The organism is Micromonospora sp. CPCC 205739, assembly GCF_036906795.1.
Classification (GTDB): domain Bacteria; phylum Actinomycetota; class Actinomycetes; order Mycobacteriales; family Micromonosporaceae; genus Micromonospora.
The window spans coordinates 1-110,154 of sequence record NZ_JBAKHS010000004.1 but is presented as its reverse complement, the minus strand read 5'-3'; the positions used below and the strand labels follow the sequence as shown (position 1 = coordinate 110,154).

General features: G+C 73.5%; 118 protein-coding genes and 2 tRNA genes (1 of these 120 only partly in view). 50 read left to right on the top strand and 70 right to left on the bottom strand.

Translation table 11 applies throughout. The features are described 5' to 3' along the window. Together V6U88_RS08765 and V6U88_RS08760 are read left to right on the top strand one after the other, a co-directional pair. A protein-coding gene (locus V6U88_RS08765; protein ID WP_334451438.1) for a glycoside hydrolase family 13 protein crosses the window boundary here: on the top strand, positions 1 to 1,175 show its 3' portion. 463 nt of this gene lie to the left of the window's left edge; 1,175 of the gene's 1,638 nt are visible here — the last part of the coding sequence; its start codon lies beyond the left edge, outside the window; the stop codon is at positions 1,173 to 1,175. A gap of 203 nt (positions 1,176 to 1,378) precedes the next feature. Then, positions 1,379 to 1,747, top strand: a complete 369-nt coding sequence (locus V6U88_RS08760) for a VOC family protein (RefSeq protein ID WP_334451436.1) — start codon at positions 1,379 to 1,381, stop codon at positions 1,745 to 1,747. Positions 1,748 to 1,751: 4 nt separating this feature from the next. Here V6U88_RS08760 and V6U88_RS08755 read toward each other — a convergent pair whose 3' ends face one another. The 6 genes from V6U88_RS08755 to V6U88_RS08730 form a co-directional block, all read right to left on the bottom strand. Then, a complete protein-coding gene (locus V6U88_RS08755; RefSeq protein ID WP_334451435.1) occupies positions 1,752 to 2,198 on the bottom strand; it encodes a hypothetical protein in 447 nt (148 codons plus the stop codon). A 98-nt stretch (positions 2,199 to 2,296) separates the two neighbouring features. After that, positions 2,297 to 2,665, bottom strand: coding sequence for a GntR family transcriptional regulator (locus tag V6U88_RS08750; RefSeq protein WP_334451433.1), 369 nt, complete (start codon positions 2,663 to 2,665; stop codon positions 2,297 to 2,299). Position 2,666: 1 nt separating this feature from the next. After that, positions 2,667 to 3,584, bottom strand: a complete 918-nt coding sequence (locus V6U88_RS08745; protein WP_442934605.1) for a YhjD/YihY/BrkB family envelope integrity protein — start codon at positions 3,582 to 3,584, stop codon at positions 2,667 to 2,669. A gap of 74 nt (positions 3,585 to 3,658) precedes the next feature. After that, positions 3,659 to 4,204, bottom strand: coding sequence for a 2'-5' RNA ligase family protein (locus V6U88_RS08740; protein WP_334451432.1), 546 nt, complete (start codon positions 4,202 to 4,204; stop codon positions 3,659 to 3,661). A 43-nt stretch (positions 4,205 to 4,247) separates the two neighbouring features. Next, on the bottom strand, positions 4,248 to 5,273 hold the full coding sequence (gene trpS / locus V6U88_RS08735; RefSeq protein ID WP_334451431.1) for a tryptophan--tRNA ligase: 1,026 nt from the start codon (positions 5,271 to 5,273) through the stop codon (positions 4,248 to 4,250). A 33-nt stretch (positions 5,274 to 5,306) separates the two neighbouring features. Then, positions 5,307 to 6,320, bottom strand: coding sequence for a hemolysin family protein (locus V6U88_RS08730; protein ID WP_334451429.1), 1,014 nt, complete (start codon positions 6,318 to 6,320; stop codon positions 5,307 to 5,309). A gap of 230 nt (positions 6,321 to 6,550) precedes the next feature. Between V6U88_RS08730 and galE the strand changes: the two genes are divergently transcribed. Together galE and galK are read left to right on the top strand one after the other, a co-directional pair. After that, positions 6,551 to 7,480: a UDP-glucose 4-epimerase GalE gene (gene galE, locus V6U88_RS08725; protein ID WP_442934604.1), complete on the top strand. Its 930-nt coding sequence runs from the start codon at positions 6,551 to 6,553 to the stop codon at positions 7,478 to 7,480. Continuing rightward, on the top strand, positions 7,477 to 8,676 hold the full coding sequence (galK, locus tag V6U88_RS08720; RefSeq protein ID WP_334451426.1) for a galactokinase: 1,200 nt from the start codon (positions 7,477 to 7,479) through the stop codon (positions 8,674 to 8,676). Before galE ends, galK begins: the two co-directional genes overlap by 4 nt. A gap of 116 nt (positions 8,677 to 8,792) precedes the next feature. On the opposite strand, the gene cysN is transcribed toward galK, so the two are convergent. The 8 genes from cysN to V6U88_RS08680 form a co-directional block, all read right to left on the bottom strand. Further along, positions 8,793 to 10,088: a sulfate adenylyltransferase subunit CysN gene (cysN, locus tag V6U88_RS08715; RefSeq protein ID WP_334451424.1), complete on the bottom strand. Its 1,296-nt coding sequence runs from the start codon at positions 10,086 to 10,088 to the stop codon at positions 8,793 to 8,795. Further along, positions 10,088 to 11,002, bottom strand: a complete 915-nt coding sequence (gene cysD, locus V6U88_RS08710; protein ID WP_334451422.1) for a sulfate adenylyltransferase subunit CysD — start codon at positions 11,000 to 11,002, stop codon at positions 10,088 to 10,090. The genes cysN and cysD overlap by 1 nt, the downstream gene beginning before the upstream one ends. 79 nt (positions 11,003 to 11,081) lie before the next feature. Next, entirely contained in the window at positions 11,082 to 11,900 is an 819-nt protein-coding gene (locus tag V6U88_RS08705; protein ID WP_334451895.1) for a 3'(2'),5'-bisphosphate nucleotidase CysQ, read from the bottom strand. Between the two features lie 117 nt (positions 11,901 to 12,017). Further along, positions 12,018 to 12,608, bottom strand: a complete 591-nt coding sequence (pth, locus tag V6U88_RS08700; protein WP_334451421.1) for an aminoacyl-tRNA hydrolase — start codon at positions 12,606 to 12,608, stop codon at positions 12,018 to 12,020. Positions 12,609 to 12,714: 106 nt separating this feature from the next. Further along, positions 12,715 to 13,407, bottom strand: a complete 693-nt coding sequence (locus tag V6U88_RS08695; RefSeq protein ID WP_334451419.1) for a 50S ribosomal protein L25/general stress protein Ctc — start codon at positions 13,405 to 13,407, stop codon at positions 12,715 to 12,717. A gap of 288 nt (positions 13,408 to 13,695) precedes the next feature. After that, a complete protein-coding gene (locus tag V6U88_RS08690; protein ID WP_334451417.1) occupies positions 13,696 to 14,676 on the bottom strand; it encodes a ribose-phosphate diphosphokinase in 981 nt (326 codons plus the stop codon). 54 nt (positions 14,677 to 14,730) lie between these two features. Then, on the bottom strand, positions 14,731 to 16,254 hold the full coding sequence (gene glmU / locus V6U88_RS08685) for a bifunctional UDP-N-acetylglucosamine diphosphorylase/glucosamine-1-phosphate N-acetyltransferase GlmU (protein WP_334451415.1): 1,524 nt from the start codon (positions 16,252 to 16,254) through the stop codon (positions 14,731 to 14,733). A gap of 104 nt (positions 16,255 to 16,358) precedes the next feature. Then, positions 16,359 to 16,430: transfer RNA gene (locus V6U88_RS08680), tRNA-Gln, on the bottom strand. Positions 16,431 to 16,649: 219 nt separating this feature from the next. Between V6U88_RS08680 and V6U88_RS08675 the strand changes: the two genes are divergently transcribed. Next, positions 16,650 to 17,597 (top strand): acyl-CoA desaturase, encoded by a 948-nt coding sequence (locus tag V6U88_RS08675; RefSeq protein ID WP_334451413.1) that lies wholly within the window; start codon positions 16,650 to 16,652, stop codon positions 17,595 to 17,597. A 117-nt stretch (positions 17,598 to 17,714) separates the two neighbouring features. After that, positions 17,715 to 18,395 carry a TetR/AcrR family transcriptional regulator gene (locus V6U88_RS08670; RefSeq protein WP_334451892.1) on the top strand — a complete coding sequence of 227 codons (681 nt, stop codon included), beginning with the start codon at positions 17,715 to 17,717 and terminating at the stop codon, positions 18,393 to 18,395. 18 nt (positions 18,396 to 18,413) lie between these two features. On the opposite strand, the gene V6U88_RS08665 is transcribed toward V6U88_RS08670, so the two are convergent. The 7 genes from V6U88_RS08665 to V6U88_RS08635 form a co-directional block, all read right to left on the bottom strand. After that, positions 18,414 to 18,890: a DUF4383 domain-containing protein gene (locus V6U88_RS08665; RefSeq protein ID WP_334451411.1), complete on the bottom strand. Its 477-nt coding sequence runs from the start codon at positions 18,888 to 18,890 to the stop codon at positions 18,414 to 18,416. 162 nt (positions 18,891 to 19,052) lie between these two features. Then, positions 19,053 to 19,508 (bottom strand): DUF4383 domain-containing protein, encoded by a 456-nt coding sequence (locus V6U88_RS08660; RefSeq protein ID WP_334451409.1) that lies wholly within the window; start codon positions 19,506 to 19,508, stop codon positions 19,053 to 19,055. 103 nt (positions 19,509 to 19,611) lie between these two features. Continuing rightward, complete coding sequence (locus V6U88_RS08655; protein WP_334451408.1) at positions 19,612 to 21,414, bottom strand: ABC-F family ATP-binding cassette domain-containing protein; 1,803 nt, start codon at positions 21,412 to 21,414, stop codon at positions 19,612 to 19,614. Between the two features lie 192 nt (positions 21,415 to 21,606). After that, positions 21,607 to 22,563 carry a 4-(cytidine 5'-diphospho)-2-C-methyl-D-erythritol kinase gene (locus V6U88_RS08650; RefSeq protein ID WP_334451407.1) on the bottom strand — a complete coding sequence of 319 codons (957 nt, stop codon included), beginning with the start codon at positions 22,561 to 22,563 and terminating at the stop codon, positions 21,607 to 21,609. Then, positions 22,560 to 23,144: a Uma2 family endonuclease gene (locus V6U88_RS08645; protein WP_334451406.1), complete on the bottom strand. Its 585-nt coding sequence runs from the start codon at positions 23,142 to 23,144 to the stop codon at positions 22,560 to 22,562. Before V6U88_RS08645 ends, V6U88_RS08650 begins: the two co-directional genes overlap by 4 nt. Before the next feature lie 32 nt (positions 23,145 to 23,176). Beyond that, entirely contained in the window at positions 23,177 to 24,046 is an 870-nt protein-coding gene (rsmA, locus tag V6U88_RS08640; RefSeq protein WP_334451405.1) for a 16S rRNA (adenine(1518)-N(6)/adenine(1519)-N(6))-dimethyltransferase RsmA, read from the bottom strand. A 31-nt stretch (positions 24,047 to 24,077) separates the two neighbouring features. Beyond that, positions 24,078 to 24,977, bottom strand: a complete 900-nt coding sequence (locus V6U88_RS08635; RefSeq protein ID WP_334451404.1) for a TatD family hydrolase — start codon at positions 24,975 to 24,977, stop codon at positions 24,078 to 24,080. 82 nt (positions 24,978 to 25,059) lie between these two features. On the opposite strand from V6U88_RS08635, the gene V6U88_RS08630 reads away from it, so the two are divergent. After that, a complete protein-coding gene (locus V6U88_RS08630; protein WP_334451403.1) occupies positions 25,060 to 26,286 on the top strand; it encodes a hypothetical protein in 1,227 nt (408 codons plus the stop codon). A gap of 71 nt (positions 26,287 to 26,357) precedes the next feature. Continuing rightward, positions 26,358 to 27,209, top strand: coding sequence for an alpha/beta fold hydrolase (locus V6U88_RS08625; protein ID WP_334451402.1), 852 nt, complete (start codon positions 26,358 to 26,360; stop codon positions 27,207 to 27,209). Between the two features lie 67 nt (positions 27,210 to 27,276). Here V6U88_RS08625 and metG read toward each other — a convergent pair whose 3' ends face one another. After that, positions 27,277 to 29,079, bottom strand: a complete 1,803-nt coding sequence (gene metG, locus V6U88_RS08620) for a methionine--tRNA ligase (RefSeq protein ID WP_334451401.1) — start codon at positions 29,077 to 29,079, stop codon at positions 27,277 to 27,279. 161 nt (positions 29,080 to 29,240) lie between these two features. Here metG and V6U88_RS08615 point away from each other — a divergent pair, with 161 nt between their 5' ends. Further along, positions 29,241 to 30,131, top strand: a complete 891-nt coding sequence (locus tag V6U88_RS08615; RefSeq protein WP_334451400.1) for a hypothetical protein — start codon at positions 29,241 to 29,243, stop codon at positions 30,129 to 30,131. Between the two features lie 10 nt (positions 30,132 to 30,141). Here the strand turns inward: V6U88_RS08615 and rsmI are convergent, their stop codons facing one another. After that, positions 30,142 to 30,981 carry a 16S rRNA (cytidine(1402)-2'-O)-methyltransferase gene (gene rsmI, locus V6U88_RS08610; RefSeq protein ID WP_442934595.1) on the bottom strand — a complete coding sequence of 280 codons (840 nt, stop codon included), beginning with the start codon at positions 30,979 to 30,981 and terminating at the stop codon, positions 30,142 to 30,144. 92 nt (positions 30,982 to 31,073) lie between these two features. Here rsmI and V6U88_RS08605 point away from each other — a divergent pair, with 92 nt between their 5' ends. From V6U88_RS08605 to V6U88_RS08595, 3 genes are all read left to right on the top strand, one after another. After that, positions 31,074 to 32,744, top strand: coding sequence for a dolichyl-phosphate-mannose--protein mannosyltransferase (locus V6U88_RS08605; protein WP_334451398.1), 1,671 nt, complete (start codon positions 31,074 to 31,076; stop codon positions 32,742 to 32,744). Between the two features lie 628 nt (positions 32,745 to 33,372). Then, positions 33,373 to 34,650 carry a VWA domain-containing protein gene (locus V6U88_RS08600; RefSeq protein WP_334451397.1) on the top strand — a complete coding sequence of 426 codons (1,278 nt, stop codon included), beginning with the start codon at positions 33,373 to 33,375 and terminating at the stop codon, positions 34,648 to 34,650. A 1-nt stretch (position 34,651) separates the two neighbouring features. Beyond that, entirely contained in the window at positions 34,652 to 35,422 is a 771-nt protein-coding gene (locus tag V6U88_RS08595) for a peptidase (RefSeq protein WP_334451395.1), read from the top strand. 48 nt (positions 35,423 to 35,470) lie between these two features. On the opposite strand, the gene V6U88_RS08590 is transcribed toward V6U88_RS08595, so the two are convergent. After that, positions 35,471 to 35,740: a hypothetical protein gene (locus tag V6U88_RS08590; RefSeq protein WP_334451393.1), complete on the bottom strand. Its 270-nt coding sequence runs from the start codon at positions 35,738 to 35,740 to the stop codon at positions 35,471 to 35,473. A 140-nt stretch (positions 35,741 to 35,880) separates the two neighbouring features. Here V6U88_RS08590 and V6U88_RS08585 point away from each other — a divergent pair, with 140 nt between their 5' ends. The 3 genes from V6U88_RS08585 (at position 35,881) to V6U88_RS08575 (ending at position 38,771) form a co-directional block, all read left to right on the top strand. After that, on the top strand, positions 35,881 to 36,993 hold the full coding sequence (locus V6U88_RS08585) for a DNA glycosylase AlkZ-like family protein (protein ID WP_334451391.1): 1,113 nt from the start codon (positions 35,881 to 35,883) through the stop codon (positions 36,991 to 36,993). Further along, complete coding sequence (locus tag V6U88_RS08580) at positions 36,986 to 37,639, top strand: 4'-phosphopantetheinyl transferase family protein (RefSeq protein WP_334451390.1); 654 nt, start codon at positions 36,986 to 36,988, stop codon at positions 37,637 to 37,639. The genes V6U88_RS08585 and V6U88_RS08580 overlap by 8 nt, the downstream gene beginning before the upstream one ends. 115 nt (positions 37,640 to 37,754) lie before the next feature. Then, complete coding sequence (locus tag V6U88_RS08575; RefSeq protein ID WP_334451388.1) at positions 37,755 to 38,771, top strand: hypothetical protein; 1,017 nt, start codon at positions 37,755 to 37,757, stop codon at positions 38,769 to 38,771. Between the two features lie 72 nt (positions 38,772 to 38,843). Here V6U88_RS08575 and V6U88_RS08570 read toward each other — a convergent pair whose 3' ends face one another. Continuing rightward, positions 38,844 to 39,233 carry a hypothetical protein gene (locus V6U88_RS08570; protein ID WP_334451387.1) on the bottom strand — a complete coding sequence of 130 codons (390 nt, stop codon included), beginning with the start codon at positions 39,231 to 39,233 and terminating at the stop codon, positions 38,844 to 38,846. Positions 39,234 to 39,421: 188 nt separating this feature from the next. Here V6U88_RS08570 and V6U88_RS08565 point away from each other — a divergent pair, with 188 nt between their 5' ends. Beyond that, complete coding sequence (locus V6U88_RS08565; protein WP_334451386.1) at positions 39,422 to 40,036, top strand: dihydrofolate reductase family protein; 615 nt, start codon at positions 39,422 to 39,424, stop codon at positions 40,034 to 40,036. A 112-nt stretch (positions 40,037 to 40,148) separates the two neighbouring features. Beyond that, positions 40,149 to 40,340 carry a general stress protein CsbD gene (locus V6U88_RS08560; protein ID WP_334451385.1) on the top strand — a complete coding sequence of 64 codons (192 nt, stop codon included), beginning with the start codon at positions 40,149 to 40,151 and terminating at the stop codon, positions 40,338 to 40,340. Positions 40,341 to 40,347: 7 nt separating this feature from the next. On the opposite strand, the gene V6U88_RS08555 is transcribed toward V6U88_RS08560, so the two are convergent. Beyond that, entirely contained in the window at positions 40,348 to 40,842 is a 495-nt protein-coding gene (locus V6U88_RS08555) for a GNAT family N-acetyltransferase (protein ID WP_334451384.1), read from the bottom strand. Between the two features lie 81 nt (positions 40,843 to 40,923). Further along, on the bottom strand, positions 40,924 to 43,602 hold the full coding sequence (locus V6U88_RS08550; protein WP_334451382.1) for a helix-turn-helix transcriptional regulator: 2,679 nt from the start codon (positions 43,600 to 43,602) through the stop codon (positions 40,924 to 40,926). A gap of 97 nt (positions 43,603 to 43,699) precedes the next feature. Here V6U88_RS08550 and V6U88_RS08545 point away from each other — a divergent pair, with 97 nt between their 5' ends. Continuing rightward, positions 43,700 to 44,110, top strand: a complete 411-nt coding sequence (locus V6U88_RS08545; protein ID WP_334451381.1) for a hypothetical protein — start codon at positions 43,700 to 43,702, stop codon at positions 44,108 to 44,110. 116 nt (positions 44,111 to 44,226) lie between these two features. Here the strand turns inward: V6U88_RS08545 and V6U88_RS08540 are convergent, their stop codons facing one another. The 7 genes from V6U88_RS08540 to V6U88_RS08510 form a co-directional block, all read right to left on the bottom strand. Then, complete coding sequence (locus V6U88_RS08540) at positions 44,227 to 44,826, bottom strand: hypothetical protein (RefSeq protein WP_334451380.1); 600 nt, start codon at positions 44,824 to 44,826, stop codon at positions 44,227 to 44,229. Between the two features lie 114 nt (positions 44,827 to 44,940). Further along, positions 44,941 to 45,014: transfer RNA gene (locus V6U88_RS08535), tRNA-Ala, on the bottom strand. Positions 45,015 to 45,230: 216 nt separating this feature from the next. Then, a complete protein-coding gene (gene sepX / locus V6U88_RS08530) occupies positions 45,231 to 46,031 on the bottom strand; it encodes a divisome protein SepX/GlpR (RefSeq protein ID WP_334451890.1) in 801 nt (266 codons plus the stop codon). A gap of 177 nt (positions 46,032 to 46,208) precedes the next feature. Continuing rightward, positions 46,209 to 46,859, bottom strand: coding sequence for a GNAT family N-acetyltransferase (locus tag V6U88_RS08525; RefSeq protein ID WP_334451378.1), 651 nt, complete (start codon positions 46,857 to 46,859; stop codon positions 46,209 to 46,211). Then, positions 46,856 to 48,151, bottom strand: coding sequence for a molybdopterin molybdotransferase MoeA (locus tag V6U88_RS08520; RefSeq protein WP_334451377.1), 1,296 nt, complete (start codon positions 48,149 to 48,151; stop codon positions 46,856 to 46,858). Before V6U88_RS08520 ends, V6U88_RS08525 begins: the two co-directional genes overlap by 4 nt. Continuing rightward, positions 48,148 to 49,101 (bottom strand): UTP--glucose-1-phosphate uridylyltransferase, encoded by a 954-nt coding sequence (locus V6U88_RS08515; RefSeq protein ID WP_334451375.1) that lies wholly within the window; start codon positions 49,099 to 49,101, stop codon positions 48,148 to 48,150. Before V6U88_RS08515 ends, V6U88_RS08520 begins: the two co-directional genes overlap by 4 nt. 9 nt (positions 49,102 to 49,110) lie before the next feature. Beyond that, positions 49,111 to 51,300, bottom strand: coding sequence for a GGDEF domain-containing protein (locus tag V6U88_RS08510; protein WP_334451373.1), 2,190 nt, complete (start codon positions 51,298 to 51,300; stop codon positions 49,111 to 49,113). An 84-nt stretch (positions 51,301 to 51,384) separates the two neighbouring features. On the opposite strand from V6U88_RS08510, the gene V6U88_RS08505 reads away from it, so the two are divergent. The 3 genes from V6U88_RS08505 to V6U88_RS08495 all read left to right on the top strand — a co-directional run bounded on the left by V6U88_RS08505 (position 51,385) and on the right by V6U88_RS08495 (position 53,430). Next, positions 51,385 to 52,038 carry a 5-formyltetrahydrofolate cyclo-ligase gene (locus tag V6U88_RS08505; protein WP_334451371.1) on the top strand — a complete coding sequence of 218 codons (654 nt, stop codon included), beginning with the start codon at positions 51,385 to 51,387 and terminating at the stop codon, positions 52,036 to 52,038. Positions 52,039 to 52,102: 64 nt separating this feature from the next. Next, positions 52,103 to 52,459 (top strand): FmdB family zinc ribbon protein, encoded by a 357-nt coding sequence (locus tag V6U88_RS08500; RefSeq protein ID WP_334451370.1) that lies wholly within the window; start codon positions 52,103 to 52,105, stop codon positions 52,457 to 52,459. Between the two features lie 269 nt (positions 52,460 to 52,728). Beyond that, a complete protein-coding gene (locus V6U88_RS08495) occupies positions 52,729 to 53,430 on the top strand; it encodes a hypothetical protein (RefSeq protein ID WP_334451368.1) in 702 nt (233 codons plus the stop codon). Positions 53,431 to 53,700: 270 nt separating this feature from the next. On the opposite strand, the gene V6U88_RS08490 is transcribed toward V6U88_RS08495, so the two are convergent. Beyond that, positions 53,701 to 53,871, bottom strand: a complete 171-nt coding sequence (locus V6U88_RS08490; RefSeq protein WP_334451366.1) for a hypothetical protein — start codon at positions 53,869 to 53,871, stop codon at positions 53,701 to 53,703. A 167-nt stretch (positions 53,872 to 54,038) separates the two neighbouring features. On the opposite strand from V6U88_RS08490, the gene V6U88_RS08485 reads away from it, so the two are divergent. Next, positions 54,039 to 54,497, top strand: coding sequence for a hypothetical protein (locus tag V6U88_RS08485; protein ID WP_334451365.1), 459 nt, complete (start codon positions 54,039 to 54,041; stop codon positions 54,495 to 54,497). Between the two features lie 13 nt (positions 54,498 to 54,510). On the opposite strand, the gene V6U88_RS08480 is transcribed toward V6U88_RS08485, so the two are convergent. Then, positions 54,511 to 54,993: a DUF2231 domain-containing protein gene (locus tag V6U88_RS08480; protein WP_334451364.1), complete on the bottom strand. Its 483-nt coding sequence runs from the start codon at positions 54,991 to 54,993 to the stop codon at positions 54,511 to 54,513. Between the two features lie 195 nt (positions 54,994 to 55,188). On the opposite strand from V6U88_RS08480, the gene V6U88_RS08475 reads away from it, so the two are divergent. Beyond that, positions 55,189 to 55,617: a Fur family transcriptional regulator gene (locus tag V6U88_RS08475; RefSeq protein WP_334451363.1), complete on the top strand. Its 429-nt coding sequence runs from the start codon at positions 55,189 to 55,191 to the stop codon at positions 55,615 to 55,617. Positions 55,618 to 55,671: 54 nt separating this feature from the next. Beyond that, positions 55,672 to 56,529, top strand: a complete 858-nt coding sequence (locus V6U88_RS08470; protein WP_334451362.1) for an oxygenase MpaB family protein — start codon at positions 55,672 to 55,674, stop codon at positions 56,527 to 56,529. Positions 56,530 to 56,715: 186 nt separating this feature from the next. On the opposite strand, the gene V6U88_RS08465 is transcribed toward V6U88_RS08470, so the two are convergent. The 11 genes from V6U88_RS08465 to V6U88_RS08415 all read right to left on the bottom strand — a co-directional run bounded on the left by V6U88_RS08465 (position 56,716) and on the right by V6U88_RS08415 (position 65,095). Next, positions 56,716 to 57,657 carry a RecB family exonuclease gene (locus V6U88_RS08465; protein WP_334451361.1) on the bottom strand — a complete coding sequence of 314 codons (942 nt, stop codon included), beginning with the start codon at positions 57,655 to 57,657 and terminating at the stop codon, positions 56,716 to 56,718. 91 nt (positions 57,658 to 57,748) lie between these two features. Further along, positions 57,749 to 58,363: a MarC family protein gene (locus V6U88_RS08460; protein WP_334451360.1), complete on the bottom strand. Its 615-nt coding sequence runs from the start codon at positions 58,361 to 58,363 to the stop codon at positions 57,749 to 57,751. A gap of 40 nt (positions 58,364 to 58,403) precedes the next feature. After that, entirely contained in the window at positions 58,404 to 59,267 is an 864-nt protein-coding gene (locus V6U88_RS08455; RefSeq protein WP_334451888.1) for a PHP domain-containing protein, read from the bottom strand. Positions 59,268 to 59,293: 26 nt separating this feature from the next. Further along, entirely contained in the window at positions 59,294 to 60,496 is a 1,203-nt protein-coding gene (locus V6U88_RS08450; protein WP_334451359.1) for a hypothetical protein, read from the bottom strand. 50 nt (positions 60,497 to 60,546) lie between these two features. Then, positions 60,547 to 61,284, bottom strand: a complete 738-nt coding sequence (locus V6U88_RS08445) for a SigE family RNA polymerase sigma factor (RefSeq protein ID WP_334451358.1) — start codon at positions 61,282 to 61,284, stop codon at positions 60,547 to 60,549. Between the two features lie 103 nt (positions 61,285 to 61,387). Continuing rightward, a complete protein-coding gene (locus V6U88_RS08440; protein ID WP_334451357.1) occupies positions 61,388 to 62,269 on the bottom strand; it encodes a PH domain-containing protein in 882 nt (293 codons plus the stop codon). Between the two features lie 6 nt (positions 62,270 to 62,275). Continuing rightward, on the bottom strand, positions 62,276 to 62,434 hold the full coding sequence (locus V6U88_RS08435; RefSeq protein WP_170285364.1) for a hypothetical protein: 159 nt from the start codon (positions 62,432 to 62,434) through the stop codon (positions 62,276 to 62,278). Positions 62,435 to 62,551: 117 nt separating this feature from the next. After that, positions 62,552 to 63,241 (bottom strand): DUF6758 family protein, encoded by a 690-nt coding sequence (locus V6U88_RS08430; protein ID WP_334451886.1) that lies wholly within the window; start codon positions 63,239 to 63,241, stop codon positions 62,552 to 62,554. A gap of 83 nt (positions 63,242 to 63,324) precedes the next feature. After that, complete coding sequence (locus tag V6U88_RS08425; protein WP_334451355.1) at positions 63,325 to 63,948, bottom strand: TrmH family RNA methyltransferase; 624 nt, start codon at positions 63,946 to 63,948, stop codon at positions 63,325 to 63,327. Between the two features lie 49 nt (positions 63,949 to 63,997). After that, positions 63,998 to 64,507, bottom strand: a complete 510-nt coding sequence (locus V6U88_RS08420; RefSeq protein ID WP_334451353.1) for a hypothetical protein — start codon at positions 64,505 to 64,507, stop codon at positions 63,998 to 64,000. 72 nt (positions 64,508 to 64,579) lie between these two features. Continuing rightward, complete coding sequence (locus V6U88_RS08415) at positions 64,580 to 65,095, bottom strand: MaoC family dehydratase (RefSeq protein ID WP_179802973.1); 516 nt, start codon at positions 65,093 to 65,095, stop codon at positions 64,580 to 64,582. 555 nt (positions 65,096 to 65,650) lie between these two features. On the opposite strand from V6U88_RS08415, the gene trxA reads away from it, so the two are divergent. The 3 genes from trxA to V6U88_RS08400 all read left to right on the top strand — a co-directional run bounded on the left by trxA (position 65,651) and on the right by V6U88_RS08400 (position 67,520). After that, positions 65,651 to 66,013 (top strand): thioredoxin, encoded by a 363-nt coding sequence (gene trxA, locus V6U88_RS08410; protein ID WP_334451349.1) that lies wholly within the window; start codon positions 65,651 to 65,653, stop codon positions 66,011 to 66,013. A gap of 125 nt (positions 66,014 to 66,138) precedes the next feature. After that, positions 66,139 to 66,579 (top strand): hypothetical protein, encoded by a 441-nt coding sequence (locus tag V6U88_RS08405; protein ID WP_334451347.1) that lies wholly within the window; start codon positions 66,139 to 66,141, stop codon positions 66,577 to 66,579. Then, positions 66,576 to 67,520, top strand: coding sequence for an MFS transporter permease (locus V6U88_RS08400; protein WP_334451345.1), 945 nt, complete (start codon positions 66,576 to 66,578; stop codon positions 67,518 to 67,520). The genes V6U88_RS08405 and V6U88_RS08400 overlap by 4 nt, the downstream gene beginning before the upstream one ends. Before the next feature lie 23 nt (positions 67,521 to 67,543). Here the strand turns inward: V6U88_RS08400 and V6U88_RS08395 are convergent, their stop codons facing one another. Then, positions 67,544 to 67,963: a thiol-disulfide oxidoreductase DCC family protein gene (locus V6U88_RS08395; protein ID WP_334451343.1), complete on the bottom strand. Its 420-nt coding sequence runs from the start codon at positions 67,961 to 67,963 to the stop codon at positions 67,544 to 67,546. Here V6U88_RS08395 and V6U88_RS08390 point away from each other — a divergent pair. Then, complete coding sequence (locus V6U88_RS08390) at positions 67,962 to 70,121, top strand: intein-containing Rv2578c family radical SAM protein (protein WP_334451341.1); 2,160 nt, start codon at positions 67,962 to 67,964, stop codon at positions 70,119 to 70,121. The genes V6U88_RS08395 and V6U88_RS08390 overlap by 2 nt on opposite strands. Positions 70,122 to 70,159: 38 nt before the next feature. Further along, on the top strand, positions 70,160 to 70,567 hold the full coding sequence (locus tag V6U88_RS08385) for a CoA-binding protein (RefSeq protein ID WP_334451339.1): 408 nt from the start codon (positions 70,160 to 70,162) through the stop codon (positions 70,565 to 70,567). 8 nt (positions 70,568 to 70,575) lie between these two features. Here the strand turns inward: V6U88_RS08385 and V6U88_RS08380 are convergent, their stop codons facing one another. Next, on the bottom strand, positions 70,576 to 71,190 hold the full coding sequence (locus V6U88_RS08380) for a TetR/AcrR family transcriptional regulator (protein ID WP_334451337.1): 615 nt from the start codon (positions 71,188 to 71,190) through the stop codon (positions 70,576 to 70,578). A gap of 92 nt (positions 71,191 to 71,282) precedes the next feature. Here V6U88_RS08380 and V6U88_RS08375 point away from each other — a divergent pair, with 92 nt between their 5' ends. Further along, on the top strand, positions 71,283 to 71,945 hold the full coding sequence (locus V6U88_RS08375) for a hypothetical protein (RefSeq protein WP_334451335.1): 663 nt from the start codon (positions 71,283 to 71,285) through the stop codon (positions 71,943 to 71,945). Positions 71,946 to 71,989: 44 nt separating this feature from the next. After that, a complete protein-coding gene (locus V6U88_RS08370) occupies positions 71,990 to 72,745 on the top strand; it encodes a hypothetical protein (protein ID WP_334451333.1) in 756 nt (251 codons plus the stop codon). A gap of 13 nt (positions 72,746 to 72,758) precedes the next feature. Here V6U88_RS08370 and V6U88_RS08365 read toward each other — a convergent pair whose 3' ends face one another. Continuing rightward, positions 72,759 to 73,955, bottom strand: a complete 1,197-nt coding sequence (locus tag V6U88_RS08365) for an acyl-CoA dehydrogenase family protein (RefSeq protein WP_334451331.1) — start codon at positions 73,953 to 73,955, stop codon at positions 72,759 to 72,761. A 180-nt stretch (positions 73,956 to 74,135) separates the two neighbouring features. On the opposite strand from V6U88_RS08365, the gene V6U88_RS08360 reads away from it, so the two are divergent. Next, on the top strand, positions 74,136 to 74,609 hold the full coding sequence (locus tag V6U88_RS08360; protein ID WP_334451330.1) for a DUF4190 domain-containing protein: 474 nt from the start codon (positions 74,136 to 74,138) through the stop codon (positions 74,607 to 74,609). A 13-nt stretch (positions 74,610 to 74,622) separates the two neighbouring features. Here V6U88_RS08360 and V6U88_RS08355 read toward each other — a convergent pair whose 3' ends face one another. Beyond that, positions 74,623 to 75,528, bottom strand: coding sequence for an SDR family NAD(P)-dependent oxidoreductase (locus tag V6U88_RS08355; protein WP_442934594.1), 906 nt, complete (start codon positions 75,526 to 75,528; stop codon positions 74,623 to 74,625). Positions 75,529 to 75,641: 113 nt separating this feature from the next. On the opposite strand from V6U88_RS08355, the gene V6U88_RS08350 reads away from it, so the two are divergent. After that, positions 75,642 to 76,163, top strand: coding sequence for a DUF4190 domain-containing protein (locus V6U88_RS08350; RefSeq protein WP_334451328.1), 522 nt, complete (start codon positions 75,642 to 75,644; stop codon positions 76,161 to 76,163). A 39-nt stretch (positions 76,164 to 76,202) separates the two neighbouring features. Here the strand turns inward: V6U88_RS08350 and V6U88_RS08345 are convergent, their stop codons facing one another. Continuing rightward, positions 76,203 to 77,159, bottom strand: coding sequence for an HpcH/HpaI aldolase/citrate lyase family protein (locus tag V6U88_RS08345; RefSeq protein ID WP_088964118.1), 957 nt, complete (start codon positions 77,157 to 77,159; stop codon positions 76,203 to 76,205). A 129-nt stretch (positions 77,160 to 77,288) separates the two neighbouring features. On the opposite strand from V6U88_RS08345, the gene V6U88_RS08340 reads away from it, so the two are divergent. Then, the gene (locus V6U88_RS08340; protein WP_334451325.1) at positions 77,289 to 78,113 is read left to right on the top strand and encodes an SDR family NAD(P)-dependent oxidoreductase; all 825 of its coding nucleotides are present in this window, start codon (positions 77,289 to 77,291) and stop codon (positions 78,111 to 78,113) included. Between the two features lie 42 nt (positions 78,114 to 78,155). Here V6U88_RS08340 and V6U88_RS08335 read toward each other — a convergent pair whose 3' ends face one another. Both V6U88_RS08335 and V6U88_RS08330 read right to left on the bottom strand, forming a co-directional pair. Continuing rightward, positions 78,156 to 80,303, bottom strand: a complete 2,148-nt coding sequence (locus V6U88_RS08335; RefSeq protein WP_334451323.1) for an APC family permease — start codon at positions 80,301 to 80,303, stop codon at positions 78,156 to 78,158. A 123-nt stretch (positions 80,304 to 80,426) separates the two neighbouring features. Next, positions 80,427 to 81,392 (bottom strand): DMT family transporter, encoded by a 966-nt coding sequence (locus V6U88_RS08330; protein ID WP_442934593.1) that lies wholly within the window; start codon positions 81,390 to 81,392, stop codon positions 80,427 to 80,429. Positions 81,393 to 81,488: 96 nt separating this feature from the next. Here V6U88_RS08330 and V6U88_RS08325 point away from each other — a divergent pair, with 96 nt between their 5' ends. After that, positions 81,489 to 82,187, top strand: a complete 699-nt coding sequence (locus V6U88_RS08325) for an HAD family hydrolase (protein WP_334451319.1) — start codon at positions 81,489 to 81,491, stop codon at positions 82,185 to 82,187. Positions 82,188 to 82,205: 18 nt separating this feature from the next. On the opposite strand, the gene V6U88_RS08320 is transcribed toward V6U88_RS08325, so the two are convergent. Next, positions 82,206 to 82,670, bottom strand: coding sequence for a hypothetical protein (locus V6U88_RS08320; protein ID WP_442934603.1), 465 nt, complete (start codon positions 82,668 to 82,670; stop codon positions 82,206 to 82,208). Between the two features lie 96 nt (positions 82,671 to 82,766). Beyond that, the gene (locus V6U88_RS08315; RefSeq protein WP_334451316.1) at positions 82,767 to 83,636 is read right to left on the bottom strand and encodes a PhzF family phenazine biosynthesis protein; all 870 of its coding nucleotides are present in this window, start codon (positions 83,634 to 83,636) and stop codon (positions 82,767 to 82,769) included. A 33-nt stretch (positions 83,637 to 83,669) separates the two neighbouring features. Here V6U88_RS08315 and V6U88_RS08310 point away from each other — a divergent pair, with 33 nt between their 5' ends. From V6U88_RS08310 to V6U88_RS08300, 3 genes are all read left to right on the top strand, one after another. Then, complete coding sequence (locus V6U88_RS08310) at positions 83,670 to 84,959, top strand: magnesium transporter MgtE N-terminal domain-containing protein (RefSeq protein WP_334451315.1); 1,290 nt, start codon at positions 83,670 to 83,672, stop codon at positions 84,957 to 84,959. Beyond that, positions 84,952 to 85,554 (top strand): DUF1003 domain-containing protein, encoded by a 603-nt coding sequence (locus V6U88_RS08305; RefSeq protein ID WP_334451313.1) that lies wholly within the window; start codon positions 84,952 to 84,954, stop codon positions 85,552 to 85,554. The genes V6U88_RS08310 and V6U88_RS08305 overlap by 8 nt, the downstream gene beginning before the upstream one ends. An 87-nt stretch (positions 85,555 to 85,641) precedes the next feature. Next, on the top strand, positions 85,642 to 86,790 hold the full coding sequence (locus tag V6U88_RS08300) for an Mrp/NBP35 family ATP-binding protein (RefSeq protein WP_334451311.1): 1,149 nt from the start codon (positions 85,642 to 85,644) through the stop codon (positions 86,788 to 86,790). Between the two features lie 137 nt (positions 86,791 to 86,927). On the opposite strand, the gene V6U88_RS08295 is transcribed toward V6U88_RS08300, so the two are convergent. After that, on the bottom strand, positions 86,928 to 87,350 hold the full coding sequence (locus V6U88_RS08295; RefSeq protein WP_334451309.1) for a preprotein translocase subunit TatB: 423 nt from the start codon (positions 87,348 to 87,350) through the stop codon (positions 86,928 to 86,930). A gap of 74 nt (positions 87,351 to 87,424) precedes the next feature. Continuing rightward, positions 87,425 to 88,747, bottom strand: a complete 1,323-nt coding sequence (locus V6U88_RS08290) for a trypsin-like peptidase domain-containing protein (protein WP_442934592.1) — start codon at positions 88,745 to 88,747, stop codon at positions 87,425 to 87,427. 270 nt (positions 88,748 to 89,017) lie between these two features. On the opposite strand from V6U88_RS08290, the gene V6U88_RS08285 reads away from it, so the two are divergent. After that, positions 89,018 to 89,626: an O-methyltransferase gene (locus V6U88_RS08285; RefSeq protein ID WP_334451881.1), complete on the top strand. Its 609-nt coding sequence runs from the start codon at positions 89,018 to 89,020 to the stop codon at positions 89,624 to 89,626. Positions 89,627 to 89,681: 55 nt separating this feature from the next. Here the strand turns inward: V6U88_RS08285 and V6U88_RS08280 are convergent, their stop codons facing one another. After that, positions 89,682 to 91,157, bottom strand: coding sequence for a leucyl aminopeptidase family protein (locus tag V6U88_RS08280; RefSeq protein ID WP_334451307.1), 1,476 nt, complete (start codon positions 91,155 to 91,157; stop codon positions 89,682 to 89,684). Between the two features lie 144 nt (positions 91,158 to 91,301). Beyond that, positions 91,302 to 91,469, bottom strand: a complete 168-nt coding sequence (locus V6U88_RS08275) for a DUF3117 domain-containing protein (RefSeq protein WP_007455245.1) — start codon at positions 91,467 to 91,469, stop codon at positions 91,302 to 91,304. A gap of 190 nt (positions 91,470 to 91,659) precedes the next feature. On the opposite strand from V6U88_RS08275, the gene V6U88_RS08270 reads away from it, so the two are divergent. Both V6U88_RS08270 and V6U88_RS08265 read left to right on the top strand, forming a co-directional pair. Further along, complete coding sequence (locus V6U88_RS08270; RefSeq protein ID WP_334451305.1) at positions 91,660 to 92,478, top strand: PaaX family transcriptional regulator; 819 nt, start codon at positions 91,660 to 91,662, stop codon at positions 92,476 to 92,478. Between the two features lie 3 nt (positions 92,479 to 92,481). Continuing rightward, positions 92,482 to 93,273 (top strand): enoyl-CoA hydratase/isomerase family protein, encoded by a 792-nt coding sequence (locus V6U88_RS08265; protein ID WP_334451304.1) that lies wholly within the window; start codon positions 92,482 to 92,484, stop codon positions 93,271 to 93,273. A 44-nt stretch (positions 93,274 to 93,317) separates the two neighbouring features. On the opposite strand, the gene V6U88_RS08260 is transcribed toward V6U88_RS08265, so the two are convergent. Genes V6U88_RS08260 through V6U88_RS08245 form a run of 4 tightly spaced genes read right to left on the bottom strand, consistent with a single transcriptional unit; the run spans position 93,318 to position 95,721 of the window. Further along, complete coding sequence (locus tag V6U88_RS08260; RefSeq protein WP_334451302.1) at positions 93,318 to 93,899, bottom strand: hypothetical protein; 582 nt, start codon at positions 93,897 to 93,899, stop codon at positions 93,318 to 93,320. Further along, positions 93,896 to 94,495 (bottom strand): DNA-3-methyladenine glycosylase I, encoded by a 600-nt coding sequence (locus V6U88_RS08255; RefSeq protein WP_334451301.1) that lies wholly within the window; start codon positions 94,493 to 94,495, stop codon positions 93,896 to 93,898. The genes V6U88_RS08260 and V6U88_RS08255 overlap by 4 nt, the downstream gene beginning before the upstream one ends. Before the next feature lie 42 nt (positions 94,496 to 94,537). Further along, positions 94,538 to 95,035 carry an SRPBCC family protein gene (locus tag V6U88_RS08250; RefSeq protein WP_334451299.1) on the bottom strand — a complete coding sequence of 166 codons (498 nt, stop codon included), beginning with the start codon at positions 95,033 to 95,035 and terminating at the stop codon, positions 94,538 to 94,540. Next, on the bottom strand, positions 95,032 to 95,721 hold the full coding sequence (locus V6U88_RS08245; protein WP_334451297.1) for a DivIVA domain-containing protein: 690 nt from the start codon (positions 95,719 to 95,721) through the stop codon (positions 95,032 to 95,034). The genes V6U88_RS08250 and V6U88_RS08245 overlap by 4 nt, the downstream gene beginning before the upstream one ends. Positions 95,722 to 95,875: 154 nt before the next feature. Between V6U88_RS08245 and folP the strand changes: the two genes are divergently transcribed. Next, on the top strand, positions 95,876 to 96,745 hold the full coding sequence (gene folP, locus V6U88_RS08240) for a dihydropteroate synthase (RefSeq protein WP_334451295.1): 870 nt from the start codon (positions 95,876 to 95,878) through the stop codon (positions 96,743 to 96,745). A 15-nt stretch (positions 96,746 to 96,760) separates the two neighbouring features. Here the strand turns inward: folP and ndhC are convergent, their stop codons facing one another. After that, on the bottom strand, positions 96,761 to 97,138 hold the full coding sequence (gene ndhC / locus V6U88_RS08235; protein ID WP_334451294.1) for an NADH-quinone oxidoreductase subunit A: 378 nt from the start codon (positions 97,136 to 97,138) through the stop codon (positions 96,761 to 96,763). A 146-nt stretch (positions 97,139 to 97,284) separates the two neighbouring features. On the opposite strand from ndhC, the gene V6U88_RS08230 reads away from it, so the two are divergent. From V6U88_RS08230 to V6U88_RS08220, 3 genes are all read left to right on the top strand, one after another. After that, complete coding sequence (locus V6U88_RS08230; RefSeq protein ID WP_334451293.1) at positions 97,285 to 98,724, top strand: hypothetical protein; 1,440 nt, start codon at positions 97,285 to 97,287, stop codon at positions 98,722 to 98,724. A gap of 291 nt (positions 98,725 to 99,015) precedes the next feature. Further along, on the top strand, positions 99,016 to 100,863 hold the full coding sequence (locus tag V6U88_RS08225; RefSeq protein WP_334451292.1) for a 2-oxoacid:acceptor oxidoreductase subunit alpha: 1,848 nt from the start codon (positions 99,016 to 99,018) through the stop codon (positions 100,861 to 100,863). Next, complete coding sequence (locus V6U88_RS08220; RefSeq protein ID WP_334451291.1) at positions 100,856 to 101,890, top strand: 2-oxoacid:ferredoxin oxidoreductase subunit beta; 1,035 nt, start codon at positions 100,856 to 100,858, stop codon at positions 101,888 to 101,890. The genes V6U88_RS08225 and V6U88_RS08220 overlap by 8 nt, the downstream gene beginning before the upstream one ends. 93 nt (positions 101,891 to 101,983) lie before the next feature. On the opposite strand, the gene V6U88_RS08215 is transcribed toward V6U88_RS08220, so the two are convergent. Next, positions 101,984 to 102,997: a potassium channel family protein gene (locus tag V6U88_RS08215; protein WP_334451290.1), complete on the bottom strand. Its 1,014-nt coding sequence runs from the start codon at positions 102,995 to 102,997 to the stop codon at positions 101,984 to 101,986. A gap of 154 nt (positions 102,998 to 103,151) precedes the next feature. On the opposite strand from V6U88_RS08215, the gene V6U88_RS08210 reads away from it, so the two are divergent. The 4 genes from V6U88_RS08210 (at position 103,152) to V6U88_RS08195 (ending at position 105,674) form a co-directional block, all read left to right on the top strand. After that, positions 103,152 to 103,739, top strand: coding sequence for a helix-turn-helix domain-containing protein (locus V6U88_RS08210; protein ID WP_334451288.1), 588 nt, complete (start codon positions 103,152 to 103,154; stop codon positions 103,737 to 103,739). A 138-nt stretch (positions 103,740 to 103,877) separates the two neighbouring features. Next, positions 103,878 to 104,474, top strand: coding sequence for an ATP-dependent Clp protease proteolytic subunit (locus tag V6U88_RS08205; RefSeq protein ID WP_334451287.1), 597 nt, complete (start codon positions 103,878 to 103,880; stop codon positions 104,472 to 104,474). 409 nt (positions 104,475 to 104,883) lie between these two features. Next, the gene (locus V6U88_RS08200) at positions 104,884 to 105,204 is read left to right on the top strand and encodes an ArsR/SmtB family transcription factor (RefSeq protein WP_334451285.1); all 321 of its coding nucleotides are present in this window, start codon (positions 104,884 to 104,886) and stop codon (positions 105,202 to 105,204) included. Beyond that, positions 105,201 to 105,674 (top strand): SRPBCC family protein, encoded by a 474-nt coding sequence (locus tag V6U88_RS08195; RefSeq protein WP_334451283.1) that lies wholly within the window; start codon positions 105,201 to 105,203, stop codon positions 105,672 to 105,674. The genes V6U88_RS08200 and V6U88_RS08195 overlap by 4 nt, the downstream gene beginning before the upstream one ends. A gap of 63 nt (positions 105,675 to 105,737) precedes the next feature. Here the strand turns inward: V6U88_RS08195 and V6U88_RS08190 are convergent, their stop codons facing one another. The 4 genes from V6U88_RS08190 to V6U88_RS08175 form a co-directional block, all read right to left on the bottom strand. Further along, the gene (locus tag V6U88_RS08190) at positions 105,738 to 107,000 is read right to left on the bottom strand and encodes an MFS transporter (RefSeq protein WP_334451282.1); all 1,263 of its coding nucleotides are present in this window, start codon (positions 106,998 to 107,000) and stop codon (positions 105,738 to 105,740) included. Continuing rightward, positions 107,000 to 108,415, bottom strand: a complete 1,416-nt coding sequence (locus tag V6U88_RS08185) for an FAD-dependent oxidoreductase (protein WP_334451281.1) — start codon at positions 108,413 to 108,415, stop codon at positions 107,000 to 107,002. Before V6U88_RS08185 ends, V6U88_RS08190 begins: the two co-directional genes overlap by 1 nt. A 74-nt stretch (positions 108,416 to 108,489) precedes the next feature. Then, entirely contained in the window at positions 108,490 to 108,987 is a 498-nt protein-coding gene (locus V6U88_RS08180) for a GNAT family N-acetyltransferase (protein ID WP_334451279.1), read from the bottom strand. Further along, complete coding sequence (locus V6U88_RS08175) at positions 108,987 to 109,313, bottom strand: ArsR/SmtB family transcription factor (protein WP_334451277.1); 327 nt, start codon at positions 109,311 to 109,313, stop codon at positions 108,987 to 108,989. Before V6U88_RS08175 ends, V6U88_RS08180 begins: the two co-directional genes overlap by 1 nt. 413 nt (positions 109,314 to 109,726) lie before the next feature. Here V6U88_RS08175 and V6U88_RS08170 point away from each other — a divergent pair, with 413 nt between their 5' ends. After that, on the top strand, positions 109,727 to 110,095 hold the full coding sequence (locus V6U88_RS08170) for an ArsR/SmtB family transcription factor (RefSeq protein ID WP_334451276.1): 369 nt from the start codon (positions 109,727 to 109,729) through the stop codon (positions 110,093 to 110,095). The last annotated feature ends 59 nt before the right edge of the window (positions 110,096 to 110,154 follow it).

The following is a 110,154-nucleotide window of genomic DNA, read 5'->3' as shown; positions in this document are numbered from 1 at the left end:
GGGAGAGCATCTTCGGCGGCCCGGCCTGGACCCGGGTGCCGGACGGCCAGTGGTACCTGCACCTGTTCGACCCGGCCCAGCCCGACCTGAACTGGCGGCACCCGCAGGTGCGCGCGGAGTTCGAGGACGTGCTCCGCTTCTGGCTCGACCGCGGCGTCAACGGGTTCCGGATCGACGTGGCGCACGGGATGATCAAGGCCGAGGGGCTGCCGGACGTCGGCTTCAGCTCGATGACCACCGGCCAGCGCCAGTCCGAACTGCTCGGCAAGGGCCGCCTGCCCTACTTCGACCAGGACGAGGTGCACGACATCTACCGCGCCTGGCGGCCGATCCTGGACAGCTACCCGGGCGGCCGGATGGCCGTGGCGGAGGCGTGGGCGGAGACCCCGCAGCGGCTGGCCCGCTACATCGGCCCGGACGAGCTGCACCAGGCCTTCAACTTCGACTTCCTCGACGCCACCTGGTCGGCCGACTCGTTCCGCAAGGTCATCGACACCGCGCTGGCCGAGTCCACCATTGTCGGCGCCCCGACCACCTGGGTGCTCTCCAACCACGACCGGCAGCGGCACGTCACCCGGTACGGCGACGGCGAGGTCGGCCTGCGCCGGGCCCGGGCCGCCGCCCTGCTGATGCTGGCCCTGCCCGGCTGCGCCTACGTCTACCAGGGCGAGGAGCTGGGCCTGCCGGAGGTGCTGGACCTCCCCGACGAGCTGCGCCAGGACCCGGCGTTCCTGCGTACCGGGGAGAGCCGCGACGGCTGCCGGGTGCCGATCCCGTGGAGCGGCGAACTGGCCCCGTACGGCTTCGGCCCGAAGGGCAGCGAACTGAGCTGGCTGCCGGCCCCCGCCACCTGGCGGGCCCTCTCGGTGGCCGCCCAGACCGGCGTCGCCGGCTCCACGCTGGAGCTCTACCGCGCCGCGCTGCGGATCCGCCACGAGCACCCGGCGCTGGCCGGCACGACCGGCGGGGTGACCTGGCTGGAGGGCGGGCCCGGGATGCTGGTCTTCAGCCGCTCCGCCGGCGACACCACGCTGACCTGCGTGGTCAACATCAGCGGCGCGCCGGCCCTGGTCGAGGGGTACGGCCGGCCGCTCGTCGCGAGCGAGGAACTCACCGCGCAGGGGTCGGGTCAGCTCCTGCCGGTGGACGCAGCTGCGTGGTTCGAACGGCGCTGAGCCGGGTAACCCGCCATCGACCTGGTCGTCCGTTGTGCTCCGCGCCGACGGGCGGCTGGGCCGCCGACCCCTTGTGGTGGGGGGTGAGGTGGCACCGGCGCCCCGGGGATTCCCCCGGGGCGCCGGTGTCCGTTCGGCCCCGCACCACGTGTCGCTCCCCCGGCCCCGGGGTAACGGTGGGAAGGACCCTCCGGAGGTGGCCGATGACGCTGCACGTCGCGCAGTACACCCTCGACGTCACCGACCTCGACCTGATGGCCGGCTTCTGGTCGGCGGCGCTGGGCTACCGGGTGGACCGGGGCGGCGACGGCAACGCCAAGCTCCGGCCCCCGCCCGACCGGCCGGCCGGCGCCCCGACGGTCTGGCTCCAGGCCTCCGGTACGCCCAAGCGGGGCAAGAACCGGCTGCACCTGGACCTGGTCGCCGACTCCGACCCGCAGGCGGAGGTGCGGCGGCTGCTCGCGCTGGGCGCCCGACCCGCCGACGTCGGCCAGTCCGGCGACGAGGGCTTCGTCGTGCTGGCCGACCCCGAGGGCAACGAGTTCTGCGTGCTGGACGGACCGCCCCGCTGACGGGTCAGCGGCCCTTGCGCCGCAGCAGCTCCCCGATCCGCTCGAAGCCGGCCCGCAGCTCCTCCTCGCTCGGCACGGGCTGCGGCGCGAGCGGGTGCTCCGCCCGCCCGGCCGCCTGCTCCAGCTCCTCGTCGATCACGTCCTCGAAGTCCCCGTAGAGGTCGGACTCGTCGATCCGGGCCGCCTCGTCCTCGGCGGCGATCTGCGCGGCGGCGATCTCCCCGCGCACCTCCTCGGCCGACAGCGCCGGCACCAACGGCTCGACCACCGCCATCAGCTGCTCCTCGGCCACCACCGCCTCGGCCAGGGCCAGCGCGTGCGGGCGCTCGTACGGGCCGCAGACCACCGGCTCCCACTCCGCCGGGTCGCCGAGCGGGCCGAACGTGATGATCCACGGCAGGCCGAGCATCGGCGAGTCGTCCGGCAGGTCCAACGTCACGAGTGCGCCCACGCGCTCATCATGGCCCGTCGCGGCGGAAAGGTGAGTGGCATTTGCGGCAACTGCCGGTTCGCGCACGGGTCGATTTCCTGACCTGATCGTCGATCGACTCAGCCCGGGCGGGCGGCGTCGAGAGCGGCGCGGACCAGGGCCAGCGCCCGATCCGGCGGCACGCCGAGGCGCACCGCCTCGTCGGCGTACCGGGCCGCCGCCCGCTGCAACCGGTCGGTCGCGTCGTCACGGCCCGGCGCCACGTACGTCCCGTGCCGACCCCGGGTCTCCAGCAGCCCGGCCGCCTCCAGCTCCCGGTACGCCCGCGCCACGGTGTTCGCCGCCAGCCCCAGCTCGGCGGCGAACTGGCGCACCGGCGGCAGCCGGGTGCCCACCGGCAGCCGCCCGTCGCCGACCATGGCGGCCAGTTGCCCGCGCACCTGCTCGTACGGGGGCACCGCCGAGCCCGGGTCGATGTCGATCAGCACGTCAGCCTGCTCCTCCCGGGGTACCCGGATCGGTCTCCGGGTCCTGCTCGACGTCGAGATCCGCCGGGGGCGGCCCCTCGGAGAGGTCGACCACCCGCCCGTGCCGGCTGGTCGCGGCGAGCGCGGCGCCGAAGAGCACCAGCTGGTTGAGCAGGTACAGGTAGAGCAGCAGCCCCACCGCACCGGCCACCACCGTGTAGGCCGGGTTCCGCTCGGTCCGCACCACGTAGAACCGCCCCACGGTGTTGAGCAGCGTGATCCCCACCGCGACGAACACCACCACCGGCCGCAGCCGCCGCCTGCTCATCCGCAGCCGGGGCACCGCGACCAGCATGGCGGTCGCCAGCACCGCGTTGACCAGGACGCTGAGCACGGCGCTGAGCGTGGTCAGGCCGATGGAGCCGGTGGCCCGCAACAGCAGGCGCAGCAGCGACTCCAGGGCGTCCACGGCCGCCACCGAGAGGCCGAGCATCACGAAGACCAGCACCAGCACGCCCAGGTCGACCAGGCGGCGTACCACCAGGTTGCCGGGCTGCTGGTTGAAGCCGTACATCAGGCGCTGCGAGGATCGGATCGCCTCCACCCAGCCGATCCCGGTGAAGACCAGGATGACCAGGCCGACCACGCCGACCGCGTTGCTGCTCTCCGCGATCTGCCCGGGATCGATGAACGGCAGGTTCTCCCGGAGGAAGTCGGCCGCCGCCTCGCTGACCTCGTCGTTGTCCTCAAGGATCGCCCCGAAGATCGAGTACCCGACCAGGGCGAGCGCGAAGACGGCGAAGAACCCGTAGTAGGCGATCGCGGCGGCCAGCCGCCCGCCCAGCACGTTGCTGTAGAGGTCGATCGCCCGCCACAGGTGGTCGACGCGCGGCCACCGCTGCCGGGCCGTGGTGAACCGGCGGTCGATGCCGGCCGTCAACCGGCCCCACGCGTCCACCACGTCATCCTCGCCGATCTCCGCCGCGGAGGCGGGCACGTGGCCGGCAGGCCGGGTCAGCCACCGAGCCGGAAGTCCCGGCGCGGCTGCCACCGGGTCTCGCCGCTGTGCGAGAAGAGCGTGAACGAGTCGACCTCGAACATCGCCGAGAAGTCGGCCAGGTCCTCGTACGCCCGGTCCAGCGCCTCCGGGGCGACGTCCTGCGCGACGGTGACGTGCGGGTGGTACGGGAAGCGGGCCTCCCGGTGCAGCTCCGGTGCGGCGTTGATGGCGGCGGCCAGCAGCTCGCACTCGCTGATCCCGGCGGCCACCGCCACGAAGACCACCTGGGTCACCGGGCGGAACGTGCCGGTGCCCCGCAGGTGCAGGGTGAACGGCAGGTGCCGGGCGGCCACCCGGGCCAGGTGCGCCTCGACCGCCGGCAGGGCCGCCACCGGGATCTCGGTGGGCCCGAGCAGCGTCACGTGCGCCGGGACCACCTGCGGGTCGCCCGCCTCGACCCGGCGCCGGGTGAGCATGCCGCCCCACGGTTCCGGGACGTCCACCGCGATCCCGATCTGGATGGTGCCACCGGCCACCGGCGACCCGTCCCTGCGATCCACGCTCCGCGCCACCCCTCCACCCGTACCCGTCGGCCCGGCGCCGCTACTCGAAGCGGACCGGCGGGAAGAACCCGATCCGGTCGTACGCGGCGCGCAGCGTCGGCGCGGCGACCGCGCGAGCCTTCTCCGCGCCGGCCGCGAGCAGCTTGTCCAGCTGGGCCGGGTCGTCGAGGTAGGCGCGGGTGCGCTCCTGGATCGGGGTGACGAACTCCTTGACCACCTCGCCGAGGTCCTTCTTGAGGTCGCCGTAACCCTTGCCCGCGTACGCGGCGACCAGGTCGTCGATGCTGCGCCCGGACAGCGCCGAGTAGATGGTCAGCAGGTTGGAGATGCCCGGCTTGGTCTCGGTGTCGAAGACGATCTCGCGGCCGGTGTCGGTCACCGCGGAGCGGATCTTCTTGGCCGAGCGGGCCGGCTCCTCCAGCAGGTCGATGATGCCGGCCGGCGAGGAGGACGACTTCGACATCTTCGCCGCCGGGTCCTGCAGGTCGGTGATCTTGGCAGTGTCCTTGACGATGTGCGGGGCGGGCACCGTGAAGGTCGGGCCGAACAGCGAGTTGAACCGCTGCGCCAGGTCACGGGAGAGCTCCAGGTGCTGGCGCTGGTCCTCGCCGACCGGCACCGCGTTGGCCTGGTAGAGCAGGATGTCGGCGGCCTGCAGGATCGGGTACGTGAAGAGCCCGACGCTGGCCCGTTCGCTGCCCTGCTTCTGCGACTTGTCCTTGAACTGGGTCATCCGGCTGGCCTCGCCGAAGCCGGTGATGCAGCCGAGCACCCAGGCCAGCTGCGAGTGCTCGGGCACCTGCGACTGGACGAACAGGGTGCTGCGCTCCGGGTCCAGCCCCACCGCGAAAAGCTGCGCGGCCGCCACCCGGGACCGCTGCTTGAGCACCTTCGGGTCGTGCCCCGCCGTGATGGCGTGCAGGTCCACCACGCAGTAGAACGCGTCGTGGGTCTCCTGCAGCGCCACCCAGTGCCGCACCGCGCCGAGGTAGTTGCCGAGGTGGAACGAGTCGGCCGTCGGCTGGATGCCGGAGAAGACGCGGGGGCGGGCGGGAACGTCGGACATGCCGGCAATTCTGTCAGCAACGCCCGGCGTACGTCATGACGGGCCGGTGGGTCGGCTCGCCGCCGTCGCGGCGGGGGCGGTGACTTCGCGTCGCTGCTCGGGCAGGCGTGCGGCGGAGACCGCGACGCGGGACACCCGGCGCCCCTCCAGGGCCAGCACCCGCAGCAGCCAGCCGCCGGCCGGCTCGTCCGGCGCCTCGGTGTCGGCCGGGGAGACCGGCACCTCGTCGCCGACCACCGGCAGCCGGCCGAGCGCCGCCATCACGAAACCACCGACCGTCTCGTACGGCCCGGCGGGCAGCGGGACACCGGTGCGCTCGGCGAAGTCGGCGAGGTTGAGCCGGCCGTCCACCACGGCGGGCAGGCCCGCGTGCGCGGGCTCGGGGGCGGCGTCGTACTCGTCGTGGATCTCCCCGATCAGCTCCTCGATCAGGTCCTCCAGGGTGACGATGCCGGCGGTGCCGCCGTACTCGTCGACCACCACCGCCAGGTGGTGCCGCTCGCGGCGCATCTCGGTCAGCGCGGCGAGCACCCGCTTGCTGCCGGGCAGCTGTTTGACCTCGCGGGTCAGCTCACCGACGGTGGTGCACGGGTCGAGGTCGGGGCGGAGCAGCACGTCCCGCAGGTGCACGAAGCCGACCACGTCGTCGTGGGTGCCGTCGACCACCGGGTAGCGGGTGTGCGTCTCGGTCCGGACCACCCGCTCCGCCTCGGCGATGCTCAGCCCGGCGGAGAGGAAGACGACCTCGGTGCGGGGCATCATCACCTCGCGGACCAGGCTCGCGCCGGCGACCAGCACCTCGTCGATGATCCGCCGCTCGTCCGGGTCGAGCCGGGTGTTGGCCGCGACGAGGTCGCGCAGCTCCTCCTCGCTGATCCGTTCCCGACCGGCCGCCGGGCTGGCGCCGAGCAGGTCGGTGACGAGGCGGGTGGCGCCGTCGGCGGCCCGGACGACGAGCCGGGCGACCGTCCGGGCGACCGGTCCGGGTCGGCGTCGGGTCCGCCCCGACACCCGTCGGCGCAGCCCGGGACCGCCCGCTTCCCGCATGGAACAGATGGTAAGGCTGCGGGTCACCGGCGACCGGCGATGTTTGGATCTGTTCAATCGTGAAGGTTCATGGTGGAATAGGGTGGAGCCGCGACGCTGGGCGCACGCACAGCGCCCGGCCGTAGGGTGATCACGAACGGCCCGCGACGGGACGCGGCCAGTCAGGAGGACCCGACGTGAAACTGCTCGTCACCGGCGGCGCCGGCTTCATCGGCAGCGTGGTGACCCGGATGCTGCTCGACAACGGCCACGACGTGACGGTCCTGGACGACCTGCGCACCGGCCACCGGGCCGCGCTCGCGCCGGACGCCACCCACGTCGACCTGCCCGTCCACGAGGCCGCCCGGGTGCTGACCCCCGAGGCCGGCTTCGACGGGGTGCTGCACTTCGCCGCGCTGATCGCCGCCGGCGAGTCGATGGTCAAGCCGGAGCTGTACTGGCACGCCAACACGGTCAGCTCGATCGCCCTGATCGACGCGGTCCGCGCCGCCCGGGTGCCCCGGCTGGTCTTCTCCTCCACCGCCGCCGTCTACGGCAACCCGACCGAGCTGCCCATCCCGGAGACCGCGGTCAAGGCCCCCACCAACACGTACGGGGCCACCAAGCTCGCCGTCGACATGGCGCTCACCTCCGAGGCGATCGCGCACGACCTGGCCGCCGTCTCGCTGCGCTACTTCAACGTCGCCGGGGCGTACCTGCGCGACGACGTCGCGATCGGCGAGCGGCACGACCCGGAGACCCACCTGATCCCGATCGCGCTGGACGTCGCCGCCGGAAAGCGGGAGAAGCTCCAGCTCTTCGGCGACGACTACCCCACCGTCGACGGCACCTGCGTGCGCGACTACATCCACGTGGCGGACCTGGCCCGGGCCCACCTGCTGGCGCTCACCGCCGCCGTGCCGGGCCGGCACCGGATCTACAACCTCGGCAACGGCAACGGCTTCACCAACCGCCAGGTGGTCGACGTGGTCCGCGAGGTCACCGGCCACCCGCTGCCGGTCGAGGTCGCGCCGCGCCGCGAGGGCGACCCGGCCGAGCTGGTCGCCTCCTCCGCGCTGGCCCGCGAGGAGCTGGGCTGGACGCCGGAGAAGCCGACCCTGCACGACATGGTCGGCGACGCCTGGGCCTTCTACCGCGCGCACGTGCTGGAGCAGCGGTGACCGGGCCGGCCGCGGACACCGCGGCATCGGCCGCCCCGTCCGGCGACGTCGCGGCCCGCGCCGCCGCCGGCTTCCACGCCGCGTACGGTGAGCCGCCCGCGGGCCGCTGGGCGGCTCCCGGCCGCGCCAACCTGATCGGCGAGCACACCGACTACAACGACGGCTTCGTGCTTCCCTTCGCGCTGACCCTGCGGACCGTGGTCGCCGCCGCCCCGCAGCCCGGTGAGCGGTGGACGGTCCGGTCGGAACTCTCCGACGAGGCCGTGGAGTTCGGCGCCGCCGAGGTCGACGAGCCGGGCCGGGTCACCGGCTGGGCGGCGTACGTCGCCGGGGTCGTCTGGGCCCTGCGCGCGGCCGGGTACGACGTGCCCGGGGCCCGGCTGGCCATCGCCTCCGACGTACCGGTGGGCTCCGGGCTGTCCTCCTCGGCGGCCATCGAGGCGGCGGTGCTCGCCGCCCTGGTCGACCTGGGCGGGCTGGACCTGCCCGCCGAGAAGCAGCCGCGGCTGGCCCAGCGGGCCGAGAACGCCTACGTCGGCGCGCCGACCGGGATCATGGACCAGTCTGCGGTGATCCGCTGCCGCGAGGGGCACGCCCTCTTCCTGGACTGCCGCACCGAGGCTGTCGAGCACATCCCGTTCGACCTCGACGCCGCCGGGCTGGCCATGCTCGTCGTGGACAGCCGGGCCCCGCACCGGCACGCCGACGGCGAGTACGCCGCCCGCCGCGCCGCCTGCGAACGGGGTGCCGCGCTGCTCGGGGTGCCCGCGCTGCGGGACGTGGCGGTCGCCGACCTGGACGCCGCGCTGGCCCGGCTCGACGACGACGAGATCCGCCGCCGGGTCCGGCACGTGGTCACCGAGGACCAGCGGGTCCTGGACACCGTCGAGTTGCTTCGCGCCGGCCGGGTACGCGACATCGGCCCGCTGCTCACCGCCTCGCACGCCTCGATGCGGGACGACTTCGAGATCACCGTCCCGGAGATCGACACCGCGGTCGAGGCGGCCCTCGCCGCCGGCGCGCTCGGTGCCCGGATGACCGGCGGCGGCTTCGGCGGCTGCGTCCTCGCCCTCGTCGACGCCGACTGCGCCGACGCCGTGGCGAGCGCCGTGACGGACGCCTACGCCGAACGTGGCTTCCCCGCCCCGGGCCACGTCACGGTCCTCCCCGCCCCCGGCGCCACCCGCCTCGACTGACCCCCCCTCGCGGGCACCCCGCCCTCGGGCCAGATACAGAGAAAGAGTGGCTATCCACGGTGGAACAGCCACTCTTTCTCTGTAGGTGCGCCTTCCCGCCGAGGCCCGGGGCGGGGTCAGGCGGTGTCGACGATCATGCCGGCGGCGACGGTGCGGTTGGTGGTCTCGTCGATGATGACGAAGCCGCCGGTGGTGCGGTTGCGGCGGTACTCGTCGGCGAGCAGCGGCACCGTGGTGCGCAGCCGTACCCGGCCGATCTCGTTGAGCTTCAACTCGCCGGCCGCCTCGTCCCGGTGCAGCGTGTTGATGTCCAGCCGGTAGTGCAGGCCGCGCACGATGGCCCGCGCCGACCGGGTGGTGTGCTTGATCGCGTACTTGCCGCCGACCTGGAGCGGGCGGGTCTCGTCCATCCAGCAGACCATCGCCTCGATGTCCTGCGAGACCGCCGGGGCGTTGTTCGGCCGGCAGATCATGTCGCCGCGCGAGATGTCGATCTCGTCTTCCAGCCGTACGGTGACCGACATCGGCGGGAACGCCTCGGCCACCGGGCCGTCCGCCGTCTCCACTGAGGAGATCCGGCTGGTGAAGCCGGACGGCAGCACCATCACCTCGTCGCCCGGCTTGAGCACGCCCGAGGCGACCTGGCCGGCGTACCCGCGGTAGTCGGTGACGGTGGTGGACTGCGGGCGGATCACGTACTGCACCGGGAACCGCACGTCGACCAGGTTGCGGTCGGAGGCGATGTGCACCCGCTCCAGGTGGTGCAGCAGCGACGGCCCCTCGTACCAGGGCATCTTCTCCGAGCGGGTGACGATGTTGTCGCCCCTGAGCGCGGAGATCGGCACCACGGTCAGGTCCGGCACGTCGAGCTTCGCGGCGAACGCGGTGAACTCGTCGGCGATCCGCTCGTAGACCTCCTGCGCGTAGTCGACCAGGTCCATCTTGTTCACGCAGAGGACCAGGTGCGGCACCCGCAGCAGCGAGCAGAGGAAGGCGTGCCGGCGGGACTGCTCGACCAGGCCCTTGCGGGCGTCCACCAGGATCAGCGCAAGGTCGGCGGTGGAGGCGCCGGTGACCATGTTCCGGGTGTACTGGATGTGCCCCGGGGTGTCGGCGATGATGAACTTGCGCCGTGGGGTGGCGAAGTAGCGGTACGCCACGTCGATGGTGATGCCCTGTTCCCGCTCGGCGCGCAGGCCGTCGGTGAGCAGCGCCAGGTTGGTGTACTCGTCGCCCCGGGCCGCGCTGACCGCCTCGACGGCGGCGAGCTGGTCGGTGAAGAGTGACTTGGTGTCGTAGAGCAGCCGGCCGATCAGGGTCGACTTGCCGTCGTCCACGCTGCCGGCGGTGGCGAAGCGGAGCAGGTCCATCGGGCGGCTCGCCACCTCGGGCGCGATCGTCTCGGTGGTCATCAGAAGTAGCCCTCCCGCTTGCGGTCCTCCATGGCGGCCTCGCTGACCCGGTCGTCGCCGCGGGTCGCGCCGCGCTCGGTGATCCGGGTGGCGGCCACCTCCTCGATCACCCTCTCCACCGTGTCGGCGTCCGAGCGGACGGCCGCGGTGCAGGAGGCGTCGCCCACCGTGCGGTAGCGCACCCGGGCCTTGAACCGCTCCTCCCCGGCGCGGGGCTGGAAGAACTCGTTCACCGCGTAGAGCATGCCGTCGCGCTCGACCACCTCGCGCTCGTGCGCGTAGTAGATCGAGGGCAGCGGGATGCGCTCCCGGGCGATGTAGTGCCAGACGTCCAGCTCGGTCCAGTTGGACAGCGGGAAGACCCGGATCGACTCGCCGGGGTGGTGCCGGCCGTTGTAGAGCGACCACAGCTCGGGACGCTGGTTCTTCGGGTCCCACTGGCCGAACTCGTCGCGGAAGCTGAACACCCGCTCCTTGGCGCGGGCCTTCTCCTCGTCCCGGCGGGCACCGCCGAAGAGCGCGTCGAAGCGGTGCTTCTCCACCGCGTCGAGCAGCACCGGGGTCTGGATCCGGTTGCGCATCCCGTCGCCGGACTCGCGGACCATGCCGCTGGCCAGGGCCTCCGGCACGCTCGCCACGATCAGGTGCAGGCCCAGTTCGGCGACCCGCTGGTCGCGGTACTGAAGGACCTCGGGGAAGTTGTGCCCGGTGTCCACGTGCATGACCGGGAAGGGGATGTTGGCCGGCGCGAACGCCTTCTGGGCCAACCGGAGCATGACGATCGAGTCCTTGCCGCCGGAGAAGAGCAGCACCGGACGCTCCATCTCCGCGACCACCTCGCGCATCACGAAGATGCTCTCCGCCTCCAGCGCGTCGAGGTGCGAGACCTGGTAGAAGCGGGCGGGGGCGGTCATGACACGGTCTCGATCGGCGCGGATCCGCTCATGGATTCCAGACCTTTCCGGTCGGATACATCAGGAACAAGCGCTCAGGCTACCCGGAATGTCTCTGCAGCGCTGCAAGCAACCGAGTGGCGAGATCCTTGCGGCAGACCAGCAGGTCCGGCAGGCGTGGATCCGCCTCGTTGTATTTCAGCGCAGAACCGTCGATCCGGGAAGCGTGCAGGCCGGTGGCCGTCGCCACAGCGATCGGGGCGGCCGAATCCCACTCGTACTGGCCGCCCGCGTGGATGTAGGCGTCCACCTCACCGGTCACCACCGCGGCGATCTTCGCGCCCGCCGAACCCATCGGCACCAGGTGCGCGCCCACGTCCTCCGCCAGATCGGTCAGGAAGACCGGCGGCCGGCTCCGGCTCGCCGCCAGGCGCAGCGTCCGCCCGCCACCCGCGGTCGCCGCCTCCAAGGTCAACGGCGGGTACGCCGGCGGGTAGTCGGTGCCGAGCACCCGGTGCTGCGCCGGCAGCCCCACCGCCCCCGCCACCAGCCCGTGCGGCGTCGGTGCCTTCCGCGCCCAGAGCGCCACGTGCACCGCCCAGTCCGAGCGCCCCTCCTCGGAGAACTCCCGGGTGCCGTCCAGTGGGTCGACGATCCACACCCGGTCGGCGGTCAGCCGGGACACCGCCGCAGGGTTCACCTCCGCCGCCCAGGCCAGCCGGGAGCCCTCGTCCTCCTCGGAGAGCACCGCGTCGCCGGGCCGCCACCGTGCCAGCTCGGTGCGGATCAGGTCGTGCGACACCTTGTCCCCGGCCGACTTCAGGGCGCCCGGGTCGGCGAAGCCCATCTCGGCCCGCAACTCCAGCAGCGCCTGCCCGGCCCGCGCCGCCAACCACCGGGCGAACGCGCCGTCGATCATCGGAGGACTGCCCACGTACCACTCCCGTCGCCTCGCCGCGATCCGCGTCGCGGGTCACGCCACGTCAGAAGGCGCAGACTACCGGCCGGGCAGCTCCGCTCCGGGTACGCCCCGCGCTCAGGCCCCGTGGTACGCGTTCTGCGTCGGCTCCACGCCCTTGGTGACCACCGACTCCACCACGTCCGCCGCCCGGTCCACCAGGAACTCCAGCTCCTTGCGCTCCACGCTGCCGAAATCCGACAGTACGTAGTCCGCCGGGTCCTGCCGCCCCGGCGGCCGGCCGATGCCGAAGCGCACCCGGACGTAGTCCTTCGTCCCGAGCGACTTCGACATCGAGCGCAGGCCGTTGTGCCCGCCCTCGCCGCCGCCGATCTTGATGCGCAGCTGGCCGTACGGGATGTCCAGCTCATCGTGCACCGCGATCACCCGCTCGGCCGGGATCTTGTGGAACTGGGCCAGCGCGGCCACCGGACCGCCCGAGAGGTTCATGTACGTCAGCGGCTTGACCAGCACCAGCTTCGGCCCGCCGAAACCCAGCCGCCCCTCGGCGACCTCCGCCACCGCCCGCTTGTGCCGGCCGAACTTCGCGCCCAGCCGGCCCGCCAGCAGGTCGGCGACCAGGAAGCCGACGTTGTGCCGGTTGCCGGCGTACTCCCGACCGGGGTTGCCCAGGCCGACCACCAGCCACGGTCCCGCCTCGTCCGTCACGTCCCGTCCCTCCCGCTCGTCGTCAGCGCCGCACGCGTCCCGATACGCCGACAGGCGCCCCCGGTGTCCGCCGGGAGCGCCTGCCGCAAAAGATGGTGCGAACCGATCAGGCCTCGGTCTTCGCCTCGGCGTTCTCCTCGGCGGCCGGAACCTCGGAGCCCACCGGGGCCTCCTCGGCCTCGGTGGCGGCGGCCTCCGCGGCCTCCTCCTCCGGCGTCTCGATCTCGGGGAGGGTCGCCTCGAGCTGCTCGGCGGTCGGGGCGGCGGTCACCGAGGCGACCGTCTGCTCCGCGTCGGCGGCCAGCTCGACGCCGGCGGGCAGCTGCACGTCGGCGGCGGTCACCTGGGAACCGGCCTCCAGGCCCTCGATCGAGGCCTCCAGGTGGTCCGGCACCTTGGTGGCGTCGGCGGTCACCGACAGGGTGTCGTGGTCGTGCACGATCAGGGTGTCCCGCGCGGCCTCGCCGGTCAGCTGGACCGGGACGTCGACGGTGACCTTCTCGCCCCGACGGACCAGGATCAGGTCGACGTGCTCGAAGGTGTCCTTGATCGGGTCACGCTGGATCGCCTTCGGCAGCGCCAGCGCCTGGGTGCCGTCGCTGACCTCGATCGCGAAGAGCTGGTTCGCGCCGCCCTTGCGGATCGCGGCCGCGAACTCGCGGGCCGGGAGCGCGATGTGCTTGGGCTTCTCGCCGTGGCCGTACAGCACGGCGGGCACCTTGCCGGCCCGGCGGGTACGACGGGCACCACCCTTGCCGAACTCGGTACGGGGCTCGGCGCTGATCTTTACCTCGGACACGGGGAAACTCCTGATGCTTTTCGCGGCGGCGGCTTGTCGTCTGGCGGTGCTGGGGCGAGGGGCTCGCTGGGGCTCATGCGTCATGAACGACTGCCCGGAGCACCGCGTCGATGACGGTGCCTCCGTGCGGCGCTTCTCAGCGGCCCGCCGGGCACCCTCGCCGTGGCAACCGCACCAGTCTACCCGAGCGGATTCCGAGGTCTCCGGCAGTCCCCTCCACACCGGTCCCACCGGCGCGTCGGCCGGCGGGAACGGTGCCGCACCGCGGTCACCACCGCGGTGCGCGGGTCAGCTCAGGCCACCGAAGAGGGTGGTCACCGAGCCGTCGTCGAAGACCTCGCGGATCGCCCGGGCCAGCAGCGGCGCGATGGACAGCACGGTCAGCTTGTCGAGCTGCTTCTCCGGCGGCAGCGGCAGCGTGTTGGTCACCACGATCTCGCTGATCGGGCTGTTCTTCAGCCGCTCGGTGGCCGGGTCCGACAGCAGGGCGTGGGTGGAGGCGACCACGATCTCCGCCGCACCCGACTCCTTGAGGATGTCGGCGGCCTTGGTGATCGTGCCACCCGTGTCGATCATGTCGTCGACGATCAGGCAGACCCGACCCTCGACCTCACCGACCACCCGGTTCGCCACCACCTGGTTCGGCTTCAGCGGGTCCCGGGTCTTGTGGATGAACGCCAGCGGGCAGCCGCCCAGCCGGTCGGTCCACCGCTCGGCCACCCGCACCCGGCCGGAGTCCGGCGCCACCACGGTCATCGGCCGGCCGGCGTACTTGTGCTCCACGTACTCGGCCAGCACGTCCATCGCGAAGAGGTGGTCCACCGGGCCGTCGAAGAAGCCCTGGATCTGCGCGGTGTGCAGGTCGACCGTGAGGATGCGGTTCGCCCCGGCGGTCTTCAGCAGGTCGGCCACCAGCCGGGCCGAGATCGGCTCGCGGCCCCGGTGCTTCTTGTCCTGCCGGGCGTACGGGTAGAACGGCAGCACCACGGTGATCCGCTTGGCCGAACCACGCTTCAGCGCGTCGATCATGATCAGGGTCTCCATGACCCAGGTGTTCACCCCGTGCGTGACGGACTGCACCACGAAGGCGTCCGAACCGCGCACCGAGTCCTTGAACCGTACGAAGATCTCGCCGTTGGCGAACTCGTACGCGTCGGAAGGCGTCGGCGCGACGCCGAGCACCTCACCGATCTCCTTGGCCAGCTCCGGAAAGCCACGTCCGGAGAAGAGCATCAGGCTCTTGCGGTTTTCGGCGACGATGCTGCCCATGGGCCCGTCTGCTCCCGTTGGTCGGTGGTTCCCGGCGGCGGTTAGGGCCGGGGACTATTCGGTTGCAGTATCCCCCGCGCCCGACGGCCGTCCCACGGTCTCGGCGCGCCCGTGGATTGCCTCACCTTCCCTTGCGACCGGCGTGTCGGCCGACGCACCCTTCGCCCGCTCCGCCGCCGCGGCCGAGGCCGTACCAGGGCGCTTGCGGGCCACCCAGCCCTCGATGTTGCGCTGCGGCGCCCGGGTCACCCCGAGCGCACCCGGCGGCACGTCCTGCGAGATCGCGCTGCCCGCCGCCACGTACGCCCCCGCGCCCACCTCGACCGGCGCGATCAGGCTGGTGTCGCAGCCGACGAAGGCCCCCTCGCCCACCGTGGTGCGGTGCTTGTTCACCCCGTCGTAGTTCACGAAGATCGTCGCGGCGCCGATGTTGGCCTTCGCCCCGATCGTGGCGTCACCCACGTACGACAGGTGCGGCACCTTCGCGCCCGGCCCGACCTCGGAGTTCTTCACCTCGACGAACGTGCCGACCTTCGACTTCTCGGCCAGCCGGGCGTCCGGGCGCAGGTAGGCGTACGGCCCGACGCTGGCCCCGGGGCCGACCTCGGCGCCCACCGCGTGGCTGCGCAGCACGGTCGCCGCCGCCCCCACCACGGTGTCGATCAGCGTGACGTCCGGCCCGACGACCGCCTCCGCGCCGACCGTCGTCGCGCCACGCAGCTGCGTGTTCTGGTCGATCACCGCGTCCCGCTCCACGGTGGCGGTGACGTCGATCCAGGTGGTCTCCGGGTCGAGGATGCTCACCCCGGTGCGCATCCACGCCTCGTTGACCCGGTCGCGCAGCAGCCGGCGCAGGGCGGCCAGCTCCACCCGGTCGTTGCAGCCCAGCGTCTCGACGTGGTCCGCCGCGACGTGCACGCCCACCGGCTCCCCGGCCGAGACGAGCAGGCCGAAGACGTCGGTCAGGTACTCCTCGCCCTGGTCGTTGTCGGTGGAGAGCTTGCCCAGCGCGTCCCGCAGCCGCGCCGCGTCGAACGCGTAGATGCCGGCGTTGATCTCCCGCAGCGCGCGCTGCGCCGGCGTGGCGTCCCGCTCCTCGACGATCTGCTCCAGCCGGCCCGCGGCGTCCCGCACGATCCGACCGAGGCCGGTCGGGTCGGGCACCTCGGCGGCGAGCACCGTCGCCGCCGCGCCCTCGCCCTCGTGCGCCTCGACCAGCGCGGCCACCGTCTCGGCGCGCAGCAGCGGGACGTCGCCGTTGATCACGACCACCGTCCCGGTCGCCTCCGGCGCCGCGTCCAGCGCGATCCGCACGGCGTGCCCGGTGCCGAGCTGCTGGGCCTGCAGGACCGGGGTGGCGTCCGGGGCGATCTCGCTCAGATGCGCCCGGACCTGCTCGGCGCCGTGCCCGACCACGACCACGGTGTGGTCGGCGGCCAGCGGCGCGGCCGCGGTCAGCACGTGGCCGAGGAGGGTACGGCCGAGCAGCGGGTGCAGCACCTTGGGCAGCGCCGACTTCATCCGCTTGCCCTCACCGGCGGCGAGCACGACGACGGTACGGAGGTGGGGCTGGGGCACGACGTGGCTCCCGTCGGGAAGGCGACAGTCTCGCGGTCATGCTAACCACGCAGCACGGGCAGTCCGTCCCATACCCCTGCAGAGGGGTGTCTACGCGAGCGGGGCTCGGCCGCCAGGGTTCGAACCTGAAACACGGGTACCAAAGACCCGGGTGTTGCCAATTACACCACGGCCGACTGTGACGCAAGACAGCTTAACGCCTCCGCCTGAGGTGCCCCCACCCCTATGTGATCGCCTCGGCGAGCCCCGCGACGAGACCCTCGATCCGCCGGCACGGCAGGAACGCCGGAACGCCGGTACGACACGTCGTTCATTCACGTCCGCAACTGTTCACTCCGTCCGGCCCGGTGCCTAAGTTACGGTGACGTAGGCGTATCTCCCCTCTGCGAGGTGCCATGTCGACCTCTCTGACCAGCGGGCCGAAGCCGCTCACCCAGGGCCCGCAGTCCACCGGCATCCTGATCGCCCTGTGGGCGTTCGTGGTCGTACCCTTCCTGGCCCTGCTCGCCGCGGTGCCGGTCGCCTGGGGTGGCTGGCTGAGCGGGACGGACCTGGCGATCGCCGCCTTCTGGTATCTCCTCTCCGGCCTGGGCATCACCGTCGGCTACCACCGGTACTTCACCCACGGCTCGTTCAAGGCCCCGCGCCCGGTGCGGGTGGCGCTGGCGGTGGCCGGCTCGTTCGCCGTGCAGGGCGAGATCATCCAGTGGGTCGCGGACCACCGCCGGCACCACGCGTTCTCCGACGCCGAGGGTGATCCGCACTCGCCGTGGCGCTACGGGGAGAGCGTCCGCGGGCTGGCCCGAGGGCTGTTCCACTCCCACGTCGGCTGGCTCTTCGGCCGGGAACTGTCGAATCGGGCCCGCTTCGCCCCGGACCTGCTGGCCGACCGGGACACCCGGCGGGTGGACCGCCTGTTCCCGCTGCTGGTGGTGGTCTCGGTGCTCGGACCGGCGGTGATGGGCGGCCTGGCCACCTGGTCCTGGTCGGGGGCGTGGACGGCGCTCTTCTGGGGCGGCCTGGTCCGCATCGCGCTGCTGCACCACGTGACCTGGTCGATCAACTCAGTCTGCCACGTCTACGGGGAGCGGCCGTTCGCGATGCGCCAGGGCGACCGGGCGGCGAACTTCTGGCCGCTGGCGATCCTGTCGTTCGGCGAGAGCTGGCACAACCTGCACCACGCCGATCCGACGAGCGCCCGGCACGGCGTGCTGCGCGGCCAGCTGGACATCTCGGCCCGGGTCATCTGGCTGCTGGAGAAGGCCGGCGGCGCGCGGGACGTGCGCTGGCCGAAGCCGGAGCGGGTCGCCGCCAAGCTGGTGAAGCCGGTCGCACGGCGCTGAAACCGGGCGATGCCCGCGGACGTTACCTGGCAGTATGGCCGGGTGACCGAGGCAGACGGGCACGGCGGCAGGAACATCCCACGACAGGGCGTCACCGAGCGCCGGCGAGGTGACGAGATGGCGGACGAGGCCACCGGCGGACGGCGGCGGGCGGCGCCCGCGGCGGCGGCCGCCAAGCCCCCCTCCCGGGTACGCATGTCCGCCGCCCAGCGGCGGGAGCAGCTGATCGCGATCGGCCGGCAGATCTTCGCCGAGCGCGGTTTCGACGCCACCTCGATCGAGGAGGTGGCGTCCCGCGCCAAGGTGTCCAAGCCGGTGGTCTACGAGCACTTCGGCGGCAAGGAGGGCCTCTACGCGGTGGTGGTCGACCGCGAGGTGCGCGCCCTGCTGGACCGGATCACCACCGCGCTGACCGCCGGGCATCCGCGCGAGTTGCTGGAGCAGGCGGCGCTGGCGCTGCTCACCTACATCGAGGAGGAGACCAGCGGGTTCCGGGTGCTGGTCCGGGAGTCGCCGCTGATGTCGGCGACGGGCAACTTCAGCAGCGTGATGAACGACGTCGGGCACCAGGTGGAGCACATCCTGGCGGCCGAGTTCTCCGGCCGGGGGTACGACCCGAAGCTGGCCGAGCTCTACTCGCAGGCCCTGGTGGGGATGGTGGCGCTGACCGGCCGCTGGTGGCTGGAGGTGCGCAAGCCGCGCAAGGAGACGGTGGCCGCGCACCTGGTGAACCTCTCCTGGAACGGCCTGTCGCACCTGGAGCCGAAGCCCGGGCTGATCACCCGTAAGCGGGCCTGACGGTCGGCGCCGCCCGGCTCAGCGGGTGCCCGCCTCGGAGATCGGGTGTCGCCGGTCGTTGCGCTCCTTCTCGGCGTGCTCGTCCGTGCCGACCTTGTCGTAGAGGCCGGTGGCGAGCAGCAGCAACCCGAAGACCATCGACACGATCACCGTGGACATGGAGAAGTTCAGGAAGTTCACGCTGGTCTGCAGGACGGACATCATGGCGATGGCGGTGATCATGAAGACCGCCCCGGCGGTCAGGTTCATGTAGTGGCCGAGGTTGCTGCGCCGGGACGCGCCGATCATCAGCACGATCCCGAAGGCCACCGACACCAGCGAGAACGCCAGGTTGGTGCGGAGTCCGAGCGCCCAGTGGGAGCCCCGGTCGAACAGCGGCTCCCCCCAGGTCTCGAAGACCCCCCAGACGCCGAAGACCAGGATGTAGAGCCCGACCAGCCCGGCGATGACCCGGTACAGCGGGCGCGCGGGGTGGTTCACCGGAAAGTGCGCCATGACCCCTCCGTCCGAGAAGACCTCTTTCCGGAGAATTCTCCCCCAGACCGGACCCCGCCGTCCGGCGAACAGTCGGGCAGCCGCGCCAACGAAAGATCCCGCCCCGCCCGGGAACAAGCCACGGACGGAGCGGGATCAAAACGCCGAAGCGCGACCGACGGATCAGAGCACGAGCCGGGCCTTCTCCCAGGCTTCCTTCTCCTCGTCGGTGCCGACCTTGCCGTACATGCCGACCATCAGCAGGACGAGGCTGAGGGTCAGCACCACGATGTCGGTCATGATCGTGAAGTTGAAGATGTTGGCGTCGGTCTGCAGGAACGCCAGCTCGGCCAGGCCGAGCACCATCAGGCCGTAGGCCAGGAGCTGGTTGATCGCCACGTCGAGGTTGCGACCGATCACGGTGCCGACCAGCACGACGATGCCGAGCAGGATGCTGAGCAGCGAGAACCCGAGGTTCGTCCCCTGACCCAGGACCTTGGTGTCATCCTGGGCGAAGAGGTCGCTGCCGGCGCTCGTGATGAGGCCGAGCACACCGAAGACCACCAGGTACAGACCAACGAGCCCGCCGATCGCCCGGTAGATCGGCCGCGCGGGGTGGTTGACGGGGGTATGGGCCATGTCTGAGTCTCCAACGCCGTGGGGATGAGAGAGGTCGACGACGATTGTCCCGCACGCCGGGATGTGACGCCGCACACGGCCCCGTCTTCCGGTGCGTCGGGGGTCAGACGGGCGGGATCTCGTCGGCCAGGGTGAGCCAGGTCTCCTCGGTCCGCTCGCGTTCGGCGCGTACCTCCTTGAGCTGCGCGTCGAGTTCGGCGACCTTGGCGTAGTCGGTGGCGTGCGCGGCCAGCTGGTCGAGCAGCCCGGTCTCCTTCTGTTCCAGCTTGGCGATCTGCCGTTCCAGCCGGCCCAGTTCCTTGCGGGCCTGCCGGGCCTCGGCGGCGGACATGCCGGTCGGGGCCGCGGCGCCCGGGGCGGCCGTGGGAGCCGCGGGGAGGCGCGCCGGCTCCGCGCCGCCGGCCCGCGCCAGGTACTCGTCGACGCCGCCGGGCAGGTGCACCAGCCGGCCGTCGCCGAACATCCCGTACGCGACGTCGGTGACCCGCTCGATCAGGTACCGGTCGTGGCTGGCCACGATGACCGTCCCGGGCCAGGAGTCGAGCAGATCCTCCAGCGCGGCCAGGGTGTCGGTGTCCAGGTCGTTGGTGGGCTCGTCGAAGAGCAGCACGTTGGGCTCGCCGGCGAGCAGCCGGAGCATCTGCAACCGGCGGCGCTCGCCGCCGGAGAGGTCGCCGACCGGCGTCCAGAGCCGCCGGTCGTCGAAGCCGAAGATCTCGGCGAGCTGGGCGGCGGAGACCTCCCGGTCGCCGAGCTGCACCCGGCGGGCGACCTCCTCGACGGCCTCCAGGACCCGCAGGTCGCCGGGGAGTTCGGCCAGCTCCTGCGACAGGAACGCGGGCCGGACGGTCGAGCCGGTGTGGAAGCGGCCGTCGTCGGGGCGGGTGACGCCGGCGAGCATCCGCAGCAGGGTGGTCTTGCCGGCGCCGTTGCGGCCGAGGATGGCGATCCGGTCGCCGGGGCCGACCTGCCAGGTGGCGCGGTGCAGGATCTCCTTCGGGCCGGCGAGCAGCCGGACGTCCTCCAGGTCGTACACCTGCTTGCCGAGCCGGGCGGTGGCGAGCCGTTGCAGCGACATGGTGTCGCGCGGCGGCGGGACGTCGGCGATCAGCGCGTTGGCGGCGTCGATCCGGAACCGGGGCTTGGAGGTCCGGGCGGGCGGGCCGCGCCGCAGCCAGGCGATCTCCTTGCGGAGCAGGTTCTGCCGGCGGGCCTCGGCGGCGGCGGCGACCCGCTCACGTTCGGCGCGGGCCAGGGTCCAGGCGGCGAAGCCGCCCTCGTACGCCCGGACGGTCTGGTCGGCGACCTCCCAGGTGTTGGTGCAGACCGCGTCCAGGAACCACCGGTCGTGGGTGACCACGACCAGCGCGCCCTTGCGGCCGACCAGGTACTTGGCCAGCCAGTCGACGCCGCCGACGTCGAGGTGGTTGGTGGGCTCGTCGAGGATCAGCAGGTCCGACTCGCGGACCAGCAGCGCGGCCAGCGCGACCCGGCGCCGCTCGCCGCCGGACATCGGGCCGACGGGCTGGTCGAGGCCGAGGTGCGGCATGCCGAGGCCGTCGAGGATGGCCCGGACGCCGGCGTCGCCGGCCCACTCGTGCTCGGCGCCCATGCTCTGGGCGAGCCAGGCGGTGCCGAGCACCACGTCCCGGACGGTGGCCTCGGGGGTGAGCGTGAGGCTCTGCGGCAGCCAGAGGACCCGCAGGTCGCGGCGGTGGGTGACCCGCCCGCCGTCCGGTTCCTCCTGCTTGGTGAGCAGCCGCAGCAGGGTGGACTTGCCGGCGCCGTTGAGGCCGACCACGCCGATCCGGTCGGCGTCGTCGAGGCCGAGCGAGACGTCGGTGAGCAGCGGCCCGGCGGCGCCGTACCCCTTGGACACCCGGTCCAGGTTGACGATGTTGGCCACGACCTCACCTCCCATGATCAAGGCGTCCCGGTGCCGGCTGGCACCTGGGGACGCCTGGCCTTCCAGGGTACGCGGACACCCGGCCGGCCCCGCGCGGCGCTGCGCCGCCGACGCTGCTGCGGCAGGTCAGTGGGACACCGGGACACGCCGCACGCGGGGCGCGGCGCCCGGCGGGCGGCGCGGCCGGTGAGGTCAGGTGATCCGGGCTCCGGCGACCGGCCCGTGGGCGACCCGGGCCTCCCGGCACACCTCGGCCGCCTCCAGCTCGCCGGCGATCCGCTCCGCGTGGGCGGCGTCGGCGGCGAGAAAGACGCAGGTGGGGCCGGAGCCGGAGACGAGGCCGGCCAGCGCGCCGGCCGCCTCGCCGGCCTTCAGGGTGTCGGCCAGCGACGGGCGCATCGCCAGGGCGGCGTCCTGGAGGTCGTTGCCGAGGGTGGCGGCGAGTACCCGGGGGTCGCGCTGGCGCAGCGCGGCGAGCAGCGCGTCGGTGCTGCCCAGCGGCTCACCGGCGCTGCCGGCGTCGCGGAGCCGGTCCAGCTCCCGGTAGGCGGCCGGGGTGGACAGCCCCCCGTCGGCGATGGCGACCACCCAGTGCCAGGAGGTGGGCCGGGCCAGCACCGGGCTGACCGCCTCGCCCCGGCCGGTGCCGAGGGCGGTGCCGCCGTGGATCAGGAAGGGCACGTCCGAGCCGAGGTCGGCGGCGATGCCGGCCAGCTCGTCGCGGGAGAGCCCGGTGCCCCAGAGCGCGTCGCAGGCGACCAGCGCGGCCGCCGCGTCGGCGCTGCCGCCGGCCAGCCCGCCGGCGAGCGGGATCTGCTTGCGCAGGTGCAGCCGGGCGTGCGGCATCACCCCGGCGTAGCCGGCGAGAGCGTGGGCGGCCCGGATCACCAGGTTGGTGTCGTCCAGGGCCAGCTCCCCGGCGCCCTCGCCCTCCATGGTCAGGGTGAGCGTGTCGCCACGGCGGGCGGTGAGCTCGTCGTGGATGGAGATGGCGTGGTAGACGGTGTTCAGCTCGTGGTAGCCGTCGCGGCGCAACGGCCCCACCCCGAGGTGCAGGTTGACCTTGGCCGGCACCCGGACCCGGACCGGTCCGCTGGCGCCGCGCCGCTGCTGCTCGTCGTCTTCGTCCGGTCGCCAGGCCTCGGTCACGGGGCGAGTTCCCGCACACGCAGGCGGATGTCGAACGGCTTGGCCACGATCAGCTCCTCGGCGGAGTCGGCGGCCGGCTCGTACCGGCCGTCGACCAGGTCGTACGCGTACACGTGCAACGGATCCTGCTCGATCCGCCAGTAGTGCGGAATGCCCGCGTCGGCGTAGTCGGCCGGCTTCTCCAACCGGTCCCGCCGACGGGTGCCGGGCGAGACTACTTCGACGGCGAGCACGACCTGCTCGGCCTCGAAGTAGTGGTGATCGGCCGCCACCGGACGCTTCAGCAGGACCACGTCAGGTTCGAGGGTGTTCCGGTAGTTGATCGCCACCCCGACGGCGGTGGCCGGCGTCAGCTCGACCGGCGCGTGCTGCCGCAGCCACATCCAGAGCAGGTTGCCGATGTTCTGATGACCAAAGGTCGGGGAAGGAACCACGACGAGGACTCCGTCACGCAGCTCGACGCGGGGGGCGTCGTCGGGCAGGGCCAGGACGTCCTCGATGGTGTGGTTGGCCAACCGCTGCCGAACGGGATCCGGGCTCCACATCCCGTGGGCGGTGGGGTCGATCGGCTGCGCGGTCACTCGTACACCTCCTCCGCGGACACGGGGCCAGACTACTGCGCGACGGGCGCGACGGACGGAGCCGACGCGGCGATGGCGGCGAACTGCTCGACGGTGAGTGACTCCCCGCGCGCGCCGGGGTCCACACCGGCGGCGGTGAGCGCCGCGGCGGCCCGGTCGGCGCCGCCGGCCCAGCCGGCCAGCGCGGCGCGCAGGGTCTTGCGGCGCTGCGCGAACGCGGCGTCCACCACGGCGAACACCCGCTCCCGGGTGACGTCGTCGCGGGGCGGCTCGCGGCGGGTGAAGGCGACCAGGCCGGAGTCGACGTTGGGCACCGGCCAGAACACGTTCGGTGGCACCTTGCCCGCGGCCCGGGCCCGGGAGTACCAGGCCAGCTTCACCGACGGGACGCCGTACACCTTGGAGCCGGGACCGGCGACGAGCCGGTCGGCGACCTCCTTCTGCACCATCACCAGGCCCTGCCGCAGGGTGGGCAGCTCGGCCAGCAGGTGCAGCACCACCGGCACCGCGACGTTGTAGGGCAGGTTCGCCACCAGCGCGGTCGGGGCCGGGTCGGCCAGGTCGGCGGCGCGGACCCGCAGCGCGTCGGCGTGGTGCACGGTGAGCCGGCCGGCGTCCGGCCCGGCGTGCCGGGCGGCGGTCTCCGGCAGTGCCCCGGCCAGCGTCCGGTCGATCTCCACGGCGTGCACGTGGGCGGCGACCGGCAGCAGGGCCAGGGTGAGCGAGCCGAGACCCGGCCCGACCTCCAGCGCCACGTCGTCCGGGGTCAGCCCGGCGGCGGTGACGATCCGGCGGACCGTGTTCGGGTCGTGCACGAAGTTCTGGCCGAGCTTCTTGGTGGGGGCGACGCCCAGGCGGGCGGCCAGTTCCCGGATCTCCGCCGGGCCGAGGAGTCCGGTCACGCCCGTAGCGTAGCGGCGGGGCCGGGCCGGTTCACCACGGGCCGAAGACCCGGTCGCCGGTGGCGGAGATGGCGGCGCAGAGTTCGTCGAGATCCGCGCCGGTCGTCGCGGCCAGCGACCGGACCGTCAGCGGGATCAGGTACGACGCGTTCGGCCGTCCCCGGTGCGGCATCGGGGTCAGGTACGGCGCGTCGGTCTCGACCAGGATCTGCTCCAGCGGGGTCAGCGCGGCGGCCTCGCGCAGCGCCGTGGCGCTGCCGAAGGTGACGGTGCCGGCGAAGCTGAGCAGGTAGCCCCGGCGCACGCACTCGGCGGCGAACTCGGCGTCGCCGGAGAAGCAGTGCAGCACCACGGTGTCCGGCGCGCCCTCGTCGTCGAGGACGCGCAGCACGTCGGCGTGTGCGTCCCGGTCGTGGATGACCAGCGCCTTGCCGTACCGCTTGGCGATGGCGATGTGCGCCCGGAAGCTCTCCTCCTGCGCGGCCCGCCCCTCGTCGCCGGTACGGAAGAAGTCCATCCCGGTCTCGCCGACGCCGCGGACCCGGTCGCGGGCGGCGAGCGCCTCGATCTCGCGCAGCGCCTCGTCGAGGTCGGCCAGCCGGGGCGCCTCGTTCGGGTGCAGCGCGACGGTGGCCAGCACCGCCGGGTACTTCTCGGCGACGTCGGCGCCCCAGCGGGAGGAGGCCACGTCGACGCCGACCTGGACCAGCCGGTCCACGCCGACGGCGGCGGCCACCTCGACCGCGACGGCGACCGGGTCCTCCGCGGGACCGCCGCCGGGCACCCCGGCCTCGCTGACCGTGATGTCCAGGTGGGTGTGGCTGTCGAGCACGGGGCGGGGCAGCGCCTCCGGCGCGGGCGGGAACTCCCCGGCCCGGCGGGCGGCCCGCTGCTTGCGGGTTTCGGTCGGCTCACTCATCGCGGCCAGCATCACACACCGCCACCGGGCCACGTCTCCGGGACGCCATCGACTGTTCACCGGTCTGGCATTCCCCGCGCTTAGCGTTTCCGGAATGACCGTCACCCCTCAGTCCAGCGACACCGGACTGCGCGTCGGGTACGAGGGCGCGAGCTATCCGGCGGAGGAGATCGCCCGGGGCGCGGCGTACGAGCTGTTCAGCGCCGACGAGGCGCCCGGTTTCGAGTGGTCGCCCCGGCCGGGCACCGCGCTGCCGTGGCGGAGGTTCGTGCACGTGACCGAGGTCGGCGCGGTGCACGGCGCGGCGGAGCCGGCCGAGGAGCCGGAGGCGCCGCTGCTGGTGCCGCTGCACCGGGAGCGCGGCTGGGCGTACGTGCACCAGCTCAGTCAGCAGCCGGCGGCGGCCGGGGACCCGACGCTCACCGCGGTGCGCGCCTCGGCGGTGGTGCGTCGCGGCACCCGGATGGTCAAGGTGCTCTCCGCCCGGCAGCTCGCCGGGTACGTGCGGGGTTGGCTGCCGCACGGCTTCTGCTACCGGGAGCACGACGTGGCGCACCTGCGTACGCCGGGGGCGCTGGCGGTGCTGCGCGGCAACGGCGCGGGCGGCGGCGACGAGCTGGCGTACGCGCTGCGCTGGCGGGCCGCCGACCCGGTCGACTACGAGGTGCCGGCCGGCCCGGCGCACCGGGGCCTGCTGGCGCTGCCGCCCCGGGACCGGCTCGGCCCGCCGGTGCTGGGTACCGGGTTCGTGCCGAGCAACGCGCAGCTGATCCCGGAGTTCGTCACCCGGGACTGCGCCGACCTGCCCATGCCGGCGAACGCCACCCTGGTCGCGTACACCGCGCAGGGGGTGGAGGTGGTGCTCTACAGCTACCAGGCGGAGCAGCGCGGCTGGCTGCGGATGGTCGGCCCGCAGTGGCGGCATCTGCTCGCCGCGGTGCAAGGGCTCTCCCCCGACCAGGAGTACCTGCCCACCGGGGAGGCGCCCCGCGCCACCCAGCTCGTCGGCGGTTACGCCGGCACCGAGTACGAGGCGGTGGCCGACCTGCCGGGCGGGTTCCGGGTGCTGGCGATGACCCGGTCCGCCCGCTACCCGGTGGAGTCGGTGGCCCGGCGGCTGCGGTACGCGCGCTGGCGGGACGTGCCGTGCCTGGTGTTGCGGGAGGAGGCGGGGTGGCTGCGGTTGCGGCTGTGCCGGCCGGACCCGGACGCGGTTCTCGGCACGGGGGCGCAGTGCCACGAGCGGGGCGTCTACGAGACCTGGGCACCGGGGTCCGAGGTCACCGACGACCAGGTGGTGGACGTGTCGTACGCCGTGTGACGGGGCGCGCATAACGGGCAGTGGGCCGGGAAAGCGCGGGGGCGTCCGACATCGGAGATCAGGAGACCCGCATGCCTTTCGTCACCGTCGGGACGGAGAACTCCGCCCCCATCGACCTGTACTACGAGGATCACGGTTCCGGTCAGCCGGTGGTGCTGATCCACGGGTTCCCGTTCAGCGGCTCGACCTGGGAGAAGGTCTCCATCCCGCTGCTGAACGCCGGCTACCGGGTGATCACGTACGACCGGCGGGGCTTCGGCGCGTCCGCCCAGCCGACGACGGGGTACGACTACGACACGTTCACCGCCGACCTCGACGTGCTGATGACGGAGCTGAACCTGCGGGACGCGATGCTGGTGGGGCACTCGATGGGCACCGGTGAGGTGACCCGCTACCTGGGCGCGTACGGGTCGGGCCGGGTGAGCAAGGCGGTGCTGCTGGCCCCGCTGGCACCGTTCCTGCTGAAGACGGCGGACAACCCGGAGGGCGTCGACAAGCAGCTCTTCGACGGCTTCCAGCAGGCCATCCTGGCGGACCGGTTCGCCTACCTGACGAGCTTCTGCGACGCGTTCTTCAACTACTCGGAGAACAAGGGCCGGTGGGTCAGCGAGGAGGCGTACCGGGCGCACTGGAACATCGGCGCGATGGCCTCGGCGAAGGGCACCTACGACAGCGTGGACGCCTGGCAGACCGACTTCCGGGCCGACCTGCCCAGGATCGACGTGCCGGTGCTGATCGTGCAGGGCGACAAGGACAACGTGCTGCCGTACCCGGTGACCGGGCAGCGGCTCCAGCCGATGCTGCCGAACAGCCAGCTGATCACGTTGAAGGGCGCCCCGCACGGCACGCCCTGGACGCACGCCGACGAGGTCAATCAGGCGATCATGAACTTCTTCGCCCAGCCGAGCATGGCCCGCGCCTGACCCGACGGGCCGAAAGATCGGCGGCGCGGCCCCGGGGAGACCCGTGGGCCGCGCCGCCGCGTGCGTCTCAGCCGGCCAGGCGGGCCAGCTCCTCCTCGACGATGGAGGCGTCGAGCTTGCGGAAGACCGGCTTCGGCGCCGCGAGCGGCCGGCCGGCCTCCACCGGTACGGACTCCCAGCGCGCCCCGACCGTGTAGTCGCCGGTCAGCACCGGGTACGCCGGGCCGCCGTCGAGGTCGTCGACCTCCTCGATCACCGGCATCGGCGCGTGCACGCCGGTGCCGCCGAGCAGCTCGTGCACCTTCTGCGCGGAGTGCGGCAGGAACGGGGTGAGCAGCGTGTTGGCGTCGCTGACCACCTGGAGGGCGACGTGCAGGATGGTGCCCATCCGCGGCTTGTCCGCCTCGTCCTTGAGCTTCCACGGGGCCTGCTCGGAGAGGTACTTGTTGGCCTCGGCGACCACCTTCATCGCCTCGCCGATGGCCTGCTTCTGCCGGTGCTTGGCGATCAGGTCGCCGACGACGGCGAAACCGGCCCGGGCGGTGGCGAGCAGCGCCTCGTCGGCCTCGGTGAGCCCGGCCGGGTCGACCGGCGGGATCGCGCCGAAGTTCTTCGCCGCCATCGAGACGGACCGGTTGACCAGGTTGCCCCAGCCGGCGACCAGTTCGTCGTTGTTGCGGCGGAGGAACTCGGCCCAGGTGAAGTCGGTGTCGTTGCTCTCCGGGCCGGCGACGGCGATGAAGTAGCGCAGCGCGTCGGCGTCGTACCGCTCGAGGAAGTCCCGGACGTAGATGACCACCTTGCGGGACGAGGAGAACTTGCGCCCCTCCATGGTCAGGTACTCGCTGGAGACCACCTCGGTGGGGAGGTTGAGCCGGCCCAGCTCGCCCGACTCGCCGTCGTTGGCGCCCTCGCCGGAGTAGCCGGAGAGCAGCGCCGGCCAGATCACCGAGTGGAAGACGATGTTGTCCTTGCCCATGAAGTAGTAGCCGCGGGCGTCCTTGCCCTCCCCGTCGGCCGACCACCACTTCCGCCAGGCCTCCGGGTCACCGGAGCGGCGGGCCCACTCGATGGAGGCGGACAGGTAGCCGATCACCGCGTCGAACCAGACGTAGATCCGCTTGTCGCCGCGGTCGCGCCAGCCGTCGAGCGGGATCGGCACGCCCCACTCCAGGTCCCGGGTGATGGCCCGGGGCTGGAGGTCGTCGAGCAGGTTCTTCGAGAAGCGCAGCACGTTGGGCCGCCAGCCCTCCCGGGCGTCCAGCCAGTGCCGCAGCACGTCGGCCAGGGCGGGCAGGTCGAGGAAGAAGTGCTCGGTCTCGACGAACTTCGGCGTCTCGCCGTTGATCTTCGACTTCGGGTCGATCAGGTCGACCGGGTCGAGCTGGTTGCCGCAGTTGTCGCACTGGTCGCCGCGGGCGCTGTCGTAGCCGCAGATCGGGCAGGTGCCCTCGATGTAGCGGTCCGGCAGGGTCCGGCCGGTGGACGGGGAGATCGCGCCGGTGGTGACCTTGGGCACGATGTAGCCGTTGCGGTGCAGCCCCTGGAACAGCTCCTGCACCACCGCGTAGTGGTTGCGGGTGGTGGTGCGGGTGAACAGGTCGTAGGAGAGCCCGAGCGCCTGCAGGTCCGCGGCGATCACCCGGTTGTACCGGTCGGCCAGCTCGCGGGGGGTGACCCCCTCGGCGTCGGCCTGCACCTGGATCGGGGTGCCGTGTTCGTCGGTGCCGGAGACCATGAGCACGTCGTGGCCGGCCATCCGCATGTACCGGGCGAAGACGTCGGAGGGAACGCCGAAACCGGAGACGTGGCCGATGTGGCGCGGGCCGTTGGCGTACGGCCAGGCGACCGCCGCGAGAACGTGACTCATGACCAGCAAGCCTAGTGACCGCGCCCCGGTGGCCGCGAACCAATAGGCCTCCCCGTGTCGGGGCCGACACCGCCGGCGGTCGATCCACCCCCGGCCGTTCGTCCGATTTGTCGCCGACACGCGGCCTGAGCTGCCCGATCCCTCCCCCGGCGCGGTGTCCAATGAACGCCGTGACTGGCAGACGAGCGGCACCCGGGCGCGACGAGAAGTCCCCCGGCACCAGGACGGACCCGCCGGGCGGCGCGGCCGCGCCGGCGCGGGGCGGCGCGGTCGCGCCCCAGCCGCGGGTGGTCCCGGGACCGGACGAGGCGCCCGTCGAGGTCGAGCCGACCACCGGCGCGCCGGTCGACGCGATCCCCCGCCGGGTCCCGGTCCGTCAGCCGGCGCGCGGCCCGCGCGCCGACGGTGCCAGCGGCGGGGGTACGGCCGACGCCGACGCCGCCTTCTGGCCGCCGATCGAGGAGGTGCACTGGGACGGCACGCCGCTGCGCGAGGAGCCGAAGCGCGGCGAGCGCCCGCCCGCCGTGCCCGCCCGGCCGCCCGCGACACGCACCCCCCGCCCGCCGGACCCGGTGCAGGGGCTGGCGGTGCTGGTGACGCTGAGCCTGGTCGCGGCCTTCTTCGCCTGGGTGAGCGCGGGGCCGTTCTGGCTCGCGGCCGGGCACGCCACCGAGGGCACGGTGGTGATCACGGGCTGCGCCGGGGACGGGCTGACCCAGCGCTGCCGGGGCGTCTTCTTCGCCGATCGGGGCCGGTTCCTCGCCCACGGCGTCCGGGTCACCGGGGTGCCGGGCGAGCGCCGCGCCACCGGTACGGCGCTGCCGGCGCGGATGACCGGGCCGGGTGACGACACCGCGTACGCCGACACCGGGATCGGCCGGCACCTGCGCTGGCTGCTCGGGCTGCTGGTGATCACCGGCTGCGGAGCCGGCATCGCCCGGGGGACCGGGGCGTTGCGGCTGGCCGACGCGCGGCACCGGCGCTGGGCGACGGCCGGCGCGTACGGCGGGCCGGCGCTGATCACGCTGGGTTTCCTGTTCGCCGCCTGGTGAGGCGGACGCCTCAGGCGTGCACGACGGTGTAGACGTCGCGCCGGCGCAGCCCGTACCCGGCGGCCACCTCGCTGATGGCGTCGCGCCGGGACAGTCCGGCGGCCTCCCGCTCGGCCACCGCCGCGCGCAGCGTGTCGTCGTCGGGGCGTTCGGCCGGCCGTTCCGGGGCTCCGGCGACCACCAGGGTGATCTCCCCGCGCGGCTCACCCTCGGCCGCCCAGTCCGCCAGCTCGCCGAGCGGCCGGCGGACGATCTCCTCGTACGTCTTGGTCAGTTCGCGGCAGAGCGCGGCCGGGCGGTCGGCGCCGAAGGTGGCGGCGAGGTCGGCCAGCGCGCCGGTGATCCGGTGCGGGGCCTCGAAGAACACCAGGGTCCGTTCCTCGGCCGCCAGGGCGCGCAGCCGGGAGCGCCGGCCGCCGGGCGAGCGGGGCAGGAAGCCCTCGAAGCAGAACCGGTCGCTGGGCAGGCCGGACAGGGCCAGGGCGGTGGTCACCGCGCTGGGGCCGGGCGCGCAGGTGACCGGCACGCCGGCGTCCAGCGCGGCCCGGACCAGCCGGTAGCCGGGGTCGGAGACGCTGGGCATGCCGCCGTCGGTGACCAGCGCGACCAGGTATCCGGCGGTCAGCACGTCGACCAGTTCGGGCGTACGCCGCTCCTCGTTGCCCTCGAAGTAGGAGACGATCCGGCCGCCGACGGTGACGTCGAGGTCGCGGGCCAGCCGGGTGAGGCGGCGGGTGTCCTCGGCGGCCACCACGTCGGCGGTGGCGAGCACCTCGCGGAAGCGCGCGGAGGCGTCGGCCGGGTTGCCCAGCGGCGCGCCGAGCAGGACCAGGCGCCCGAGCTCGGACATTTCACCCACGGGATGCGCTCCTTCATCGACGAGCGTGCCGGCGTCGGCGGCGATGGGCGCCACCGGGCACCTTCAGAGCCTACGATCGCCGGGTGACGAGTGCGTCGACAGCACAGAGCGCGAACGAGACCGGACCCGACCAGGGGACCCCGACCAGCGACGGTGGCGGGGTTCCGGCCGTCGTGCGTCGTCGGCTCGCCACCGTCGAGGCCCGGTTGGACGTGCACTCCTGGATCGCCACCGCCGTGGTGGTGGCGATCGCCGCGATCCTGCGCCTGCTCGGCCTGAGCAGCCCCAAGGGCAAGATCTTCGACGAGATCTACTACGCCCGCGACGGCTACGGCCTGATCGACAAGGGCGTCGAGTGGAACTACAAGGACAACGGTCCGTCGTACGTGGTGCACCCACCGCTGGGCAAGTGGCTCATCGGGCTCGGTGAGTGGGCCTTCGGCTACTCCGACCAGGAGCACAACATCTCGGTGCCGGGGCACCTGCTGACCACCGCCCCGGAGTTCGGCTGGCGGTTCTCGGCGGCGGTGGCCGGCATCCTCTCGGTGTTGATGCTGACCCGGATCGCTCGGCGGATGTTCCGCTCCACCACGCTGGGCTGCGCCGCCGGCCTGCTGCTCGCGCTGGACGGCTTCCACCTGGTGCTGTCCCGCACCGCGCTGCTCGACATCTTCCTGCTGCTCTTCGTACTGGCCGCGTTCGGCGCCCTGGTGCTGGACCGGGACGCCCGGCGGCGACGCTGGGCCCGGGCGCTGGAGGACGGGCTGGACCCGGCCGCGCCGGGACGGGCCGGGCGCCCGGCCGGCGGCTGGCGGACCTGGCCCTGGTGGCGGCTGGCCGCCGGGGTGCTGCTCGGCTGCGCGGTCGCGGTGAAGTGGAGCGCGCTCTACTTCGTGCCGGCGTTCGCGCTGCTGGTGCTGCTGTGGGAGGTCGGCGTCCGCCGCTCCGCCGGGGTACGCCGCCCGTGGCGGGACACGCTCCTCGACGAGCTGCCCTGGCTGGTGCTCGCCGGGGTGCTGCTGGTCGTGACGTACGTGGCCACCTGGTCGGGCTGGCTGCTCGGTGACGACGGCTACTACCGGCTGGCCGCCCGCTACCCCAACATCCCCGGGCTGAGCGACACCCCGATCCTCGGTGCGCTGAACAACCTGTACCACTACCACCGGGCGGCGTTCGACTTCCACACCGGCCTGGAGACCCCGCACAAGTACCAGTCGTGGCCGTGGCAGTGGCTGCTGCTCGGCCGGCCGGTGGCCTTCTACTGGTCGGGTGACGGCAGCTGCGGGGCGCCGAGCTGCGCCTCGGAGATCCTGCTGCTGGGTACGCCGCTGCTCTGGTGGTCGTTCCTGCCGGCGCTGGTCGCGACCGCCTGGTTGGGCCTGGCCCGGCGGGACTGGCGGGCCGGGGCGATTCTGCTGACCCTGGCCGCCGGCCTGCTGCCGTGGTTCTGGTTCGCCCTCGACGGCCGGACGATGTTCTCCTTCTACGCCGCCCCGGCGCTGCCGTTCCTGGTGCTGGCGGTCGTCTACGTGCTGGGCGCGATCGTCACCCCCGCCACCGCTGAGGGCGTCGCGGCGAGCGACGCCGACCTGGCGCGCGACGACGACCGTCGGCTGATCGGCGGGGTGATCGTCGGCGCGTACGTGCTGCTGGTGGCGCTCTGTTTCGCGTACTTCTACCCGATCTTCGTGGGCAACCTGCTGCCGTACGACGACTGGTCGGCGCGAATGTGGCTGGACGGCCGCTGGATCTAACCCACCCCACCCCACCCCACCCCACCCCACCCCACCCCACCGCCCTCCCGCGCTCTCCAAGCGTGTCGATCTAGGGCGAAACGCTGTCAGTCGATCACCACGGGCAGCGATAAGCCCTAGATCGACGCGGAAGGGGGGCGCGGCGCGCGGAAGGGGGGCGCCCGCGGGGCGCCGACGGGGGGCGCGGGAGCGGCGCACAAATAGCGCGCGCCCCGATCGCCTGCCACGGGGGAAGCGGGCGATTGGGGCGCGCAAGACAGAGCTTAACCACCCTTCGCCACCGGCACAACGGGTCGACTTGGGTCAGATTTCCGACGGATGCCGGGCCGGGCAAAAGGTTCACCTCCGACAGTTGACGGATGGTCACCACCCGGTCCACGGTCCGCCGCCGACCGCGAGCGGGTCCGTACCAATTCCTGCCCGATCACGAGGATCGGCACGGGGACGGACGGCGGAGGTGTCGGCACCGGGACGGCTTCCGGGAGACTGACGGGGGACCACCCGATCCCATCCGGGCGTCCCCGACACCACCCGCCGATCCGCGCGCCGCGGAGGCCGGCGACAGCCCTCGGCGACGACCCTCCGCCCCAAATGATCATCCAGAGTGGATCGCACTACACTCCGCCCGGTGATCAACAAGAGACGATCCACGGCCGTCCTGATCGGACTGCTGGCGGCCACCGTGCTGACCGGTCCCGCGCCGGCCGTGGCGGACGAGGAGACACCCGCCGAGCCGCCGAAGGTCGAGCTGGTGCTCGACGTCAGCGGCTCGATGCGGGCCCGGGACATCGACGGCCGCAGCCGCATCTCGGTGGCCCAGCAGGCGTTCAACGAGGTGGTCGACGCGCTGCCCGAGGAGACCCAGCTCGGCATCCGGGTGCTCGGCGCGACCTACCGGGGCAAGGACAAGAAGCAGGGCTGCCTGGACACCCAGCAGATCGTGCCGGTCGGGCCGGTCGACCGGGTGCAGGCGAAGGCGGCCGTGGCCACGCTGCGGCCGACCGGCTTCACCCCGGTCGGGCTGGCGCTGCGCTCGGCCGCTCAGGACCTCGGCACCGGCACCACCACCCGGCGGATCGTGCTGATCACCGACGGCGAGGACACCTGTGCCCCGCCGGACCCCTGCGAGGTGGCCCGCGAGCTGGCCGCCCAGGGCACGAAGCTGGTGGTCGACACCCTCGGCCTGGCCCCCGACGAGAAGGTACGCCGGCAGCTGCTCTGCATCGCCGGCGCGACCGGCGGCACGTACACCGCGGCACAGAGCGCCGAGGAGCTGAGCGGCCGGATCAAGCAACTGGTGGACCGGGCGAAGGAGACCTACACCGCCACGCCCACCGTGGTCGGCGGTACGCCGGAGTGCGCGAACGCGCCGCTGCTCGCCCCCGGCGTGTACAGCGACCGGGAGGCGTTCTCCGAGCACCGCTGGTACCGGGTGCCGGTCCGGCCGGGGCAGGAGCTGCGCGCCTCGGTGAGCCTGGCGCTGGACCGCCCGATCAACCCCGACCACGGGGTGCTGCTGCGGGCCACCACCGCCGACGGCCGGGAACTGGTGCGCGGAGTCGACGCCGGCAGTGGGCGTACCGACGTGGTCTCGGCCGGCCTGCGCTGGTCGGCGACGGAGGACGGGGCCACGCCGACGCCCAGCGCCGATGCGGCGTCGGTCCCCGCCACGACGGTGTGCCTGGTGGTGAGCAACTCCTTCGCACCCCGGCCGGGCACCCGGGTGACCCCGGGGATGCCGGTCGAGCTGACCGTCGACGTGGTCGCCTCCTCCCCCGCCCCGGCCGCGCCGGACCTCGGTCGGGGCTGGCTGCTGCTCGCCCTGCTCACCCTGGCCGGCCTGCTCACCGGCCTGGTCGCCGGGCTGCTCACCCGCTGGTGGGTCGCCACCTGGAGGGAGAACTGAGATGCGTACCCCGATGATCCTGGCGGGTGCGGCGCTCGCCGGCGGGCTGGCCCTCCCGGCCGTCCCCGCCGCGGCGGCCGCCCCCACTCCCTCGCCCGGCGCCACCCCGGTCGGCCGGGCCGGCACGTCCTTCCTCACCGCCACCGGCATCGCCGCCGGCCAGCCGGTACGGATGAGCGCCTCGACCGGCGACCACCTCTACTGGTCGTTCCCGGCCTCGGCCGGGCAGCGGCACGAGATCACCGCGACGGTCTCCTTCCCGAAGGCCCGCACCGGCGCCTCCACCTGGACCGTGGAGGTCTTCGACGGGCTGCGCCGCCGGCAGTCCTGCACGGCCGGGGCGCAGACCCCCACCGTCGACGCCTCCGCCGGCAGCGTGTCGCTGGGGTGCACCCTGCGCGAGGTGCGCTCCTGGGCCGAGCCGTGGTCGGCCGACCCGCTGCCCGGCACGTACTACGTCCGGTTGTCGGTGACCGAGCTGCCCGAGCCCGACCTGGGCCTCCCGGTCGACGTCGACCTGCTGGTCGGCGCGGATGGCGAGGGCTCCCGCGACGACGGCGAGTTGAAGGCGCCGCTGGTGCCGAACACGAAGGCCGGCGCGGTGCTGACCGGGGAACCGGCGGCGGCCCCGGCCGAGGAGGCGGACGGCGGGATCGGTGACTGGCTGCCCGCCCTCGGCTCCCGCTGGATCTGGAGCACCCTCGGCGGGGCCCTCGCCGCCGTGGCCGGCGTGGTCGGCTTCGCGCTGACCCGCCGCCCGCGCCGGCCCTGACCGCCGCCGGTGGCCGCCCCGGTCGTCCCGGGGCGGCCACCGCCGGGCTCAGGAGGTGACGGGTCCCCGGGGAACCCAGCCGATGAACCGGTTCTGGAGAGCCGCCACCGGTGAGGCACGCAGGTCGGCGGTGGCGGCGGCGAGGCACGACCCCAGGTAGACGCTGAGCGAAGCCCGGTCCACCTGGTACTCGCTGAGCAGCCGCGCGCGTTTGGTCGGACACGGCCACTCCTCACCACAGGAGTCGCAGGTCCACGCCGGTGTCACCGGAACGTGCTCGTCGGGGTGGGAACCCGAGGGTGCCGGGGCACCGGTCATCGCCACTTCCTCTCCGGATGGTCGTACCTGACACCGGCGCCACGCGTCGGAGACGCGCGGACGCCGGATGATCCCCCGCGACGACCTAACAGCGTCTCGGGACGCTCCGGCGTTACACGGTTGCGGTACGTTCACCGTCGATGGCCGTCACGAACCTTTCCACCGAGCGGGTGCTGGCCTGGCGGGCCCGCCGACACCTGCTGCACCGCCCGGCCGGGCACGACGCGGTCGCCGTGGCCGGCCGCCTGGTCGGGGTGCAGGCCCAGGTGGCCTCCGCCGCCGAGCAGGCCGTCGCCGCGCGCCAGCCGACCCCCCGACCGGGTACGACCACCGCCGCCCTCGCCGCCGGCGCCCTGGTGAAGACCTGGGCGATGCGCGGCACCCTGCACCTGCTGCCGACGGCGGACGCCCCGGCCTGCCTGGCCCTGCTGGCCGCCGGCCGGTTCTGGGAGAAGGGTTCATGGCAGCGCAGCTTCGTCACGACCGCCCAGCTCGACGCGATCGCCGAGGCGACGGCGGCCGCCCTGGACGGGCGGGTGCTCGGCCGGGAACAGCTCACCGCGGAGATCGTCGAGCGGACCGGTGACGCCGGCCTCGCCGCGCACCTCGGCTCCGGTTGGGGCGCGGTGCTCAAGCCGCTGGCCTGGCAGGGGCTGCTGGTGCAGGGGCCGGCCGACGGCAACCGGGTCACCTTCACCCGCCCCGACACCCACCTGCCCGACTGGCCCGGGCTGCCGGAGCCGGACGCGGCGGCGGCCCGGGTGGTGCCGGCGTACCTCGGGGCGTACGGGCCGGCCGACCCGGAGACCTTCGACCAGTGGTTGAGCCGTGGCGGCTCGAAGCGGGCCATGCTGCGCGGCTGGTTCCAGGAGCTGGTGGCGGCGGGTGAACTGGTCGCGGTGACCGTCGACGGGCGGCCCGGGTACGCCCGGGCCGGCGACGTCGAGGAGATCGCCACCGCCGAGCACGACGACGACGTACGCCTGCTGCCCGCCTTCGACCAGTGGGTGCTCGGGCCGGGCACGAGGGACGCCACCGTGGTGCCGCCGGCTCGGCGGGCCGACGTGAGCCGGGCCGCCGGCTGGATCGCCCCGGTCGTGGTGCACCGGGGCCGGGTGGTCGGCACCTGGGAGGCGCGCGACGGCGAGCCGGAGGTGACACTCTGGCCCGAGTCGCCACCCGTGCCGGCCGAGAAGCTCGACGCCGAACGGGCCAGACTGTCGTCGTACCTGAAGGGGGTGGGTGATGCGTGACCTGCTGCCGCCGACCGTCTCGGTCGTGGTGGCCGGGCCGACGGACTGGGCGGGCGAGCTGCTCCCGGCCGAGCGGACCGGTCTCGGCGCGCGGGCGGTGGAGAGCCGGCGCCGCGACTACACCGCCGGCCGGGTCTGCGCCCGGCGGGCGATGGCCGAGCTGGGGCTGCCGGAGCTGCCGGTCCCGGCGGCGGCCGACCGCGCGCCCACCTGGCCGGCCGGGCTGGTCGGCACCATCACCCACACCCGTGGCTACTGCGCCGCCGCGGTCGCCCGGGCGACCGACGTGCGGTCCGTCGGCATGGACGCCGAGCGGCACCGCGAGCTCAACGAGGGGGTACGCCGGCTGATCTGCCGCCCCGAGGAGGAGGAGCGCTGCGCCCGGCTGCCGGCCGGCACCTCGTGGCCGCTGGTGCTGTTCAGTGCGAAGGAGACCGTCTACAAGGTCTGGCACCCCGTCGTCGGGTCCTGGTTGGACTTCCAGGACGCGACGGTGGAGCTGGACCCGGACGCCGGGACGTTCACCGCGCGGATCGACCCCGTCCGGGTGGCGGCGGCGACCGTGGCCGACCCACCCTCCGTCATCACCGGGCGCTTCGTCATCGAGGGGGATCTGGTCCGCACCGCGGCCGTGCTGACCCATTGACCGTTCGGCCCTGTGTCCGGCACCGAACGGCGGGTCAGACCCGAGATAATTCCGCGTTGCTCGCACCGACTAGCGTCGAAGAGTTCCCGATGCAGACGAAGTGCCGAGGAGTACGGTGAGCCAGCCCCAGCCCCCTTACGGGCCGCAGGACCCCAACCAGCCGCCCGTGGACCCGTTCCCCACGGCGCCGGTGCCGCAGTACCCTGCCGACCCGACCGCGCCGCTGCCGCCAGTCTCCGGCGCGCCGCAGCACCCGACCGCCCCCCAGCCGCCGTACGCGCCGATGGACCCGACCGCCGTGCAACCACCGACCTCGGGCGCGCCGTACCCGCCGGTGTCGGGCGCCCCGCAGCCGCCCGTCTCCGGCGGGGCCTACCCGCAGTACGACCCGAACGCGTCGATGCCGCCGGTCTCCGGCGCGCCGTACCCGCCAGTCTCCGGCGGCGGCTACCCGCCGGTGTCCGGTCCGGGCTACCCGCCCCCGCCGGGCCAGCCGCTCGGCCCGCCGGTGCAGTCCGGCTCGAAGAAGAAGCCGTGGGTCATCGTCGGCATCGTCGTCGCCGTGCTGGCGCTGCTCTGCTGCGCCGGAGGCATCGTCGCCCTGGTGGCGGGCGGCAAGAAGGCCGCCGACAAGGCGGAGGAGATCCAGCGGTCGCTGCCCACCCCGCGCACCACCGCCGCGCCGGCCTTCCCCGGCAAGCCCTCCGCGTCCGCCTCGGCCGCCGACGGCGAGACGTTCAACATGGAGCCCGGCGACACCCTGGTGATCGAGGACGACGAGGGCACCATCGAGATCACCATCCGGAAGTTCTCCACCTCCACCAAGGGCTGCCGCTCCTACGCCCCCGCCCCCGACAAGGGCCTCTACCTGATCGCCGACGTCACCGCGACGGTCACCAAGGGCAAGGCGTCGATCAACCCGTTCTACTTCCAGTGGGTCGCCGAGGACGGCACCACCGTCAACGGCCTGGCCGGCGCGCTCTCCGGCTGCGGCGGCGACATGCTCGACTCCGGCAGCGGCATCCGCGCGGGCAGCAAGCGCTCCGGTGCCGTGGTCTTCGACGTCAAGGACAAGAGCGGCGTCGTGGAGTACCAGCACAAGTTCGAGGCCGCCGGCTCCTGGAAGCCGTGACCTCTGCCTTCCCTGGCGGGCCGGCTCCCTTCGGGGGCCGGCCCGCTGCTTCTGCCTTGCGGCAGTGGGGCGTCAGGAAGGGGCGAGCCAGTCCGCCAGGCGCTCACCCGGCTTGAGGTCGGCGCGGTGGTACCGGTAGACGGTCCCGGCCACCACCTCGACCCGGTCGGCCGCGATCAGGCACGGCAGGGGGCCCGGGCCGTCGATGTCGAAGGCCACCAGCACCGCGGGCCGGTCGCCCACGTACCGGCGGACGTGGGCGCGCTCGGCCCCGGTCGGCGCACGGAACCAGGGGTGGTGGAACAGCGACGGGCAGGCCACGTAGCTGACGTCACGGAAGACGAGTTCCAGCCCGTGGTGGTAGGTCAGGTCAGTGTCGGCCGCCAACCGGAGGCACCCGGACGACCACGACATGATCTCCCAGTCCCACCAGCCACCGTCGGGCAGTTCCAGACGCTCCACCCGCCGAAGGTTAGGGCCACCGCGTGGATGCCGCTGCCTCGCACCGAGACGGCGGCGGTCCTTGTCGTACAGCTCGCCTACGTTCACCCTCAGTGGAGGCCCGGCCTTGTGCGGCAACTGTCGCTCCGCCTGCACGTTTCCTATTCGGAGGGGCGGACGGGTCAGATCCGATGGAGAGGACACGCGAGATGAGAAAGCTGGTCGTACAGACCTTCCTGACCCTCGACGGGGTGATGCAGGCCCCGGGCGGCCCCGGAGAGGACGACGACAACGGCTTCGCGCACGGTGGCTGGTCGTTCCACTACTGGGACGAGAAGATGGGCGAGGTCATGGACGCCTCGATGGGCCGGCCCTTCGACCTCGTCCTCGGCCGCAGGACCTACGACATCTTCGCCGCGCACTGGCCGAAGGCGCCGGAGGAGGCCGGTGGCAAGCCGCTGAACGACGCCACCAAGTACGTCGCCTCGCGCAGCCGCCCCACCCTGGAGTGGCGCAACTCGGTGCTGATCGAGGGCGACGTGGCCAACGGCGTCGCGGCCATCAAGCAGGGCGACGGGCCGGAGCTCCAGGTGCACGGCAGCGGCAACCTGATTCAGACGCTGATGCGGCACAACCTGGTCGACGAGTACCGCCTGTGGTTCTTCCCCGTCGTCATCGGGGCGGGGAAGCGCCTGTTCGCCGACGGCACCCTCCCGTCCGGGCTGAAGCTGATCGACAGCACGGTCTCCACGACCGGAGTCATGATCGGCACGTACGTGCCGACCGGCGAGATCCCCCTCGGGTCGTTCGCCCTCGAAGAGTGAGGGGACGCCGCATCGGCGGGCGGTTCGGGGTTTTCACCCCCGGACCGGCGGGGACGCGGGTCGGGACGGGCGGTCGGCATCGCGAACCGCCCATTCCGACTCGGGAGGCGACATGAGCGTCGAGAAGGCCAAGGACCAGGTCGAGAAGCTCTCCGGGCCGGCACGGGCGAGCATGGGCAACATGAACCAGGACGAACGGACCGAGGCGGAGCGGGTGCGGCAGCGCGACACGCTTCGGGGACACCCGGCCGGCGAGCACGTGCAGGAGGACGCCCGGGACGTGCCGGACGACTTCACGCGCTGAGCGGGTCTCAGCGTGCGAGCACCTTGGCCATCACGTGCTCCCGGCGCACGCCGTCGGGCATGAGGTCGGCCAGCTCGCCTGTGTCACGGAAGCCGTTGCGCTGGTAGAGCGTCCAGGCGTTCGCGTTGCCCTCCGCCACGGCCAGCCGCAGCGTCCGCGCGCCCGCCTGCCGGGCCCACTGCTCGACCGCCCGCACGAGGTGGTCGCCGACGCCCCGGCCACGTCCCGCCGGCGCCACGTACATCGAGATCAGCTCGACCACGCCGTCCTCACCGGTCGGCACCCCGCTGGCCATCCCGACGGGCTGTCCGTCGAGCGTCACCACGACGTTGTACGAGCCGGGGATGGCCAGCCGGGCGCGCCAGCGGTCCTGACGGTCGCCGTCGCCCTGCCAGTCGCTCAGTTGGGAACCGAAGGCATATGCCGCCTCGGTCAGCGCGGCGAGCCGCAGTTCCCGCCAGATCTTCCAATCGGCCTCGGTGAGCACCCGCGTCTCGATCATGTCGCGAAGGGTGCCGCAGGTGTGGAGGTCAGGCAACCTCGATTCGAAGCTCGGCCGCCCGCGCCACTGGCGGCGCCGGCGTCAGCCCGGGATGGAGGAGGACCTGACGATGCCTGCCAGCTGGGATCGGGAAGTGATGCCCAGCTTGGGGAACGCCTTGTAGAGGTGGTAGCCGACGGTCCGCGGGCTGAGGAAGAGCTGGGCGCCGATGTCGCGGTTGGAGGCGCCACCGGCCGCCAGCCGTACGACCTCCCGCTCCTGGGGAGTGAGCACACTGAGCGGGTCGCCGGCCCTACGCGGCGCGGCCGGCACGTCCCCGGTCGCGCGCAGCTCGGCACGAGCCCGCCCGGCCCACAGCTCCGCACCGAGCCGATCGAAGATCTCCAGTGCGGCGCGTAGCTGCGCGCGGGCGTCCGCCCGCCTCCGGGCCCGTCGCAGCCACTCGCCGTAGGCCAGCCGCGTCCTCGCCTGTTCGTATGGTTGATCGTCGCTCTCGTGGATGCGAACGGCAGCCACGAAGTCCGCTTCATCCTGGTCGACGAGGGCCCGGCAGCGTAGGGCGACCGCGTCCGATGCCGGTTGACCGACGTGCCGCGCCCAGGTCAGGTAGCGCTCCAGCGGCTCCCTGGCCCGTTCCGGCCGGCCACTGCGGACGGCGGCCTCGATCTGGTCGGCGGCGCAGCGGGCTCCGATTCCCGTCGGCGGGATGGCCTCCAACTGCTGCAGGGCGGCGTCCGGGTTTCCCAGGCTGAGTTCGAGCCGGCCGAGGGCCCAGCGCCCGATGGCCGCGGCGGGAACCAGCCCCTGGTCGTCTGCGCGCCGGACACCTTCCTCGGCCTTCTCGCGACACCCCGACACATCTGCCTGGTGGGCGAGCACCCAGGCGATGCAGCAGGTGAGGTGGGTGACCCGGTGCTCGTGACCCAGATCCGTCGCCAGCCGCAGCCCCGCGTCGAGCGTCGCCATCGCCTCGCCGTACGAGCAGAGCAGTCCTTGTGCAAACCCATGGTCCTGCAGCGCGAACGCCAGCCAGCCGATCATCCCGCTCTGCTGGCACTCCGCCACGACCCGTCCGGCGATCTCTTCGCAGAGGGCGGCCCGGCCGACGTCGAGGCAGACACCGGCGGTGAAGGTCAGCCCGGGCACGCCCAGCCCGGCGAGCGCCGGTACGTCGAGCACCTCGTTGATGAGCTTCAGTCCGCCGGGGATGTCGCCGGCCAGCAGCCGGGCCAGCCCGATCGCCTGGCTGGCCAGGGACGAACCGGGAAGCGCCTGAAGCTGCGCGGCTGCCTGCTCCGCCAGCCGTGGGTCCCCGGCGAACCAGGCGCAGCGGACGGCCTCCACCAGCAGCCAGTGGGCCTGCTCGGTGTGAGCCACCACGCGAGGGACGGTGTCCATGATGATCCGGCCCGCCGCCAGCGGGGTGCCCAACTCGAACTCGCGATGGGCGCGTACCTGGGTCAGCGCCAAGATCATCGCGGGGTCGTCCACATCGGGGGTGGCGCTGTCGGCGAGCGCGGCGGCCCGGCGCATCAGCCCGGCGTCGCTCGCGGCCAGTGCCGCGGCGGCCAGCCGCGCGGATCGGCGTACCGGATCGGCGGTGAGCTCGGCGGCTCGTTCGTAGGCGGCCGCCATCGCGGCGTGGCCGCCACGGGTACCGGCTCGGCCCGCCGCCTCCTCCAACTGTCGTGCGACGCCCTCGTCGGGACCGAGCGCGGCGGCGGCCAGGTGCCAGATCCGCCGGTCAGGGGCATCCGGCGAGGTCGAGCCGGCCAGCGCGTCGGCGAGGGCTCGATGCACGGCGAGGCGTCGGGTGACGGAGGCACTGTGATAGGTGGCAGCCCTGATCAGGGGATGACGGAAACCGACGGTCGACCCTCTGATCCCGATCAACCGGCTCCGCTCGGCCGCTTCGAGACCGTGCAGGGATGCGCCGGCAGCGACCAGCGTCGCAAGCTCACCGGAGCCGTCCGCCGCCGCGATCAGCAGCGCCGTGCGAGCGTGCTCGGGAAGCTCCGCCACCTGCGTGTGGAATGCCTCCTGGACGCGATCGGCCACCGGCATCGCACCCACCGGCGGCAATCGCCCCGCCCGCTGTTCGGGGCTGAGCGCGGCGGGCAACTCGATGAGCGCCAGCGGGTTGCCGTCCGACTCCTGGATCAGGCGCTCCCGTACCTGGGGCGGAAGGTCGGCGGGGAGCAGGGCGGCGGCCGCGGTGCTGTCCAGGCCGCCCAGCCGGAGCTCGGGAAGCCCCGGAGCAGGAAAGTCCGGGCGAGCGGCGAAGATCATGGAGACACCGTCGGCCTCGAGTCGGCGCGCGGCGAAGACAAGGGCGTCGGTGGACGCCTGGTCGAACCACTGCGCGTCGTCGATCAGGCAGAGCGTCGCGCCGTCCCCGGTCAGCTCGGACAGCAGGCTCAGCGTGGCCAGTCCGACCAGGAACCGGCTCTCCGGCGGGGCGTCGCACAACCCCAGTGCACCGCCGAGCGCGGTGGCCTGCGGGTCGGGCAACGCGTGGAGCCGGTCGAGCCCGGTGCGCAGGAGCAGGTGGAGTGCGGCGAACGGCAACGTCGCCTCGGACTCGATACCGACGCCGCGCAACACCCGCATGCCGGCTGCTCGCCCGGCGGCGTACTCGAGGAGCGCAGACTTGCCGATCCCCGCCGGACCGCGGAGCACCAGCGTGCCGCTGCGACCGTTCCTGGCCCCTTGCAGCAGCCGGTCGATCTCCGCCTGTTCCCTGGCCCGCCCGTGCAGCACGCCTGGCAACCTACCGTCACGACGACTGATTCGGGATGGCGCCGACCTCCGTAGCTTCGTGGTCAGCCGCACACCAGCACCACGAAGGGAACTCGAAATGGTCACCGTCGCCAGCACCGCCCGGACCACCGATGACACCAAGCTGCTCCGCTTCGCCCTCAAGCAGGACGCGATCGGCTCGGGGGCCAACGGAGTCGTCTACCTCGCCGCTGCGGCGATCTTCGGGGAGATGTTCGGCCTTCCCGCCGGCTTCCTCTACCCCATCGGCGCGTTCCTGGTCGCCTTCGCGGCCGCTCTGCTCCTCCTCGCGTCGAGGCCGAGGGTGAGCAGGCCCGCCGTGGGTGTCGTGATCGGCGTCAACATCGCATGGGTGGCCGCGAGCGTGGAACTGCTCATCGCCGGCTGGTTCCCGCTGACCGGCCTCGGCACCGCACTTGTCATCGCACAGGCGGTAGTGGTTGCCGGCTTCACCGTTCTGCAGCTCGCCGGCCTCCGCAAGACGGTCTGATCCGCTGTGCACCGGCGGCAGCGGAATGCGGACCCGACCTTGCCCTCCTCAACACCGCAGTCGCCCTCGACGAACTCCTCGACGGCCAGAGAAAGTGAGCCTGGCGTATCCCGTGGTCAGCGACGGGGCACGTGGACGCAGTTCTTTGGCTGGTAATCGCCGGCGACTCGGAAGTCTCCGCAGGTGAGGAAGCGATCGTTGTACCGGCCGACGAAATAGCCGGTGATTGTCACAGCGATGACGACAGCCACAACGGCGATCTTGGCTCGGCGGTCGGGCAGGGTGAAGTAGTTCGGTGCGAGCAACCGCGCAACGACCCAGGCGATGATGGGCAACACCGCTACGGTGGCGGCGAAAAGGATGCGGTCCACGAGACGTGGAAGGGCACCTGACTCGCTGGCCGGAAAGATCAGCCGCACCAGGGTGAGCAGGAGCGGAGGCGCGAACAGGGCCAGCAGCCAAGGGTGGATCTGCATCCGAGAGCGCATGATCAGCCCTCCCAGCAGCACGACCAGCGACACGACGAAGAGTTGCTGCCGAAATTGGTAGAGAAGCGTGTGGTACGCGCCGAAGGCGAAAGCGACATGCCATGCGTACAGGGATGCGCCGATGGTGATGGCGAAGAAGCCGCCGAGCCTTCCCCGGCTCGGGCCTGTCTGGTCGAAACCCTTCAACAGGTCGTCTTCTGCCAGCCGACGTCGCTTCGACTCTGCCACGCCGTTTGCTTCCCAAACGGAAGCCACCAAAACGGGACGCGTCCAGTCTGCTCATTTCTCTACAAGATCGAAAAAGGCCGCCTCCGACTAGCGGAGACGGCCTTTTCCCTTGGGTGGAGCTGAGGGGATTTGAACCCCTGACCCCCTCGATGCGAACGAGGTGCGCTACCGGTCTGCGCCACAGCCCCTCCACCGGCGAACCGGCTTCGGCCCCACCCGGCTTTCACCGGGCGGGCCGGCGCCAAGGCTAACAGGTCGACCACCCCGGCCGCGAATCCACCCCCGGCGCGGCGACGCCGGCCCACGGAGATCGACTCGGGATGCGGCATGTCGGGGCGTTCGAGCCACCGGACACCCCGACACGCCGCAAACGGGCACGAGCGCACCACCGCGCGCCAGAGCGGTCAGGCCGGGTGGGAGGAGCCACGGCCCGACTGGTACGGCCGGCCCCGCAGGCCCCCCGCCCGCCGGTAGGAGACCGAGCCGCCCCCGCTGGCCGCCGCCGGTAGGTCGCCCGAGCGGTCCAGGCCCATGGCGGTACGGCGTACCGCCTCGCGCTGGGCCGCCAGGCGGCGCTGCGCCTCCCGACGGGCCGCCGCCCGGCGGGCCTGCTCCCGCCGCACCTCGGCCTGCCGGGCGGCCAGCCACGCCGCCTCCCGGGCCTGGCGGCGCCGCCGCCGGCGCTCGGCCACGGCCCGCTTCCGCAGGTGTACGACGTACGCCACGAGCAGCGTGCCGGTGACCGAGACGCTGATCCAGAAGCCGGGGCTGACCACGATCACGCCGACCAGCTCGACGAAGTTGAGCAGCAGCAGCGCGGCGAGCACGCGACGGCGCCGGTAGACGGCCGGGGTGTGGCGCCGGCGGGGCGGGGGTCGACGACGTCCCTTGCGCGGGGCCGGCGGCACGGCACGCAGCCGGCCGGATCGGCGGCCCGCCGCCGGGGGCGCGGAAACGGGAGCGGTCAGACCGCCCGTGTTCGCATCTTCACTGAGGGTGACAAAGAGGGCGCGGGACGGGTTGACCGGCCGCCGTCCCGGGACAGTGCGGCGTCGCCGACGGCGCTGGAGCACCCGCGCCGTCGACTGCGCCCGCTCCGCCACCAGCCGCTCGGTGGCGTCGTACCGGCGGACCAGCGCCGGCGCGAGGGCGAGCAGGCCGGCGGCGGCGAGGACGGCGAGGAGCACCGAGGTCGGCACCCTCACCCCTCCCGTCACCGAATTCGAGGCAACCGTCGGACCACCGCAGGATCTTCCCCGGATGGTCGTCCACGGCGCAGATCGTACGGGCGGGCAGCGCTTGCCACAGCTTGCAGTTACTTGAGGTTACGGGCCGTCGACCCTGATGCCGTCGCGCCGCGCCGATCCCGTCCGTGGGACGGCTCACCCCTTGCGGGCGCGGATGCGGTGCCAGCGGGCCAGTAGACCGCCTTCGGCGGCCACCTCCTCGCTGGTCATCGCGTATCCGATGTGGTCACGCCACGCCCCATCGATGTGCATGTAGCGTACGTGGTACGCCTCTTCGCGGAAGCCCAGCTTCTCCACCACCCGCCGGGACGGCCGGTTCTCCGGCCGGATGTTCACCTCCACGCGGTGCAGCCCGCCCGGGCCGAACGCGTGGTCCACCGCCAGCGCCATCGCGGTCGGGATCACCCCGCGACCGGCCACTCTGGAGTCGATCCAGTAGCCGACGTACCCGGAGCAGAACGCCCGCCGCACGATGCTGCCCACGTTGAGGTGCCCGACCAGCCGGTCCCGGCCGTCCTCACGAAGGCAGACCGCGAACGGCATCCCCTCGCCGATGCGCGCCGAGCGCCGCTGGTCCTTGTGGACGAAGCGGAACGCGGCGGGCGAATTGGTCTCGTCCCAACTGCCCGGCAGGTGTGACTCCCACGGTGCCAGCCAGGCCTGGTTGGCGCGGCGCACCGCCGACCAGGCGGCCGCGTCCGAGCGCCGGTACGGCCGCAGCACCACCGGCCCGTCGGTCAACACCACCGGCCAGCCCGGCGCCCGCCCGAGACCGAACAGGCTCACCGGCGGCGGTCCAGCAGGAGGACGTCCACGGTGGAGCCGGCGGCGGCGGTGGTCACCCGCTCGCCGAGCACCATCAGGCCGTTCGCCTCGGCCAACCCGGAGAGCGTGAACGGCCCACCCGGCAGCGGCTGGACGGTGTACCCGCCGCCGCGCCGCTCGGCGACGTGCGCGGGGCGGAACTCGCGCAGCCCGCCCGGGGAGGTGATGGTCTCCAGCAGGTGCGCGCGGACACTGGGCCGGAACACCGGCTCCGCCCCGGCCAGCAGGTTGATGGCCGGGCGGGCCAGCACCTCGAAGCCGATCAGCGCCGAGCCGGGCTCACCGGGAAGACACACCACCGGCACCTCCTCGGCGCCGACCGTACCGAATCCGAGCGCGGTACCGGGATAGAGCGCCACCTCGGTGAAGGTGACCGGCCCGGCCCGGCCGCCCTCCCGCCGGGACAGGATGCGCCGGACCATGTCACCGGGGCCGGTGCCGGTGCCGCCGGTGGTGATGATCAGGTCGGCCCGCAGGGTCTGGTCCTCCAGCAGGCCGCGCAGCCCCTCCGGGTCGTCGTCGCAGATACCCACCCGGTACGCCAGGGCGCCCACCTCGGCCGCCGCGGCGGTCAGCGCGTGCGAGTTGGCGTCCACCACCTGGCCGGGCTGGCTGCCCCGGCCGACGTCGACGAGCTCGTCGCCGGTGGCCACGATGACCACCCGGGGACTGGGGCGGACCACCACGTGCCCGATCCCGGTGGCGGCGAGGACGGCCACCAGCGCGGGCGAGACGTACGTGCCGGCGCGGGCGAGCAGGGTGCCGGCGGGCAGTTCCTCACCGGCGCGGCGGACGCCGTACCCGCGCTTGGGGGTCCGGAAGATCTCCACCGCGGCCATGCCCTGGTCGGTCCACTCCACCGGGACGACCACGTCCGCCGCCACCGGCAGCGGGGCCCCGGCGGCGACCGAGAAGCACGAACCCGGGGTGAGCCGGACCGGGCGCCAGCTCGCTGCGCCGAGGTCGCCGACCACGTTGAGCCGCACGGTGCGGCCGCCCGACCCCCCGGAGGGGGCCGGGCCGTACCCGACGAGGTCCTCCCAGCGGGCCGCGTACCCGTCCACCGCCGCCTGGTCGAAGGCGGGGAAGGAGTGCGGCGCGACGACGTCCTCGGCGAGGACGTTGCCGTGCGCCTGGGTGAGGTCGAGGTCGAGCGGAGGCAGCGCGCGCAACCTGCGCAGCACACTGCCCAGGTAGTCGGCGAGCGGCGTCAACTCGTTCGCGGCCGCCTCGGCGTCGGCCGTCGCTGTCATGTACTAGGACCGCCCGACGCGTCGGAGTTGACGAACTCGGCCAGCCACTTGCGGAACTCACCGCCGATGTCGTCGCGCTCGGCGGCGATCTGCACCACCGTCTGCAGGTAACCCAGCGGCATGCCGGTGTCGTAGCGGGTGCCCCGGTAGACGATCGCGTGCACCGGTACGCCCTCGTTGCGCAGCAGCTCCATCGCGTCGGTCAGCTGGATCTCGCCGCCGCTGCCCGGCTCGGTGCGGCGGATCGCGTCGAAGATCCGGCCCGGCAGCACGTACCGGCCGAGGACGGCGAGGTTGCTCGGCGCCTCCTCCGGCGTCGGCTTCTCCACCATGCCGGTCACCTTGACGACCTCGCCGATGTCGGTCAGCTCCGACTCGGCCGGCTCGACCGAGGCGATGCCGTACCGCTTGGTCTCGGCCGGGTCCACCTCGAAGAAGGCCAGCACCACGCCGCCGGTGCGCGCCTGAAGCTCCAGCATGGCCGGCAGCAGCGGCTGGTCGAGCTTGACGAACTCGTCACCGAGCAGCACCGCGAAGGGCTGATCGCCGACGTGCGACTCGGCGTACCCGACGGCGTGTCCGAGGCCGAGCTGCTCGGGCTGGCGGCGGGTGTGGATCTCGGCCAGCTCAGTCGTGCGCTGCACAGCGGCCAGCAGCTCCGGCTTCTTCGCGAGCCGTTCCTCCAGGTCGGGCCGGCGGTCGAAGTGGTCCACCATGGCCGTCTTGCCGCGCCCGGTGATCAGCAGCACGTCGGTGAGCCCGGCCTGGGTGGCCTCCTCGACGATGTACTGCAGGACCGGACGGTCGACCACCGGCAGCAGCTCCTTGGGCACCGCCTTCGTCGCCGGCAGAAAGCGGGTGGCCAGGCCGGCGGCCGGGATGACAGCCTTGACCGCACGGGGACGGCCGGTTGCGGCGGCCGTTGAGGGGTTCGCTGAGTGCTCCGACATGTCGCGAGACTATCGGCCACGGCTCTGCCGCGGCGGGTGAGGACCGGAAGACGCGCCGCCCGTAGCCGGCTGGGTCACACCCGGGGCGGGCCCCGGCACACCGGCGGCGGGCCGGCCGGAGCCCTCCGCCGCCCTGGTGGCCACGGGCCCGGCCCGGGGCAGCCCGTCGTCCGGGCTGATCGCGCCAGCCGGCACCGGGATCTCCTCGGTCACCGCGTCGACGCGCTGCCCGGTGACCCGGTAGCCGTCCCGGCCGGCCGCCTTGGCCGCGTACAGCGCCTCGTCGGCGGCGTCGAGCACCTGCTGCCCGGTGCTGGCGTGGTCGGGGTAGACGGCGATGCCGATGGAGACGGTCACCGTGATCGCCACGTGCTCGTCCACCACGATCGGGGTGTCCCGGACGGCCGCGCCCAACCGTTCGGCGACGATCGCCGCGCCCCGGGCGTCGGTCTCCGGCAGCAGCACCACGAACTCCTCGCCGCCCTGCCGGAACGCCAGGTCGACCTCGCGGATCTCGCCGCGTATCCGGCGGGCGAACTCGGCCAGCACGACGTCGCCGGCGCTGTGGCCGTACGTGTCGTTGACCCGCTTGAACCGGTCCACGTCCAGGGCGAGGATGCTCAGCATCCGCCCGAAGCGGCTGGCCCGCTCCACCTCGCGGCGCAGCGACTCGCGCAGGTAGCGGTAGTTCCACAGCCCGGTCAACGGGTCGGTCAGCGAGAGCCGTTGCGCCTCCTCGTGCACCCGGACGTTCTCCACGGCGACCGCCGCGTGCCCGGCGAAGGTGCGCAGGGTGGCCAGGTCGTCGTCGTCGAACTCCTCGCCGCCGAGCCGGTCGTAGAGGGCCAGCACCCCGACCGCCGGGTCCCGGCCCGCCGGGTCGCTGCCGGCCGGTGCGGCGAAGGGCACCGCGACGTACGTCTCGCAGCGCGGCTCCCCCGCCGGCGCCTCGGCCGGCTCGACCCGCCCACGCTGGGGCTCCCCGGTGGCGGCGACCGCGCCGATCACCCCGGCGCCGACCGGCACCCGCAGCGGCTCGGCGGCGGGCACCCGGCCCTCCAGCCCCTCGGCGCACTGCCCCACCAGCACCCCGTCCGGGTCGAGCAGCAGCACCGTGCCGGCCCGCGCCCCGGTCGCCCCGAGGGCGCTGTGCAGGATCACCCGCAGGATGCGGGGCAGGTCGTGGGTGCTGGCCAGGGTGTCGCCGAGCACCGCGAGGTGCCCCCGCAGCTGGTCCCGGCTGCTGGTCAGCGCCGCCACGTAGCTGGCGGTCTCCCGGGTCATCCGGTTGAACGCCCCGGCCAGCCGGCCGATCTCGTCGCGGCTGCGGACCGGCACCCGGGCGGTCAGGTCGCCGCGGGCCACCCGATCCACCGCGCCGGCCAGCTCCACCAGCGGCCGGGTGGTCACCCGGGCCAGCCGCCAGGCGGCCAGCACGGCCAGCACGGCGGCGAGGAGCACCGCGCCGACCAGCACCGCGGGCAGTCCGGCGGGCTGCTCGCCGGGAACGGAGAGGACCAGCGGCAGCGGCTGCCCCGCGCTCGGGCCGAGCCGGCGCACGTACCGGCCGTCGGGGGTCTCGGTGACCCGGTCGCCGTCCACCGTGCTCGCGGCGGCGAGCACCGCCTCGCGTACCCCGTTGGACTCGGTGGTGTGCGCGACCCGGCCGGGGGCGGCGGGGCCGTCGAGCAGCGTGACCGCGACGCCGGTGGCGGCGGCCAGCCGGGCGACGAACGCCGGGTCGACCACCTGGGCGGCAGCGACGGTGCCGAGCGCGACGCCGGCCGGGTCACGCAGGTCGACCCGGGCACTGAGCGCCCGCACCGGCCCGCCGGCCGTCCGGTCGCCGGAGCAGTCCTGCCAGGGCGTCGGGGGCGCGCCGGGGGTGGCGTACGTGGTCACGCCGGTTACGTCGGTGACCAGCACCGCGCCCGCCAGGCCCCGGCTGACCATCTGGGCTGCGGCGCCCGCGCGGGCGGCGGGGTCGGTACGCAGGGCCACCGCGTCGGCAGCGGCCCGGAGTTGCTGGCAGAGGGCGTCCACCGAGGTGCGCACGGTCGACGCGGCGAGGCCGAGCCGTTCGGTGGAGCGGCTGCGGTCGACGGCCGCGAGGGTGGTGCCGACGAAGACCGCTCCGAGCAGCACCGGGCCGAGCACCACCGCGAGGAAGGCCGCCGTCAACCGCCCGCGTAGCGTCAAGCTTCCCCCCGGAAGTTCCGCGCCCGTTCCTGCGATGCTTACACAGTGCGACCGGATGACGCGGTTTGCGCAAGGGAGTGTTGCGTGCCCGAATTTTCTGATGGAGCGCACGAGGCCAAACGCGAGACGCGCGCCGCGCTGCTCGCCCACCGCCGGGCGCTGACCGCACCGCAGCGGGCCGACGCCGCGGCGCGCGTCCGGGCCGAGCTGGTCGATCTGGTACGCCGGCTGCGCCCGCGCCGGATGACCGGGTACGTGCCGGTGGGCTCGGAGCCGGGCGGCCCGGAGCTGCCGGAGGCCCTTCGCGCGGCGCTGCCCCCCGGGGCCGAGCTGCTGCTGCCGGTGCTCCGTGACGACCTGGACCTCGACTGGGCGGCGTACGACGGGCCCGGTTCGCTGGTGGCGGCCGGGCGCGGCATGCGGGAGCCGGACGGTCCCCGGCTGGGCCGCTCGGCGATCGGCGCGGCGGACCTGGTGGTGGTGCCCGCGCTGGCGGTGGACCACCGGGGCCTGCGCCTGGGTCGCGGCGGCGGCTCGTACGACCGGGCGCTGGCCCGGGTGCCGGGAACAGTGCTGACGTTGGCGCTGTTGCACGACGGTGAGCTGGTCGAGGCCCTGCCCGCCCAGCCCCACGACCGTCCGGTACGCGCCGTCGTCACCCCGTCGGGCGGTCTGCGTACGCTGACCGACGCACCCGGTGTCGATCCCCCCACGTCCGCTGGACGAACCCGGGTGTGATGACGCACCATTGGCACTCGAAACCGTCGAGTGCCAACCGGCCGTGCCAGATCCGGAGGAGAACGTGCCCACGTACCAGTACGCCTGCACCGCGTGCGGCCACCAGCTCGAGGCGGTGCAGTCCTTCTCTGACGAGCCGCTGACCGAGTGCCCCACGTGTGAGGGGCGGCTGCGGAAGGTCTTCAACTCCGTCGGCGTCGTGTTCAAGGGCTCCGGCTTCTACCGCACCGACTCCCGTTCCTCCGGCACGGAGGGCAAGACCGGCGCCACCACCCCCAAGCCGGCGAAGTCGGACAGCGGCTCCTCCTCGGGCAACTCGACGTCGTCGTCGACCACCTCGTCGAACGGCGGCAGCTCGTCCGGCTCGTCGAACGGCGGGTCGGCCAAGGCCCCGGCCAGCAGCACCGCCGCCTCCAGCTGATCTCGCACGCCACCGCCCCCGCCGCCCCACCGGGCCGCGGGGGCTTTCGGCGTCCCGCCGTTGCCTGGTGTGCCGCCCTTTCGAGCTGATGACGTGAACGCACCTTTTGATCTTCCCTAGCAGGTCGGGCGTCATCTCGGGGCGTTGTCCACAGGGCCGCTGGTTGTCCACAGGCCGGTGCACAGGGCACTCCGCTGCGCGATCCTTCCGCCTAGCGTGCTGTCCGAACGTCGCGACGGCGGCCGGACAGCGAGGTGGGGGTGGGCGGCATGGCGGGTGGTGACCCGGACGCGTCCCTGCGTCCCGTGCGCTGGCTGCGCCGGCCCGGCGGCGGCACGCTGCTGCGCCTCGGCCTGGTCGCCGCCCTGCTGGGCCTCGCGGTGATCATCCTGGACTCGTCCGGCGGCTGTCCCACTCCGGCACCGAACTCCTCCGCCGGCGGCGCGCCGCCGGGCGGGGCCGGACCGGCGGATGACGCGTCGGGCGGCGGCCCATCAGACGGCGGCTCTTCAGACGGCGGCTCGTCGAACGGGAGCCAGTCGAACGACGGGCCATCGAGCGGCGGGCCATCGAACGGCGGACCGTCGGACGGCGGCCCATCGAATGGCGGACCGTCGGGCGAGGGCTCGTCGGGTGGCGGGGTGCCGGGTGCGGGGCGGTCGGGTGGGGGTGGTCGGCCGGGAGCGCTGCCGCTGCCGAGCGGGTCGGTGGGTGTGCCGGTGCGGCTGGCCGAGCCCGCCGCGCTCGCCGTGCTCCAGCCGGGCGCGCGGGTCGACCTGCTGGTCGTACCGGCCGGCCGGACGCCGGTGGAGGCCGGGCTGCTGGCTTCCGGAGCGCTGGTGCTCGACGTGGTGGGCGGAGACGTCGTCGACGGATCATCGGCGCTCTACCTGGCACTCCGCCCCGACCAGGCGCAACGCGCCGTCGCCCAGCCCGAGGGAAGCCGCTTCGCCGTCGTGGTCCGAGGCTGACCCAGCCCACACGCCGCACCTCTGCAGCAGGACGAGCAATCCCAGGCCGGCTGCCTCGATCAGGTCCCCCGATCCGGCACCGGATTCCATGATCGGGTAGCAATTGCCGACGCGACACGCCGACGTCCTTGTCGGTAAGTGCTACCCGATCATGGCCTGCCGCTCAACAGCGGCGCTGCGCGGAGGGCGGGTCTCCCCGTGGGGGTGGCGCTCCGGCGAGCAGCCAGTGATGGGGCGTCCGGCCTCCGGTCGCCAGGGGCGGGAGGGTGGTCAGTCCCAGTGGGGTGGGCGCTCGGCGAGCAGCCAGTCGTCGTTGCCGCCGGTGCGCTCGCCCCAGCCGTGGTCGGTGTCGTCGACCGTCTGCTCGGGCAGCACCACGAATTCCTCGCTGAGATCGACGGCGCGGTCGTCGTCGCGCACGCCCCGGTCCTCGATGCTCACGAGCGGCAACACTAGCGCAGGCTGCGCCCGCCCTGACGGCACCGCACGGACCGGTCGCCCGGCCCGACCGACCGCAGCGCGTGCGGCTTCCGGCCGGTGTCGCGGTACAGGCCTGCGTCGCCGCGTCGGGCGGCCGACCGGTCGCGGCGTTGGTAGCGTCGGACGACGTGACGACGCCCAGCGGTGCCAGCTCCGAGGACGAGTCCTGGCGACGGCCGCCCGAGTACACCGAGCCGACGCCGCCCGGCACCGACCGGACGACGCCCGGCGCCGACGCGGCAACGCTGCGGCCGGACGCGGGCGCAACGGCGGGCAGCGCCGGGCCGACCTCACCGTCGCCGTGGGCGGCTCCGACGGGCGTACCACCGGCGCCGGTTCCGGTGCAGCCGGCCGCGCGGCCCGACGGGGGTTACGCCGGACCGCCGCCGACCACCCCGCCGCCGCCCGGGTGGCGGCCGCCGGTGCAACTGCAGGCCACCCCGCCCCGGGCGCTGCCCCCACAGGACATGGAGGCGATGGACGCGGCGGAGCAGCGCGCGCAGCGGGTGACCTACTCGGTCGCCGGGGTGGCCGGGGCGGTGTTGCTGGTCCTGCTCTGTCTGCTCTGCTCCCGGGCGATCTTTTGAGTCGGGCGATCGGTCAGAGGGTGTTGCCCCAGACGGACTGGGCGCCCGTGTCACCGGTCAGCACGACGTAGAACACCGCGAACACCGACAGCACCACGATGACGCCGGTGAGCAGCCAGGTGATCCAGGACGGCAGGCGCGGGGTACGCACCCGGCCGCTGGTCAGCGCCAGCAGCACCAGGGCGGCCACGGCGAGCCCTATGGTGAGCCAGAGCGTCCTGTCGCCGTACTCGGAATGCTCCTCGATCTTGGCCAGCAGCTGGGGCGGGTAGCCCTTGCCCTTCAGGAACTCCTCGAACGCCTCGCCGGACTCGGTCGCGACCCAGGCGATCACCGGCGTCACCACGGACAGGATCCCCACCGCCCAACCGAGCCGGGGCCGCCAGCGGGGCACCAACCCGTACGCGGAGGCGAGCAGTGCCAACAGCGGGACGAACACCACCGCCGCGTGGATCACCAGGATGTGGCCCGGCAGCCCGTTGATCTCCTTGAACACCGACACCTCCGACGATGGATGCGGTTGGACGCAGAAGCGTACGCCGATCCATCGGTCGCAGCACGCCCCCGATCGGACACACGCGGTGTCCGCCGGTCCGGTTCACGCACGTCGATAACCGCGGTGAGCTGTGGCCGGGGCCACGTGCCGCCGGGTTCACTTGTCGGCCCGGTTACCCCGTGCTGTCATTGCCTCATGTCCACTGGTGAGGAGCTGCTCCGGTCGAGGGGCCTACGGGTCACCCGGCCGCGCCTCGCCGTCCTGGACGTGCTGGCCGCCGGGGGCCACCTGGAGGTCGACGAGATCACCCGCCGGGTCCGCGAACGCCTCGACTCGGTCTCCACCCAGGCGGTGTACGACGTCCTGGGCGCGCTCTCCCGCGCCGGCCTGTCCCGCCGGATCGAGCCGGCCGGCAGTCCCGCCCGGTACGAGGCCCGGGTCGGCGACAACCACCACCACGTGGTCTGCCGGGGCTGCGGCGAGATCGCCGACATCGACTGCGCCGTCGGTGGCGCCCCCTGCCTCGACCCGAACACCGCCCACGGCTTCGAGATCGACGAGGCGGAAGTGACCTTCTGGGGGCTCTGCCCCACCTGCCAGGCCCGCCGCTCCGCCGACGAGTGACCGCGATGCCCCGACGACCCGGTCGGGCCGGAGCGTCCGTGGCACTCTTGGGCGGTGGACTCCGACGACATCGGCCTCTTCGGTCCGGGATCGGTCACGTGGAAGGTGCACGACGAGCCGGTCCTGATCGTCGCCGGCCTGCGCTCTCTCTATCTGCAGGCGTTGCATCCCCGGGCGATGGCCGGGGTGGCGCAGAACAGCAACTACCGCCGCGACGCCTGGGGCCGGCTGGTCCGGACCGCCACCTACGTCGGCACCGTCATCTACGGCACCACCGCCGAGGCGGAGGCGGCCGGTCGGCGGCTGCGCACGCTGCACGCCCGGATGCGCGCCACCGACCCGTCCACCGGTGAGGAGTTCCGGATCGACGAGCCGGACCTGCTGCGCTGGGTGCACGTCACCGAGGTCGAGTCGTTCGTCAGCACCGCCCGCCGGGCGGGGCTGCCGCTGACCGACGCCGAGGTGGACGGCTACTACGCCGAGCAGCGACGGGCCGCCGCGCTGGTCGGGCTCGACCCGGCCGAGGTGCCCGGCAGCGCCGCCGAGGTGGCCGACTACTACCGCGCGGTGCGGCCCGAGCTGCGGATGACGAAGGAGGCGGCGGAGACCGCCCTGTTCCTGACCGCGCCGCCGATCCCGTGGAAGTTGAGCCTGCCGGCCCGGCTGGGCCTGAGCCTCGGGCCGCCCCGCTGGGCGTACCTGGGCATCGCCGGCACCGCGCTCGGGCTGCTGCCGCCCTGGGCGCGGCGGTTGTACGGCGGCCTGGGCCTGCCCACCACCGCGCTCTCGGCCGACCTGGGCGTCCGCGCGCTACGCCTCGCCCTGGCCGCGCTGCCCCGCGACTGGCGGGAGGGCCCGATGCAGCAGGCAGCCAAGGAACGGGCCGCCCGGCTCACCGCGACGGCCGCCTGATCCCCGACGCCGCGTCCGCCCGCCGCCGGCTCGGCGTTGCCGGCCGCAATCAGCGCAGGCGCTGACCGTCGAGCGCAGAGCCGGCACACCCTGGTGAGCGACATGCCTGAGCGGAATATTTATGCCTGACAGGCATATCGCTCATGCCCAAGTCCTGCGGCACGGGCGTCACCGGGCGTTCCCGCCTCAGCTCCCGCCGTCGGCAACGGCGGAGGCGTCGGGTGTGGCCGGGCGGTCCATCGCCGCCCACGGCTCACGGCCGGGGACCTGCGCCCCCACCGGGCAGTTGCGACGGTAGTCGCACCAGCCGCAGCGCGGCCCGGCGACCGGCGGGAACGCCTCGTCGGGGTCGCCCCCGTCGGCGACGGCCCGCTCGGCGGCCATGATGTCGCGCGCGGTGTCCTCGGCGCGGGAGAGCTGCCGGGCCAGCGACTCGGCGGTGTGGTCGTGCGCGGCGACCGTCCCGGTGGGCAGGTGGTGCAGCTCCACCCGGCGGCACGGCCGGCGGAACGTCCGCTCGGCGGCGTACGCGTACAGCGCCAGCGCCTGCGAGCCCCGGGCGTCGTCGGTGTCCAGGCCGGTGCGGCCGGTCTTGTAGTCGACGATGACCAGCTCGGGCCCGTCCGGGCCGAGGCGGGAGTCGATCCGGTCGGCCCGCCCGTTGAAGGCCAGCACGGCCGTGCGGACCGCCACCACCCGCTCCACGCCGAGCGGGTCGGCGCCCGGCTCCAGGGTCTCGACGTACGACTCCAGCCAGCCGAGCGCCCGCCGGTAGGCCTGCCGCTCCTGCTCGTCGTCGCGGTAGCCCTCGCGCACCCAGGTGCCCTTGAGCAGCGCGGCGAGCGCCTCCGGCCGGCGTCGCTCCGGGGCGAGCGCGTACCAGTTCTTCAGGGCGGTGTGCACGCTCGCGCCGAGCGAGTTGTGCGCCCACGGCGGCCCCTTGGGCGGGGCGGGCCGGTCGACGTAGGCGTAGCGGTAGCGCCGGGGGCAGTCCTCGTACGCGCCGAGTTTGCTGGGGGTGCAGACGAAGAGCCGCTCCGGCATGCCCTCGAAGCCCAACTGCTCGGCCTGCTCGGCACGGGGTCGGGGCGGGCCCGCGGATCGTCCAGCGGAGGAGGCTCGTCGCACGGGTCCGATCCTGCCACCCGGATACGACACCGCCGCGCCGGCACCGCCGCCCGGCACCGAGGCGGCACCGAGGCGGCACCGCGGACGAGGGTCAGCTCATGTTCACGTACTGGGTGACGAACGCGGCCACCGCGTCGGCGATGAGCTGCACGGCGATGGCGGCCAGCAGCAGACCGGCGATCCGGGTCAGCACCTCGATGCCGCCGGGCCGCAGGACCTTGACGATGCCGCCGGAGAAGCGCAGCACCACCCAGACGGTGATCATCACCGCGACGATCGCGGCGGCGATGGCGGAGTGGTCGTCGAGCCCGTCGGCCTGCTGCACGAAGAGCATGGTCGCCACGATGGCACCGGGGCCGGCGAGCAGCGGGGTGCCCAGCGGCACCAGCGCGATGTTGGAGGTGACCTGCTGGCTGGGGTCGTCCGCCTTGCCGGTGAGCAGCTCCAGCGCGACCAGCACCAGCAGCAGACCGCCGGCGGCCTGCAACGCCGGCAGGTCGACGTGCAGGTAGTCGAGGAGCGTCTGACCGGCCACCGCGAAGATCACGATCACGCCGAGCGCCAACGCGACCGCCTGCCAGGCGGCCCGGTTGCGGTCACGGGCGGGCAGCGGCCCGGTGAGGGCGAGGAAGATGGGCATCATGCCCGGCGGGTCGACGATTACCAGCAGGGTCACGAAGACCTCACCGAAGAGCTTGAGATCCACCGGATAACCGTAGTCGCGCCGCTGTGGACGGAAACGCGGATCAGCCGGAAGCGACCTCGGTCACCCCGGAGGCCGCCGCGACGAGCCGCTCGTACGCCTCCGGGGCGGTGGTGTGCGCGCCCAGCCGGACGGTCTTGTGCGTGCCGTGGAAGTCCGACGAGCCGGTCACCAGCAGGCCCAGCTCGGCGGCGAGCGCGCGGACGTGCGCGGCCTCGGCCGGGGAGTGGTCCTCGTGGTCGGCCTCCAGGCCGGCCAGCCCGGCCGCGGCCAGGTCGACGATCAGCTCGTCCGGCACGATCCGGCCGCGCCGGGTCGCCCGGGGGTGGGCGAAGACCGGTACGCCGCCGGCCGCCCGGATCAGCTCGACCGCCCGGAACACGTCGATGTCCTCCTTCGGCAGCCGGTAGCGCTCGCCCAGCCAGTCCGCCCCGAACGCCTCGGTGGTGGTGGCGACCAGGCCGGCCCGGATGAGCGCCGCCGCGATGTGCGGCCGGCCGACCGTCCCGCCGCCGGCCGCGGCCATGATCGCCGGCCAGCTGATGTCGACCCCGTCGGCGCGCAGCAGGTCGACGATCCGTTCGCCGCGTACCTCGCGGGCGAGCCGCACCCGGGCCAGTTCGGCGACGAGTTCCGGGTGGTCCGGGTCGAACAGGTACGCGAGCAGGTGCAGCGGGACCGCCGGCTCGACCCCGTGCCACCGACAGGAGATCTCCGCGCCCCGGACCAGCGTGAGGCCGGGCGGCAGCGCCCGTAGCGCCGCGTCCCAGCCGGCGGTGGTGTCGTGGTCGGTGATCGCCACGACGTCCAGCCCGGCCTCGGCGGCGGCGCGGACCAGCTCGGCGGGGCTCAGCGTGCCGTCACTGGCGGTGGAGTGGGTGTGCAGGTCGATCGCCGGGCGCGAGATCACGCTCCGACGCTACCGCCCGCCGGTCAGGACGTGCCGGCGACCACGATCGGGCGCTCGCCCGAGGTGACTCCGCTCAGCATCGTGGTGGAGGCGCGTTCCCCGGCCAGCACCCTGTCGGGGCGGACCCGCACCAGCGCCCCGCCCCGGTCGACGTACGCGGCCGCCGCCCCGCCGCTCCAGGCCACGTCGCCACTGATCGTCGGGCCGGCGGCCCGGGCGGCACCGCCCGAGGCGAGGGCGGCGAGGTCGACCAGGAGCGCTCCGTCCGTCCCGCCCGTGCGGCCGTTGACCAGCAGCCAGCGCCCGTCGCCGGAGACGGCGCCGCGGCCGTCACCGGCCAGGGCCGCGCCGCAGCCGGTGGTGGCCGGGGCGAGATCCGCCGGGTCGAGCACCGCCAGACAGGACCCACCCGGCTCACCGCCGGCGGGGATCCGCCCGACGGGCCGCCCGTCGGGCAGCACGCCGTAGACGTCGAGCAGGCGGCGGCCGCCGTCGGGCAGCGGGCCCGCGCCGGGCCGCCACAGCAGGTGGCCGCCGGCGCGGGAGCGCACCAGGAGGCGGTCGCCGACGAAGCGGACCGGGGTGGCGCCGTGGGTGGCCGCCGTACCGGCGGTGGCGACGAGCCGGTTGGCGACGACGCCGGCCGCGAAGAGCCCGTCGCCGTCCCGCCAGGCGACCTGACGGCCGTCCGGGCTCAGGACGACCGCCTCGGCGCCGGCCAGCAACACCTGCGGGGCGTCGCCGGACGGTACGACCCAGAGGGTGCGCCCGGCCGGGGTCGGTGCCCCCACCAGCAGCCAGCCGCCGTGGTCGGGCAGCCGCTGGGCGCGTTCGACCGGGCCGATGCCCAGGTCGTACCGCTGACCCTCGGGGGTGACCAGGGCACCTCCGAGGATCAGCTCGACCTGCCCCTCGGCGGCCGGGGCCGGAGGGGCGGGGGCGACCGGCCAGCTGGTCGCGGTGGCGGAGCCGCGCGGGTCGCCGAGCACCACGGTGGGGGTGGTGGGGCGGCCCGGCTGCCCGCCGAGCTGGGCCATCCCGGCGGTGACCGCGGCCGTGGCGACGGCGGCGAGGGAGAGCCCGGCCAGGGTGCGGCGGCGCCGGGCCCGCCGGGCCCGGCCGATGGCCAGCCCCGCCGGATCGGCGGCCAGCGGCGGGATCACGGCGACCCGGCGGGAGAAGGTCTCCCGCAGCGCCCGCTCCAGGTCGTCCTGCGTCACAGCCATTGGACGCTCCGGGCCGCCGGTCTGGTTGTCCCGGGCGGCCGGGGTCGGCTTCACCGGGTCTCCACGGGCACGGCCGCCCGGTGACGGGTGGGGGCGGTGGTGGGCACCGCGCCGGTCGGCACGTCCCGACCGGCGCCGGGACCGAGGGCCTCCGCCGGCCGGCGCGTGCTCCCGGCCGTCCGCTGCGGTCGCGCGCTCCGCCCGTCGGCGGTTTCCGGGGGTACGACGGCAGCCGCCGTCGAGGACGCGGGCCGCCCGCCGGCCGGGGTCGCCACCTCGGGCAGTTCCCGGGCCGCCTCCTCGCCGAGTCGACGGCGCAGCGTGGCCAGCGCGCGGGAGGTCTGGCTCTTCACCGTGCCCGGCGAGATCTCCAGCAGCGCGGCGGTCTGCGCCTCCGACATGTCCTCGTAGAAGCGGAGCACCAGCACGGCCCGCTGCCGGGCGGGCAGCGCGGTCAGGTGCCGCCAGAGCACGTCCCGGTCGAGCTGCTGCTCGATCTCGTCGACCCCGGCCCGCTCGGGCAGCACCTCGGTGGGGCGTTCACCGTGCCAGCGCCGGCGCCACCAACTGGTCGAGGTGTTGACCATGACCCGCCGCGCGTACGGCTCGATCGCGTCGATCCCGCCGAGCCGCTTGCACGCCAGGTACGTCTTGGTCAGCGCGGTCTGGAGCAGGTCCTCGGCGGTGGCCCAGTCCCCCGCCAGCAGGTACGCGGTGCGCAGCAGGGCACTGGAGCGCGCCGCGACGAACTCGCGGAACTCCTCCTCGAGCGGATCCCGCTCGGCCACCCGTCACCTCCGCACCCTGTTCCTGCAGGCAGGGTGTCATGCGCGGGGCGGCCGGGTCGAGGGCGAAAGGTTCGCCGTTCATCCGATGAACGGACGAAAAGCTTCAGGCCCCGTCGTCGGCCTTGGCCTCGTCGGCCTCCTTGCCCAACCGCGCCTCGACCGCCTGCGGCTCGTACATCTCCTCGACCACACGCAGGTAGAGCTCGTTCGGGTTGGGCAGGTTCTTGATCTCGCGCAGCGCCTGCTCCTGACCGGCCGACTCCAGCACGAAGGTGCCGTAGTTGAGCGCGCGGCCGGTCGGGGTCTGCTCGTACTTCATGTCGGTGACCCGGACCAGCGGCATCATGGCCACCCGGCGGGTGATGATGCCGTTGACCACCATGACCCGCTTGTTGGTGAGGATGAAGCGGTCGTACCACCAGTCGGCGACCCGCCAGGCGACCCAGCCCATCACCGCGAACCAGAGCAGCACCGCGACGGTGGTGAGGGCGCCGACGTCCTGCCCGGCGAGGAAGCCGGAGAGGTAGCCGAGGATGAAGGTCGCGGCGATGCCGACGACGATCGGCGTGGAGAGGTGGATCCAGTGCCGCTTCCACTCGCCCCGGTAGCGCTCGGTGGGGAAGAGGTAGCGGGCGACCAGCGAGCTGGGCTCGTCCTCCAGGGGCAGCACCCGCCGGGGGCCCATCGGCATGCCGGAGGCGTCGACCCGCAGCCCGGCCAGCTCCTCCTCGGAGATGGTGTTCTGCTGGTAGCCGGCCTCCGGGTCGCGCGCCCAGGTCCGCCCGGAGCGGCCCTCACCGGCGTACGCCGGCCCGTCGCCGTAGCCGATGTCGTCCGAAAGGGACGGCCCGTCGGAGAGACCCGGGCCCGAGCCGAAGCCGGGACCGTCGTCGGGACGGACCCGCGGGATCGGCTCGGTGTCCCGCTCCCGGCGCTCCCGGTCGGGATCGTCGGGATCGAACGGGGGTCCGGAGGGGCTGCCCATGGGCGGTCAGGCGACGAGGCTGGTGAAGAAGTCGCCGAAGCCCTGGGCGATGTCCATGATGCCGCCGCCGAGCGACTTGAAGACGTCCGCGGCGGAGTTCGGCCGGTAGGCGACGAAGAAGATCAGGAACGCGACGCCGGCCCAGGTGAGGACCTTCTTGACCATAGCGGGCCATCCTCTCGCGCGGGGCCGGGTCCGTTTACCGCAGCGGCACCCAGAGTATCAGTATGGTGTCGTACAGTGAATATCCGCGTCTGTTCCCTGACATGTCCGTCAGGGCGGTCAGGCCCTGCCGTGCAGGTTGGGAGACGGCGCGCCGTACACGAGCTCGGGCGGTGTCCACTCGGAAAGGTCGTGCAGGACGACGTCTTCCGCGAGGAGGTGACCCGCGCTCGCCGGCCAGGCTATCGCATGGAGCCACATTCCCCGAGCCTCGCCGGCGTACGCGCTTCGATCCGCCGCGGAATTCACCAGCCACAGTGGAGTCGGATGGCCGCCGACCCTGATCCGGGCCGGTTCGACGTGCTCCGGGTGACCCGGACCGGGGCCGGGGCCGGTGAGCGCCTCCGCGAGTTCCGGTCCCGGGTCCGGTCCGGACACACCGGCGAAGCGGGCTCCCAGCCCGACGCCCGGCTCCTCGGCCACCAGCAGGAGTTCCGCCGGTCCCCCGCCCAGCGGCGCGGGCCCGGCGCAGGCGAGCGCCGTGGCCCGCACGCCGGAGGCGTCGTCCCCGGCCCAGCCGACCCCGGTCACCGTCCAGCCCGTCGGCAGCGGCCACGGGCACCAGAGCGGCACGGTGGGCCGTTCCGCCTTCTCGTCGGCGAGGACGCGGTCCACCACGCTCGCCATGATCTCGGCTCCGATGTGCTCCGGGACGTGCAGCGGCGCCACCGGCCCGCACCGCACGCACCGCGACTCGGGATGCATCAGGTCGGGGGGCCGGACCTGCCCGGCGCACCTCGGACAACTCACCACGACACTCACATCCCCACCGTGGCCCCCGTCACCCGCGGCGTCAAGCGGAGCGGCCGTTTCCCCCGCCGACCGGCGGACGATCAGGCGGGCGGCGGGCCGGCGTGCGCCCGGATCCAGGCGTGCATGGCGATGCCGCTGGCCACACCGGCGTTGATCGACCGGGTCGAGCCGTACTGGGCGATGGAGAAGAGCTGGTCGCAGGCGGCGCGGGCCGGGTCGGACAGACCCGGTCCCTCCTGGCCGAAGAGGAGCACGCAGCGGCGGGGCAGGGTGGTGGTCTCCAGCGGACGGGAGCCGGGCAGGTTGTCGATGCCCACCACCGGCAGGTCCCGCCCGGCGGCCCAGGCGACGAACTCCTCGATCGTCGGGTGGTGCCGCACGTGCTGGTAGCGGTCGGTCACCATGGCGCCGCGCCGGTTCCACCGGCGCAGCCCGACGATGTGCACCTCGGCGGCGAGGAAGGCGTTGGCGTTGCGGACCACCGTGCCGATGTTGAAGTCGTGCTGCCAGTTCTCGATCGCCACGTGGAAGTCGTGCCGGCGCTCGTCCAGGTCGGCGACGACGGCCTCGCGCCGCCAGTACCGGTAGCGGTCGACGACGTTGCGCCGGTCGCCGGCGGCGAGCAGCTCCGGGTCGTACCGCGGGTCGTCCGGCGAGTCGCCGGGCCACGGTCCGACACCCACGTCGAGCTGGTCCTCGGTCACGGTCACAAGAGGGTACGGCCGGTCGCAGGGCGGCTCGCGACCGCCCCGGTCACCGCAGCCCCAGGGCCCCGCCGAGCCGGTCCAGCAGCCGCCGGTCGGCGGGCCCGGGCGGATCGCCGGCCCGGCAGACCCGGGCGGCCACCGACTCCACCCACTGCCGGTACGCGGCCGAGTCGGCCGGGTCCGCCCGCCGGTGGAGTACGCGTACCACGGCTCGGCAGGTGGCCAGCAGGTCGACCAGGTCGGTGAGGTGGTCGGCCTGGGCCGTCGTGCCGTCGTGGCGGGCGTAGATCGCGGCGACGACGGCGCGGACCAGGTCGCTGTCGGAGGCCCGGCCGGCGGCCACCGCGTCGAGCCCGGCGAGCCCGGCGGCGACGCCCCGGGGCGGTCGACCGGGAGCGGGCGAGGCGGCGGCCACGAGGACCCGGCCGGGCAGGGTGGTGAGCAGGTCCCACTCGGCGGCGGAGTAGACGGCGGTGGTCAGCGGTGCGGCACGACGTCCGGCAGAGGGCGGCTCTCCGGCGAGGGAGTGGCTCATCAGGACCTCCGGCGCCAGCATATGCCCCGGATCGCGAAAAGGGCCCCTTCCCGACCAGAACGTGGTGGGAAGGGGCCCGGTCCGGGCCTGCGGTCAGCGGGGCTCGGGGAAGCTCGGCCGCTCCGGGTCGACGCCGTCCGGCACGGCCGCGGCGGCGTACTCCTTCTTGGGGACCATGACCTTGCGCCGGAAGACGCAGACCAGGGTGCCGTCCTGGTTGTAGCCGCGGGTCTCCACCGCCACGACGCCCCGGTCCGGCTTCGAGCCGGACTCGCGCTTGTCCAGCACGGTGGTCTCGCCGTAGATGGTGTCGCCGTGGAAGGTCGGCGCGACGTGTCGCAGCGACTCGACCTCCAGGTTGGCGATCGCCTTGCCGCTGACGTCCGGCACGGACATGCCGAGCAGCAGCGAGTAGATGTAGTTGCCGACCACGACGTTGCGCTTGAACTGGCTCGCCGACTCGGCGTAGTGCGCGTCCATGTGCAGCGGGTGGTGGTTCATGGTGAGCAGGCAGAAGAGGTGGTCGTCGTACTCGGTGACGGTCTTGCCGGGCCAGTGCCGGTAGACCGCGCCGACCTCGAACTCCTCGAAGTAGCGGCCGAACTGCATCCTTGTCCCCTTCGACGGGCGGCGATGGAGTTCGGCACAGCATGCCTTACCGGTGGTTAAGGCGATGACGGGGGCGGAGGCGGAGTGGAAATGTCACACCGGTCGCATCCGGGGGGAGACGCAATGAGCGGCGGGGCCCTCCCCGGCACCCGCCGCCCACGCTCTGATGCCAGAGATTCTGCCGTACGCATGGGACACACCGACAGAGACGGGCATCACATTTACCTTTTTGTGACATCACCCTGCGTGACCGACGACGCGGTGTTGCGCGATCTTCAGCGGGGAATCGCACCTTGTCAAGGCCCAATTTGCCTATTCGCAGTGCCAACTCGTGCCGATCTCCTTGGAAACGCTCCCATCACCCGAGGTGACGCAAGTGCGTGTTGCACTTGCGCTCCGCAGGACGGGGAGCGACAGATGGACCTCGATGGTCGCCCGGCACCCGAACCGGCCGGGCCGGGCCGCGGCGGTTTCGGCCCGCCCGGGCCGGGAATGGAACCGATGTTGCCCTGGTTCTACGGGACGAAAAAGCAAATCCGCTGATCGGAGAGTGCAATGGCAACGGTTGAGCTGACCACGGCCAACTTCGACGAGGTGACCGAGAGCGACGGCATCGTGCTGGTCGACTTCTGGGCCGAGTGGTGCGGTCCGTGCAAGCGGTTCGCCCCGGTCTACGAGCGCTCCTCGGAGAAGCACCCGGACATCGTCTTCGGCAAGGTCGACACCGAGGCGCAGCAGGAGCTGGGCGCCAAGTTCGACATCCGCTCCATCCCGACGATCATGGCGATCCGGGACGGCGTGATCGTGTTCGCCCAGCCGGGCGCCCTGCCCGAGTCGGCCCTGGAGAATCTGATCGAGCAGGTCCAGGCCCTCGACATGGACGACGTGCGCAAGCAGCTCGCCGACCACAAGCACTGAGCACCACCCGCCGACGGCCGGGCCCCCACTGGGGCCCGGCCGTCGCCGTGTTCGCGACACGAAGCGCCGGGACGCACGCGCAGGGTCACCATTCCGCCGCCCCGATCCCGTATCGTCACGACCCGATGGAGACGTTGACCCCCCGCGGCCGCGCGGTCCGGCTGGGCGCGACCGCGCTCGGCCTGGCCCTGCTGCTCGTCGGCACACTCTGGGGGTACGACGACCACTTCCCGTTCGGGCCGTTCCGGATGTACTCCACCTCGGAACCGCCGAACGCGCCCGCCCCCGACACCCGCGTCGAGGGCGTCGACCGCACCGGCACGGTGGTCGCGCTGGGGCAGGACGCCACCGGCATCCGCCGCGCCGAGATCGAGGGCCAGCAGGACCGCTACGCCGCCGACCCGACGCTGCTGCGGCAGGTCGCCGACGCGTACGCCGAGCGCCACCCCGGCGCGCCGCAACTGGTCGAGGTCCGCATCGTGATCCGCTGGTACGGCATCCACCAGGGTCGGCCCACCGGCCGGTGGACCGACGAGACCACCGTGCGCTGGCGGGCGTCCCCGTGACCCGCTGGCTGACCGAGGCGGTCCCGCGCGGCCGGGTGGCCGCCTTCCGCACCCTGGTCTACCTCTTCGTCGCCGCCGACCTGGTGGTCTTCACCCCCTGGGTACGCACCCGGGTCGACGTCCCCGGCGAGCTGTACCAGCCGCTGCTGATCGGCCGGCTGCTCCCGCTGCCCACCCCGACCCCCACCCTGGTCGCGGCGATCTTCTGGACGCTGCTGCCGCTGGCCCTGCTCGCCGCCACCGGCCGCGCGCCCCGGCTGCTCGGCTGGACGGTCTTCGCGCTCTACTTCGAGTGGATGATCATCGCGATGAGCTACGGGAAGGTCGACCACGACCGGATCGGGTTCCTCGTCGCGCTGGCCGCCCTGCCCACCGCCGGCCGCGCCCGGCACGGCGACCCGACCCGCACCGAGGCCGGCGGCTGGGCGCTGCGGATCACCCAGCTCGCCGTGATCTGCACGTACTTTCTCGCGGCGTGGGCCAAGCTGCGCTTCGGCGGGCTGGACTGGGCGACCGGCTCGGTGCTCGCCCGGGCCATCATCCGGCGCGGCACCGACCTCGCCGACCTGATCGCCCAGGTGCCGTACCTGCTGCTCGTCGCCCAGTTCGGCATCCTCGCCTTCGAGTTCCTCAGCCCCGTGGTGTTCCTGCTGCCCGAGCGCTGGCGGCTGGCCACGGTCGGATTCTTCTACTCGTTCCACCTGGTGACCATCGCGACGATCACCATCTCGTTCGCGCCGCACCTGGTGGCGATGACGAGCTTCCTGCCGCTGGAGCGGGTCCGCCCGGTGGTGTGGGCCCGCGGCCTGGTCACCCGTCGCCGGGACGGCGCCGCGCCGACCGGGCGGGCACCGGACGACCGGGTGCCGGACGACGACGTACCCGGTGCGGCGCCGCCGTTGGCCGGACCGGCACCGGCGGTCGGCCCCGCCACGTCGTAGTCGAGCGACGCCGGGGCCGGCGGTCAGGCGTCGGTGGTGGGGCGGCCGCTCGGGCCGTAGAGGCGCTCCCGGGCCTCCTGGGGCAGCGAGCAGGCGGCGGTGCCGCCGGGCAGCCGGTGTCGGTTGCGGGCCACCCAGCGGTACGCGGGCCAGGCGGTGAGGCGTACCGGCGGGAGGCGCAGACCCGCGCCGGCCACCCGCCAGACCGGACCGCTGTCGCCGAGCAGCCGCGCGATGGCGTCCGGCCCGGCGGCGCGGGAGCCGTCGGCGCCGACCCACTGCACCGCCTCCTCGCACTCGGCCTCCGTCAACCCGAGGGCGTCGAGGTCGGCGAACTGCCACGGCACCACACGGGCACCGGTCGGGATGCGCCGCTCGATGAACTCGGCGCAGCGGGTGCAGAACGCGCAGTCCCCGTCGTAGACGAAGGTCGACCTCTCCATGCCCCCATCCTCCACCCGGCGCGGCGGGCGCGGGAGCCGGTGTCCGGCGCGTCACTTGCGCTCTTCTCGTACACGTGTTCGAATGATGGTCATGCGCTGGGAGAACCTCTCCGCTCCCCCGGACGAGGGGCATCCCGACGGGTCAGCGCCAGCGACTCCACCCCTGCCGCTGGCGCTGCCCGGCGCGATCGCCCGGACCTTCGACACCCCCGGCTTCGCCGGGATGACCTTCTACGAGGTGCAGGCCAAGTCGATCATCAACAAGGTGCCCGGCACGTCCCGCGTCCCGTTCGAATGGACGATCAACCCGTACCGGGGATGCAGTCATGCATGTGTCTACTGCCTGTCCGGTGACACCTCGATCCTGATGGCGGACGGCCGCACGAAGCCGATCAGCGAGTTGGAGCCGGGCGACCGGATCTACGGGACCGAGCAACGCGGCGCCTACCGCCGCTACGTCGTGACCACCGTCCTCGACAAGTGGTCGACGACGAAGCCCGCGTACCGCGTCACTTTGGAGGACGGCACCTCGTTGATCGCCAGCGGTGACCACCGCTTCCTGTCCGAGCGAGGTTGGAAGTACGTCACCGGCGCGATGAACGGCCGCGGGCAGCGCCCCTACCTGACCACCAACAACCGGCTGATCGGCACCGGCCGCTTCGCGACCGGCCCCAAGGAGTCGACCGACTACCGCCGTGGCTATCTCTGCGGCATGGTGCGGGGAGACGCCCACCTCGGCACCCACACCTATCCCTACGGGACCGTGCACCAGTTCCGGTTGGCGCTGATCGACGACGAAGCGTTGCGCAGGACGGAGCGCTACCTCAGCGAGGCCGGTGTCGAGACACATCGCTTCTCCTTCTCGGCCGTCACGCGCAACCGGCAGGCGATGGCTGGCATCCGCACGTCGAAAAAGCGGCACGTCGCAATGATCAGCGAACTGATCCGGTGGCCCGCGGACCCGACCGACGACTGGCGGCTCGGCTTCCTCGCCGGCATCTTCGACGCGGAGGGAAGCTGCAGCCGGGGCGTATTCAGGATCAGCAACGGCGACGATGCGATCCTCGACCAGACGGCGGCGGCCCTGAGCCGGTTCGGCTTCGCGGCCGTGCTGGAGGATCCAGGGCGACCGAACAGGGTGAGACATCTGCGCCTGACCGGCGGTCTGCCGGAGCGGCTCCGCTTCTTCCACCTGACCGATCCCGCCATCACCCGCAAGCGGTCGATCGAGGGGGCCGCCCTGAAGTGTCGGGCCCGGCTCAGGGTGACCGGCATCGAGCCGCTCGGGCTGGAGCTTCCGCTCTGGGACATCACCACCGGCACCGGCGACTTCATCGCGAACGGCGTGGTGAGCCACAACTGCTTTGCGCGCAACACCCACACCTACCTGGACCTCGACGCGGGGGCGGACTTTGACCGGAAGGTGATCGTCAAGGTCAACGCCGGCGAGCTGGTCCGGCGGGAGCTGGCCGCGCCGCGCTGGCGCGGCGCGCACATCGCGATGGGCACCAATGTGGACTGCTACCAGCGGGCCGAGGGGCGCTACCGGCTGCTGCCGCCGATCATCGAGGCGCTGCGCGACTTCGCCAACCCGTTCTCGATCCTGACCAAGGGCACCCTGATCCTGCGGGACCTGCCCCTGTTGCGCCAGGCCGCCGAGGTGACCCGGGTCGGCATCTCGTACTCGGTCGGGTTCGTCGACGAGGCGCTGTGGCGGGCGGTCGAGCCGGGCACGCCGAGCCCGCGCCGGCGGCTCGACGCGGTGCGCGCGCTCACCGACGCGGGTTTCGAGGTGGGCGTGCTGATGGCGCCGATCCTGCCGGGGCTGAGCGACAGCGACGAGTCGATCGAGGCGACGGTGTCGGCGCTCGCCGCGGCCGGGGCCGCCAGCGTGACGCCGATGGCGCTGCACCTGCGCCCCGGCGCCCGCGAGTGGTACGCGCACTGGCTGGCCCGGGAGTACCCGCACCTGGTGCCCCGTTACCGCGAGCTCTACCGGGCCGGCGCGTACACGCCGCAGGCGTACCAGCGGGAGTTGACCGCGCGGGTGCGGATCGCGGCCCGCCGGCACGGGCTGCACCGGGGCGAGCACGGCGACAACCGGCGGCTACCGACCCCGCAGGCTCAGCCCGCCCCCGAGCAGCTCACGCTGCTGTAGCCGGCGGGCAACCGCACCGGTGGGGTTAGAGTCGGCGGGTGCGTAGCGCTCAGCAGATTCTCGCCGACTCGGCCGTGATCGCCGTCGTGGGCGCGTCCCGCGACCCCCGCAAGGCCGCGCACAGCGTGCCCTTGCAGATGCAGCGGTACGGCTGGCGGATCATCCCGGTCAACCCGACGGTGGACGAACTCTTCGGCGAGCGGGCGTACGCCTCGCTGGCCGACATCCCGCACCCGGTGGACCTGGTGGACGTGTTCCGGCCGGCGCAGGACGCGGTGCAGGTGGTCCGGGACGCGGCGGCGATCGGCGCGCCGGCGGTGTGGCTGCAACTGGGCATCGTCTCCACCGAGGCGCGGCGGATCGCCGAGGACGCCGGCATGGACTACGTCGAGGACCGCTGTCTGATCGTGGAGCGCGCCGCCGCCGGCCTGACCCGGCTGGGCTGAGCGCCGGTTCAGCCGGCGGGCTCCTCGGGTCCGAAGATCAGGTCGAGCTGGGCGTCGAGCGCGGCGAGCGCGGTGTCGGTCGGGAAGTGCCCGCCGAGCAGGTAGACGCCGAGTCCTTCCATGAGCGCCAGCAGGCCCACCGCCGCGCGGTCCGGGTCGACCTCGGGGCGGGCGCCGCCCGCGGCCTGCGCGGCCCGGATCTGACCGGCGATGAAGTCCACCAGCCCGGCGGTGTCCTGGTGCAGGCTGGCGGCGACGGCGGGGCGTACGGCGGTGTAGGCGAGGAAGGCCAGGGCCACCCGGCCGTCGGCCCGCCGGGGCTCGTCGAGGGGCAGCACCTCGCCGAGCATGGTCCGCACGAGGGTACGCGGGGACGGGGTCGCGCCGAGCGCGGTGAGGGCCGCGGTCACCCGGGCTTCGTTGTGCTCGCGGACGACGGAGAGCGCGAAGGTCATCATCTCGTCCTTGGTGCGGAAGTAGTGCTGCACCATGCCGGCGGAGACGCCGGCCTCGGCGGCCACGTGCCGCAGGCTGACCGCTTCCAGCCCGTGCTCCGCCGCGACCCGCATCAGCGCGTCGGCGATCTGTGTGCGGCGCTCCCGGTGATCGACCCGCTTCGGCATGGCCCCCATGCTTCCACAATGCGACTGCATTGACACGTCGGCACGCCGCCGTTTACAGTGCGACTGCAATGCAAAAACGGAGGGTGGGGATCATGGGCGAGCACGACCGGAGCGTCGCACCGGTGCTGCTGCGCCGCGCGGTGCGGTACGAGATCGACATGTGGCGCAGCCTCTACCGCTGGCTGCTGCGCCGGCCCGTCGCGTCGACCCCGGGGGCGGAGACGTTCAGCTACGTCGGCGTGGTGAAGCCGATCCTGGGCGTCTTCATCGCCCTCTCCGCGATCGAGATCCCCATCTTCGACCTGATCATCAGCCGTACCGTGCCGTGGCCGTGGGTACGGCACCTCGCGCTCGCGCTCGTGATCTGGGGCCTGCTCTGGATGATCGGGCTCTTCGCCAGCCTGCGCATCCACCCGCACGTCCTCGACGGCGACGGGCTGCGCATCCGCAACGGCACCTCGATCGACGTCACGCTGCCCTGGACGGCCGTCGCCGCCGTGGCGCCCCGGTACCGTTCACTGCCGTCCAGCCGGGCCGTCCAGGTCGAGGAAGGCGATGCCGGGCCGATCCTGCACCTCTCCGCCGGCAGCCAGACCAGCGTCGACGTGTTCCTGCGCGAGCCGCTCTCCCTCACGCTGCCCAAGTGCCCGAGCGCACCGGTCAGCGAGGTCCGCCTCTACGCCGACGACCCGGACGCGCTGGTCGCCTCGGCCCGCCGCCACCTCGGGGCCGCTGTCCCCGACGCGCGGCGCTAGGCCGGCGGGCGGCCGCGCTGGCACTAAGCCCGTACCCTGCGCCCATGCCCCTGCTGCGGACGCCGCGCCTGCGCCTGCCCCCGGCCCGGGACGGGCTCTGGTCGCGCCGCCTGCTCTCCCTGGCCGTCGCCGCAGCGCTCGCGGCGGCGGTGGCCGCGCCACTGCTGTGGGTGTCCCGGTTCGAACTCGACGGGATGGCCTGGGTGGGCTGGCTGATCATCATCGCGCGTCCCCTGGAACGACGCTGGTGGCCACGTCGGGGCGCCCGGCTGGCCTGGACGGCCCGGGTGGCCGGCCGGGACGCGGTCGAGCCCGGGCTGGTGGCCCGCCGGTCGCTGGCCGGCTGGGCGGACCTGGTGGCGGACCTGACCGTGGTGACCGGGGCGGCGGTGGTGATGATCTCGTCCTTCCCGGCCGACCGGGAGGGGGGCCGGATCGTCCGGACGCTGCTGGTCCTCGGCGTGGCGTCGGCATTCGGGTGGATGGCCTACCGGGAGGCACGGTTCACCGGCCGGTTGGCGCTCACCGCCTCGGGCATCCGCTACGGCAGCCGACGGTACGACTGGTCGAACATCGACCGGGTGAGCCTGCACAAGCGGGACGGCCGCCTCAACGGGGTACGCCTGCGGCCAATCAGGTGGCCGTCGCTGGAGCCGGCGCCGGTGGTCGGCGGCCGGGACACCGCGGTACCCGAGCCGCGGCTGGCGGCCGCGATCGAGGAGTACCGGTCGCGCCCGTACGTGCTGGCGGGCGGGCCGGTCACCGCGCCGGAGCCGGCTGCCGAGCCGGCCGGTCGGTGACCGGCGCACCGCCTCAGAGCTTGTACTCCTTGAGCAGGCCCCGGGAGATGATGGTCTTCTGGATCTCCGAGGTGCCCTCGCCGATGAGCAGGAACGGGGCCTCCCGCATCAGCCGCTCGATCTCGTACTCCTTGGAGTAGCCGTAGCCGCCGTGGATGCGGAACGCCTCCTGGACGACCTCGGCGCAGTACTCCGAGGCGAGCAGCTTGGCCATGCCGGCCTCGACGTCGTTGCGCTGGCCGGCGTCCTTGAGCCGGGCGGCGTTGACCATCAGGGCGTGCGCCGCCTCGATCTTGGTACCCATCTCGGCGAGCTTGAAGGCGATGGCCTGGTGCTTCGCGAGCGGCTGGCCGAAGGTGCGGCGCTGCTGGGCGTACTGGACGGCCAGCTCGAAGGCGCGGATGGAGATGCCGCAGGCGCGGGCGGCGACGTTGACCCGGCCGACCTCGATGCCGTCCATCATCTGGTAGAAGCCGCGGCCGACCTTGTCGCCGCCGCCGAGGATGGCGGACTCGGGGACGGTGACGCCGTCGAGGACCATCTCGGTGGTCTCGACGCCCTTGTAGCCCATCTTGTCGATCTTGCCGGGGATGGTCAGGCCGGGGGCGGTCTCGCCGAAGCCGGGCTCCTTCTCCAGCAGGAAGGTGCTCATGTTGCCGTAGACCGACTCGGCGCCGGTGTCGGTCTTGACCAGGGTGGCCACCACCGACGAGTACGCCCCGTTGGTGAGCCACATCTTCTGGCCGTTGAGGACGTAGTTGTCGCCGTCGCGGACCGCCTTCGACTTGATCGCCGAGACGTCGGAGCCGGTCTCCGGCTCGGACATCGAGAACGCGCCGCGCACCTCGCCGGTGGCCATCTTCGGCAGCAGCCGGGCCTTCTGCTCGGCGGAGCCGTGCTGGGAGATCAGGTACGCCACGATGAAGTGGGTGTTGACGATGCCGGAGATCGACATCCAGCCCCGCGACAGCTGCTCGACCACCAGCGCGTAGGTCAGCAGGGACTCGCCCAGGCCGCCGTACTCCTCGTCGATGGTGAGACCGAACAGGCCCATCTCGCGCATCCCGTCGAGGATGTCGGTCGGGTACTCGTCGGCGTGCTCCAGCCGCTGCGCGTGCGGGATGATCTCCTTGTCGGCGAACTCCCGGACGGTTTCCAGGATCGACCGCTGCACGTCGGTCAGGCCGGGCGTCTGGGCGAGTCTGGCCATCTCAGCCTCCGGGGGATCGGCGCATTACTCATGGGTAACTGAACGCTCGGTCAGTATCGGCCCCGGGACCGTTGAGGCCAAGGTGACCAGTCCACACAACCGCTGTGAAAAGGTTCACCGCTGCGGGTAGCGTCCGCAAGAGAGAGCGGCCTTGACCTGCGGCGGAGGAGGCGAACGGACGTGAGTCATCCACCACCCGGCGAGCCGGAGCAGCCACCGTCGCCGTACGAGCCGGGCCGGTCCGGCGGGCAACCGCAGTGGGGCCAGCAGCCGGACCAGCCGCAGTGGGGCCAGCAGGACCAGCAGCAGTGGGGGCAGCAGCCGGAGCACCCGCAGTGGGCGCACCAGCCGGCGTACCCGCCGCAGGGCCCGTACGGCCAGTACGGCCCGCCGCCCGGAGGCGGCGGACACGGCGGGCCGAACACCATGGCGATCCTGTCGCTGGTCTTCGCCTTCCTGTTCGCCCCGGCCGGGATCGTCCTGGGTCACCTGGCGAAGCGGCAGATCCGGCGCACCGGCGAGGAGGGCAACCAGCTGGCCACCTGGGGCCTGATCCTCAGCTACGTCTTCACCGCCATCGGCCTGCTCGCCTGCTGCGGCTGGATCGCCCTCACCGTGTGGGCCAACTCCGAGGGCAACGGCTCCTACAACTGACGCCCGGCGGCCGTCAGCGGAACTGCGCCTCGCGGACGCTGTTGCCGCCGTCCACGACCAGCATCTGGCCCGTGATGTAGGAGGCTGCCGGCGAGCAGAGGAAGGCGATGGCGGCGGCCACCTCGTCAGGGGTGCCGGGGCGACCCACCGGCGTGCCCATCCCCTGCTTGATCTCGGCCACCGTCGAGGCCGCCGTGTAGATGGTGCCCGGGGCCACCGCGTTCACGGTCACCCCGTCGGCGATCATCTCCATCGCCAGTGCCCGGGTCAGGCCGACCACACCCGCCTTGGCCGCCGCGTACGCCGCCTCGGTGGGCAGCGCGTTCACCGGCCCGGCGGTGGCCGCCAGGTTGACGATCCGCCCCCAGCCCCGCTCGGCCATCCCGCCGATGAAGGCGCGGCTGCACAGAAAGGCGGTGGTCAGGTTCCGGTCGATCTCGCCCCGCCACTCGTCGTAGCTGAGCTGAGCCACCGGGCGCAGCACCTCGGGGCTGGCCCTGCTGGCCAGGCCCGCGTTGTTGACCAGCACCTCGACGTCGCCGAGCTGCTCGGCCACCGCGTCGGCGAGCGCGCCGACCTCCGACTCGTCGGTCAGGTCGGCGACGAACCCGGTCACGCCCAGCTCACCGGCCCGTTCGTGAATCCGTCGGGTGGTGGAGACGATCGCCACCCGGGCGCCCAGGTCGGCCAACCGGCGGGCGGTCGCGTACCCGATGCCGTCGGCGCTGCCTGCGCCGGTGACCAGGGCGACCCGGCCGTCCAGCCGCATGGTGACCGGCTCGGCCACCGGGGCCGGCTCGTCCTGGCCGTCCGGTCCGGCGGCGACGACGGCGCGGGCGCGCCGCGCCAGCCCGGGACGGCTCACGTCCCGCCGGGGTCGGCTGCCCGAACGGTCGGCACCACGCGCGTCGATAACCATGGGCGAGATCCTGCCCGCTCGGAACCGCCCGGGCAACGCGGCACCACGGGGACCTCGGGTTTGTCCGGTCATGACTACCCTGACGGCGCACCCACTTGCGACGGAGAGATCTGATGACCTATCCCCCACCGCCCGGCGGTTGGCACGACCCGTCGGCCGACCCGACCCCGCCCGTCAGTGGCCAGCCGATTCCCGCCCAGCCGACCGGCAAGGACCCCTACGCCCCGGCCGACCCGTACGCCGGTGCGATCCCGGCGCAGGCCGGGCCGGTCGACCCGTACGCGGCGGCGGGTTACCCGGCGGCCGGCTATCCGGCGGCCGGCTACCCGGCGGCCGGCTACCCGGCGGCCGGCTACCCGGGGTACGGGCCCCCGGTGGCGAAGACCAACAGCATGGCGATCGCCGCGCTGGTGCTCTCGCTGGTCGGCTTCGCGTCCTGCATCACCGCGCCGGTCGGCGCGATCCTCGGCCACGTCGCGATGAAGCAGATCCGCCAGACCGGTGAGGGCGGCGAGGGCATGGCCAAGGCGGCCATCATCGTCGGTTGGATCCTGACCGGCCTGCTGGCGCTCCTGATCGCGTTCTACGTCGTGATCATCGTGCTGGCGGTGGCCGACGCGTCCACCAGACCCTGACCGGTCGTGCCGCCCCGGTCGCCCGGGGCGGCCGGCGGTTCACTCCGAGGGCGGGGTGAAGCTGGAGGTGCGGGTCATCCCGGCCGCGCGCCCCTTGGCGGCGATCACCAGGGCCATCTTGCGGGACGCCTCGTCGATCATCTCGTCGCCGAGCATCACCGCGCCGAGCTTGCCACCGGCCTCCGAGGTGTAGTGCTCGTACGCGTCGAGGATCAGCTCGGCGTGGTCGTAGTCGGCCTGGGCCGGCTGGTAGACCTCGTTGGCGGCGTCGATCTGGCCGGGGTGCAGCACCCACTTGCCGTCGAAGCCGAGCGCCGCGGAGCGCTTGGCCACCTCGCGGAACGCGTCGACGTCGCGGATCTGCAGGAACGGGCCGTCGATGGCCTGCTTGTCGTGCATCCGGGCGGCCATCAGGATCCGCATCAGGATGTAGTGGTAGGGGTCGCCCGGGTAGTCCGGGATCAGCGCGCCGACCACCAGCGACTTCATGTTGATCGAGGCCATGAAGTCGGCCGGGCCGAAGATGATGGTCTCCACCCGGGGCGAGGCGGCGGCGATCGCGTCGACGTTGACCAGGCCGGCGGCGTTCTCGATCTGCGCCTCGATGCCGATCCGGCCGACCTCCAGGCCGAGGGTCTTCTCGATCTGGGTCAGCGTCAGGTCCAGCCACTGCACCTGGGCGGCGTTCTGCACCTTCGGCAGCATGATGCAGTCGAGGTTCGCGCCGGCGCCCTCGACCACCTCGATGACGTCCCGGTAGGTCCACGGGGTGGTCAGGTCGTTCACCCGGACCACCCGGGTCTTGCCGGCCCAGTCGCCCTCGTTGAGCGCGGCGACGATGTTCTTGCGGGCGTCCGGCTTGGCCAGCGGGGCGACCGCGTCCTCCAGGTCGAGGAAGACCTGGTCGGCGGGGAGGCCCTGGGCCTTGCCGAGCATCTTCACGCTGGAACCCGGCACGGCGAGGCAGGACCGGCGGGGGCGACCGACTGCGGCCATAGGATGCGCTCCTTCCAGCGTCCGGCGGGCACGCCGACGCCACCTGGATGACAAAGCGAGAACTTAACGATCCCAAAGGGCGTTGTGACGCCACGGTAACCTCGTGCCGTGACCGGGGTGAATGGACCTGTGGAAGATCTCACTGGGCGTCGGACCGTGGTGGTGACCGGGGCCAGCTCCGGCATCGGTCTGGCCGCCGCGACGGCCCTGGCCCGCCGGGGCGACCAGGTGGTGCTGGTCGGGCGCGACCCGGCCCGACTCCAGGCCGCCGGCGACCGGGTACGCGAGGCCAGCGGCGAGCGCCCCGAGCTGTTCCGCGCCGACTTCGCGGTGCTCGACGACGTACGCGGGCTCGCCGAGCGGCTGCGGGCGGCGTACGACCGGATCGACGTGCTGGCCAACAACGCCGGGGCGATCGTGCTGGCGCCGATCACCACCGTGGACGGCTACGAGCTCTCCATGCAGGCCAACCACCTGGCCCCGTTCCTGCTGAGCAACCTGTTGCGGGACCGCGTCGGCCGGATGGTGGTGACCGCCTCCGGCGCGCACCGCAGCGGGGCGCTCGACCCGGACGACCTGAACGCCACGCTGCGCCCGTACCGGCCGGTGCGCGCGTACGGCACCAGCAAGCAGGCGAACATCCTGTTCACCGCGGAGGCGGCGCGGCGCTGGCCGGACGTCCCGTCGTACTGCTTCCACCCCGGCGTGGTGCGGACCCGGTTCGGGGCGGACAGCCGGCTGGTCGCCCTCGGCATGCGGATCATGCCGTTCCGCAGCCCGGAGAAGGGCGCGGAGACGCTGGTCTGGCTGGCCAACCAGGATCAGTCCCGGCTGGTCCACGGCGCCTACTACGCCGACCGGCGGCTGCGCCGGCCGCTGCGCAAGGCGGCCGACCCGCAGCTCGCCGCCCGGCTCTGGACGGCCAGCGCCCAGGCCGTCGGCATCGACGCGTGATCGGAGTCTGACTGGGCCGCCGGCTGCGGGCCGACGTCGGCCTCACTCCGCCAGGTGCACCGGCACGCTGGTCACCACCACCCCCGGCAGCGCCCGCAACGCCCGGCGCAGCCGCTGCTCGGTACGGCTGTGCAGCGCCCGGTGCCAGCTCCGGCGCAGCACCACCTCCGGCACGATGACGGTCAGCACCAGCTCCGGCCCGGTGTCGTGCAGCGCCTCCAGGTAGTGCGCCAGCGGCCCGATCACCGCCCGGTACGGCGACACGATGGTCTCCAACCGCACGTGGTCCCCCCAGGCGCACCACTGCTCGCGGAACCGGTCCGCCTCCGCCTCCTCCGGCGCGATGTGCACCGCCAGCGTCGGCTGGCCCAGCGACACCGCGTACGCCAGGGCGCGCAGCGAGGCCCGGTTGAGCCGGGCCACCGGGACCACCACCAGGTGGCGTACCTGCTGGGGCAGCTCCTCGCCCTCGGCGGGGCCGGGCGCGGACGGCGCGACCGGCGGGTGCAGGGCCAGCGCGGTGTGCAGGGTCCGGTAGTGCCGCTGCACGCGGTGGGCGATCAGCACCAGCAGCGGCACGGCGACCACCACCACCCAGGCGCCCTCGGTGAACTTGGCGACCGCCGCGGTGACCAGCACCAGCCCGGAGAGCGTCGCGCCGACCGCGTTGATCGCCAGCCGTCGCCGCCAACCGGATCCCCGCCGGCGGCGCCAGTGCACCACCATCCCGGCCTGGGAGAGGGTGAAGGCGAGGAACACGCCGACCGCGTAGAGCGGGATCAGCGCCTCGGTGTACCCGCCGAAGGCGACGAAGACCAGCGCGGCGGTCCCGGCGAGCGCGACGAGGCCGTCGCTGAACGCCAGCCGGTCCCCCATGTGCAGGAAGCGGCGCGGCGCGTGGCCGGCCCGGGCCATGAAGAAGAGCAGCCGGGGGAAGCCGTTGAAGGCGGTGTTCGCCGCCAGCAGCAGGATCAGCGCGGTGGCGGCCTGGATCAGGCCGTACCAGGGGCCGGTCGGGAAGGTGACCCGGGCCAGCTGGGAGAGCAGGGTCTGCCCGGTCGTCGGGACCAGGCCGTCCAGGTGGATCAGCAGGGTGAGGCCGGCGAAGAGCAGCACCAGCATCGCCACCATCCAGCCCAGCGTGGTGCGCGCGTTGCGCCACTCGGGCGGGCGGAACGCCGGGACCGCGTTGGACACCGCCTCGATGCCGGTCATCGACACCGCGCCCGAGGCGAAGGCCCGCAGCACCAGCAGCAGGCCGAGCCCCTCGGCCACGGGCACCGCCGGCGGCGGCACCGGCGTGAAGCCGCGCCCGGCCACCCGCAGGTAGCCGACCGCCAGCAGCGCCAGCAGGGCGACCACGAAGGCGTACGTGGGGAGCACGAAGATGTTCCCGGCGGTACGGACTCCGCGCAGGTTGGTGGCGAGCAGCACCGCGATCACCAGCACCCCGAGCGGGGCGGCGAACGGGGCCAGGCCGGGCAGCGCCGAGGTGACCGCGTGCACCCCGGCGGCCACCGACACCGCCACGGTCAGCACGTAGTCGAGGATCAGCCCGGCCGCGGCGGTCAGGCCCGCCATGGTGCCCAGGTTGTCCCCGGCGACGATGTACGACCCCGCGCCGTGCGGGTAGGCGAGGATGGTCTGCCGGTAGGAGACCCCGACGGCGATCATGAGCACGACCAGGACGGCGGCCAGCGGCAGGGAGAGTCCCAACGCCCCGCTGCCGGCCAGCAGCAGCACGGCCAGCATCGCCTCCGGGCCGTACGCCACCGAACTGAGCAGGTCGGAGGAGAGCACCGGCAGCGCCACCAGCTTGCGCATCCGCTCGTAGAGCACCGCCGCGCTGGTCAGCGGCGGGCCGAGGACGGCGCGGTGCACCCGGGCCAGCGCCCGGCCGAGCCGGGAGCCGGGCAGGTTCGCCGGTTCGGTGGCGACGAGTTCGTCCGGCTCCTCCCGGCGGAACATGGCGATGGGAGCGAGCCGGCCGAAGCGGGTCGGGGTGGGGCGCCCGCCGTGCCGGCCGAGGGTCGGGTCGATCGGAAGCTCGCCGGGGTGGTCGGCGCGCCACCGGTCCCCGATCCGGCGCAGGGTGCCCAGCTCCTCCGGGGCGAGCGGCGGGAACTCGGCCGACGGGGTGACGACGGTGCCGCTGTCGGCCTCGTCCCCGTCGCCCGCTCGCCCCGCCACCGCCACCACCCCCTCCGCACTCTCACGCGCGAGCGGCGGTCGTGGCGGCGGAATCGGCGTACTCCCGCGAAGTACCGACCGGGCGGGGGCAGCCTGCCGGCGGGTCGCGTCGGCGTCGGGCGGTCAGCTGGCCGGCGGGGCGGCGTCGGCGGGGACCGGGGCCGGTGCGGGGCGGCGGCCGGCGCGGGCGCCGCCGAGCACCACGACGGCCACCCCGGCCAGCAGCAGGGCCAGGCCCGGTAGGGCGAGCGGGCGGGGCAGCTGGCCGAGCCAGACCCAGCCGATCAGGGCGGCGCCGGGCGCCTCGAGCAGGACCAGCACGCTGACCGTGGTGGCCGAGACGCGGCGCAGGGCGTAGTTGAACATCGAGTGCCCGAGCAGCTGGGCGCCGACGACCAGGCCCAGGATCGCCAGCCAGGTGGCGGAGTCGAACCCCCGCAGGGGCACCCCGCCGACCAGGCACACCACCAGCAGGATCAGCGCGCACACCCCGTAGCAGATGGTGGTGTAGGTGGCGGTGCTGATGGTGGCCCGGGCACGCTCCCCGAACGCGGTGTAGACGGCGGCGAACATTCCGCCGGTGATCGCCAGCAGGTCCCCGGCGAAGGCCCGCCCGGAGACGGCGACGTCCGCGCCGGTGGCGAGCACCGCGCCGGTCACGGCCACCGCGATGCCGGCCCAGACGGCGTACGGGAGGTGCCGGCCCTGCCAGCGGGCGATCAGTCCCTGCCAGACCGGCTGGGTGGCGCCCAGCGCGGTGGCCGCGGCGACCGAGGTGAGCTGTGCGCTCGGCATCCAGGTGGCGAAGTGGGCGGCCAGCGCCACGCCGGAGAGCACGCAGTACCAGCCCTCCCGCCGGCCCGCCCCGACGGTCAGCGCGCGGAACTCGGCCCGGCGGCGGGCCAGCGAGAACGGGCCGAGCACCGCGACCGAGAGCAGGTTGCGCCAGAACGCGACGGCCAGCGCCGGGGCAGCGGCGAAGGCGATCAGCGGGGCGGAGGAGGAGACGGCGGCGACGGCGAGCGCGAGGACGCCGACGGTCAGCGGGTCCACCGTCCGGCGGTGCGGGCTGGGAGACACGGAGAGCAATACTCACACAACACCCGACAGCACGGAACGTCAACGCTTCGTTACGATCATGCCCGTCCGCGCCGACGATCCCTCGACGTCCGGAGGCGCTCTTCCATGCCCAGGTACCGCACGGTGCTGTTCGACTTCTTCGGCACCCTGACCTGCTGCGTCCAGCGCGGCTCGGCCCACGAGACCACCGCCGAGCTGCTCGGCTGCCCCGTCGACACGCTCGCCGAGGTGCTCGACCGCACCTTCTACCAGCGGGCCAGCGGCCGGCACGGCAACGCCGAGGCGACCCTGCGCTGGGTCTGCGCGCAGGCCGGCGTACACCCCTCCGACGCGGCCGTCCGGGCGGCGGTGGCCTCCCGGCACCGGGCGGTACGCGCCGACACCCGGCTGCGCGAGGACGCCGTGCCCGCCCTCGCCGCATTGCGGGAACGGGGCGTGCGTACCGGCGTGGTCAGCGACTGCACCCACGAACTGCCCGCGTTCCTGCCGCAGCTGGCGGTCGCCCCGCTGCTCGACGCGCAGGTCTTCTCCGTCCACGTCGGCCGGTGCAAGCCGGACCGGGCGCTCTACCTGGCGGCCTGTCGGCTGCTGGACGTGCGGCCCGCGGACTGCCTCTACGTCGGCGACGGCGGCAGCCGGGAGCTGACCGGCGCGCAGCGGGCCGGGATGACCGCCGTGCGGCTGGCCGCCCCCGACCTGGCCGGTCACCTGGTCTTCGACGCCGAGCCGGACTGGGACGGCCCGGTCGTCGGATCGCTCAGCGAGGTGGTCGAACTGATCGACGGGGTGCCGGTGGGCTGCTGACCCGGCCGTCGGCCCGGCTCACCGGCGGCGGACCTTGTGCAGGCGGAACGGCTTGCGGGTGGCCCGTACGGCGGGAGTGTCGCGCGGCGCCTCGTTCAGCGACCCGGTCGGCAGGTCCGCACCGGCGTCCGGCGTGCCCGCCGGGACGAGCCGGGTCAGCGCGCAGCCGTCGGCCGCCCAGCGGGCCACCAGGTCGGCGGTCGGGCCCGAGGCGTTCAGCCGCTTCGCCGCCACCAGCGGGGCGGAGGTCTCCCACGCCTCGGTGCCCGGCGTCAGCCGGGTCACCCGGGCCGGCCAGGTCACGATCCGCCCGCCGTGGTCGCCGCGCAGGGTCACCCGCGCCTCGGCCGCCTCGGCCAGCCCGGGCGCGGACTGCTCGCCCGGCCCGCTGACCACGAAGAGCGACCCCTCCAGCGGTACGCACCACAGGGCCAGCGCCGGGCCGTCGCCGACGCTCACCCAGGCCACGGCGGCCTTCTTCATCGCCTCGTCGACCAGCGGCGTCGACTGGGGGGCGTCCACCTCGTCCGTCACACCGGCATCCTCTCGTACGTGGGGCGTGCGGTCACCGGCTCCGCGTCAGCCGACGAACGGCGGAACCAGGATCTCGCCCCGGGCCACCGCCATCACCTGACCCGCGACGGTCGCGCCGACCGCCGTCCCGTCGGCGGCGGTCACCGTGCAGGCCAGCGCCGACGGGCGGTGGATCTCGATGCCCTGGCGGACGGCGTACGTGGAGCGCCCCTCGCCGGGGAGCAGGCCGCTGGCGACCAGCCAGACGCCGAGGCCCAGGGCGGCCGAGCCGGTGGCCGGGTCCTCCGGCACGCCGAGGCCGGGCACGAAGACGCGGGCGTGCGCGGTTTGCGTGTCGGCGTCCCAGGAGAAGACGCTGACATGCTCCACGCCGTACCGCTCCGCCGCCGCCGCGTTGACCTTGGCGCGGGCCACCGCGTCCGGGCGGACCGGCAGGTAGGGGAACTCCAGCCCGCAGCCGGCCACCCGGGGCGCCGGGCCGGCGTGGTCGTCGGCGGTGAGGCCGGCCATCTCCAGCAGCGGCTCGGGGTCCAGCTCCGGCCCGAGGGTCGGGGTGCCACCGGTCAGGGTGGCCCCGGTGTCGCCGACCTCGATGGGCAGCACCCCGGCACCACACTCCTGGGTGATACTGCCCACACCGAACATCCCGCGGCGGCTGGCGGTGACCGCCGCGCCGACGCTCGGGTGCCCGGCGAAGGGCAGCTCCTCGACCGGGGTGAAGATCCGGGCCCGGTAGGTGGCCCCGACCTGCGTCGGCGGCAGCACGAACACCGTCTCCGAGAGGTTGAACTCCAGCGCGAGCGCCTGCATCTGTTCGGTGGCCAGCCCTTCGGCGCCGAACACCACGGCCAGCGGGTTGCCGGCGAACGGGCGGTCGGTGAAGACGTCCACGATCTCGTAGGCCAAGGTCGACATGTTGATAAACACTAGGCGCTTAGGCTGGTGCCCGTGAGCACGCCGAACCGGGTCTACATCGCCCGACTCGCCGGAGTCGCCGTCTTCGACCCGAACGGCGACCAGGTGGGTCGGGTGCGCGACGCGGTGGCGCGGATCAGGCCGACCCAGCGGCCGCCCGAGGTGGTGGGCCTGGTCGCCGAGATGCCGATGCGCCGGCGGATCTTCCTGTCCATCAACCGGATCACCGCCATCGACGCGGACGCGGTCGTGCTCGGCAGCGGCACCCTCAACCTGCGCCGCTTCGAGAAACGTCCCAACGAGCTGCTGGTGCTCCAGGAGCTGCTGGACCGGCGGGTCCAGCTCGAACCGGGCGGCCAGCCGGGCGCGGTGGTCGACGTGGCGATGGAGTGCAGCCGGGGTGGCGAGTGGTCGCTGTCCCGGGTCGCCGTCCGGGAGCAGACCGGGCGGCTCACCCGCCGCGGCCACCTGCACCAGGTCGAGTGGGACCGGGTCCGTGGGCTGAGCGGGCTCGCCGACAACCGGGGTACGGCCAACCTGCTCGCCGTGCTGGAGGACATGCGCCCCGCCGACCTGGCCAACGCCCTGCAGGACCTGCCCGACGCGCGGCGCAACGAGGTCGCCGCGGCGCTGGACGACGAGCGCCTCGCCGACGTGCTCAGCGAGCTGCCCGAGCACGACCAGGTGGAGATCCTCGCCGCGCTGGACCGGGAACGCGCCGCCGACGTGCTGGAGGAGATGGACCCGGACGACGCCGCCGACCTGCTCAACGAGCTGCCCCCGCCGGAGCAGGACGTGCTGCTGGACCTGATGGAGCCGGGCGAGGCCGACCCGGTCCGCCAGCTGCTGCGCTACGCCTCCGGCACGGCCGGCAGCGTGATGACCTCCGAGCCGGTGATCCTGCCGCCGGACGCCACCGTCGCCGAGGCGCTCGCCCGCATCCGGGAGGAGCAGCTCTCCCCGGCCGTCGCGGCCCAGGTCTTCGTGACCCGCGCGCCGATGACCACGCCGACCGGCCGCTACCTGGGCATGGTGCACTTCCAGCGGCTGCTCCGGGAGCCGCCGGCCGACCTGCTCGGCGGAGTGGTGGTCAACGACATCGACCCGCTGCGGCCGACCACCCCGCTGCCGGAGATCACCCGCCGGATGGCCACCTACGACCTGGTGGCGATGCCGGTGGTGGACCGCAGCAACCGACTGGTCGGCGCGGTCACCGTCGACGACGTGCTCGACCAGTCGCTGCCGCCCGACTGGCGGGACCGGGACGCCGCACCGGCCCCGGGCCCCACCGCCGACCTGCCGCCGGACGACGCCGATGTCTGAGTCGCGACGGGCCGAGCGGCTGGACCAGCCGCGCGAGCCCCGGGGCGTCAAGCTGCCCCGGTTCGACCCGGAGGCCTTCGGCCGGTGGTCCGAGGGGATCGCCCGGGGCATGGGCACGGCGAACTTCATCGTCTACATGACGGTGGTCATCGCGCTCTGGTTCGCCTGGAACACCCTCGCCCCGGCGCATCTGCGCTTCGACCCGTACACCTTCACGTTCCTGACCCTGATCCTGTCGTTGCAGGCCTCGTACGCGGCCCCGCTGATCCTGCTCGCGCAGAACCGGCAGGCCGACCGGGACCGGGTGGCGCTGGAGGAGGACCGGCGGCGGGCAACCTTGCAGAAGGCCGACACGGAGTACCTGGCCCGGGAGATCGCCGCGCTGCGGATCGCCATGGGCGAGGTGGCCACCCGGGACTTCCTCCGCTCCGAGCTGGCCCGGCTCGCCGAGGAGATGGACGAGGCGGCCCAGCGCCGGCAGAAGCTGGAACGCCGGCAGCAGGAGCGGGCCGTCCGGCGCGGTGGCGAGGGCCTCGACGAGCCCCGCGACGACCTGGACGGCGACTACACCCGCGACGGCCGCCCGGAGGGCTGACCGGCGCGCCGGCCCGGCCCCATCGATTCGCTCACACCGGCCCCGCTGGCGGCGGCGACGGATCACCCCCGACGTAGCATTGCGGGCATGTCAGCTCCCGTCAGCACCATCTCCGACGCGATCCAGGCCGCCCTGGCCACCGTCAACGACCCGGAGATCCGCCGCCCGATCACGGACCTCGGCATGGTCCGCTCCGCCGTGGTCGGCGACGACGGCGTCGTACGCGTCGAGCTGCTGCTCACCGTCGCCGGCTGCCCGCTCAAGGACAAGCTGCGCAGCGACATCACCGCCGCCGTGGGGGCCGTCCCCGGCGTGGCGGGTGTCGAGATCGAGTTCGGCGTGATGAGCCCCGAGCAGCGCCAGGAGCTCCAGGCGAAGCTGCGCGGCGGCGCCGACAGCAACGAGCCGGTGATCCCGTTCGCCCAGCCCGGCTCCCGCACCCGGGTGTACGCGGTGGCCAGCGGCAAGGGCGGCGTCGGCAAGTCCAGCGTGACGGTCAACCTGGCCGCCGCGCTGGCCGCCCGGGGCCTCTCGGTCGGCGTGGTCGACGCCGACATCTACGGCCACTCGGTGCCCCGGATGCTCGGCGCGGACGGCCGCCCGACCCGGGTCGAGGACATGATCATGCCGCCGCAGGCGCACGGCGTGAAGGTGATCTCGATCGGCATGTTCACCCCGGGCAACGCCGCCGTGGTGTGGCGCGGCCCGATGCTGCACCGGGCGTTGCAGCAGTTCCTCGGCGACGTCTACTGGGGCGACCTGGACGTCCTCCTGCTGGACCTCCCGCCGGGCACCGGCGACATCGCCATCTCGGTGGCCCAGCTGCTGCCCAACGCCGAGATCCTCGTGGTGACCACCCCGCAGGCCGCGGCCGCGGAGGTCGCCGAGCGGGCCGGCGCGATCGCCCTGCAGACCCACCAGCGGGTGGTCGGCGTCATCGAGAACATGGCCTGGCTGGAGCTGCCGGACGGCTCGCGGATGGAGGTCTTCGGCTCCGGCGGCGGTCAGGCCGTGGCCGATTCGCTGAGCCGGACGATCGGCGCGCAGGTGCCGCTGCTGGGTCAGATCCCGCTCGACACCCGGGTCCGCGAGGGCGGCGACGCCGGCAACCCGATCGTGCTGGCCGAGCCGGACGCCCCGGCCTCGAAGGCGCTGTCCCAGGTCGCCGACCGCCTCGCCGTCCGCCGCGAGTCCCTCCTCGGCAAGCCCCTCGGCCTCAAGCCCGCCGGCCGCTGACCCGGCCCGCCCCACCCCCTCGGGGCACCCGAAGATCCGCAAAAGAAAGAGTGGCCTTCCGCGTCCGGAAGGCCACTCTTTCTTTGGAAGTGCGCGCGCTCAGGCAGGCCGCCCGCGAAGCGGGCCGGGGGGACGCGTCAGGTGGCGTCGTCGTAGCTGGGGCGGGGGGCCGGGGCGGGGGCGCTGCCGGTGGCGGTGGCCGGACGGCCGCCCTTGCCGCGCAGGTCGGCGGCGTCGGCCACGTCCTTGAGCTCGTTGTGCACGCCGGTCACGTCCGACCGCAGGTTGTCGTAGACGCCCTGCAACGGCTTCCGGATCGCCTGCTCGTCCTCTTCGCTGAGCAGGTGCTTGCGGATGAACGCCTTCGGGTGCAGGTCCTCCAGCTGGATGTCGGTGCCCAGTTCACGGCTCAGGTCGCCGGTCGCGTTGCGGGCCATGCCGCGCAGGTTGCGGACCATCCGCAGGCCGTCGTTGATGACGTTGGGCAGCCGGTCACCGAAGATCAGCAGCGCCAGGAGCAGCAGCGCACCGATCTCCCACCAGTTCAGGTTGTCGAGCACTGCTGGGCCTCCTCGTCGGCGTCAGAGCAAGACTACGCACGTCTGGCGCCGGCCCGGGAGGGGGTGACCGGTCCTCACTTCGCGTCTGCGGCGAGCGTCACCGAGGTGTTCTGCCGGGACGACCCCCGCCGGTACTCCACGGTCACCACGGATCCCGGGGCGAACTTGCGCACCAGCGCGATCAGGTCGGTCGGCTCGGTCATCGGCCGGCCGTTCAGCTTGAGGATCACGTCGCCGGCCTTGAGGCCCGCGCCGGCCGCCGGGCCGGACGGCTCCACGGCCGCCAGCCGTACGCCGGCCCCGCCGGTGGCCGTGCCGGCGCCGCCCACCTGCGCGCCGATCACCGTACGGCGGGCCTTGCCGGTGCCGATGATGTCCTGGGTGATCCGCTTGGCCTGGTTGATCGGGATGGCGAAGGCGAGGCCGATGTTGCCCGCCTCCTGCCCCTCGGCGACCAGCGACTTGATCGTGGAGTTGACCCCGATCACCCGGCCGGCGGTGTCGACCAGCGGGCCGCCGGAGTTGCCGTGGTTGACCGCCGCGTCGGTCTGGATCGCCGCGTAGTAGCGCACCGGGCCGCCGGGCTCGCCGGCCTGCATGGTGCGGTCCAGGGCGCTGACGATGCCCGCGGTGACGGTGTTGGCCAGCGAGAGCGGCGAGCCGATGGCGAGCACGGGGTCGCCCACCGCCAGCGCGTCGGAGTCGCCGAACTCCACCGGCCGCAGCCCGGTACGGCTGACCTTGATCACCGCGATGTCCGACTCGGGGTCCTGGCCGACGACGGTGGCCGGCGCGGTGCTGCCGTCGTTGAAGATCACCGAGGCGCGGCCGGCGTTGCCGGAGACCACGTGGTCGTTGGTGATCACGTGCCCGTCGGCGCTGACGATGAAGCCCGAGCCTTCGCTGACCCCGCCCAGGCTCGCCACCCGTACGGTCACCACGCTGGGCAGGACCTTCTCGGCGACCCCGGCCAGCGACTCCGGGCGACGCTGGGCCAGGCCGGGCGCCTCGGCGGGTCGGGCGCCGAGCGCCACCGGACCCCCGGCCCCGCCGCGGACCGCGAAGGCGTACCCCAGGGCCCCGCCGAGGGACCCGGCGAGCAGTGCGGTGATCAGCGGGACAAGCAGCAGCTGACGCAGCTTCGGCCGACCCGGGGCGTCCGGGTCGCTCACCGGCTCCGGCGTGGACCCGGGGGCGGGGGCGCCCGGGACCACCACGGCGGCCGGCGCGTACGGGTCCCGCCACGGGTCGGCGAGCGCGTCGGACCACCAGGGTGAAGTCGTGCCGCCCGGGGCGCTCTGCGGCGCCGTCGGGGGGCCCACCGGCGTCGCCCCGCCCGGCGGTCCCGCCGATGCCGGAGTCCCACCGGGCTGGCGCCAGTCCCAGCCGTCGGTCACGTCGGTGCCTCCCAGTCCGTCCCCGGATCCCCCGTGCCGCGTGGTGCGGCCGCCGTCGCGAAACGCGGGATGCCGCTTCCAGGATTGCACGGATGAGCCGGATGGCATGAGCTTCTGCCGGGCGTGATCGTCAACGGCGGACGGCGCGGCTGCGCGGCGGAAGGCTCGCCTCTAGGCTCATACCGCCAACCCGCCCCCCGCACCACTCCCGCCGCCCGGAGGTGTCCCATCGCCACGGTCGCCAATTCCGGCACTCCGACGGCGCAGGCGCTGCAGTTCGCCGAGTCGTACGTCGGCGAGGACCTCGTGCTGCGGACCGCCCGCAGCCTCGCCCTGGAGGTCGGCCTCGACGCGGTGACGCCCGGGGCCGGGGCGGCGCTGCGCCTGCTCGCCGCCGCCGGCAACGCCCGCGCGGTGGTGGAGATCGGCACCGGCACCGGGGTCAGCGGCGTCTGGCTGCTGCGCGGGATGCGGGCCGACGGCGTGCTCACCACCATCGACCTGGAGGTCGAGCACCAGCGGATCGCCCGGCGGATCTTCGTCGAGGCCGGCTTTCCGTCCGGGCGTACCCGGATCATCACCGGCCGGGCGCTGGACGTGCTGCCCCGGCTCGCCGACGGCGCGTACGACCTGGTCTTCGTCGACGCCGAGGCGACCGGCTTCGCGGCGTACTCGGACGCCGCGCTGCGGCTGCTGCGACCCGGCGGGGTGCTGGCCCTCAACGGCACGCTGGCCAGCGGGCGGATCGGCGACCCGACGGCGCGGGACGCGGAGACGGTGACCGTCCGCGAGACGATCAAGGCGCTGCGGGAGTCGGAGCACTGGATCCCGGCGCTGCTGCCGGTCGGGCACGGCCTGCTCGCCGCCGTGAAGTGCTGACCCGACCCTGACCGCCCGGCCCGGCGTCCGCCGGGTGCCGGGCGGGACCGCCGGTTCAGTCGAGCGTCGCCAGCCAGCGCAGCAGCCCGCGTACGCCCCAGCCGGTCGCGCCCCGGGTCAGCTCGGCGTCGTCGCCGTCGGCCCAGGACGGCGCGGACATGTCGATGTGCAGCCAGCGGTCGCGCAGCTCGCCGGTGAACTCGCGCAGGTAGAGCGCGGCGGTCACCGAGCCGGCGCCCGCGTCGGGCGAGCTGTGCAGGTCCGCCAGGTCGCTGCCGAGGAGCTCGACGTAGTCGGCGGGCAGCGGCATCCGCCAGGCGGCCTCGCCGGCGGCGTCCACGGCGGCCAGCACGTCGGCGGCGAGCTGGTCGTTCTCGCTGTAGAGGGCGCCGGTGCGCTTGCCGAGCGCGACCGCGTTGGCCCCGGTCAGGGTGGCCAGGTCGATCAGCAGGTCCGGCTGGAGCTCCCGGACGGCGTACGCCAGGGCGTCGGCGAGGACCAGCCGGCCCTCGGCGTCGGAGTTGGTGGTCTCGCTGGTCAGGCCGCCGTAGTGGCGGACGATGTCGCCGGGGCGGAACGCCGACCCGCTGACCATGTTCTCGGCCAGCGGGGCGAGCGTGGTGATCCGCACCGGGAGCCGCAGCGCCGCCGCGCCGAGCGTCGCCGCGACCACGGCGGCGGCGCCGGCCATGTCCTTGCGCATCAGCTTCATCGCCGGCACCGGCTTGATCGAGATGCCGCCGGTGTCGAAGGTGATCCCCTTGCCGACGAGCACCACGTGGGTGCGGGCGTCGGCGGGCCGCCAGTCCAGCTCGACCAGGCGGGGGGTGCTGGCCGAGCCGCCGCCGACGGCGAGGATGCCGCCGAAGCCCTCGGCCGCCAGCTCCTCCGGACCGCGTACCCGCAGGTGCAGGTCGGGCTGGTCGGCCGTCGCGGCCTCGACCTGCGCGACGAACCACTGCGGGTTCTTCACCGACGACGGGGTGTTGGTGAGGTCCCGGGCGAGCCGGGTCATCCGGGCGGTGGTCACCGCCGCCTCGACCGCGTCGCGGTACGGGTCCGGGTCGTCGACCAGCAGGTCCACCCCGGTCAGCGCCGGTGACTCGCCGGCCTCGGTCATCCGGAACCGGTAGGAGGCGAGCAGCAGCCCCTCCACGAGGGCGCGGACGGCCTCCGGCCCGGTGCCGCGCGGCACCGAAAAAGTGATGTGTGTCTCATCCTTGCCGGCCCGGCTCAGCGCGGCTCCGGCGGCCCGCCAGGCCCGGTCGGCGCCGTCGCCGACGCCGAGCAGCAGCAGCCGGGCAGGCGTGCGGGACGGGCGCAGGTGCGCGTACGTCTCGCCGGCCTTGCCGGTCAGCCGGGCGGCCGGCAGCAGGGCGGTCGCCTCCGCCAGCACCTCGTCGGGCAGGGCCGGCCCGGTCGGGGCCAGCGTCGCCGGGGTGCCGTCCCCGTCGGTCGCGGCCGCGGCGCGGACGGGCAGGACGAGGGTGTCGCACCGGTCGGCACCGGCTGACAAGCGGATGGCGAGCACGCTGGACCGTACCTCCGAAAAGGATCGTGGTGCGGGGCCTGGCCGCCCCGCGTAGGGCAGGTGAAGACCCTGAGCCACCGGCGTGGCCGGTGGCTCAGGGATACGACGAACCGTCCGCGCGTCGCCGCGCGGTCTGTCGGTCGATCAGCCGGCGGCTGCCTTCAGCGCGTCACCGAGCGCGTTGGCCTCGTCGGGAGTCATCTCGACGACGAGCCGGCCACCGCCCTCCAGCGGGACCCGCATGACGATGCCCCGGCCCTCCTTGGTGACTTCCAGCGGACCGTCGCCCGTCCGCGGCTTCATCGCCGCCATGTTGTCTCCCCTCAGACCTGTATCAGGGTCGGTGGGTTGCCCCACAGCCACTTCGTCACGACCACCCGCAACGTACGCGAGGGTGTCGACCAACGATTTTCCCTGATGAACACCGCCGGACCCAAACCGAAGCAGCATTGATGTAACAGCATCTAGCTTATCTTGAGAAGGCCTGTCACAATGTGCGGTCATGCAGGCACGGTCGGCACTCTTCGACCTGTACGGCGACTACCTCCGGCCGAGGGGTGGCCGTGCACCGGTCGCCGCCCTGGTCAAGCTGCTGGCGCCGCTCGGGATCGCTCCCCCGGCCGTGCGCACCGCGGTCTCCCGGATGGTCCGTCAGGGCTGGCTCGACCCGCTCCGGCTGGCCACCGGGCCGGGATATTCGATCACACCGAAGGCCGCCCGGCGACTCGACGAGGCGGCCGCGAGGATCTACCGCACCGGCCGGGTCACCTGGGACGGCCGCTTCGATCTGCTGGTGCTGCAGACCCCGACCGCTCGGCGGGACCGGCAGCGCCTCGCCGCCAACCTGAGCTTCCTGGGCTACGGCACCCTCGACGAGCACACCTGGGTGGCCACCCGGGCGAGCGAGGACGCTGACCTGCTCCTGGAGGAGGCGGGGGTGCGCTACGAGCGGTTCACCGCCGCGCACGCCGCCGGCACGCCGGGCGCGATGGGGGTGGTCCGCCGGGCCTGGGACCTCGCCGAGATCGGGCACGCGTACGAGCGGTTCGTCGCCGAGCAACGGCCGCTGCTGGCCGGGGTGACCGTGCGCAGCGGCGACGAGGAGGCGTACGCGGCCCGGTTCCGGCTGGTGCACGCGTGGCGTACCTTCCTGTTCCGGGACCCGCAGCTGCCCCCGGCGCTGCTCCCGGAGCGCTGGCCCGGCACCGCCGCGGCCAGCTTCTTCGACCGGCACGCGGCCCGGCTGCGGCCGGCCGCCGACCGGTACGTCGAGCAGTGCCTCGACGCCAGCAACCGCATCGCCCGACAGAAGGGTCGTTAGAACGTGACCGAGCCGCTGCTCGTCGACCGCACCGACGCCGTGGTCACCCTGACGCTGAACCGCCCCACGGCGATGAACTCGCTCGACGTGGCGCTCAAGGAGGCGCTCCGGGACACCCTGGCCGAACTGGAGGCCGACCGCTCCTGCCGGGCCGTGGTGCTGGCCGGCGCGGGCGGGCAGTTCAGCGCCGGCCAGGACCTGCGCGAGCACGTGCAGACCCTCCAGTCGGCCACCGCGAACCCGCTGGACACCGTGCGGGCGCACTACAACCCGATCGCCGCCCGGCTGGCGAACCTGCCCAAGCCGGTGGTGGCCGCGGTGCGCGGGATGGCCGCCGGGGCGGGCGCCTCGCTGGCGTTCCTCGCCGACTTCCGGGTCGGCGGCCCGAAGACGAAATTCCTGATGGCCTTCGCCGGGGTGGGGCTGGCCGCCGACACCGGGGCCTCCTGGACGCTGCCCCGGCTGGTCGGCCACGCCAAGGCCGTCGAGCTGCTGATGCTCGCCGAGCCGGTCGGCGCCGAGGAGGCCTGCCGGCTGGGCCTGCTCAACAAGCTGGTCGACGACGACGAGCAGGTGCTGCCGGCCGCGCACGAGCTGGCCGCCCGGCTCGCCGCCGGCCCGACCGTCGCGTACGGGGCGATCAAGCGCCAGCTCTCCATCGCCGACGCGGGCACCCTCGCCGACGCCCTCGCCGCCGAGGCGCAGGCTCAGGCGATCTGCGGGGCCACCACCGACCACCGGGCCGCCACGATGGCCTTCGTCGAGAAGCGCAAGCCGACCTTCGAGGGGCACTGACGGCGCCACCGCCCGCCGGCCGGCCGGCGCTCACCCGGAGGGGGTCAGTCGTCCTCCTCCGGGTCCTGGTTGGCCTCGGCGCCCAGCACGAACGCCTGCATGGCCAGCTCGTCGCCGGAGGGTGAGACGAACGCGGGCAGCTCGGCCGGGCCCAGCTCCTGCACGTACGACCAGAAGAGCCGGACCGCCTCGGCCCGGGAGTCCGCCTCGATCGGCAGGTCCAGGCTGACCAGCCAGGTGCGGCGCAGCGGCGGCGGACCGAGCCGGTCGACCAGCTCGCGGTAGACCCCGGCCGCCAGCGGGGTGACCGGCCCGGCGATCGGCACCTGGTCGGCCGGCACCGGCTCGTCGAAGGCCCGCCGGGTGTACGTCACCACCAGCGCGCCCTCCCCCGCGCGGGCGACCCGGCCCAGGGCCACCAGCCGGGGCGGCTCGTCCACCAGCACCGCCACCGGGTCGCCGGGGCGCGGGCGGGACTCTCCGGCCACGGCCGGCAGCTCCAGGGTGTCGTGGTGGACGAGGCGTTCGGCGTCGTGCCGACCGGCCGGCAGGAGCACCGCCCAGGCGCCCTCAGCCGGCCCGTCGATGTCGGTCGTCGCGCTGGCGCGGTGGTCGGTTGCGGTCATGCCCCCATCCCATCACGGGCCGCCCCGGCGGCGACCACGTGGCAGCCGGTCAGGTGGTCGTCGACCATGCCGGTGGCCTGCATCAGCGCGTACGCGGTGGTGGGGCCGACGAAGCGGAAGCCGCTCTTCTTGAGGGCCTTGGCCATCGCGGTGGACTCCGGCGTCAGGGCGGGCACCTGGGCGAACGACTCCGGCCGGGTGTCCCGGGGCGGCGGCGCGTACGACCAGAGCAGCGCGGAGAGGCCGTCGGGCAGCTCCAGGGCGGCCCGCGCGTTGGCGATCGCCGCCTCGATCTTGGCGCGGTTGCGGACGATCCCCGCGTCGGCGAGCAGCCGGGCCACGTCGGCCTCGCCGTAACCGGCGACCCGCTCGATGCGGAACTCGTCGAAGGCCAGCCGGAACGCCGGCCGCTTGCGCAGGATGGTCAGCCAGGACAGGCCGGACTGGAACGCCTCCAGCGTCAGCCGCTCGTAGAGGGCGTCGTCGCCGCGCAGCGGCCGGCCCCACTCGGTGTCGTGGTAGACGGCGTAGTCCGGGGTGCTCGACCCCCAGGCGCAGCGGGTCAGCCCGTCGGGGCCGGTCACCAGGTCAGTCACGGCGTACACGCTAGGGCCTGGCCCCGACAGCGCCGGTTGGGGTCAGGGCAGCCGGCCCTGCTCGACCAGCCGGGCGAACCGCTTCAGCGCCAGGGTCAGGCTCGCCTTGGAACCCGGCCAGAGCAGCGGCCACGCCATCCGGCCGGCCGGCCCGCCGGGCAGGTGGAACCACTCGTGCCAGACCACCTGGGTGCGGTCGCGGGCCAGCGGGGTGCAGCGCAGCACGCCGGGGCCGCGCAGCAGCTTGCCGCAGTGCACGACGCCGACCTCGTAGGGCGCGTCCACCCGGACCACCCGCATGTGGTCGCGCAGCACGGCCGGCCCGAGCGCGGTGACCGCCTCGACCAGGGTGCCCTCCCCGCCGTCGCCCTCGACGACGCGGACCGTGGTGAACGGGATCCAGTCGGACTGCCGCTCCCAGTCGGTGAGCGCGGCGAAGACCCGGCCAGCGGGGGCGTCCACGATCACGGTGGCGGTGAACTCGCCGGCGCCGGGCTGCGCCGCCTCCCGCAGACTGTCCGCGCCGTCCGGCCCGGTCACCGCGTCTCCGAGCGGACCCGGTCGGCGGGCGACCCGCCGGTCGGGTCTCCGTCCCCGTCCCCGTCGGCGGAGCGGGTGTCGGTGCCCACGGCCCCGGTGCGCAGGGCGGCTGCGGCGTCGGCGGCCGCCTCGGACGGCGCTCCGGCGTCGACGGCGGTCCGCAGGGCCGGCGCGTCGGCGTCGTCGGCCGCCGGCAGGTCGGCGGCGAGCGGCCGGATGCCGTCCGGGTCCGCCGCGCTCGGCTCGACGTCACGCGGCGCGTCGGTCGAGGCGTCCGCCGGGCTCGCGGCGGCGTATCCGGGGGTGGCGTCGGTGGCCGGGGCCTCACCGGCCGCCTCCTCGCGGGCCCGGCGCAGCGCGTCGGCGTCCGCCAGGCGGCCCTCGCGCAGCGCCGCGACCTCCGCCTCCAGCACGCCGATCAGCTCGGCCTTGTAGCCGATGTCGTAGGCGGCCCGGCGCATCGCCTGGTCGACCTGGGCCATCCGGTAGCCCCGCAGCGCGGTGTCGAAGCGGACCGCGCCGACGTCCGTCTCGCGCAGCGGCCGGCTGCCCGGCAGCGGCACGGCCCGGCCGTCCGGCTCGGCCGGCGCCAAGCCGGCGTCCCGGCCGGAGACCAGCACCGTCACCCCGAACACCACCGCCGCCACGGTCAACGCGATGACCAGTACGAGCAGAACCTGACCCATGGACAGATCGTGGCACGGCGACCACCCCCCGAGCGACCCCAACCCACCGCAGGGTGCGGATCCGCTGGTGACGTCCCGGCCCGGCGGGGTGCCGGCCGACCGGATAGCGTCGTCAGCGGCCGGGCGACCCGGCCGGCGACGGGCGGGAGGCGGGATGGCCGGGGCGCTGCGGCTCGGTGGGCGGACGTTCGCACCGGGCGAGCTGGTGGTGATGGCGATCGTCAACCGCACACCGGACTCGTTCTTCGACCGGGGCGCGACCTTCGCCCAGGACAGCGCGCTGCGCGCGGTGGAGCTCGCGGTGACCGAGGGCGCGGAGATCATCGACATCGGCGGGGTGAAGGCCGGGCCGGGCGACGAGGTCGACGTCGCCGAGGAGATCCGGCGGACGGTGGACACCATCGCCGCCGTCCGGGCCGCCTTCCCCGACGTGGTGATCTCGATCGACACCTGGCGGGCCGAGGTCGCGGTGGAGGCGGTGGCGGCCGGCGCCGACCTGCTCAACGACACCTGGTCCGGCGCCGACCCGGCGCTGGCCCGGGTCGCCGCGCAGACCGGGGCCGGGCTGGTCTGCTCGCACGCCGGCGGGCTCGCCCCGCGTACCCGGCCGCACCGGGCCGCCTTCGACGACGTGGTTGCCGACGTGGTCACGACGGTGACCGGGCTCGCCGAGCGTGCGGTGGCCCTGGGGGTACGCCCCGACGGCATCCTGATCGACCCGGCGCACGACTTCGGCAAGAACACCCGGCACTCGCTGGAGATCACCCGCCGGCTCGACGAGCTGACCGCGACCGGCTGGCCGCTGCTGGTGGCCCTGTCGAACAAGGACTTCATCGGCGAGACGCTGGACCTGCCGGTGCCGGAACGGCTGGAGGGCACCCTCGCCGCGACCGCCGTCTCGGCCTGGCTCGGCGCCCGGGTCTTCCGCGCCCATCAGGTCCGCCCCACGCGCCGGGTGCTGGACATGGTCGCCTCGATCCGCGGTGACCGCCCGCCGACGCTCACCCGCCGCGGCCTCGCCTGAGCGCAGGCCGGGCGCTCAGGTCCAGCGAAGGATGTTCTTGCGCCAGGCGTAGAGGATGCCGAGCGCCACCACGGCCACGAAGATGCCCATCTCGGCGACCGTGACCAGGCCGAAGCCGGGGCGGTCGAAGACCAGCGCCCAGGGGAAGAGGAAGACCGCCTCGACGGCGAAGAGCACGTAGAGGTACGCGTAGACGTAGTAGCGGATCTGCATCTGCGCCCAGTCCCCGCCGACGGGGTCCAGGCCGCACTCGTAGCTGGTCCGCTTACCCCAGGGATCAGCCGGACGGCCAGGACGTAACATCCGATTGGCCGAAAACGCCGTAACGAAGAAGAGAGCACTGGCGAGCAGCAGGAGCCCGAGCGTCGCGTACGAGCCCAGGTAACCGGTCACGGTAGGTCAGCCTACCGGGCGCCGGCCCCGCCCGACCGGACCGGGAGCAGTACCGAACACGTTACGAATTCGTTTCCCGGTGGGACTAGTGCCCTCCGACAACTGTTACCGAATAATGAACCCTCACCCAGTGTCACGGAGGACAGATGGCCCGCGTGGACGTACGCCCCGCTCGGCGGGCGCTCGCCTGGCGTACCTCTTCGCTGGTCACGGCGTCACTGGGCACAGGGCTGGCGGTCGCGCTCGCGGTCGCGCCCGGCTTCGCCACCGCGGCTCCCACGGGCGACCCGGTCGTCACCGCCGCCACCGACGCGACGACGCCGGGCGGCGAGCCGACGGACGAGACCACGCCGCCGGTCGAGCCGACCACCACCGCGCCGACGCCCACCACCGCGCCGCCCACCCTGCCCCCGGACCCGGAGCCGACCACACCGGCGCCGGAGCCGACCACGGCCGCGCCGACGACGGCCGGCCCCGGCGCTCCCGCCCCGACCAACTCCGCGCCGCCCACCACCGCGCCCGCCCCGCCGCCGCCCGCCCCGGGTGGCGGTGACCCGCCGCCACCCGCGGGCGGTCCCGCGCCGAGCCAGCAGGGCCCCGGTGGGCTCGGAGTGCAGGTCACCACCCGCGACATCGTGCTCGGCCCCGCCTACTGGAACGCCCGGAGCACCAGCGCCACGCTGCGGGTCACCGTCGCCAACACCGGGACGGCACCCGCGCGGGTACACCTCGCCTACACCCTGCCCGCCGGGCTGACCGACGCCGGAACCCCGGGCTGCGCCGCCGTCGGCGGCGGGAACTGGCACTGCGGCGGGTGGGCCGCCGCCCCCGGCGCGAAGTTCACCAGCCTCATCCGGGTCCGGGTCGGCGGCGAGGCGTGGCGGAAGATGCCGCTCAGCGGCTCGGTCCGGGTCGCCGCCTCCGGCGCGGGAGCCACGGTCGCGGACAACGAGGGCTTCGCGGTTCTCTTCCCGCCCGGCCCGCCGGTGCCCGGGATGAGCCTCGACGCCGACGAGGTGGCCTTCGACATCAGCGGCGGCCCCACCGAGCTGGGCGTCCGGCTGGGCAACACCGGCCGGGTGGACGCCGCGGGGCGGGTCGAGGTGGTCCTGCCCGCCGGGGTCAGCGTGCTCTCCGCGCCCGGCTGCGAGGTGGTCTCGCCGACGCGTACCCGGTGCGACGCCGGCACCGTGCCGGCGGGCCGGACCGCCACCCTGCGGCTGCCGGTCGCCGCCACCCCGCAGGCCCAGCGGGAGGCGCCGCTGGCCGGGGCGGTGATCGCTCAGCTCGACCCGCGCAGCGGCCGGACCCGGCAGATGCAGATGAGCTTCCGGATCACCGCGGCGGCGGCGCTGGCCACCCCGCCCGCGGCCACCCCCGCCCCGACCGGTTCGCAGGGCGTGATCGCCGCTGCCGGTCAGACCTCCGGCGGGGGCGAGATGTCCTCGGCCCAGCGGATCGCGCTCATCCTGATCGTCGCCTCCGGGCTGCTGGTGGTGCTGGCGCTCGCGCTGGCCACCACCTCGCTGCGGCGGCGCATGAGCGGGCCGGTGCCGGACCCGTCGGCGAATCCGGCATCCGACTGAGACCACGGGCCCGGTAAGGGCCGCCACCGGTGATCTCGATTACGGCGGCCACCCCGAAACGGCGCAGAACGGGATGAACAACGCTCAGATTCGTTCCCACTCGTCGGACCTCCACCAAGGATGCCCTAACGGCTCGACGTAGGCTCTGGGGTGAGAAACGACAGCGGGCCGGACCTGCCACGGGCGGATCGGCGCAGCGGCGCGTCAAGGAGGTCACGTGGCGGGGCAAGGCGGGGTCACCATCAGGTTCAGCCGCCCGTGCGACGGGGCTGAGCGAAGCGAGGTGCAGGCGTGACCAAGCAGATCCGTCAACTGGACCGGGTGGTCATCCGGTTCGCCGGCGACTCCGGCGACGGCATGCAGTTGACCGGCGACCGGTTCACCTCCGAGACGGCGCAGCTGGGCAACGACATCTCCACGTTGCCCAACTTCCCGGCCGAGATCCGGGCGCCCGCAGGCACGCTGCCGGGCGTGTCGAGCTTCCAGGTGCACTTCGCCGACTACGACATCCTCACTCCGGGCGACGCCCCGAACGTGCTGGTGGCGATGAACCCGGCGGCGCTCAAGGCCAACCTGGCCGACCTGCCCCGCGGCGCGGACATCATCGTCAACACCGACGAGTTCACCAAGCGCAACCTGGCCAAGGTCGGCTACCAGGCCAGCCCGCTGGACGACGACTCGCTCGCCGGCTACGTGGTGCACCCGGTGGCGCTGACCTCGATGACGGTCGGCGCCCTCGCCGACCAGGCGGTGTCCAAGAAGGACGCCGAGCGGGCCAAGAACATGTTCGCCCTGGGCCTGCTCTCCTGGATGTACTCCCGGCCGTACGAGTCGACGCTGCGGTTCCTGGAGCGCAAGTTCGCCGCCCGCCCGGAGCTGGTCGCCGCGAACGTGGCCGCCTTCCGGGCCGGTTGGAACTTCGGCGAGACCACCGACTCGTTCTCCGTCCGGTACGAGGTCAAGCCGGCGAAGATGCTGCCGGGCACCTACCGGAACATCACCGGCAACGCGGCGCTCTCCCTCGGCCTGGTGGCCGCCGGCGTCCGCTCCGGGCTCCCGGTCTTCCTCGGGGCGTACCCGATCACCCCGGCCTCGGACATCCTGCACGAGCTGAGCAAGCACAAGCGGTTCGGCGTGGTCACCATGCAGGCCGAGGACGAGATCGCCGCGGTCGGCGCCGCGCTGGGCGCCTCGTACGGCGGCTCGCTCGGCGTCACCACCACCAGCGGCCCGGGCGTGGCCCTCAAGAGCGAGACGATCTCCCTCGCGGTGGCCCTGGAGCTGCCGCTGGTCATCGTCGACGTGCAGCGGGCCGGGCCGTCCACCGGCATGCCCACCAAGACCGAGCAGGCCGACCTGAACATGGCGCTGCACGGCCGGCACGGTGAGGCCCCGGTCGCAGTGATCGCGCCGAAGTCGCCGTCCGACTGCTTCCACGCGGCGCTGGAGGCGGCCCGCATCGCGCTGACCTACCGCACTCCGGTGATCCTGCTGTCGGACAACTACGTCGCCAACGGCTCCGAGCCGTGGCTGCTGCCCGACGTGGAGAGCCTGCCCGACCTGCGGGTCGAGTTCGCCACGAAGCCCAACGGCGAGGACGGCACCACCTTCCTGCCCTACCTGCGCGACCCGGAGACCCTGGCCCGGCCGTGGGCCATCCCGGGCACGCCGGGGCTGGAACACCGCATCGGCGGCCTGGAGAAGGCCGACAAGACCGGCGACATCTCGTACGACCCGGCGAACCACGACTTCATGGTGCGTACCCGGGCGGCCCGGATCGAGACGATCCCGGTGCCGGACGTCGAGGTGGAGGACCCGGACGGCGACGCCCGGGTGCTGGTGCTCGGCTGGGGTTCGACGTACGGGCCGATCGGCGCGGCCTGCCGGGGTCTGCGCCAGCGCGGCCTGTCGATCGCGCAGGCGCACCTGCGGCATCTGGCGCCGATGCCGGCCAACCTCGGCGAGGTGCTGCGCTCCTACGACCGGGTGGTCATCCCCGAGATGAACCTCGGCCAGCTCGCCCACGTGATCCGGGCCAAGTACCTGGTCGACGCGATCGGCTACAACCAGGTCCGCGGCCTGCCGTTCACCGCCGCCGAGCTGGAGACGACGCTGGAAGAGGTCCTGAAGAATGTCTGAGCCCGTCGCCCTGAAGCTCACCGCCAAGGACTTCAAGTCCGACCAGGAGGTGCGCTGGTGCCCCGGATGCGGTGACTACGCCATCCTGGCGGCCATCCAGCAGTTCATGCCGGAGCTGAACATCCCCCGGGAGAACACGGTCTTCGTCTCCGGGATCGGCTGCTCGTCGCGCTTCCCGTACTACATGAACACCTACGGGATGCACTCGATCCACGGCCGCGCCCCGGCGATCGCCACCGGCCTGTCCGTCTCCCGCCCGGACCTGTCGGTCTGGGTGGTCACCGGCGACGGCGACGCGCTCTCGATCGGCGGCAACCACCTGATCCACGCGCTGCGCCGCAACGTCAACCTCAAGATCCTGCTGTTCAACAACCGGATCTACGGCCTGACCAAGGGGCAGTACTCGCCGACCTCCGAGGTCGGCAAGATCACCAAGTCGACCCCGGCCGGCTCGGCGGACGCCCCGTTCAACCCGCTGTCGCTGGCGCTGGGCGCGGAGGCCACCTTCGTGGGCCGCACCATCGACTCCGACCGCAAGCACCTCCAGTCGGTACTGCGGGCCGCCGCCCAGCACCAGGGCTCCGCGTTCGTGGAGATCTACCAGAACTGCAACATCTTCAACGACGGCGCGTTCGACCAGCTCAAGGAGCCGGCCACCCGGGACGACTACCTGATCCGGCTGGAGCACGGGCAGCCGATCACGTTCGGCAAGGACGGGCAGTTCTGCGTCGTCCACCCGCCGGGCGGGTTCGGGCTGGAGGTCCGGGAGACCGCGGCCACCCCGGCCGAGGAGATCGTGGTGCACGACGCGGGCGTCAGCGACCCCGCGTACGCCTTCGCGCTGTCCCGGCTGCCCGGGCTCGACCTGCGCAACACCCCGATCGGCGTGTTCCGCTCGGTCGACCGCCCGTCCTACGACAGCGTGGTGCAGGAGCAGGTGGCCGCCGCCAAGGCGAAGGTCACCGAGACCCCCGAGCAGCAGCTCGCCGGCCTCCTCGCCGCCGGCGACACCTGGACCATCCTCTAACCACCCGCCCCACTTACAGAGAGAGTGGCTGTCCCGCCTCGGACAGCCACTCTTTTCTGCGCCCAAGGGGAAGCGGGTGCGCGCCCGGGAGGGTCAGGGGGTGGGGGCGGGTTGGGGGCGGTCGTCGCGGACGTGGACGAGCATGTCGCCGGTCTCGATGACCGCGCCGGCCTTGTCGGCGAGGGTGACCACCTTGCCCCGGCGGACCAGCGCGATGACCAGGGACTCCAGCTCGCGCGGGGACTTGCCGACCTCGTGCCGCTCGGCCGAGCGCATCGCCAGCGCCATGCCCTGGCCGGGGGTGAGCAGGTCCTCCACCACGTCGATCAGCGGCGGCGCCGAGGTGGAGAGCCCCAGCAGCCGACCGGCGGTGGCCGAGGAGACGATCACGTGGTGCGCGCCGCTCTGCCGCAGCAGCGGGGCGTTCTCCGCCTCGCGGACCGCCGCGATGATCCGGACCTGACCGGCGGTGAGCTGCCGCGCAGTGAGCGCCACCAGCACCGACGCGTCGTCGCTGTCGGTCGCGATGATCACCGCCTTGGCGTTGCGGACGTGCGCCTCCTCCAGCACCGACGAACGGGTGGCGGAACCCTCGATGGCGACCAGCCCGGCGGAGGTGGCCTGCCGCAGTGCGGTGCCGCTGCGCTCCACCACCACGATCCGGGACTTCTCCAGGCCGTTCTCGAGCAGGGCGGAGACCGCGCTGCGGCCCTTGGTGCCGTAGCCGCAGATGATGACGTGGTCCTTCACGGTTCTCCTCCACCGCCCCAGCCGACGGCCGGTCCGGTACTGCTCGGTCAGGACTTCCAGGGTGGTGCCGACCAGGATGATCAGGAAGAGCACCCGGGCGGGGGTGATGAACAGGACGTTGACCAGCCGGGCCGACGGCGAGAACGGGGTGATGTCGCCGTACCCGGTCGTGGAGAGGGTGACCACCGCGTAGTAGGCGCAGTCGAGCACGGTCAGCCCGTTCTCGTCGACGTCGCGGTAGCCGTTCCGGTCGAGGTAGACCACCGCCACGGTGAGCAGCACCAGGCCCACGGCAGCGGCCAGGCGGAGGCTCAACGCGCTCAACGGGCCGCGCCGCTGCGCCGGGAAATGGATCACCGTCGGTCCCGCTTCCCCCGGATCGCCTGCACGCCCACAACATAGCGCTTGGGCCGGCATCCGCACGGCCGGGTGCCGGACCGGGCGGGTGGGCGGGGACGACGGCGGGCATGATGGGGGAAGTCCCGCAGACGCCCACCGCGAGGAGGCCCGCATGTCGTTGCTGCGACGGGTGATCGGCGGAGTGCTGCGCCGGCTACGGCTGCGGCAGGGCCGCACGCTGCGCGAGGTGGCCGAGGCGGCCGGGGTGTCGCTGCCCTACCTCTCCGAGGTGGAGCGGGGGCGCAAGGAGGCCTCCTCGGAGGTGCTCGCCGCGATCTGCCGCGCCCTCGGCATCAACCTGTCCGACCTGCTCGAAGAGGCCCGCGACGACCTGCGCCGGGTCGAACGGCGCATCCCCGCCGCGCCCCGGGCGGCCCTGTCCCGGCTGGAGCGGGTGCCGTCGGCCCGCGGCGAGGCCGGCCCGACGGTCCGCATCGGCTTCCAGCCGGCGGGCGCGACGCCGGCGGCGTCCCCCGCCCCGACCTCCTTCCGGCACCCGGTCGGGCCGGTGCTGCGGCTGGGCGGGCCGCTCCTGCACGTCGGCGGTCCCGCGTCGCCCGTCGGGTCGACCGTCGGCGGGGTGGGCCTGCGGGTCCGGCTGATCGCCTCCGCGCCGGCCGGGCGCCCCGGCCCGCGTACCTCCAGGATGCTGGCCCGCCGCCGGGCCCGGACCGGCCGGCGGCGGCTGACCGCGGTGTAGGCCGGCCGGGTTCTGCCGTCGGCGGATCTGCCGCCGGCAGAAACCCTGGGGCCGCGGCCGGCGCCGGGCGCAGGCTGGAGATCGCCGGTTCCCGGGCGGTGCCCCTCGCCCGCCGGCGGCAGTCTGGAGGGCGGTCACATGATCGGGTACGACGTGCGCATGCTGGACGGCGGTCAGCCGACGTTCGGGGACCACGTGTTCGAGCGGCTGCTGCGGGAACGGATCGTCTTCCTCGGCACCGAGGTCACCGACGCCACCGCGAACCAGATCTGCGCGCAGATCCTGCTGCTCGCCGCCGAGGACAGCGACCGGGACATCTTCCTCTACATCAACTCGCCGGGCGGCTCGGTGAGCGCGGGGATGGCCGTCTACGACACCATGCGCTACGTGACCAACGACGTGGCCACGCTGGCGCTCGGCTTCGCCGGGTCGATGGGGCAGTTCCTGCTCTGCGCCGGCGCGGCCGGCAAGCGCTTCGCGCTCCCGCACTCGCGGATCATGATGCACCAGCCCTCCGGCGGGATGGGCGGCACCGCCGCCGACATCACCATCCAGGCGGAGAACATGCTGCACGTGAAGCGGACCATGCACGAGCTGATCGCCCAGCACAGTGGTCGCACCCTGGAGGAGATCCAGCGCGACTGGGACCGGGACCGCTGGTTCACCGCCGAGCAGGCCCGCGACTACGGCCTGATCGACCAGGTGATCACCCGCGCGGACCAGCTCGCCGGCTGACCGGCGGGCGACGAGCGACGGCCGACGGGACGGTCCCCCGCCGGGCGGGCGCCGGCCAGCGCCCCGGCGGCGAAACTGGTACGACGGACAGAGTCCTCCGGGGTGCTGACGCGAATCTCGCGTGAAGAACGACGATCCCGGCCCGGAGCGGACTCGCCCCCTCGCTCGCGTCCGCCCGGCCCGTGACCTGCGATCCTCGGTGCACTTTGGAGCCTATGCCGGGCACGCGCCGCGCCGCTGAGCAAGACGCCGCAGCGCTTTCGGAGCCAATCCTGTTACATCGCCGGGCGACCGCCCGCCTCCCCGTTTCGGGCAGGGCGGGCGGTCGCGGCGGAGTAGTACTCCGAAGCGGCGTGGCGCCTCGATCGCCTGCTTGACAGCATCATCGGAAAGTCTAGACTTACCGTTCGTGGCCACTTACCAAGGGCGGATGTTGGACGCCCTGGGCGACGCGACCCGGCGGTCCATCTTCGAACTGCTCGCCGCCGGCCCCCGTTCCGTCGCCGAGATCGCGGCCGACCTGCCGGTCAGCCGTCCAGCGGTCTCGCAACACCTCAAGGTCCTCAAGGAAGCCCGACTCGTCTCGTCCACCGCCGTGGGCACCCGCCGGGTCTACGCGCTCGACCCGCAGGGTCTGGCCGCCGTACGCGGCTACTTCGACCAGTTCTGGAACCACGCCCTGGCCGCGTTCGCGCAGGCCGTGGAGCAACCGCCCGAGGAGACACCATGACAACCGAGACCAGCGGAGCCACCGTCGTACGCACCAGCGTCGAGGTCGCCGCCTCACCCGAGCACGCCTTCACCGTCTTCACCACCGGCATGGACCGCTGGTGGGAACGCACGCACCACCTGCTGCCCGGCGAGCTCAAGCAGGTCGGCGTCGACCCGCACGTCGACGGACGGCTCTGGGAGGAGAACGACGCCGGCGAGGTGTGCGTCTGGGGCACCGTCCTCACCTGGGACCCACCGCGCACCTTCGCCTTCAGCTGGCTGATCGGCCCCGACTGGAAGGTCCCACCCCCGGACGCGACCGGCAGCCGGGTCACCGTGACCTTCACCCCCACCGGGACCGGCACCCGCGTCGACCTGGTCCACGACCAGCTCGACGCGCACGGGTCCGGCTGGGAGGGCATCCGGGACGCGGTGGCCGGTGCAGGCGGTTGGCCGGCCGGGTTGGCGCTGTACGCGGCAGCCGTCTGACCGTTGCATCCGGGGGGCCGGTCGGCAGCGGCGGACCGGCCCCGCGGGCCGCGGAAGGTGGCGCTAGAGCGGCTGACCGGGTGCGTGCGGCGGAGACCCCGCTCGGATCAGGACGCCGACACCGGCGAACACGCTGCACGCGGCAACCACCGCGAGCAGAACGGCGTAACCACCGGTGGACTGCAGGACGACCGCCGCCACCAGCGGCGCGACCGCCTTGGCGATCGTCACCGGGGCGGCCAGGCGCCCGGCGACGCTGGCATAGGCGACGGTGCCGTAGCGGTCGACGAGCAGGGCGGGCTTGGCGAGGCTGGCCACCCCGAAGCCGAGGCCGAAGCCGACCACGCCGAGCACCGCGCCCGCGCGGGTACCGGCGAGCAGGGGCATGAGGGCGATCGAGACCGCCTGCGTACCGAAGATCGCCGCCACGATCGTGGTGACCGGCAGCCGACGTCGCGCCCCGGTGAACACGAGCCGACCGGTGACGGAGAGCACCCCGAGCAGCCCGACGACGGCGGCGGCGAAGGTGGCCGGATGACCGCGGGTGACGAGGTAGCCGACGAGATGCACCGTCATCGTGCTGGTCGCCGCCCCGTGCGCGACGAAGGTCGCCGCCAGGATCCAGAACCTGGCGTCGCGCATCGCCGTCCTGACGGTGGCTCGTCGCTGCGTCTCCGCCGGCCCGACGCGGTCCGGTGTGGACTGCGGAGTCCTGGGCCGTCGAACGATCAACGCGTGCAGGGGGACGGTCACCGCGCCGTGGATGGCCGCCAGCACCAGCAGTGCGTGACGCCAGCCGATCTGTTCGACCAGCAGGCCGGTGAGGGGCATGAAGATGGTGCTGGCGAAGCCGGCGACGATGGTGACCGCGAGCAGGGCGGTGGATCGTCGTTCGGGTGTGCACCAGGAGACGATCACGGCGAAGGCGGGCTCGTAGAGCACCATGGCGCCGGCGATCCCGACGCCGACCATGACGGCATAGAGCTGTGCGACCGTGCGCACCTGCGACCAGGCAAGGAGCAGGCCGGTCGCGGCGATGGACCCGGCGGTCATCAGCCCTCGTCCGCCGTGACGGTCGAGCCACCGGCCGACCGGGACGGCCATCAGGGCCCCGGCGAGGACCGAGACGGTGAGCGCACCGGTCACGGCGGTGGTCGATGCGTCGAGGGCGGCGGCCATCGGACCGAGCAGGACCGCATAGGCGTAGTAGAGGGTCCCGTAGCCGACGGTGGAGGTGACGGCGAGGGCGGCGACCATCCGCCAGCCCTGGGCCCGGTGCCCGCCGGCGGCCGGGCCGGCGGGCACCGTGGTGGCGGTGGCGGACATCAGCTGCCGCAGCAGCCACCGGCCTGGCCGCTGGGCGCGGCGTCGAGGCTGACGAGGTGCAGCGGCGTCGACAGCAGGCCACCCGAGATGCCGGTGGCCAGGCCCCTGCTGCCGGCCTCGGCGGTGGGCGCCGGCCCGCAGCAGCCGTCGTTCGCGGCGGAGTCGGCCGGGTTGCTGTTGCACACCCCGGTCTCCGGGAGGTCGAGCTGCACGTCCCGGGCGGCGTCCCAGTCGCCGGCGAGGGCGGCGACCACGGAGCGGACCTGCTCGTACCCGGTGGCCATGAGGAAGGTCGGCGCGCGGCCGTAGCTCTTCATGCCGACCGCGTAGTAGCCGGCCTCGGGGTGGGCGAGTTCGTCGACGCCGTGCGGCGGGACGGTGCCGCAGGAGTGCTCGTTCGGGTCGATCAGCGGGGCGAGGGCGCGGGTGGCACCCATGACCGGGTCCAGGTCCAGCCGCAGCTCGGCGGCGATGGAGTGGTCGGGGCGGAAGCCCGTCGCGGCCACGATCCGGTCGACGACCACCGACTCCTCGCCGCCGTCGGTGTGCCGCACGACCACCGCGACACGTCCGCCGTCGGGCGTGAGGGCGTGGACGGAGAAGCCGGTCAGCAGGGTGATGCGGCCGGCATCGACGTGCTCGCGCAGCCGGGAGCCGAGAGCCCCGCGGGCGGGCAGCGCGTCGGCGTCGCCGCCGCCGTAGGTACGGCCCGGCGAGGCGGACCGGATCGCCCAGGTCACCTCGGTGCCCGGCGCGACGGCGGCCAGCTCGGCGAGGGAGAGCAGGGTGTTGGCGGCGGAGTGTCCGGCGCCGACGACGAGGGTGTGCCGGCCGGCGAACCGCTCCCGGTCGCCGCCGAGGACGTCCGGCAGGGCGTGCTCCAGGAACGGGGCGACCGCGCGCTCACCGCGGGCGGGCAGACCGGACGCCCCGAGGACGTTGGGTGTCCCCCACGTACCGGAGGCGTCGACGACGGCTCGGGCCAGGACCTCCTGCCCATCGGCGAGCCGGATCAGGAACGGAGCCTGCTCCCGGCCGGCGGTACGCAGCCGGTCCAGGCCGAGACGGCTGATCGCCTCCACCCGGGCGCCGTAGCGCAGATGCGGCTTGAGCTGCGGCAGTTCCGCGAGCGGCTGAAGGTAGGCGGTGACGAGTTCGGCACCGGTGGGCAGGGCGTCCAGGTCGGGGGCGACCCAGCCGGCCTCGTCGAGCAGCCGTCGGGCGGCGGCGTCGAGGTCGTACCGCCACGGGGAGAAGACCCGGACGTGCCCCCACTGCCGGACGGCGGCGCCGGCGGTCTCACCCGCCTCCAGCACCACGAACGGCAGGCCGCGCTCGTGCAGGTGGGCAGCGGCGGCCAGACCGACCGGGCCGGCGCCGATCACGGCCACGGGCAGTTCTTCCAGGACACTCATCGATGACTCCTTTGCTAGATGTCTTTCGAAACAAGAGGGCGTGCTGCGGCGCGGGCACGGGTGGAACCGATAGGTCAGTCGATGGCGGGGCTGCGCCGTTCGAGCAGGATCACGTCGCGCCAGCGGCCGTGCTGGCGGCCGACGCGCTCGCGGGTGCCGATGACGCGGAAGCCGGCCCGCTGGTGCAGGGCGAGGCTGGCGGCGTTCTCCGGGAAGACGCCGGACTGGATGGTCCAGATCCCGGCCGCCTCGGTGGAGGCGATCAGCGCGTCCAGCAGCAGCCGGCCGACGCCACGGCCCTGGGCGGCCGGATCGACGTAGATGGAGTGTTCGACCACCCCTGCGTAGACGGCACGGGACGAGGTCGGTGCGACGGCCACCCAGCCGAGGACGGTGTCGTCGGCGTCGACGGCCACCAGCCGGTGCGCGGCCAATTTGGCGGCGTCGAAGACGGCCCAGGTGGGGGCCACCGTCTCGAAGCTGGCGTCGCCCGCGTCGAGTCCGGCCTGGTAGACCGAGAGCACCGCGTCGGCGTCGGCCGCCGTCATCGGTCGGACGGTGATGTCGGCCATCAGCAGGCTCCGTTCGGATCGGGGGCGGGTCGGCCCATGACCACGTCGGCAGCCGAGGGGAAGCAGCCGAGGCAGGCGTCGTTGATGCGGTAGTGCCGCGCGGTGCCGACCGGGTCCACGAGGACGAATCGCACCTCGGTCAGGATCTTCAGGTGCTGGGAGACGGTGGACTGGGCCAGCCCGACGGCGGTGACGATCTCTCCCACGCTCATCGGCCGGGCCTGGCGGGCCAGGTATTCGACGATCTGCACCCGGGTCGGGTCCGCCAGTGCCCGGAACCAGGACGCGTACGTCTCGGCCGTCGCCCGGTCCAGCAGATCATCCACCGCACACACCCCTTTGATCGTCTATCGCCGATTGACGATCGAAGCGTACCCGAGGGCGGTGATCACGGTGGGCAGTTTCGCCGGGCCGGCTTTCGGCCGCAGCGGTCGACGGCCTGGCAACAGGGCCCCGGGGCGTCCGCCGTCCGGATGTCGTCACTCGTCACCGCCTTCTCCCTCCCGCCGTCACCGGGGGCTGACCAGGGCGTGAACGGCGGTGCGGGCGCGTTCGTAGCGACGTTGGGCACGCTGGTCAGCGGTGGACACCTCGGCGCAGGAGTCACAGAAGCGCACTCCCGCTCCGGCCGATGACCGCAGAACCTTCCGGAACATGACGATCCCCTTCCCGACGGCTGTCTCGACGTCTGTCGAAGTAGAGACTTGCACGCTGATTAGAGAGATGTCAACCTAGAGGCATGTCAAAACAAGCCGCGCCCCTCCCCGTGGTGGACCTCAACGCCGACGCCCCCTGCTGCCCGCCGCTGGCGCAGCGCCGGGTGCCGGCGGAGACCGCCGCGGTCCTCGCGCCCGCGTTCAAGGCGCTCGGCGATCCCGTGCGGTTGCAGCTGATGTCGATGATCGCGTCCGCCGAGCAGGGGGAGGTCTGCGTATGCGACCTGACTCCGGCGTTCGACCTGACCGGGCCGACCATCTCGCACCACCTCAAGACGCTGCGCGAGGCGGGCCTGGTGGACGCTGAGCGGCGCGGCACCTGGGTCTACTACCGGGCTCGGCCGGGCATCCTGCGCCAACTGGCGTCACTGCTCACCGTCGACCCCGCCTAGTAGTGCTTTGTTAGGTCGGCGTGTCGTTGGGGTGCTCGAAGTGGTCCGGGTAGTTCGAT

What these genes read in the sequence shown, in the direction of transcription:
- V6U88_RS08305 (WP_334451313.1), top strand. Translation starts at nt 84,952, where the DNA reads ATGTCTGAGTCGCGACGGGCCGAGCGGCTGGACCAGCCGCGCGAGCCC.
- V6U88_RS08415 (WP_179802973.1), bottom strand. Translation starts at nt 65,095, where the DNA reads ATGCAGTTCGGCCGCTACTTCGAGGAGTTCGAGGTCGGCGCGGTCTAC.
- V6U88_RS08690 (WP_334451417.1), bottom strand. Translation starts at nt 14,676, where the DNA reads ATGGGCAGCATCGTCGCCGAAAACCGCAAGAGCCTGATGCTCTTCTCC.
- V6U88_RS08405 (WP_334451347.1), top strand. Translation starts at nt 66,139, where the DNA reads ATGGAGACGTTGACCCCCCGCGGCCGCGCGGTCCGGCTGGGCGCGACC.
- V6U88_RS08365 (WP_334451331.1), bottom strand. Translation starts at nt 73,955, where the DNA reads ATGGCCAGACTCGCCCAGACGCCCGGCCTGACCGACGTGCAGCGGTCG.
- V6U88_RS08440 (WP_334451357.1), bottom strand. Translation starts at nt 62,269, where the DNA reads ATGGGCAGCCCCTCCGGACCCCCGTTCGATCCCGACGATCCCGACCGG.
- V6U88_RS08345 (WP_088964118.1), bottom strand. Translation starts at nt 77,159, where the DNA reads ATGGCCGCAGTCGGTCGCCCCCGCCGGTCCTGCCTCGCCGTGCCGGGT.
- V6U88_RS08515 (WP_334451375.1), bottom strand. Translation starts at nt 49,101, where the DNA reads ATGTCGGAGCACTCAGCGAACCCCTCAACGGCCGCCGCAACCGGCCGT.
- V6U88_RS08630 (WP_334451403.1), top strand. Translation starts at nt 25,060, where the DNA reads ATGACCGTCACCCCTCAGTCCAGCGACACCGGACTGCGCGTCGGGTAC.
- V6U88_RS08580 (WP_334451390.1), top strand. Translation starts at nt 36,986, where the DNA reads ATGCGTGACCTGCTGCCGCCGACCGTCTCGGTCGTGGTGGCCGGGCCG.
- V6U88_RS08190 (WP_334451282.1), bottom strand. Translation starts at nt 107,000, where the DNA reads ATGTCCGCCACCGCCACCACGGTGCCCGCCGGCCCGGCCGCCGGCGGG.
- V6U88_RS08375 (WP_334451335.1), top strand. Translation starts at nt 71,283, where the DNA reads ATGGGCGAGCACGACCGGAGCGTCGCACCGGTGCTGCTGCGCCGCGCG.
- V6U88_RS08195 (WP_334451283.1), top strand. Translation starts at nt 105,201, where the DNA reads ATGACAACCGAGACCAGCGGAGCCACCGTCGTACGCACCAGCGTCGAG.
- V6U88_RS08475 (WP_334451363.1), top strand. Translation starts at nt 55,189, where the DNA reads ATGTCCACTGGTGAGGAGCTGCTCCGGTCGAGGGGCCTACGGGTCACC.
- V6U88_RS08590 (WP_334451393.1), bottom strand. Translation starts at nt 35,740, where the DNA reads ATGACCGGTGCCCCGGCACCCTCGGGTTCCCACCCCGACGAGCACGTT.
- V6U88_RS08665 (WP_334451411.1), bottom strand. Translation starts at nt 18,890, where the DNA reads ATGGCGCACTTTCCGGTGAACCACCCCGCGCGCCCGCTGTACCGGGTC.
- V6U88_RS08180 (WP_334451279.1), bottom strand. Translation starts at nt 108,987, where the DNA reads ATGGCCGACATCACCGTCCGACCGATGACGGCGGCCGACGCCGACGCG.
- V6U88_RS08350 (WP_334451328.1), top strand. Translation starts at nt 75,642, where the DNA reads ATGACCTATCCCCCACCGCCCGGCGGTTGGCACGACCCGTCGGCCGAC.
- V6U88_RS08450 (WP_334451359.1), bottom strand. Translation starts at nt 60,496, where the DNA reads ATGGCTGTGACGCAGGACGACCTGGAGCGGGCGCTGCGGGAGACCTTC.
- V6U88_RS08230 (WP_334451293.1), top strand. Translation starts at nt 97,285, where the DNA reads ATGGCCCGCGTGGACGTACGCCCCGCTCGGCGGGCGCTCGCCTGGCGT.
- V6U88_RS08595 (WP_334451395.1), top strand. Translation starts at nt 34,652, where the DNA reads ATGCGTACCCCGATGATCCTGGCGGGTGCGGCGCTCGCCGGCGGGCTG.
- V6U88_RS08495 (WP_334451368.1), top strand. Translation starts at nt 52,729, where the DNA reads ATGGCGGGTGGTGACCCGGACGCGTCCCTGCGTCCCGTGCGCTGGCTG.
- V6U88_RS08355 (WP_442934594.1), bottom strand. Translation starts at nt 75,528, where the DNA reads ATGGTTATCGACGCGCGTGGTGCCGACCGTTCGGGCAGCCGACCCCGG.
- V6U88_RS08275 (WP_007455245.1), bottom strand. Translation starts at nt 91,469, where the DNA reads ATGGCGGCGATGAAGCCGCGGACGGGCGACGGTCCGCTGGAAGTCACC.
- V6U88_RS08170 (WP_334451276.1), top strand. Translation starts at nt 109,727, where the DNA reads ATGTCAAAACAAGCCGCGCCCCTCCCCGTGGTGGACCTCAACGCCGAC.
- trpS (WP_334451431.1), bottom strand. Translation starts at nt 5,273, where the DNA reads ATGTCCGACGTTCCCGCCCGCCCCCGCGTCTTCTCCGGCATCCAGCCG.
- V6U88_RS08380 (WP_334451337.1), bottom strand. Translation starts at nt 71,190, where the DNA reads ATGCCGAAGCGGGTCGATCACCGGGAGCGCCGCACACAGATCGCCGAC.
- V6U88_RS08395 (WP_334451343.1), bottom strand. Translation starts at nt 67,963, where the DNA reads ATGGAGAGGTCGACCTTCGTCTACGACGGGGACTGCGCGTTCTGCACC.
- V6U88_RS08320 (WP_442934603.1), bottom strand. Translation starts at nt 82,670, where the DNA reads ATGAAGAAGGCCGCCGTGGCCTGGGTGAGCGTCGGCGACGGCCCGGCG.
- V6U88_RS08260 (WP_334451302.1), bottom strand. Translation starts at nt 93,899, where the DNA reads ATGACCGCAACCGACCACCGCGCCAGCGCGACGACCGACATCGACGGG.
- V6U88_RS08625 (WP_334451402.1), top strand. Translation starts at nt 26,358, where the DNA reads ATGCCTTTCGTCACCGTCGGGACGGAGAACTCCGCCCCCATCGACCTG.
- V6U88_RS08635 (WP_334451404.1), bottom strand. Translation starts at nt 24,977, where the DNA reads ATGCTGGCCGCGATGAGTGAGCCGACCGAAACCCGCAAGCAGCGGGCC.
- V6U88_RS08205 (WP_334451287.1), top strand. Translation starts at nt 103,878, where the DNA reads ATGATCGGGTACGACGTGCGCATGCTGGACGGCGGTCAGCCGACGTTC.
- V6U88_RS08545 (WP_334451381.1), top strand. Translation starts at nt 43,700, where the DNA reads ATGGTCACCGTCGCCAGCACCGCCCGGACCACCGATGACACCAAGCTG.
- V6U88_RS08675 (WP_334451413.1), top strand. Translation starts at nt 16,650, where the DNA reads ATGTCGACCTCTCTGACCAGCGGGCCGAAGCCGCTCACCCAGGGCCCG.
- V6U88_RS08555 (WP_334451384.1), bottom strand. Translation starts at nt 40,842, where the DNA reads ATGATCGAGACGCGGGTGCTCACCGAGGCCGATTGGAAGATCTGGCGG.
- rsmI (WP_442934595.1), bottom strand. Translation starts at nt 30,981, where the DNA reads ATGTCCGAGCTCGGGCGCCTGGTCCTGCTCGGCGCGCCGCTGGGCAAC.
- V6U88_RS08420 (WP_334451353.1), bottom strand. Translation starts at nt 64,507, where the DNA reads ATGCTGGCGCCGGAGGTCCTGATGAGCCACTCCCTCGCCGGAGAGCCG.
- V6U88_RS08520 (WP_334451377.1), bottom strand. Translation starts at nt 48,151, where the DNA reads ATGACAGCGACGGCCGACGCCGAGGCGGCCGCGAACGAGTTGACGCCG.
- folP (WP_334451295.1), top strand. Translation starts at nt 95,876, where the DNA reads ATGGCCGGGGCGCTGCGGCTCGGTGGGCGGACGTTCGCACCGGGCGAG.
- V6U88_RS08390 (WP_334451341.1), top strand. Translation starts at nt 67,962, where the DNA reads ATGCCCCCATCCTCCACCCGGCGCGGCGGGCGCGGGAGCCGGTGTCCG.
- V6U88_RS08670 (WP_334451892.1), top strand. Translation starts at nt 17,715, where the DNA reads ATGGCGGACGAGGCCACCGGCGGACGGCGGCGGGCGGCGCCCGCGGCG.
- galE (WP_442934604.1), top strand. Translation starts at nt 6,551, where the DNA reads ATGCTGCTCGACAACGGCCACGACGTGACGGTCCTGGACGACCTGCGC.
- V6U88_RS08325 (WP_334451319.1), top strand. Translation starts at nt 81,489, where the DNA reads ATGCCCAGGTACCGCACGGTGCTGTTCGACTTCTTCGGCACCCTGACC.
- V6U88_RS08585 (WP_334451391.1), top strand. Translation starts at nt 35,881, where the DNA reads ATGGCCGTCACGAACCTTTCCACCGAGCGGGTGCTGGCCTGGCGGGCC.
- V6U88_RS08565 (WP_334451386.1), top strand. Translation starts at nt 39,422, where the DNA reads ATGAGAAAGCTGGTCGTACAGACCTTCCTGACCCTCGACGGGGTGATG.
- metG (WP_334451401.1), bottom strand. Translation starts at nt 29,079, where the DNA reads ATGAGTCACGTTCTCGCGGCGGTCGCCTGGCCGTACGCCAACGGCCCG.
- V6U88_RS08185 (WP_334451281.1), bottom strand. Translation starts at nt 108,415, where the DNA reads ATGAGTGTCCTGGAAGAACTGCCCGTGGCCGTGATCGGCGCCGGCCCG.
- V6U88_RS08270 (WP_334451305.1), top strand. Translation starts at nt 91,660, where the DNA reads ATGCAGGCACGGTCGGCACTCTTCGACCTGTACGGCGACTACCTCCGG.
- V6U88_RS08210 (WP_334451288.1), top strand. Translation starts at nt 103,152, where the DNA reads ATGTCGTTGCTGCGACGGGTGATCGGCGGAGTGCTGCGCCGGCTACGG.
- V6U88_RS08315 (WP_334451316.1), bottom strand. Translation starts at nt 83,636, where the DNA reads ATGTCGACCTTGGCCTACGAGATCGTGGACGTCTTCACCGACCGCCCG.
- cysD (WP_334451422.1), bottom strand. Translation starts at nt 11,002, where the DNA reads ATGACCGCCCCCGCCCGCTTCTACCAGGTCTCGCACCTCGACGCGCTG.
- V6U88_RS08760 (WP_334451436.1), top strand. Translation starts at nt 1,379, where the DNA reads ATGACGCTGCACGTCGCGCAGTACACCCTCGACGTCACCGACCTCGAC.
- V6U88_RS08615 (WP_334451400.1), top strand. Translation starts at nt 29,241, where the DNA reads ATGAACGCCGTGACTGGCAGACGAGCGGCACCCGGGCGCGACGAGAAG.
- V6U88_RS08435 (WP_170285364.1), bottom strand. Translation starts at nt 62,434, where the DNA reads ATGGTCAAGAAGGTCCTCACCTGGGCCGGCGTCGCGTTCCTGATCTTC.
- trxA (WP_334451349.1), top strand. Translation starts at nt 65,651, where the DNA reads ATGGCAACGGTTGAGCTGACCACGGCCAACTTCGACGAGGTGACCGAG.
- V6U88_RS08370 (WP_334451333.1), top strand. Translation starts at nt 71,990, where the DNA reads ATGCCCCTGCTGCGGACGCCGCGCCTGCGCCTGCCCCCGGCCCGGGAC.
- V6U88_RS08560 (WP_334451385.1), top strand. Translation starts at nt 40,149, where the DNA reads ATGAGCGTCGAGAAGGCCAAGGACCAGGTCGAGAAGCTCTCCGGGCCG.
- cysN (WP_334451424.1), bottom strand. Translation starts at nt 10,088, where the DNA reads ATGACCACCGAGACGATCGCGCCCGAGGTGGCGAGCCGCCCGATGGAC.
- V6U88_RS08245 (WP_334451297.1), bottom strand. Translation starts at nt 95,721, where the DNA reads ATGGGTCAGGTTCTGCTCGTACTGGTCATCGCGTTGACCGTGGCGGCG.
- V6U88_RS08705 (WP_334451895.1), bottom strand. Translation starts at nt 11,900, where the DNA reads ATGATCGACGGCGCGTTCGCCCGGTGGTTGGCGGCGCGGGCCGGGCAG.
- V6U88_RS08220 (WP_334451291.1), top strand. Translation starts at nt 100,856, where the DNA reads ATGTCTGAGCCCGTCGCCCTGAAGCTCACCGCCAAGGACTTCAAGTCC.
- V6U88_RS08300 (WP_334451311.1), top strand. Translation starts at nt 85,642, where the DNA reads ATGTCAGCTCCCGTCAGCACCATCTCCGACGCGATCCAGGCCGCCCTG.
- V6U88_RS08730 (WP_334451429.1), bottom strand. Translation starts at nt 6,320, where the DNA reads ATGCGGGAAGCGGGCGGTCCCGGGCTGCGCCGACGGGTGTCGGGGCGG.
- V6U88_RS08660 (WP_334451409.1), bottom strand. Translation starts at nt 19,508, where the DNA reads ATGGCCCATACCCCCGTCAACCACCCCGCGCGGCCGATCTACCGGGCG.